The sequence below is a fragment of the Petrotoga sp. HWHPT.55.6.3 genome, assembly GCF_002895495.1.
Lineage (GTDB): Bacteria > Thermotogota > Thermotogae > Petrotogales > Petrotogaceae > Petrotoga > Petrotoga mobilis.
Window position 1 is genome coordinate 1 of sequence record NZ_AZRJ01000001.1, and the last position, 113727, is coordinate 113727.

92 protein-coding genes, 1 tRNA gene, 1 other RNA gene and 6 CRISPR repeat arrays are annotated in these 113727 nt (G+C 32.9%); of the genes, 42 read left to right on the plus strand and 52 right to left on the minus strand.

The features are described from left to right. Positions 1-140: 140 nt before the first annotated feature. The 6 genes from X926_RS00005 to X926_RS00030 all read right to left on the minus strand — a co-directional run bounded on the left by X926_RS00005 (position 141) and on the right by X926_RS00030 (position 8847). The gene (locus X926_RS00005; protein WP_103064472.1) at positions 141-1091 is read right to left on the minus strand and encodes a ribose-phosphate pyrophosphokinase; all 951 of its coding nucleotides are present in this window, start codon (positions 1089-1091) and stop codon (positions 141-143) included. A 2-nt stretch (positions 1092-1093) separates the two neighbouring features. Then, a complete protein-coding gene (glmU, locus tag X926_RS00010) occupies positions 1094-2449 on the minus strand; it encodes a bifunctional UDP-N-acetylglucosamine diphosphorylase/glucosamine-1-phosphate N-acetyltransferase GlmU (protein WP_103064473.1) in 1356 nt (451 codons plus the stop codon). Between the two features lie 346 nt (positions 2450-2795). Then, a complete protein-coding gene (ruvA, locus tag X926_RS00015) occupies positions 2796-3368 on the minus strand; it encodes a Holliday junction branch migration protein RuvA (RefSeq protein ID WP_103064474.1) in 573 nt (190 codons plus the stop codon). 24 nt (positions 3369-3392) lie between these two features. Then, the gene (locus X926_RS00020; protein ID WP_103064475.1) at positions 3393-4709 is read right to left on the minus strand and encodes a folylpolyglutamate synthase/dihydrofolate synthase family protein; all 1317 of its coding nucleotides are present in this window, start codon (positions 4707-4709) and stop codon (positions 3393-3395) included. Then, positions 4710-7334, minus strand: a complete 2625-nt coding sequence (locus tag X926_RS00025; protein WP_103064476.1) for a valine--tRNA ligase — start codon at positions 7332-7334, stop codon at positions 4710-4712. Between the two features lie 70 nt (positions 7335-7404). Continuing rightward, entirely contained in the window at positions 7405-8847 is a 1443-nt protein-coding gene (locus X926_RS00030; protein ID WP_103064477.1) for an MFS transporter, read from the minus strand. Between the two features lie 117 nt (positions 8848-8964). Here X926_RS00030 and amrA point away from each other — a divergent pair, with 117 nt between their 5' ends. From amrA to X926_RS00080, 10 genes are all read left to right on the plus strand, one after another. Beyond that, complete coding sequence (gene amrA, locus X926_RS00035) at positions 8965-9531, plus strand: AmmeMemoRadiSam system protein A (protein ID WP_369973665.1); 567 nt, start codon at positions 8965-8967, stop codon at positions 9529-9531. Between the two features lie 22 nt (positions 9532-9553). Further along, the gene (amrS, locus tag X926_RS00040; RefSeq protein ID WP_103064479.1) at positions 9554-10552 is read left to right on the plus strand and encodes an AmmeMemoRadiSam system radical SAM enzyme; all 999 of its coding nucleotides are present in this window, start codon (positions 9554-9556) and stop codon (positions 10550-10552) included. Then, complete coding sequence (locus X926_RS00045; RefSeq protein ID WP_103064480.1) at positions 10525-11562, plus strand: FAD:protein FMN transferase; 1038 nt, start codon at positions 10525-10527, stop codon at positions 11560-11562. Before amrS ends, X926_RS00045 begins: the two co-directional genes overlap by 28 nt. A gap of 6 nt (positions 11563-11568) precedes the next feature. Then, positions 11569-11943, plus strand: coding sequence for a NusG domain II-containing protein (locus tag X926_RS00050; RefSeq protein WP_103064481.1), 375 nt, complete (start codon positions 11569-11571; stop codon positions 11941-11943). Continuing rightward, positions 11937-12458, plus strand: coding sequence for a Gx transporter family protein (locus X926_RS00055; RefSeq protein ID WP_103064482.1), 522 nt, complete (start codon positions 11937-11939; stop codon positions 12456-12458). Before X926_RS00050 ends, X926_RS00055 begins: the two co-directional genes overlap by 7 nt. Beyond that, positions 12439-13011: a nucleoside triphosphate pyrophosphatase gene (locus X926_RS00060; RefSeq protein WP_103064483.1), complete on the plus strand. Its 573-nt coding sequence runs from the start codon at positions 12439-12441 to the stop codon at positions 13009-13011. Before X926_RS00055 ends, X926_RS00060 begins: the two co-directional genes overlap by 20 nt. Positions 13012-13063: 52 nt before the next feature. Continuing rightward, complete coding sequence (gene radC / locus X926_RS00065; RefSeq protein ID WP_103064484.1) at positions 13064-13732, plus strand: DNA repair protein RadC; 669 nt, start codon at positions 13064-13066, stop codon at positions 13730-13732. After that, positions 13725-14957, plus strand: coding sequence for a type IV pilus biogenesis/stability protein PilW (locus X926_RS00070; protein ID WP_103064485.1), 1233 nt, complete (start codon positions 13725-13727; stop codon positions 14955-14957). The genes radC and X926_RS00070 overlap by 8 nt, the downstream gene beginning before the upstream one ends. A 285-nt stretch (positions 14958-15242) precedes the next feature. After that, positions 15243-16469, plus strand: a complete 1227-nt coding sequence (locus X926_RS00075; protein ID WP_103064486.1) for an adenosylhomocysteinase — start codon at positions 15243-15245, stop codon at positions 16467-16469. Positions 16470-16682: 213 nt separating this feature from the next. Further along, entirely contained in the window at positions 16683-19070 is a 2388-nt protein-coding gene (locus tag X926_RS00080) for a hypothetical protein (RefSeq protein WP_103064487.1), read from the plus strand. A gap of 108 nt (positions 19071-19178) precedes the next feature. Here the strand turns inward: X926_RS00080 and glyA are convergent, their stop codons facing one another. Further along, the gene (glyA, locus tag X926_RS00085; RefSeq protein ID WP_103064488.1) at positions 19179-20450 is read right to left on the minus strand and encodes a serine hydroxymethyltransferase; all 1272 of its coding nucleotides are present in this window, start codon (positions 20448-20450) and stop codon (positions 19179-19181) included. 282 nt (positions 20451-20732) lie between these two features. On the opposite strand from glyA, the gene X926_RS00090 reads away from it, so the two are divergent. The 9 genes from X926_RS00090 (at position 20733) to X926_RS00130 (ending at position 28686) form a co-directional block, all read left to right on the plus strand. Next, positions 20733-21974 (plus strand): PLP-dependent aminotransferase family protein, encoded by a 1242-nt coding sequence (locus X926_RS00090; protein WP_012209271.1) that lies wholly within the window; start codon positions 20733-20735, stop codon positions 21972-21974. 24 nt (positions 21975-21998) lie between these two features. Next, positions 21999-23087: a butyrate kinase gene (gene buk, locus X926_RS00095; protein WP_012209272.1), complete on the plus strand. Its 1089-nt coding sequence runs from the start codon at positions 21999-22001 to the stop codon at positions 23085-23087. Next, positions 23084-23986 carry a bifunctional enoyl-CoA hydratase/phosphate acetyltransferase gene (locus tag X926_RS00100; RefSeq protein WP_012209273.1) on the plus strand — a complete coding sequence of 301 codons (903 nt, stop codon included), beginning with the start codon at positions 23084-23086 and terminating at the stop codon, positions 23984-23986. The genes buk (X926_RS00095) and X926_RS00100 overlap by 4 nt, the downstream gene beginning before the upstream one ends. A gap of 20 nt (positions 23987-24006) precedes the next feature. After that, entirely contained in the window at positions 24007-25074 is a 1068-nt protein-coding gene (gene buk, locus X926_RS00105; RefSeq protein WP_012209274.1) for a butyrate kinase, read from the plus strand. Between the two features lie 17 nt (positions 25075-25091). After that, positions 25092-25772, plus strand: a complete 681-nt coding sequence (locus X926_RS00110) for a cobalamin biosynthesis protein CobQ (protein ID WP_103064489.1) — start codon at positions 25092-25094, stop codon at positions 25770-25772. A 235-nt stretch (positions 25773-26007) separates the two neighbouring features. Beyond that, positions 26008-26241: a ferredoxin family protein gene (locus X926_RS00115; protein ID WP_012209276.1), complete on the plus strand. Its 234-nt coding sequence runs from the start codon at positions 26008-26010 to the stop codon at positions 26239-26241. Between the two features lie 5 nt (positions 26242-26246). After that, positions 26247-27311, plus strand: a complete 1065-nt coding sequence (locus X926_RS00120) for a 3-methyl-2-oxobutanoate dehydrogenase subunit VorB (RefSeq protein WP_103064490.1) — start codon at positions 26247-26249, stop codon at positions 27309-27311. Between the two features lie 15 nt (positions 27312-27326). After that, complete coding sequence (locus X926_RS00125; RefSeq protein WP_103064491.1) at positions 27327-28082, plus strand: thiamine pyrophosphate-dependent enzyme; 756 nt, start codon at positions 27327-27329, stop codon at positions 28080-28082. Between the two features lie 61 nt (positions 28083-28143). After that, positions 28144-28686, plus strand: coding sequence for a 2-oxoacid:acceptor oxidoreductase family protein (locus X926_RS00130; protein ID WP_012209279.1), 543 nt, complete (start codon positions 28144-28146; stop codon positions 28684-28686). A 50-nt stretch (positions 28687-28736) separates the two neighbouring features. On the opposite strand, the gene X926_RS00135 is transcribed toward X926_RS00130, so the two are convergent. The 9 genes from X926_RS00135 to X926_RS00175 form a co-directional block, all read right to left on the minus strand. Beyond that, positions 28737-28827 (minus strand) — tRNA-Ser (locus X926_RS00135). A 79-nt stretch (positions 28828-28906) separates the two neighbouring features. Continuing rightward, on the minus strand, positions 28907-29920 hold the full coding sequence (tsaD, locus tag X926_RS00140; RefSeq protein ID WP_103064492.1) for a tRNA (adenosine(37)-N6)-threonylcarbamoyltransferase complex transferase subunit TsaD: 1014 nt from the start codon (positions 29918-29920) through the stop codon (positions 28907-28909). Continuing rightward, on the minus strand, positions 29917-31146 hold the full coding sequence (gene clpX, locus X926_RS00145; RefSeq protein ID WP_012209281.1) for an ATP-dependent Clp protease ATP-binding subunit ClpX: 1230 nt from the start codon (positions 31144-31146) through the stop codon (positions 29917-29919). Before clpX ends, tsaD begins: the two co-directional genes overlap by 4 nt. Before the next feature lie 79 nt (positions 31147-31225). Further along, positions 31226-32116: a cysteine synthase A gene (gene cysK, locus X926_RS00150; RefSeq protein WP_169926340.1), complete on the minus strand. Its 891-nt coding sequence runs from the start codon at positions 32114-32116 to the stop codon at positions 31226-31228. A gap of 86 nt (positions 32117-32202) precedes the next feature. After that, positions 32203-32814 (minus strand): serine O-acetyltransferase EpsC, encoded by a 612-nt coding sequence (gene epsC, locus X926_RS10370; protein WP_103064494.1) that lies wholly within the window; start codon positions 32812-32814, stop codon positions 32203-32205. A gap of 134 nt (positions 32815-32948) precedes the next feature. Continuing rightward, positions 32949-34019, minus strand: coding sequence for a hypothetical protein (locus tag X926_RS00160; protein WP_103064495.1), 1071 nt, complete (start codon positions 34017-34019; stop codon positions 32949-32951). Between the two features lie 5 nt (positions 34020-34024). After that, on the minus strand, positions 34025-38191 hold the full coding sequence (locus tag X926_RS00165; protein ID WP_103064496.1) for a PolC-type DNA polymerase III: 4167 nt from the start codon (positions 38189-38191) through the stop codon (positions 34025-34027). After that, entirely contained in the window at positions 38178-38669 is a 492-nt protein-coding gene (gene ruvC, locus X926_RS00170) for a crossover junction endodeoxyribonuclease RuvC (protein WP_012209286.1), read from the minus strand. The genes X926_RS00165 and ruvC overlap by 14 nt, the downstream gene beginning before the upstream one ends. Further along, positions 38669-39910: an aminopeptidase P family protein gene (locus tag X926_RS00175; RefSeq protein WP_103064497.1), complete on the minus strand. Its 1242-nt coding sequence runs from the start codon at positions 39908-39910 to the stop codon at positions 38669-38671. The genes ruvC and X926_RS00175 overlap by 1 nt, the downstream gene beginning before the upstream one ends. Positions 39911-40167: 257 nt before the next feature. Between X926_RS00175 and X926_RS00180 the strand changes: the two genes are divergently transcribed. Further along, entirely contained in the window at positions 40168-40782 is a 615-nt protein-coding gene (locus tag X926_RS00180; RefSeq protein WP_012209288.1) for a hypothetical protein, read from the plus strand. Between the two features lie 5 nt (positions 40783-40787). Further along, complete coding sequence (fliS, locus tag X926_RS00185; RefSeq protein WP_012209289.1) at positions 40788-41225, plus strand: flagellar export chaperone FliS; 438 nt, start codon at positions 40788-40790, stop codon at positions 41223-41225. Positions 41226-41274: 49 nt separating this feature from the next. Here the strand turns inward: fliS and X926_RS00190 are convergent, their stop codons facing one another. The 6 genes from X926_RS00190 to X926_RS00215 form a co-directional block, all read right to left on the minus strand. Continuing rightward, entirely contained in the window at positions 41275-42105 is an 831-nt protein-coding gene (locus X926_RS00190) for a carbon-nitrogen hydrolase family protein (protein ID WP_103064498.1), read from the minus strand. Between the two features lie 39 nt (positions 42106-42144). Then, a complete protein-coding gene (locus tag X926_RS00195; RefSeq protein ID WP_103064499.1) occupies positions 42145-44838 on the minus strand; it encodes a glycosyl hydrolase-related protein in 2694 nt (897 codons plus the stop codon). Between the two features lie 14 nt (positions 44839-44852). Then, the gene (locus X926_RS00200) at positions 44853-45686 is read right to left on the minus strand and encodes a carbohydrate ABC transporter permease (RefSeq protein ID WP_012209292.1); all 834 of its coding nucleotides are present in this window, start codon (positions 45684-45686) and stop codon (positions 44853-44855) included. Next, positions 45683-46552, minus strand: a complete 870-nt coding sequence (locus tag X926_RS00205) for a carbohydrate ABC transporter permease (protein ID WP_012209293.1) — start codon at positions 46550-46552, stop codon at positions 45683-45685. Before X926_RS00205 ends, X926_RS00200 begins: the two co-directional genes overlap by 4 nt. 92 nt (positions 46553-46644) lie before the next feature. After that, positions 46645-47910 carry an ABC transporter substrate-binding protein gene (locus tag X926_RS00210; RefSeq protein ID WP_103064500.1) on the minus strand — a complete coding sequence of 422 codons (1266 nt, stop codon included), beginning with the start codon at positions 47908-47910 and terminating at the stop codon, positions 46645-46647. 12 nt (positions 47911-47922) lie between these two features. Next, on the minus strand, positions 47923-48993 hold the full coding sequence (locus tag X926_RS00215; RefSeq protein WP_103064501.1) for a substrate-binding domain-containing protein: 1071 nt from the start codon (positions 48991-48993) through the stop codon (positions 47923-47925). A gap of 240 nt (positions 48994-49233) precedes the next feature. Between X926_RS00215 and X926_RS00220 the strand changes: the two genes are divergently transcribed. The 14 genes from X926_RS00220 (at position 49234) to uvrB (ending at position 62561) form a co-directional block, all read left to right on the plus strand. Then, positions 49234-50280, plus strand: a complete 1047-nt coding sequence (locus tag X926_RS00220) for a dipeptidase (RefSeq protein WP_103064502.1) — start codon at positions 49234-49236, stop codon at positions 50278-50280. 165 nt (positions 50281-50445) lie between these two features. After that, positions 50446-51009, plus strand: a complete 564-nt coding sequence (locus X926_RS00225; protein ID WP_012209297.1) for an HNH endonuclease — start codon at positions 50446-50448, stop codon at positions 51007-51009. Between the two features lie 61 nt (positions 51010-51070). After that, positions 51071-51397 carry a hypothetical protein gene (locus tag X926_RS00230; protein ID WP_049755301.1) on the plus strand — a complete coding sequence of 109 codons (327 nt, stop codon included), beginning with the start codon at positions 51071-51073 and terminating at the stop codon, positions 51395-51397. Positions 51398-51523: 126 nt separating this feature from the next. After that, positions 51524-53245 carry an ATP-dependent endonuclease gene (locus X926_RS00235; RefSeq protein WP_103064546.1) on the plus strand — a complete coding sequence of 574 codons (1722 nt, stop codon included), beginning with the start codon at positions 51524-51526 and terminating at the stop codon, positions 53243-53245. Between the two features lie 220 nt (positions 53246-53465). Beyond that, entirely contained in the window at positions 53466-54428 is a 963-nt protein-coding gene (locus tag X926_RS00240; RefSeq protein WP_103064503.1) for a hypothetical protein, read from the plus strand. A gap of 214 nt (positions 54429-54642) precedes the next feature. Continuing rightward, positions 54643-55338 (plus strand): hypothetical protein, encoded by a 696-nt coding sequence (locus X926_RS00245; RefSeq protein WP_103064504.1) that lies wholly within the window; start codon positions 54643-54645, stop codon positions 55336-55338. Between the two features lie 31 nt (positions 55339-55369). Continuing rightward, entirely contained in the window at positions 55370-55960 is a 591-nt protein-coding gene (locus X926_RS00250) for a thymidine kinase (protein WP_012209302.1), read from the plus strand. A gap of 3 nt (positions 55961-55963) precedes the next feature. After that, positions 55964-56788 carry an aldo/keto reductase gene (locus X926_RS00255; protein WP_103064505.1) on the plus strand — a complete coding sequence of 275 codons (825 nt, stop codon included), beginning with the start codon at positions 55964-55966 and terminating at the stop codon, positions 56786-56788. A gap of 76 nt (positions 56789-56864) precedes the next feature. Next, positions 56865-56964, plus strand: an RNA gene (gene ffs / locus X926_RS00260) — signal recognition particle sRNA small type. Between the two features lie 99 nt (positions 56965-57063). Then, complete coding sequence (locus tag X926_RS00265) at positions 57064-57741, plus strand: methyltransferase (RefSeq protein ID WP_103064547.1); 678 nt, start codon at positions 57064-57066, stop codon at positions 57739-57741. Between the two features lies 1 nt (position 57742). Then, on the plus strand, positions 57743-58495 hold the full coding sequence (locus X926_RS00270; protein WP_103064506.1) for an energy-coupling factor ABC transporter ATP-binding protein: 753 nt from the start codon (positions 57743-57745) through the stop codon (positions 58493-58495). After that, complete coding sequence (locus X926_RS00275) at positions 58486-59292, plus strand: ATP-binding cassette domain-containing protein (protein ID WP_103064507.1); 807 nt, start codon at positions 58486-58488, stop codon at positions 59290-59292. The genes X926_RS00270 and X926_RS00275 overlap by 10 nt, the downstream gene beginning before the upstream one ends. 24 nt (positions 59293-59316) lie before the next feature. Further along, on the plus strand, positions 59317-60540 hold the full coding sequence (locus X926_RS00280; RefSeq protein ID WP_103064508.1) for a hypothetical protein: 1224 nt from the start codon (positions 59317-59319) through the stop codon (positions 60538-60540). Between the two features lie 44 nt (positions 60541-60584). Continuing rightward, entirely contained in the window at positions 60585-62561 is a 1977-nt protein-coding gene (uvrB, locus tag X926_RS00285; protein WP_103064509.1) for an excinuclease ABC subunit UvrB, read from the plus strand. 98 nt (positions 62562-62659) lie between these two features. On the opposite strand, the gene X926_RS00290 is transcribed toward uvrB, so the two are convergent. The 6 genes from X926_RS00290 to X926_RS10105 form a co-directional block, all read right to left on the minus strand. Further along, positions 62660-64948, minus strand: coding sequence for a methyl-accepting chemotaxis protein (locus tag X926_RS00290; protein ID WP_103064510.1), 2289 nt, complete (start codon positions 64946-64948; stop codon positions 62660-62662). A gap of 72 nt (positions 64949-65020) precedes the next feature. Then, the gene (locus tag X926_RS00295; RefSeq protein WP_041534120.1) at positions 65021-65377 is read right to left on the minus strand and encodes a hypothetical protein; all 357 of its coding nucleotides are present in this window, start codon (positions 65375-65377) and stop codon (positions 65021-65023) included. Positions 65378-65394: 17 nt separating this feature from the next. Next, a complete protein-coding gene (gene lepA / locus X926_RS00300; protein WP_103064511.1) occupies positions 65395-67215 on the minus strand; it encodes a translation elongation factor 4 in 1821 nt (606 codons plus the stop codon). Between the two features lie 60 nt (positions 67216-67275). After that, positions 67276-68847: a dynamin family protein gene (locus X926_RS00305; RefSeq protein WP_103064512.1), complete on the minus strand. Its 1572-nt coding sequence runs from the start codon at positions 68845-68847 to the stop codon at positions 67276-67278. A gap of 147 nt (positions 68848-68994) precedes the next feature. Beyond that, complete coding sequence (locus tag X926_RS00310; RefSeq protein ID WP_103064513.1) at positions 68995-69585, minus strand: hypothetical protein; 591 nt, start codon at positions 69583-69585, stop codon at positions 68995-68997. 167 nt (positions 69586-69752) lie between these two features. Beyond that, positions 69753-69893, minus strand: coding sequence for a hypothetical protein (locus tag X926_RS10105; protein ID WP_158245157.1), 141 nt, complete (start codon positions 69891-69893; stop codon positions 69753-69755). A gap of 130 nt (positions 69894-70023) precedes the next feature. Here X926_RS10105 and X926_RS00315 point away from each other — a divergent pair, with 130 nt between their 5' ends. After that, on the plus strand, positions 70024-71274 hold the full coding sequence (locus X926_RS00315; RefSeq protein ID WP_103064514.1) for a hypothetical protein: 1251 nt from the start codon (positions 70024-70026) through the stop codon (positions 71272-71274). A 64-nt stretch (positions 71275-71338) separates the two neighbouring features. Here X926_RS00315 and X926_RS00320 read toward each other — a convergent pair whose 3' ends face one another. From X926_RS00320 to X926_RS00385, 14 genes are all read right to left on the minus strand, one after another. Then, positions 71339-71650: a hypothetical protein gene (locus X926_RS00320; protein ID WP_103064515.1), complete on the minus strand. Its 312-nt coding sequence runs from the start codon at positions 71648-71650 to the stop codon at positions 71339-71341. Beyond that, positions 71647-72525: an RAMP superfamily CRISPR-associated protein gene (locus tag X926_RS00325; RefSeq protein ID WP_103064516.1), complete on the minus strand. Its 879-nt coding sequence runs from the start codon at positions 72523-72525 to the stop codon at positions 71647-71649. The genes X926_RS00320 and X926_RS00325 overlap by 4 nt, the downstream gene beginning before the upstream one ends. Then, positions 72525-72875 (minus strand): hypothetical protein, encoded by a 351-nt coding sequence (locus tag X926_RS00330; RefSeq protein ID WP_103064517.1) that lies wholly within the window; start codon positions 72873-72875, stop codon positions 72525-72527. Before X926_RS00330 ends, X926_RS00325 begins: the two co-directional genes overlap by 1 nt. Positions 72876-72879: 4 nt before the next feature. Next, entirely contained in the window at positions 72880-73770 is an 891-nt protein-coding gene (locus tag X926_RS00335) for an RAMP superfamily CRISPR-associated protein (protein WP_103064518.1), read from the minus strand. Next, positions 73763-74542 (minus strand): CRISPR-associated RAMP protein Csx7, encoded by a 780-nt coding sequence (gene csx7 / locus X926_RS00340; protein WP_103064519.1) that lies wholly within the window; start codon positions 74540-74542, stop codon positions 73763-73765. The genes X926_RS00335 and csx7 overlap by 8 nt, the downstream gene beginning before the upstream one ends. Before the next feature lie 6 nt (positions 74543-74548). Then, positions 74549-74974, minus strand: coding sequence for a hypothetical protein (locus tag X926_RS00345; RefSeq protein ID WP_103064520.1), 426 nt, complete (start codon positions 74972-74974; stop codon positions 74549-74551). Beyond that, on the minus strand, positions 74974-76557 hold the full coding sequence (locus X926_RS00350) for an RAMP superfamily CRISPR-associated protein (RefSeq protein ID WP_103064521.1): 1584 nt from the start codon (positions 76555-76557) through the stop codon (positions 74974-74976). Before X926_RS00350 ends, X926_RS00345 begins: the two co-directional genes overlap by 1 nt. Continuing rightward, positions 76535-78139, minus strand: a complete 1605-nt coding sequence (locus X926_RS00355; protein ID WP_103064522.1) for a hypothetical protein — start codon at positions 78137-78139, stop codon at positions 76535-76537. Before X926_RS00355 ends, X926_RS00350 begins: the two co-directional genes overlap by 23 nt. Positions 78140-78210: 71 nt before the next feature. Then, on the minus strand, positions 78211-79338 hold the full coding sequence (locus tag X926_RS00360) for a putative CRISPR-associated protein (protein ID WP_103064523.1): 1128 nt from the start codon (positions 79336-79338) through the stop codon (positions 78211-78213). A 48-nt stretch (positions 79339-79386) separates the two neighbouring features. After that, complete coding sequence (locus X926_RS00365) at positions 79387-79791, minus strand: hypothetical protein (protein WP_103064524.1); 405 nt, start codon at positions 79789-79791, stop codon at positions 79387-79389. A gap of 38 nt (positions 79792-79829) precedes the next feature. Then, positions 79830-80390, minus strand: coding sequence for a hypothetical protein (locus X926_RS00370; RefSeq protein ID WP_103064525.1), 561 nt, complete (start codon positions 80388-80390; stop codon positions 79830-79832). Positions 80391-80604: 214 nt separating this feature from the next. Next, positions 80605-82536, minus strand: coding sequence for a DNA/RNA helicase domain-containing protein (locus X926_RS00375; protein WP_123821435.1), 1932 nt, complete (start codon positions 82534-82536; stop codon positions 80605-80607). A 606-nt stretch (positions 82537-83142) separates the two neighbouring features. Next, positions 83143-83511: a CRISPR direct-repeat array (repeat unit 26 nt; unit sequence GTTTTTATTCCTTAAAGGTAGGATAG). 250 nt (positions 83512-83761) lie between these two features. After that, positions 83762-84199 (minus strand): hypothetical protein, encoded by a 438-nt coding sequence (locus X926_RS00380; protein WP_103064527.1) that lies wholly within the window; start codon positions 84197-84199, stop codon positions 83762-83764. Between the two features lie 448 nt (positions 84200-84647). Then, entirely contained in the window at positions 84648-85631 is a 984-nt protein-coding gene (locus X926_RS00385) for a hypothetical protein (protein ID WP_103064528.1), read from the minus strand. Between the two features lie 153 nt (positions 85632-85784). On the opposite strand from X926_RS00385, the gene X926_RS00390 reads away from it, so the two are divergent. Next, the gene (locus X926_RS00390) at positions 85785-88310 is read left to right on the plus strand and encodes a UvrD-helicase domain-containing protein (RefSeq protein ID WP_103064529.1); all 2526 of its coding nucleotides are present in this window, start codon (positions 85785-85787) and stop codon (positions 88308-88310) included. 111 nt (positions 88311-88421) lie between these two features. Here the strand turns inward: X926_RS00390 and X926_RS00395 are convergent, their stop codons facing one another. The 4 genes from X926_RS00395 to X926_RS00405 all read right to left on the minus strand — a co-directional run bounded on the left by X926_RS00395 (position 88422) and on the right by X926_RS00405 (position 94301). After that, positions 88422-89090: a transposase gene (locus X926_RS00395; protein ID WP_369973666.1), complete on the minus strand. Its 669-nt coding sequence runs from the start codon at positions 89088-89090 to the stop codon at positions 88422-88424. A 172-nt stretch (positions 89091-89262) separates the two neighbouring features. Further along, complete coding sequence (locus X926_RS10345; protein ID WP_146255743.1) at positions 89263-89385, minus strand: amiloride-sensitive sodium channel family protein; 123 nt, start codon at positions 89383-89385, stop codon at positions 89263-89265. A 135-nt stretch (positions 89386-89520) separates the two neighbouring features. Continuing rightward, on the minus strand, positions 89521-90450 hold the full coding sequence (locus X926_RS00400; protein WP_103064531.1) for a hypothetical protein: 930 nt from the start codon (positions 90448-90450) through the stop codon (positions 89521-89523). A gap of 486 nt (positions 90451-90936) precedes the next feature. Beyond that, a CRISPR array of direct repeats spans positions 90937-91771; the repeat unit is 27 nt; unit sequence GTTTTTATTCCTTAAAGGTAGGATAGA. 256 nt (positions 91772-92027) lie between these two features. Next, positions 92028-92331: a CRISPR direct-repeat array (repeat unit 30 nt; unit sequence GTTTTTATTCCTTAAAGGTAGGATAGATAC). A 497-nt stretch (positions 92332-92828) separates the two neighbouring features. After that, on the minus strand, positions 92829-94301 hold the full coding sequence (locus X926_RS00405) for a UvrD-helicase domain-containing protein (RefSeq protein ID WP_199171148.1): 1473 nt from the start codon (positions 94299-94301) through the stop codon (positions 92829-92831). A 389-nt stretch (positions 94302-94690) separates the two neighbouring features. Beyond that, positions 94691-95266: direct repeats of the CRISPR family, unit length 30 nt; unit sequence GTTTTTATTCCTTAAAGGTAGGATAGACAC. A 459-nt stretch (positions 95267-95725) separates the two neighbouring features. Here X926_RS00405 and cas6 point away from each other — a divergent pair. Beyond that, complete coding sequence (cas6, locus tag X926_RS00410; RefSeq protein ID WP_103064533.1) at positions 95726-96466, plus strand: CRISPR-associated endoribonuclease Cas6; 741 nt, start codon at positions 95726-95728, stop codon at positions 96464-96466. A gap of 8 nt (positions 96467-96474) precedes the next feature. Here the strand turns inward: cas6 and X926_RS00415 are convergent, their stop codons facing one another. From X926_RS00415 to X926_RS00440, 6 genes are all read right to left on the minus strand, one after another. After that, positions 96475-96909, minus strand: a complete 435-nt coding sequence (locus X926_RS00415; protein ID WP_103064534.1) for a hypothetical protein — start codon at positions 96907-96909, stop codon at positions 96475-96477. Between the two features lie 1122 nt (positions 96910-98031). Further along, positions 98032-98565 carry a hypothetical protein gene (locus X926_RS00420; protein ID WP_103064535.1) on the minus strand — a complete coding sequence of 178 codons (534 nt, stop codon included), beginning with the start codon at positions 98563-98565 and terminating at the stop codon, positions 98032-98034. Between the two features lie 309 nt (positions 98566-98874). Beyond that, positions 98875-99108 (minus strand): DUF1232 domain-containing protein, encoded by a 234-nt coding sequence (locus X926_RS00425; RefSeq protein WP_103064536.1) that lies wholly within the window; start codon positions 99106-99108, stop codon positions 98875-98877. Between the two features lie 537 nt (positions 99109-99645). After that, positions 99646-100254 carry a macro domain-containing protein gene (locus X926_RS00430; RefSeq protein WP_103064537.1) on the minus strand — a complete coding sequence of 203 codons (609 nt, stop codon included), beginning with the start codon at positions 100252-100254 and terminating at the stop codon, positions 99646-99648. A 61-nt stretch (positions 100255-100315) separates the two neighbouring features. Next, positions 100316-100666, minus strand: coding sequence for a DarT ssDNA thymidine ADP-ribosyltransferase family protein (locus X926_RS00435; RefSeq protein WP_158245158.1), 351 nt, complete (start codon positions 100664-100666; stop codon positions 100316-100318). A gap of 214 nt (positions 100667-100880) precedes the next feature. Beyond that, positions 100881-101807 carry a hypothetical protein gene (locus tag X926_RS00440; RefSeq protein ID WP_103064539.1) on the minus strand — a complete coding sequence of 309 codons (927 nt, stop codon included), beginning with the start codon at positions 101805-101807 and terminating at the stop codon, positions 100881-100883. Between the two features lie 344 nt (positions 101808-102151). Between X926_RS00440 and X926_RS00445 the strand changes: the two genes are divergently transcribed. Genes X926_RS00445 through X926_RS00460 form a run of 4 tightly spaced genes read left to right on the plus strand, consistent with a single transcriptional unit; the run spans position 102152 to position 111422 of the window. Beyond that, positions 102152-104911: a hypothetical protein gene (locus X926_RS00445; protein ID WP_103064540.1), complete on the plus strand. Its 2760-nt coding sequence runs from the start codon at positions 102152-102154 to the stop codon at positions 104909-104911. Then, positions 104904-109265, plus strand: coding sequence for a hypothetical protein (locus X926_RS00450; protein WP_103064541.1), 4362 nt, complete (start codon positions 104904-104906; stop codon positions 109263-109265). Before X926_RS00445 ends, X926_RS00450 begins: the two co-directional genes overlap by 8 nt. 1 nt (position 109266) lies before the next feature. Continuing rightward, positions 109267-110046: a hypothetical protein gene (locus X926_RS00455; RefSeq protein WP_103064542.1), complete on the plus strand. Its 780-nt coding sequence runs from the start codon at positions 109267-109269 to the stop codon at positions 110044-110046. Beyond that, a complete protein-coding gene (locus X926_RS00460; protein WP_103064543.1) occupies positions 110043-111422 on the plus strand; it encodes a sigma-54 dependent transcriptional regulator in 1380 nt (459 codons plus the stop codon). Before X926_RS00455 ends, X926_RS00460 begins: the two co-directional genes overlap by 4 nt. A gap of 446 nt (positions 111423-111868) precedes the next feature. Next, positions 111869-112170: a CRISPR direct-repeat array (repeat unit 30 nt; unit sequence GTTTTTATTCCTTAAAGGTAGGATAGGCAC). A 459-nt stretch (positions 112171-112629) separates the two neighbouring features. Next, positions 112630-113398: a CRISPR direct-repeat array (repeat unit 27 nt; unit sequence GTTTTTATTCCTTAAAGGTAGGATAGA). Positions 113399-113727: the final 329 nt, after the last annotated feature.

The window sequence follows — 113727 nt, forward strand, 5'->3', positions numbered from 1 at the left end:
GAAACATTTCTAAAACACTGCAAAACAAATCATTTTGCATAAATCAGCAAAAGGGCTTCGCCCTGTGACCCTTTTAAGATCAAAATCTTACTTATAAAAACTTGGTTAATAATCCTTTTGCCTAGCTTCCCAACCGTTAATTATCTGAAAAGTATACTAACAGATAAATTTTTTCTTATTCTGACTATCGCTTCTCCCAAAAGTTCAGAGGATTTAAGTTCCACAAATTTGTCAGGCAATTCTTTATGATATATTGTATCTGTAACAATTATTTTATCAATACTTGAATTTTGCAATTTTTCAATAGCATTGAGTGAGAATATACCATGTGTGGCTGCGGCAATAATCTTTTTTGCACCTTTATTATGTAGAGTTTCAGCAGCAGCTACAAGGGATCCACCGGTATCTATTATATCATCAAATATTATACAATTGGACCCTTCTACTTCTCCTATTACGTTGATTACTTCTGCAACGTTATCTTTCGGCCTCCTTTTGTCTAGAATGGCTAGAGAACAACCTAGTTTTTGGGCAAACTTTCTAGCTCTTTTTACCCCACCAACATCTGGGGAAACTACCACGGTTTCGTTTTGTGTCAATTTCATTTCTTCTAAAAAATATCTTGAGAAAATAGGAAAGCTCCAAAGGTTATCAACTGGTATATCAAAGAACCCTTGGATTTGCTCGGCATGAAGATCTATTGTCACTACCCTTGTCGCTCCCGCGGTTGTAATTAAGTTAGCGACAAGCTTTGCAGTGATTGGATCCCTACCCCTTGCTTTTCTATCTTGACGAGCATACCCAAAGTATGGAATTATAGCAGATATAGATGCAGCTGAAGCCCTTCTTAAGGCATCTATCATTATCAATAACTCCATGATATTATTATTGACGGGAGGAGCTATGGATTGAATTATGTATACGTCGAATCCTCTGACTGTTTCGTTAATTTTTACGTTTACTTCACCATCTGCAAAAGTTGATACCTCACAGTCCCCCAATCTTGTACCCATGTATTCTACGATTTTTTTTGCCAAAGGAGGGTTAGAATTTCCTGCAAATACCTTGAATTGATTCTCGTTAGTTGGCATCTTTATACTCCCTTCTCAACATTTTCTGAATTCCTTTTTAACACCCAATTTTCTTTGTTTATTTGATGTGATCTTGCTAAAGCTAAAGCATTATCTGGCACATCTTTTGTTATTACAGAACCCGCTCCAATAAGAGAATTTTTACCAACATTAACAGGTGCAACTAAAGAGGTGTTACTTCCAATGAAGGCTCCATCATCTATAAAGGTCTTGTTCTTTTTCTTACCATCATAGTTACATGTTATAGTTCCTGCACCAACATTTACATCTTTTCCAACATAAGTGTCGCCCAAATAAGTTAAATGTTGTGCTTTGCTGTTGCAGGATATCTTCGTTTTCTTAGTTTCAACAAAATTGCCTATTTTAACGTTTTCTTGTAATTCTGTTCCTTCTCTCAGCCTTGAAAAAGGACCTATTGAAACATTTTTTTGTATTCTACTTAATTCGCATTCTGATCGAATTATTTTCACCTTATCTTCTATGATACAATCTTTGATCCTCGTTAGTGGACCTATTTCACAATCTTCGCCAATGGTCGTTTTTCCATATATAAATGTTTGAGGATAAATTATTGTATCAGGGCCAATACTTACATCGGCGGAGATGTATGTGGAATCTGGATCCTGTATTGTAACTCCATTTAACATGTGTTTCTTTAAAATTTCTTTTCTTATCTTTTTTTCAGCCTCTGCTAACTGTATCCTATCGTTTATGCCCATAACTTCTATTTCATTTTCTAATTCTACCACACCAACTTTTTCCATATGCTCAAAAACATCGGTCAAATAATATTCTCCTTGGGCATTTTGTGGGGTGATATGGTGTAAGGCTTTTTTTAATTGTTCTCCTTTGTAAACAGCAATACCTGTATAAACTTCTTTTATTTGCTTTTCAGAAGGATTAGCATCCTTCTCTTCTACTATTTTAACAAATTTATCTTCGTTTTTTATTATGCGTCCATAACCAGTTGGATCCTCTAGTCTTACTGATAGAATAGTCGAACTGTTATCATCTTTTAGATGTTTTTCAACGAGAGTATTCAGGGTATGGTAAGAAATAAAAGGCACGTCGCCGTAAAGTATCAAGATATCGTTATCATCGAGAAATTGTTCAGCACAGAGAACAGCGTGACCCGTTCCCAATCTTTCTTTTTGCTCAAAAATTTTAACATTTTCATCCAACAATTCTTTTACTAGATCTTTACCATTTCCTAGAACTATCCCGATTTCGTCGGTTATCTCTTTTGCAACATCGATAACCCAATTTATCATTGGTTTATCGAGAATTTTATGTGCAACTTTTGGGATCTTTGATTTCATTCGTTTTCCTTGCCCAGCGGCAAGTATTAATACTTTTATATCTACCTCCTCCTTTCATAATTGGACATTGAGGGGTACCCCCCCTCAAACTCCCCAAAAACAAAAATCTCTTTTTTAAAAGATCTTTTTTGCACAGCTCTGGAAACAAAAGCTTCTTTGCATAAATCAGCAAAAAATCATTTAAAAACATTGTTTGCGTGGTACATCGTTTGCTACGCAAACGAGATTTTGGAAAACATTTCTAAAGCATTGCAAAACAAAACATTTTGCACAGATCAGCAAAAGGCGTTTTGCATAAGGCTGCAAAATGCTTCGCAAATGAGAATTAGGATATTACTTCAAAAGCACCATGAAAAAACTTTTTGCACAAGGCAGCAAAAAATACCTACAGCCTTGTAAGACATTCTTTAATGATCTCTTCTGTTTTCAGTTCTTCTAAGTCAAGTTGGCCTATGACCTTCATAATTTCATATCTTTGAAATCCAAGAGTTTCTAAAGCTTCTATAGCTTCTTTTACGTTATTATTTCCATACGATTGAGTGCCAGCCCCAGCTGAATAGACCCTGAAAGAATCGGAAAGTTCAGATATTAGTCTTTCTGCTGTTTTCTTACCTATGCCAGGTAAGCTTGAAAGAAGAGCAGTGTCCTGTGAGTTTATCATCTGTATAAATTCTTCTGCATCCGTTTTTCTAAGGATTTTTGATGCAATTCTTGGTCCGATTTTTGAAACTTTCTTTAAGCTTTCAAAAACATCTCTTTCTATTTTATCTTTAAAAATATAAAGTGATGTGTTCCATTCGCTTATTTCTAGGGAAGCGAAGAATTCGTGTTGGTCACCTTTTTTAAAGTATCTTATAACGTTCAACGAAGGATAAGCTTCCAAAGTTAAAGCTCCAATTTTAATTAGAACTTTTTCGTCCTCAAAATCTTCAATTGTTGCGTTAATTTTTCTTATCATATTATATACCTCAATAAAAGATATCTACAATGCCACTAGATTAGTGGACATTAATTCTTTCATTTTTCCAAGTAGATACAAAGAACCCGTGACAAAATAAATATCGCTTTTTTCTGATAAAAGTTTATTGAAGCCTTCTGAAGGGTCTTTTATAAACTCAACATTTTTAGTATGCTTTTTAAATTCTTCATATATTAATTCAGGATGTCTTCCCCTTTCAGAAGGAACTGATGTTACAATAATTTTATCAAATACCGAAGCAAAAATTTGAGACATTTTTTCGTAGTCTTTATCGTCCAATATCCCAATCAGGGCAATTTTTTTCTGAGTAGGAAAGTAAAGATTGACACTTTTTTCTAATTGCTGGGCAGCGGCAAAATTGTGTGCACCGTCGAAAACTATCTTTTTACCGTTTATTTCTGTGTACTCAAACCTTCCTTCCCAAAAGAATTTTTCCATGGCTTCTCGGACTTTTTCGATAGACAAAGTTTTCCCGAATTTTTGCATGAACGCCTCTGTTGCTGCCAAAGATGTTGTAACATTTTCCATCTGAAATGACCCGTTTGCACCAAAAATCAGATCTTTAATTTCATAATTGAGTCCATGATAATCTAACATATTATTGTTAATAAAATATCTATGGTTGATAGAATAAAAATCTTTCCCATGTTCATAAATCTTTTCTGCATTGACTTCTTTAGCTTTATTTAGGATAACTTTTTTAGGGCTTTCGTCTATATTTCCCAATACCAAAAAATTGTTTTTCTTTATGATACCGGCTTTTTCGTAAGCTATAGCTTCAAGAGTATCGCCTAAAGTTTTGGTATGGTCTTTAGATATAGAGGTTATGACTGAAACGTCGGAATTAATAATATTAGTAGCATCCAATCTTCCACCTAACCCTACTTCAAAAACGCCTACATCAACTTTTTGCTTTTCAAAATACTTAAAAGCCATAGCTGTTGTGATTTCAAAGAATGACGGGGCATATTCTTCACCTTTCAGATCCATTGTTTTTACTTCTTCTTCAATTTCATTATATATTTCCACAAATTCTTTTTCAGAAATGTTTTCTCCATTTACTTTTATTCTCTCTGTTAATGAAACCAAATGTGGGGATATAAAAGTCCCAACTTTCATTCCATTTAACCTTAAAATCCGTGAAATCGCACTGGTAACACTTCCTTTTCCATTGGTACCTGTAATGTGTATACTTTTGAACGTATTCTGTGGACTTCCAATGCGTTTACTTAATTCATCTATCCTTTCTAGACCCAACTTTACTTTGAAATTTGCTGCTCCTCTTTGATAAAGATAGTCAACTAAATTGGTAAATTCCATCTAACTAAGCTCCTTTAAGAGTGCTTGTAATTTTTGATATTTTTTCTCACTTTCCTTCAAATCTTCTTTAGTTTTTTCTACTACATCTGGATCGGCCTTTTCAACAAAATTTTTATTCGATAATTTTTTATTATACAGTTCTATATCTTTTGATAGCTTTTCCAATTTTTTTGTTAATCTTTGTTTTTCTGTATCAACGTCTATATATTCGCCTAAAGGTATGTAAACTTCTACACTTTCATCTACATAAGCAGTGGCAGATTTTGCCGGTTTCACTTCGGTTTGAGTTATACCTTTCAAAAAAGCTAAATGTTCAATTAGTTTTATGTTTTCTTCTATAAAATCGTCATTTTTTGCTACAATTTTGTATTTCACTTCAACCTCTTGTGTTTGGGGTATGTCCATTTCGGCTTTAACGTTCCTTATACCACTTACTAACTCCATAACCTTTGAAAATACTTTTTCAGCTTCAGGATAAATATTATTCTCGTTATACTCTGGCCATTTGGCGCTTATCAGTAACTCAGAATCTTTTTCAATAGGCAATTTTTGCCATAGTTCTTCTGATATATAAGGCATAAAAGGATGTAATAAGCGTAATGAAGAATCAAAGACTTGCAAGATAACGTTTTGTACTATCAATTTATCGTTACCACTCGAATTTAACCTATTTTTTGAGGCTTCTATATACCAATCACATAATTCATTCCAGAAAAAATCGTACAGTTTTCTTGCAGCTTGATCGTAGTTGTAACCTTCTAAATCTTTCGAGATTTCTAGTATTGTAGAATTCAATCTACTTAAAATCCATTTGTCCTCGATTTTCAAATCTTCTTCTTTAAGTTCGATTTTCTCGTGGTCTTCCATGTTTAAAAGTACAAATCTAGTAGCGTTCCATATTTTATTTGCAAACTTTCTGTAGGCATCAAATGAACCAACATCCAATTTAATATCTCTTCCTTGAGCAGCTAAAACCGCTAAAGTAAATCTAACCGGATCCGTCCCGTATTCGTTAATTACTTCTAAGGGATCTACACCGTTGCCCAACGATTTAGACATCTTTCTTCCATATTTGTCCCTTACTAGTTGGTGCAGGTACACATCATGAAAGGGCTTCTCGCCCATGAACTTTTCCCCCATCATTATCATTCTTGCAACCCAAAAAAAGATTATGTCAAATCCAGTAACTAACAAATCGGTTGGATAAAACCTTTTAAGATCTTCCGTTTCTTCAGGCCACCCTAGTGTAGAAAAGGGCCAAAGAGCAGAAGAAAACCAGGTATCAAGTACATCCTCATCTTGTTTTAAATCCGTGGATCCGCATTTTTCACACTTTTTAACGTCTTCCACGGATACGTTGACATGTCCACAATTTTGGCAATACCAAACGGGGATTCTATGACCCCACCATAGTTGTCTTGATATACACCAATCCCTTATTTCATACATCCAGTTGAGATACACTTTCTTCCATCTTTCAGGGTAAAATTTTATTTCATCATTTTCAACCACTTGTATAGCTTTTTCTGCTAAGGGTTTCATTTTAACAAACCATTGATCTAAAAGGAGAGGTTCTATAACGGTATCACATCTGTAACAATGACCTACAGAATGAGTATAATCTTCCTCTTTTTCTAATAATCCCTCTTTCTTCAAGTCCTCGACTATTCTTTCTCTGGCTATATACCTGTCTAATCCTGCGTACTTTCCACCATTTTCGTTTATTTTTGCATTTTCATCTATAATTTGTATTCTTTCCAAGTCATGCCTTAAACCAATTTGGTAATCATTTGGATCATGGGCGGGGGTAACCTTGACGACACCTGTACCAAAGTTTGTATCTACGTAAGGATCGGCTATAATTTTCAATTTCCTACCAACAATTGGTAAAATAGCCGTTTCACCGATTAAATCTTTATACCTTTCATCTGAAGGATTAACAGCCAGTGCTGTATCTCCTAACATAGTTTCAGGTCTGGTAGTTGCGACAGTTACATAGTTTTGAGTATTTTCCAAAGGATATTTTATATACCAAAGCTTGCCTTTTTCTTCACTGTGCTCAACTTCGTCGTCTGCCAGAACGGTTCCGCAGGAAGGACACCAATTTACTATATACTTTCCTTTGTATATTAAACCATCGTTGTACAAGGACACAAAGACCTTTCTTACCGCTTGGTTGAGTCCTTCATCTAAAGTGAATCTTTCTCTGCTCCAGTCGACAGAAGCTGCCAATGCTTTTATCTGTTCACGTATGTGATTACGATATTTGTTTGCCCAATCCCAAGTAATTTTTAAAAATTCTTCTCTAGTATAATCTTCTCTTCTTTTACCTTCTTCTTTTAAAAGATATTTTTCAACAACATGTTGTGTGGCTATACCCGCATGATCTTCTCCGGGTATCCAAACTGTTTCTTTACCTTTCATTCTATTATATCTCACGGAGATATCTTGAAGAACGATATTCAAAGCATGACCAATGTGTATTCTTCCTGTAATATTTGGAGGAGGAATGACTATACTAAACTTACCATTCCCTGGCTTTGGTTCAAAAGAATGGTTTTCTTCCCAAAGCTTATACCATTTATTTTCAAGTTCGTGCGGCATATATCTTTTTCCAATATCCATTAAGGCAACCTCCTAAATTTTTGATGAAATAGTAACTCCCCCCATCTAAGGAAAAGACCGAAGGTTCATTTTATTCTTTATTTTTATTTGGAACTACTTGACTTTTTCCCTCTTCTGGAACTTCTGGAACCACTTGACTCTTTTCTTCCTTTTCTAAATCAGCTGAAAGGGGAAGTTCATTTTTTTTGACTTTCTTACCGTTCCTTCGGAAAAAATCAAAGGGAAAATTGATTTCTCTTCTTTTAAACAATGCTGCCTCGGGAGAGAATATACCTTTATATCTAATGGGCTTTTCCATTGCCTCAACTTCAGTTAATAGAATAACAGATATGATTCTTAATACGAACCCTATAATAAAAATCAATTGAATCCCATGATAGGGGTCCCCCATAAAATTGATTTCTATATTTTCGAGATGGTTTGCTAAAAAACCCCCACTCAACGAGCCGAAAATAGCGGCAATACCTGCAACGAAAGAGTTGGCAGCGATATAATTTTCGGATGGTTCTTTGGATATTTCTAAGAGTAAGTTGAAAATGGCTAAATTTATCGCCGACCAAGCGAACGCCGCAAAAATTGCATTTAATAATAAAATACTCCTATAATTACTTTCATTCATTAAAAAGTACATCATTGGGCTAAAAGTTGACAACAAAATTCCCAAGCTTAGAACGTTTTTGCTGCCAAACCTGTCTGCCACTATACCATAAAACAAATACAAAAAAACAGAAATAACGCTTGTTATTATTCCCATATTCCCAAGGAATTGATAATTTATATTCAAAATTGCCACTTCATAATAAGCAAAATAAGGCCTTACAAATTCTATGGCAAAACTCCAAACAAACATAAATAAGAGAAAATTTTTAAAGTTTCTATCTTTAAAGGGAGTAAAAATGTTTAAGTTAACGGAAGAAATTTTTTCGCTTTCTTCAGGAAATTCATGTTTCACTAACAAAAAAGCTGAAAGAACAGAGAAAATTGCCATAAAACTTGTAACCAGCAACAACCCTGTTTTAAAGTTTGGAAATTCTAAAAACATTGAATAAAGATACAACATAATTATACCAGTTATGGAAGCGAATATATTACGAAGTCCGAAATATTTACCTCTTTGTTCAAAAGGAACTACGCTTCTAATTAAAACCGTCCAAGTGTTGCCCACGAATGTTCCAAAAAAAGAAAATAAAAGAATAATAATTAACATAATATACTCAGATCTCACATCAAAAAATATGAAAATGGGCAATAAAACGAATAAAGTCCTCGATATAAAGGCGTTTATTACAAGGCTTTTCTTCTTAGAACCAATGAATTGGTTGATTCGTGAAGAGAAAATCTGAAACATCTGTGCTATAATAGGAAAAGAGGTCATAATTGATATAAAAAGAGGAGATGCGTTAAAGTATAGAGCAATAGATGTAAAAATAAACCCTTGTGTACCGATAAAGAACGCGTTGTATGAACCAGCCTCTAAAATTGAGAGAAACCTTGTTTTTGCATATTTTGTCATATTTATTTTTCTCCTTGCTACTCTATAATTATTTTTTTTTAATGTGTTCGCTTGAAAATATATTATAATGCACCAATGAAAAATAAAGTTTACTTTATAATTTAATAAATGTTATGAATGAAATTCGCCTTGAATGTTTTGAAATTTAAAGAGGTGATAATATTGAATGAACATCATCCTTATGTAGTTTGGGCAAGAAAAGTGATTGAAGCGTATGTAAAAGAAAAGAGAAAAATAGATTTTGATGAAACTCTTCCAAAAGATTTATTTAACAAAAAAAGAGGTTGCTTTGTGAGCCTTCACAAAAGCTCTGGAGAATTGAGAGGTTGTATTGGTACCATTATGCCCGTTTACGATAATTTAATCATGGAAATAAGAGAAAATGCGATCTCTGCTGCCACAAGTGATCCGCGGTTCCCTCCTCTTTCGCCAAAAGAATTAGACGATCTAGTTATTTCTGTTGATGTTCTATCCGAATTAGAAAAAGTTAACGATATTATTGAGCTAGATCCCAAAATCTTCGGAATAGTTGTTAAAAGTGGTTACAAAAGAGGTGTTCTTCTACCTGACTTGGAAGGAGTTGATACCGTAGAAGAACAATTGAGAATAGTAAAATTAAAAGCGGGTATTTATAAAAATGAGCCAATAGAAATATATAAATTCACTGTGGAAAGGTTTTTTTAAACATTAATAGAAGGTGAAGTAAATGAAAATCAATTCCTTGTTTTATGAGGAATTTAAAGATGATATTTTGAAATGCACCTTATGTCCTCACCAATGTATATTGTATCCAGGCAAAATAGGGATATGTGGGGTTAGACAAAATATAAAGGGTGAGATGTATTCATTAAATTATAGGGATGTTACCAGTATGGCTCTCGACCCAATGGAGAAAAAACCACTTTTTCATTTTCATCCTGGAGAAAAAGTGCTTTCTCTGGGAACTTGGGGCTGTAATTTAAAATGCCCTTTTTGTCAAAATTACGAAATTGCCCATCTAAAACCTCCTTATCAAAAGAAAATATATCCGAACGCTATCCCATCTCTAATGGATAATTACGGCGTTCGAGGTGTTGCCTACACATATTCGGAACCGATAGTTTGGTATGAATTCGTTTTGGATTCATCAAGGGAAGTTAAATATGCTAACCCTGACAACTACAATGTTTTAGTGACGAACGGATTCATTAATGAAAAACCTTTGAGACTTATGCTACAATATATTGACGCGATGAATATAGATTTAAAAGTATTCGACGATAAGAATTATATGAAAATATTAAAGGGAAGATTAGAACCTGTTAAAAACACGATAAAAATAGCATACGAGGAAGGGATTCACATTGAAGTAACTACATTGGTAGTTCCCAAAGTAAACGATAAGTTGGAAAAATTAGAAGAAGAATTTTCTTGGTTAGCAAGCATTTCTGAAGATATTCCTCTTCATTTATCGCGGTATTTTCCTGCCTATGAATATAACGAACCACCGACAGATATTACCTTTTTAGAAAAAACCTATAAGCTTGCAAAAAAATATCTCAATTTTGTATATCTTGGAAATATTTTGTCTTCCACATATGAGAATACTTATTGCCCAGATTGTGGAGCACTCCTTATTCAAAGAAAAGGATACGACATAAAAATTGAAAACTTGAATGAAAACGGAGAGTGTAAAAATTGCGGCAGAAAAATATGCATAGTTTAAGAGTATATCTGTATATAATTGCAGGGGGTGTAGGTATATTTTTATTATCTTTGTTGCTATTTTCTAAACCTACCCCAGTTTACGAAGAAGAAGAGTTCCCGGTGCTTGGCACTATTGTAAGAGTAAAAGTAGCTGGAGATAAAGTATCTTCGAATGTTTTATTGAATACAGCGGAACAAGAGTTGTATAGATTGCACAATAAATTTAGTCCCAACGTGGAAGGTAGTATAGTTCAACAATTAAATGCTGACAGAAAGGTTGAAGTCGATGAAGAGGGATTATTTTTATTTCAAGCTGCTTACAATTATGCAGTAATAACAGGTGGAGCTTTCGATCCTACAGTGAGACCTTTACTTAAATTGTGGGGATTTGATGACATAAATTCTCCAAAACAAGTTCCTCCCCAAGAAGAAATCAATAGTGTATTGGAAAACGTCGATTATAGATTCATTAAAATTGACGAAGAGACGAGAGAAATCTCTTTACTAAAAGATGGTGTCGAAGTAGATTTAGGAGGAATAGCTAAGGGATATGCAATTGATTTAGTCATACAAAAAATTAAGGAAATAGACCCTGGGGCTACCGGCTTTGTCGATGCAGGGGGAGATATCGGAATAATAGGTCCAAAGTTTGGAGAACTTCCATGGGTTATAGGAATAAGGGACCCTTTTTCACAAGATACCTTAAAATCCATAGATACAATTTATTTGACAAGCGGTGCAGTAGCAACATCAGGAGATTACGAAAGATTTTTTGTCCAAGATGATAAAAAATACCATCATATCTTAGACCCAGAAGATGGATATCCAGCAAGAAACGCATCCAGTGTGACTGTGATAGCAGAAAAAGCAATGATAGCGGACGTCTTTTCTACCGCTCTTTTCGTTTTAGGATACGATAACCCTGCCTTGGATTATTTCACAGATTTTGGCATTCAAGCTTTGGTGATATCCCCAACGGGAGAAAGTACTGAGACCAAAGGTTTTGACTATTTTCGGGAGAAAATGTGATAGGCAATGAAATTTACCAAAAAGAATGATCTATACTTACTTTTAGTTGTAGTATTGTTAGTTTTAGTGATGATTTTTATGAATGCTTATCCAAAAAAAGGAATAAACGGTGCAGAAGTTTACTTAAAAGGTGATCAAATTTTACAAATAACAAAAGAAGGAACTTACAGTATAACAAACGATGAAGGTGAGTTATTGATGAATGTAGAATACATAGATCAAAGAATTAGAGTTACAGATTCATCATGTCCTTTGAAAGTCTGTGAAAATACAGGATGGGTAGAGAACCCTAATCAACCTATTATTTGCATTCCAAATGAAATAATTGTAAAACCATTAGGGACCGAAGATGACACGGGGATCGATATCTATACATGGTAAAAAGAACAAAAACAATATCATACATAGCTATTTTAACCGCATTAGCCTCAGCAATTTACTATGTTGAATCCTTTTTACCCATGCCTGTTTCAGTTCCAGGGGCGAGATGGGGATTTTCGAACTTTCCTTTGTTGTTGTCTGTAGTGAGTGGAATTAGCGTTACTAATACTTTGTACATAGCTTTGTTAAAAACTATACTCGGTTCAATACTAAGTGGCAGATTTTTATCTCCCATGTTTTGGATGGGATTGGGTGGCTCACTTGCCAGTGCTTTATTCATGTCTTTATCCTTCAAAATTACCAATAAATTTGGTATCTTAGGGATCAGTGAAATAGGAGCCTTTTTTAGCAACACCGTACAATTAATTATCGCCAGTCTCTTTATTGTAAAATCACCTGATATTTTTTGGTATTTCCCTTATATGCTTTTTTTTGGTATATTAACGGCATTTATAAACGCAACAATCGTGAATTATATTTTAAGGAGTGTCCGACTTGATAGATTCAAAAGTTGAAATAGTTTTAGGATCCTCATCCCCTCGAAGACAAGAACTTTTAAAAATAATAACAAAAAATTTTTCGATTAGAACAGCTAATACTGATGAAATTTATAGCTCTACAACACCTTCTGAAATTGTACAAGAAATTTCATACAAAAAAAGTAAAAATATAGAAATTTCAGAAAAAGAACTTCTCATAACAGCTGATACTATAGTAACTTTGGATGGAAAAATATTTGGAAAGCCTCACAACTACGATGAAGCTTTCAACATGCTTCAAACTCTATCAAATAAAACTCATAGCGTCTACACAGGAATAACTTTAAGGTCACCTGAAAAATTCTCTTCTTTTTATGAAGTTTCGAAGGTGACGTTTTATAAATTAGATGAAGAAGTGATAGATTTTTATATAAAAAATAACAACGTATATGACAAGGCGGGAGCCTATGCTATTCAAGATTTCGCTGCTGTTTTTGTGAAAAAAATTGAAGGTGATTATTACAACATAATGGGTTTACCTCTTGCAAAATTATATTGGCAATTGAGACATATGTTGGAAACCTTGTGAAATTATTTCAAATACTCCAAAATTCCTATCAAAAGCCGAAAAGGAGAGTATAATGGAAGATCAACTAAAACCAAGAGAGAAGTTAGAAAAATATGGGCCCCAATCTCTCAAAGACGAGGAACTTATAGCCATCATCCTAAGACATGGAGTTAGAAATTATAACGTATTTGATGTTTCTGAACAGATATTAAAAAAGTATAAAACGTTGAGTGAATTAGTTGATGTGTCTCTTGAAGAAATATCAAAAGAAAAAGGAGTAGGAAAAGTTGGTGCAATAAATCTAAAAGCTGCGTTAGAAATAGGGAAAAGGTATCATCTTCAAAAGTTGCGTCAAAAGTACCAAAAGGTAACTTCTCCAGAAGAAGCATACCATGTTTGTGAGGATATGATATATTTAACCACAGAAACAGTAAGAGCCATTTTTTTAGATTCCAAACTTCACATCATTACTATCAAAGATATCTCTAATGGTACAGTAAATATGTCAATTGCTCACCCGCGAGATATTTTTAGAGAGGCTATAATTTACAATGCTGTATCTTTTATTTTAGTACATAATCACCCCTCAGGGGATCCCACACCGAGCATGCACGATATAGATATTACCAAAAAAATCATGGAATCTGGTGAGATCTTAGGTATCAACATGAACGATCATATAATTATTGGAAAGGATTCTTATTTCAGTTTTACTTTGGATAGGAGTGAAAAAATTGACTGATAAAAATGAAAATAATAATGCAGAAGATAAATTGCGAAATTTATACAAAATAAAAGAAGAAATCGAAAAAGAATTAGAAAAAAAAGGTATAAGAAAACCTGACACGCAGCAAAAAAAGAAAACAACTAAAACCATATATGAGGCTGATTACGAAATAGAAAAATTAAGTGTCTCAATAAACAATATAAATAATTGGTTCGATTTGATAATTTTTGATATAGATCTATCAAACGAAAAATTGTCTAATTTTTTTGAAATCAGATTAAGTCACAAATCTCTTCAAGAATATTCAAATCAATTTGGCATGATGCACCTATTCAGAAGCGATTTTCAAAAAGCCGAAAAATTTTTTGAAAGAAAAAGCGACATAGACTCTAAGATAAACAAAGGCTTTTTGAAAATAATACGGGATGACGAAGACACAAATAAATATTTCACAGAATTAATCAACACACATCCTAAAAACGGTTTAGTTTATTTAACCCTCAGTCTATTATTTCTAAAAAGAAAGGATTTTTATAACGCTTATAAAATGATCAAGGTGGCTAATTCCTTTTTAAATTATTCATTTATAAACATGGGACTGAGCACTTATGAGAAAGACTTTCAAAAATCTTTATCCTATTTATCAAAAGCTTACCTTGAAGGGAAAGCAAAAAAGGTTGTAAATCTGATTAACTATTACGTAAGTCTATTTATTTCTGATTCCGAAAAAGCTTTCTCCACCTTTGCTCTATTGAAAGAAGATAAAACTGCATGTGTAAACTGTATCAAAACCTTATCGAGCTCTGAAAAAATAGAACCTCCGAGTTATTGCCCATTTTATGAAAGAATATTATTTCATACTGGTAATCCTAAACCTTACAAAGCCGAAGACTCTGAACTTTACGAAATATTATTCTACAAATACTACCAAGAAAAAGACATACAGCAATTCAATTCGTACGCTAAAAAAATTGAACAGTATTTCAACAATGTTCCACTAATATTTTTATCATCAACAGAAACCACTTCTAAAAAAGTAATAGGAGATCTATTTACACAATACAAAACAGGGGTCAAAGTCAATTTAAAAGGCCCTAACTATTATGACAACCTAAACAAAGTGACAACAGATCTTAAAACGAAATATCAAAGAAATTTCACATTCTTTTTAGATCTACCTTTTTATGAAGCATTGAGACTATTATTTGGTTGGAGGATCTGCCAATATCTGTATAAGTAAGAAAGAGGGCGAAGCCCTCCCCCTACCAGAGTCTAAGGGACCTTAGGTCCCTTCCATAAAAGGGCGGGCTGCGGGGCAAAGGGGCGCTAAATAAATCTAAGTGTAACTTACATAAAAAACTGGGGGAAATTGCATCTCAAAAGTAAGATTTTGGTCTTAAAAGGGTCACAGGGCGAAGCCCTCCCCCTGCCAGAGTCTAAGGGACCTTAGGTCCCTTCCATAGAAGGGCGGGCTGCGGGGCGAAGGGGCGCTAACATAATTTTTCAGCATAAGAGGAGGAATAAGATGACTTCACTAGCAGAAAGCGGAAAAAAGAAAATTGAATGGGTAAAAAAACACATGAAAGTCTTAAACTATTTGAAAAATCTATACCAAACAGAAAAGCCCTTTGAAGGGATAAATGTAGCTATAAGCATCCATTTAGAAGCAAAAACAGCTTACTTAGGAATAGTATTACACGAATTAGGTGCCAACGTCGCCATAACAGGGAGTAATCCCTTATCCACACAAGAAGATGTTGTAGAAGCTCTGAAAGAATATGGCCTCAACGTCCATGCAGAAAGAACTTTAGATGAATCAGTCTATTGGAAAAACATCGATAAAATATTAGAAACTAATCCTAACATAATTTTAGACGACGGAGCAGATTTGGGAATAACCTTAATAGAAAAACATCCTGAAAAAGTAAAAAATCTCTGGGGAATCTGTGAAGAAACAACCACAGGTGTAAAAAGATACAAATCCCTTTTCAAAGAAAATAAATTACCTGTACCTGTGATTTTGATAAACGATTCTTACATGAAATATTTATTCGATAACAGATACGGTACAGGCCAATCAACATGGGATGGAATTATGAGATCTACCAACCTTTCTGTTGCCGGCAAAGTAGCAGTTGTAGCAGGATACGGCTGGTGTGGTAAAGGCGTTGCAATGAGAGCAAAAGGATTAGGTGCCAACGTAATAATAACCGAAGTTGATCCAATAAAAGCTAACGAAGCGATAATGGATGGTTTTAAAGTAATGAAAATGGATGAGGCAGTAAAATACGGGGATTTTTTTGTTACGGTGACAGGTGACATCGATGTAATAACCAAAAGACAGTTTTTAGAAATGAAAGACGGAGCAATTCTTTCCAACTCAGGACATTTTGATGTTGAAGTAAAGGTAAAAGATTTGGAAGAAATTGCAGTAGAGAAAATCAATGTAAGAAACGGAGTAGAAGAATACAAATTACCTAATGGAAAAAGCGTATTTTTATTAGGACAAGGAAGACTGGTTAATCTCGTTAACGGCGACGGTCATCCCGCAGAAATAATGGATCTTTCCTTCAGTTTACAGTTAGAAGGTGCAAAATTCATAAAAGAAAACCACCAAAATATGAAAGTAAATCTTTCTCCAGTACCCTATGAAATAGACGAAAAAATAGCACAAATCAAACTAAAAACTTTAGGGATCGAAATAGACACCCTAACCGAAGAGCAGCAAGATTATTTGAATAGTTGGAAATAAAGAAAAATCAAATTAGAGGTAGATAGTTTATTTATCTACCTCTTTTTTAATTAATATTAATCACCTGTAATTTTCCTTATAGATTAACAAATATATTTGACTTTAAAGTAAAAATAAAATAAAATATTATTAAATAAGAGAACAGAATAATAAACAAATATTACTAAAATTACATTAAATAAATGATTGTGACATTAAAAGAAGGTGTGAATTATGGCTATTGCGAAAGTTAAAAAGTATTTCAAAAGAATAATTATAACTACTGTAATTGTCATAACGTTGTTGAGTGGATGTAATTCTTCCCTTCCTACACCTCCTTCAACCACCAACAATACACCAACAATATCGGCACCTGATTCTTTGAGTTTTGATGAAGGAGCAATTCATTCTTTTAATGTTGATGTCACTGATGAGGACGGCATTGATGAATTAACATTCTCAGGAGAATGCGATGAATATTTTGCAGGTTTTAACAGTATTGCTGGGGATACTGTTGAGGTTGTGTTAACACCTAAAGAGGCATATAAAAACTTTAACGGGGTTTCTAATTTGAGGTTGACTGTGGAGGATAGTCAGGGTGCTACTACTCAGAAAGACATTACTTTAAATGTCATTGACACGCCTGATGTTGAATTCTACAATATGCCTAGTTCTGCTTCGGTAGAGAAAGGAGAAACGAAAGAGATTACTGGATATATAAGAGACGATTATACTCCTTTAGAAGAATTGGTATTAAATGCTTCTTGTGAGAATGCTGATGTTAATATTGAAAAGATAGGAGGAGAGGAGATTAAGATCAATATAAATGCGAATAAAGATTATATCGGAAATTCTCAGATTGTTCTGACTGCAGCAGATGATGAAGGAAATAGTAGTAGTTATAATCTGCCGATTGTGATTACAACACTTGCAAATAATCCTCCAGCAATATCAGCACCTAATTCTTTGAGTTTTGATGAGGGACTGAGTCATTCTTTTAATGTTGATGTCTATGATGAAGATGGTTGGGAAGATTTACGCTTCTCCGCTGAATCAAATGAGTATTCTACATACCTTATCACGGAAGATGAAGATACGATGAATATAACTTTAACACCCAAAGAAGGTTATAAAAACTTTAACGGGGTTTCTAATTTGAATTTAGCTGTGGAGGATAGTCAGGGTGCTACGACTCAGAAAGATATTACTTTAAATGTCATAGACACGCCTGATGTTGAATTCTACAATATGCCTAATTCTGCTTCATTAACTAATGGAGAGACAACAGAGGTTACAGGATATATAATAGATGATTATACTCCTTTAGAAGAATTAGTATTGAATGCTTCTTGTGAGAATGCTGATGTTAATATTGAAAAGATAGGAGGAGAGGAGTTTAAGATCAATATAAATGCGAATAAAGATTATATCGGAAATTCTCAGATTGTTCTGACTGCAGCAGATGATGAAGGGAATAGTAATAGTTATAATCTGCCAATTACTATAATTCCATTAGTGACAAGAACTTTAGATGTCCATTTAGATTTTGATGGCGTTAATGTTGATGATGGAGGAGATGATATTATTGACTCTTGGTATGAGGTTCCTGATATTGGTCCAGTTTTAGTATCTGCTTATAAGGTTCCTGTTACTTCTTATGATGAATATACTGTTAGCACAGAATTCCCTGAATTAGATTCTATTTATCTTACTGTGGATAGAAATGCAAGAGAATGCATCATGGAAGAACAAGAGTTTAGTGATAGTTCTGACATTAATTTCTCTTTGACATATGAAGATAAAACTTTAGAAGATTTCATAATTGAGATAGATGTCAGGGACGAAGATGAAAGTCATCATAATTATTCTTTCCTTGTTGATCCTCAGCAGGAAAGCGTTAATAAAGATATAAAAGTTGGTCAGAATAATAAAATTTTGAATATTTTGTTAGGTTACGGTGTTGCCAATCATGAGAATAGTGGTGAACAACCTGTGCAGAATCCAGACAGTGTAAGAAAGGAGGTAGGAATAGAATATTCAACAGCTGCATGGCCTGAAGGAAGTCCTGAAGAGATATGGTGGATTATTAAAGATGGGGAAGTCGTAACAGATGAAGCCTCTCAAGCAATAAGAAATTCTTGTGAATACTTCTTCCCAGGAGTTCCTATTACAATAATGGATAACTATGAAATACCTATTCCAAACAACATTTTTCTAATACAAAAAGCCGTTAATCAGGCAGGTGCTGCGATGTCATTCTGGTGTAAAAATTATTACGAATATGGAACAAATTACGTTAGAATTGGATTAGTATACTTACATTACGATTCAACAGGAACTATTAATCAAGAGATTGGCACTGTTGCTGAAGCCGCAGCAGAACCGCAAATAATTCTTAGAAAGAATTCAATTTTTTCAGGGAATGAGGAAATAACACCATGTGATGAAGCAGTGTTTGCTATAAAACACAACCAAGAACCAGAAGTTGGGTGGGTTGTGATATATGAAGGAGATCCTGGAAGCTATCCTGGAAATGAGACAAAAGTCTCTTGGGTAGCTAATGCAACCATCTCAGCAGATAGAAGAACTGTTTATGTTCTTCCTAAGAGAGAGGAGTTCTAAGGATTAATAAGTTAGAGGTAGGTAATTGTATTACCTACCTCTCATTTAACGACTTATACTCAGCTTATTTAATAATCTTTAACAGATTTGATATTTGATATTTTCGGGTTACTCTACCAAATCTGCATACATTGGGAAACGTTGACAGAGAGAAATAACATCTTTTTTAATTTCTTGTGCTAAATCTTTATCTATATTCCCTTCTTCATCAAGAACATTGTTTGCAACTTTTGCTATCATTGAAGCGATTTCTTTCATTTCTTCTTCTTTCATCCCACGCGTGGTAACGGCTGGTGTACCTATCCTTATTCCACTAGTCACGAAGGGTGACAACTTTTCTTTGGGAACAGTATTTTTGTTAACCGTGATATCACATTGTCCTAATGCGTTTTCAAGGGCTTTCCCTGTTATATTAAGCTCAGATAGATCCACCAAGAACAAATGCGTATCCGTTCCGCCTGAGACGATTCTCAAACTTTGATTAGAAAGTTCTTCGCTTAAAGCTTTAGAATTTTTAACAACTTGTTTTTGATATTCTTTGAACTCTCCACTCATAGCTTCTTTAAAAGCAACAGCCTTTGCCGCTATTATATGTTCTAAGGGACCGCCTTGTATCCCTGGAAAAATAATTTTATTGATTGATTTGTAAATATCACTATCGTTTGTGAGAATAATCCCACCTCTTGGCCCTCTTAAAGTTTTATGCGTTGTCGAAGTAACGACATGCGCGTACTCAACTGGGTTTGGATGAATACCAGCGGCAACTAATCCTGCAAAATGGGCCATATCAACCATTAAATACGCACCAACTTCATCGGCTATCTCTCTAAATCTTTTAAAATCTATTATCCTAGAGTATGCACTCCCACCTGCCACAATAACTTTAGGTTTTGCATCCTTCGCTATTCTTTCAACCTCATCATAATTGATTGTTTCCGTTTCTTCATCGACACCATAAGAAACAACATTGAACAACATACCTGAGAAATTTACTGGAGCGCCATGGGTTAGATGGCCACCATGGCTCAACGACATTCCCATTAATGTATCCCCAGGTTTCATAAGCGCTAGATAAGCGCCCATATTCGCTTGGGACCCTGAATGGGGTTGAACGTTCGCAAACTTTGCATTGAAAAGTTCTTTTGCTCTATCCCGAGCAAGCGTCTCAACCTCGTCTATATATTCACATCCTCCATAATATCTTCTTTTTGGGTAACCTTCGGCATATTTATTCGTAAAAATACTTCCTGCGGCTTCCATAACAGATTTTGACGCATAATTCTCTGATGCAATCAATTCTAAACCATACTCTTGCCTTTTAAGCTCTTTTTGAAGAATCTCGTAAACTTCGTTATCAGAACTCTTTAAATCTTCCCACACTGTCAACACCTCTTTTTTAAAATTATAAGATTGCTCATTAAAAAATCATGTTTTTAATATTTTAACACACTATTTAATTTTCGAAATTAATTAAGATCAGCTATCATATATCAATGTTAAAATTTTATTATGAAATATATTTCATGAAATTTTTTTCATATGCCCAATAAATGCTTCTAATCGTCAATAAACGTCTGTAATCGTCTGTAACTGACTTTGACTTATCTCGATTATTTGATTATAATTGAGTTGTAGGATAAATAATGAAAAGGGGGGCAAATTATGAACTACGAAAAAAAGTTTTCAAAAGTTGCAAAAACGGCGAAAGCAAGCATTATAAGGGAATTATTGAAGGTAGCTTCTGAGCCTGAAACGATATCGTTTGGTGGGGGTGTACCTGATCCAGAGACTTTTCCTCGAGAAGAATTAGGAGAAATTGCGGCAAAAATTGTTAAAGAAGAATACAAAATAACACTACAGTATGGTCCTACCGAGGGAGATAACGAATTAAAAAACGCTTATATAAATCTACTAAAAAAACACGAAGGAATAGAAGGGGTATCTCCGGAGAATATGTTGATAACTGTTGGTTCCCAGCAAGCCCTACAATTGATAGGTCTAGCACTGCTCGATGAAGATTCTTACTGTGCTGTAGGAAAACCAGTTTATTTGGGTGCAGTCAGCGCTTTTAGACAAATGTTTCCTAAATTTATGGAAATACCTTTAGAAGATGATGGAATGAATGTTGATATCCTTGAAGAAAAATTAGAAGAGTTAGTAACTAAGGGAGAAATAGATAAGTTTAAATTCGTTTACGTGGTGCCTACATTTCAAAATCCTGCTGGGGTAACTATGTCGTTAGAAAAAAGAAAGAAATTAATTAACTTAGCACATAAATATGATTTTTTAATTCTCGAGGATGATCCTTATGGTTCGTTGAGATTTGAGGGAGAACCAATTCCGTCAATTTACTCTCTTGATCCAGAAAGAACGGTCTTATTAAACACATTTTCTAAAATTTTGTGTCCAGGTCTGAGAATTGGGATAATTGTTGCATCAAAAGACTTATTAAGAAAGCTAACAATACTTAAACAAGGTGTAGATCTATGTACACCATCTTTGACCCAGAGACTAGCCGCTAGATACCTCCAAGCTCACGATAGGATCGAACAGTTAAAACCCACATTAGAACTTTATAAATCAAAAAAAGATACGATGTTGAAGGCGTTAGAAGAGGAATTCGGTGATATGCAAGGGGTAAGTTGGACTCGCCCGGAGGGTGGGCTCTTCATATGGTTAACTTTTCCAGAATGGGTAGATACTATGGAAATGTTTGAAGAAGCAAAGAAGAACAAAGTATTGTACGTTCCGGGAGAGGCATTTTATGTAAACGAGGTGGAAAAAAATCACATGCGATTATCTTTCTGCCTTCCTTCACACGAAGAAATAAAAGAGGGTATAAGAAGATTGAGAAAAGTTGCAGAAAATTATGTAAATGCGAATTCTATCCGTAGCAAATCCTAAAAAACTGATTATGGGAGGAGCTTTATGTATAAAATATTGGTCATAAATCCAGGTGCAACGTCTACAAAGCTCTCACTTTTTGAGGATGAGAAAGAAGTAATCTCAGAAAGTATAGAGCATTCCGTTAGCGAGATAGAAAATTGTAAAACGATTATGGACCAACTTCCTTTTCGTAAAAAGTGCGTAGAAGATTTTCTAAAAAGATACAACATATCTATCAATGAATTAGATGCGATAGCTGCTAGAGGGGGGATACTTCCTCCTATGAAAAGTGGAACTTACCAGGTGAATGAGGATATGGTTAATTACCTAAAAACCAAAACAAGAGTTGAACACGCATCGAACCTAGCTGCTGTAATAGCCTTTGAACTATCAAAGAATTCCTCGAAAGGCTTACCTGTTTTCATTACTGATCCTATTTCTGTTGATGAGTTTATCCCCGAGGCGAGAATTTCTGGAATACCACAACTTGAAAGACACAGTTTATTCCACGCTTTGAACATGAAAATAGTTGCAAGATTCGCTGCTAAAGAATTGAATAAAGAATATGAAAAATGCAATTTTGTCATAGCTCACTTGGGCGGTGGAATCTCTGTTGGTGCGCAGAGAAAAGGCCTTATGATCGACGTTAACAACGCAACAGATGAAGGACCTTTTAGCTCACAAAGAACGGGAGAATTACCAATGGGGGACCTTGCAAAATGGATTTTTAAAAATATGCATTCATACTCCAAAAATGATGTCAAATCAACATTTGTAGGAAAAGGAGGTTTGTTTGCATATTTAAAAACAGCAAGTTTAAAAGATGCTTTAAAACTTGCCGAAAAAGATGAATATGCAAAATTAATTGTAGAAGCCATGGCTTATCAAGTCTCAAAGGAAATAGGTGGGATGGCAGCAATTCTGGGTGGAGATCTCGATGCAATTATCTTAACTGGTGGAATGGCTCACAGTGACTACTTTGTTGAATTGATCAAAAGAAGGATCGATAAGTTAGGGGTGGTAATGGTTTACCCTGGAGCTTACGAGATGGAAGGACTCGCCTTAGGAGCCTTGAGAGCACTCGAACAGTTGGAAGATACAAAGATATGGGAGGGTGAAAATATTTTATGAAAATTGAGAACATTAGACAGATTATCGAATTAGTAAAAAATGAGCACAGATCAAAAACGATTGCGGTGGCAGCTGCCGAAGATGATGTTGTCTTGAAAGCTGTTCAAAAAGCTAAGGAAATTGATTTATGTAACTTTATCTTGTACGGAGATAAAACAAAGATCCAACATATATCAGAAGAAATTGGACTTGATACCACCAACATAGAAATCAGAGATGCTTCAACCCCTCTTGAAGCAGCAAAAGGAGCAATACAAGCCGTTGCCAATGGAGAAGCCGATCTTCCTATGAAAGGAAAACTTAACACCTCTGAGATTTTATCGGTATATTTAAAGGATGAATATGGTTTAAAAACAGGAAAAACGATGAATTTAGTCTGTGTCTTTGAAATACCCAGATACCACAAGTTGTTGATAATCTCTGATGCTGGTATGGTGATTGCTCCAACTCTTGAACAAAAAGTTGATATTATAAACAACGCTGTGTCAGTAGCCCATAAGTTAGGTATAGAAACACCAAAAGTTGCCGTTGTAGGGGCATTAGAGCAGGTTAACCCCAAGATGCCTGCAACAGTAGAAGCGGCAATATTAGCACAAATGAACAGAAGAGGCCAGATAAAAGGATGCATAGTAGACGGACCTTTTGCTATGGACAATGCCATTTCTAAAGAAGCTGCTACACACAAAGGAATAAACAGTGAAGTCGCTGGAGATGCGGATATATTAATCATGCCCGATATAGAAGCGGGAAACATATTGTATAAGACCTTAGTATATTTCGCCGATGCAAAGCTGGCGAGTTCAATTGTAGGGGGCAAAAAACCGGTAGTTTTAACCTCTAGAGCCGATAGTGATGAATCCAAACTCAACGCCATGGCGTTTTCAATCTTGATGTCTTAAATTTAAAAAGGAGAATTCATATGTATAAAATTCTCGTTATAAATCCAGGGTCCACATCGACTAAAATTGCTGTTTATGAAGATGAAAATCAAAGGCTAAAAAAAGTCATAGATCACGATGTGAACGAATTGAAAAAATACAAGACTGTTGCCGATCAATACGAATTGAGGAAGAATACGATTTTACAGTTTTTGAATGAAGAAGGAATAAACTTACACAGTTTTTCAGCCATCATTGGGCGCGGAGGACTCTTAAGACCTATACCAAGTGGAACTTATGAAATAACCGATCAGATGTTAGAAGAGTTACAAAAAGCCAAATACGGAGAACACGAATCAAATTTAGGGGCTCTTATAGCAAACGAACTAGCTGAACAGATTGGTGTAAAAGCTTACATAGCCGATCCCGTTGTGGTGGATGAGATGGAAGATATAGCAAGAGTTTCAGGTCACCCTTTCTTTCAAAGAAAATCGATTTTTCATGCTTTAAATCAAAAAGCAGTAGCAAGATCGCTCAGTGAAAAATTAGGCCGTGATTATTATGACTTGAATCTCATCGTTGTTCATATGGGCGGGGGGATATCCATCGGAGCACACAAAAAAGGCAGGGTAATTGATGTGAACAATGCCCTTGATGGAGATGGCCCTTTCACCCCCGAAAGATCTGGGACGTTGCCCCTTGTTGGGTTTATAGACCTTTGCTACTCAGGAAAGTATTCTGAAGGTGAAATAAGAAAGTTCATAAAAGGTAATGGAGGGTTAATTGCTTATTTAGGTACTAACGATGTGAGAGAGGTCGTAAAAAGAATAAAAAACGGGGATAAAAAAGCCGAATTAGTATATTCTGGGTTGATACATCAAATCGTTAAATGGATAGGTAAAATGTCAGCAGTTTTGAATTTTGACGTTGATGCCATAGCTTTAACTGGCGGAATGGCATACGAAAATGAGTTTCTTGTTCCTCAAATAAAAGAAAAAGTAAGTTTCATCGCCCCAGTGTATGTGTTTCCTGGAGGAGACGAAGAAAAAGCCTTAGCCTTAGCGGCGCTTAGAGTATTAAAAAAAGAAGAACAAGCAAAAACGTACTAATAAGGAGCTCTAAATACATGTTGAAAAATTTATTAAAAGATTATCAAGTTCATATTTTTGTTGGGATGTTTGGTTCTGGAAAAACGGAAGTTTCTATGAACGTAGCCTTGGAATTAAAAAAAGAGAACAAGAATGTAGCAATTGCGGATTTGGATATAATAAGCCCGTATTTTCGGGTAAGAGATAAAATTGAAGAATTGAATCGAAAAGATATTAAGGTAATCGCTCCCCCAGAAAAATACATGCATGCAGACGTTCCCATTGTACCTGGTGAAATAGGAGGATACATAACAAACCAAGATTATAAAACGGTAATAGACGTCGGGGGAAACGAAGATGGTGTAAAAGTTTTAGGATCTTTAAAAAATTATATAGATAATGCAAAATGTGCTCTGTATTTTGTAATCAACACGAGAAGACCTTTTATGGATACTAAGGAATATATAATAAAAAATTTGCAATCTCTAGAAAATAGTTCACGATTAAAAATAAATTATTTAGTTGTAAATTCAAACATTCAAAATGAAACAACTAAAGAAATCATAGAAGAAGGAGAAAACATAATAGGAGAAGTATCCAACATAACAAATATTCCCATCGCATTTACAGTAGTAACTAGAGATTTAGAAGATAAGATAAACGCTAAGTTTGAAAAATTTGTGATTCAAAGATTTTTTGGGAAATATGGTTTTTGCTGATCTGTGCAAAATAGTTTGTTTGCAATGCTTTAGAAATGTCTCCCAAAATCTCGTTTGCTACGCTTTTGCAGCTCTGTGCAAAAAGTTTTTTTGGGATAAATTTAAATTTGGGGGTTCTTAAGGGGGTATCCCCTTTTGCGGCTCTGTGCAAAAAGTTTTTTTGGGATAAATTTAAATTTGGGGGTTCTTAAGGGGGTACCCCCCTTAATGCCAATAAATGATTGGAGGGAAAACGATGAAAGAGACAAAGTTTGCAATTGATATCGATAAAGAAAGGTGCAAAGGGTGCGGTCTCTGTATTCAAGCTTGTCCCAAAGATGTCCTTGAATTTTCTAAAGGGTACAACAACAAAGGGTATCATCCAGCACAAGTTAAAAACATCGAAAATTGTATAGGATGCGGTTTTTGCTATCAAATGTGTCCCGATGTATGTATAACTGTAAAAGTACTAGAAAAGGCAAGGAGTTGATTTTTATGGAAAAAACCGAAAAAGTTATGGTTAAGGGTACAGAAGCAATAGGTGAAGCTGCAATAAGAGCAGGATGTAGATTATATTTTGGTTACCCAATTACTCCTCAAAGTGAATTAACAGAATACATGGCAAGAAGATTACCTGAAGTAAATGGGACTTTTTTACAAGCTGAAAGTGAAGTTGCCGTGGCAAATATGATATATGGAGCAGCTAGCACCGGAAAAAGGGTTATGACCTCCACTTCTTCTCCTGGATTCTCTTTAATGCAAGAAGGGGTTTCTTACATAGCAGGGGCTGAACTCCCATGCGTTTTTGTAAACGTGATGAGAGGAGGACCTGGCTTAGGAGATATTCAACCAGCGCAATCAGACTATTTTCAAGCCACAAAAGGGGGCGGACATGGCGATTATAAATTGATCGTATATGGTCCTGAATCCCTTCAAGAAGCTGTTGAATTGACCATTCGTGCTTTCGATGTAGCCGATAAGTACAGAATCCCAGTGTTAGTGTTAACAGATGGATTACTTGGTCAAATGATGGAGCCAGTTTCATTCCCTAGCTTTAAAAATCTAAACACTTTACCCGATCATTCGGATTGGGCATTGACTGGAACAAAAATGCAGCGAGAAGTACACAGAGTTACATCTTTTGATTTGGACCCTGTAAAATTAGAAAAAATGAATATTCAAAGACATGAAAAATACAAAACAATAGTAAAAGAAGAAAAACTATTTGAAGAATACAAATTAAACGATGCGGAAATTGTGTTGGTTGCCTATGGGACGATGGGAAGAATAGTAAAATCAGTTGCAGATAGTTCCAGAGAAAAAGGCGTAAAAGCGGGGGTATTTCGCCCAATAAGTTTATGGCCCTTTCCATATGAAGAATTAGGAAGATACGCTGAAAACGCTAAATTGTTCTTCACAGTAGAAATGAGTTTTGGTCAGATGGTGGAAGATGTAAGACTGGCAGTCAACGGAAAAAAGCCTGTAGAATTTTATGGAAGAACAGGCGGTATAATTCCAACCCCGGGAGAAGTATTGGCAAAATTAATGGAAATAATTTAAAAGAAGGTGAAGTTAATGGCCTATGCAGAAAGGTTTAAAGCACCAACATCATTAAGTGGAAAAGAGTTTACATATTGCCCAGGATGTTCTCACGGAATTGTTCATAGATTGATCGCTGAAGTAATAGACGAACTTGACATACAAGGGAAAACTATAATGGTTGCACCTGTTGGATGTTCCGTATTTGCTTACGAATTTTTTGATGTAGATGGCACTGTAGCAGCTCACGGAAGGGCACCTGCCGTAGCTACTGGTATTAAAAGAGCCAGCCCAGATAATGTTGTTTTTACATACCAAGGAGACGGTGATTTAGCAGCTATTGGAACCGCAGAAATAATACATGCAGCAAACAGAGGAGAACGTATTACAACCATTTTTATAAACAATGCTATATACGGTATGACAGGAGGGCAAATGGCACCAACTACCCTTTTAGGAATGAAAACTACAACTACCCCATATGGAAGAAGAGAAAATATTGAAGGGTATCCCATTCATGTTTCAGAAGTTCTAAAAGAATTGTCAGGAGTGGCGTTTCTAGCTCGTACAAAAGTTACAACTCCACAAGACGTAATAAAAACAAAAAAGTATTTAAAAAAGGCTTTTTATGCTCAACTCAATAATATAGGTTTTGGTTTAGTTGAAGTTTTATCAACATGTCCCACTAATTGGGGATTAACACCCATAGAATCTATGAAGTGGTTGGAAGATAATATGGTAAAAGAGTTCCCTTTAGGTGTATATGTTGATAAAGTTGGAGAAGTTCACTAATCATCTTATATTCCCTTGTTCTTACAAATATCAAAGGGAATAAATAAATGGAGGTGTTTTTATGTCATACCATGGATTAATAGCCGCCGGCTTTGGTGGACAAGGTGTCATGCTTTTCGGTCAGATAATTTCTTTAGCGGCTATGATTGATGGAAAATATACCACATGGCTTCCATCCTACGGACCTGAAATGCGAGGTGGAACAGCTAACTGTACGGTAATAATCTCTGATGAATACATTGCCTCGCCAGTTTTAGACGAACCAAATGAAGTTGCTGCCTTCAATATTCCGTCTATGATAAAGTTTGAAAAAACATTGAAAGAGAATGGGCTATTGTTGATCAACTCTTCTGTGATCGATAGGAAACCAGAAAGAAAAGACATACAGTTAGTAAAAGTACCAGCCAATGAAATAGCAGACGAGCTTGGGAATTTAAAAGTTTTAAATATGGTTATGCTTGGAGCTTACTTAAAAGCAACTCAAGCGGTAAGCTTTGAAGCCGTAGAAGAAGCGTTGAAAGAAAAGTTGACAGGGAAAAAGGGAAAATTGCTAGAAATAAATTTAAAAGCAATAAAAGCAGGAATGAAAGAAACTGTAAAATAAGAAAATAATATAATAAATGCTGGGAATTTTCCAGCATTTATTATTTTTAATGGCGGAGAGAGTGGGATTTGAACCCACGGACAGCTTTTAACCGTCACACGCTCTCCAGGCGTGCGCCTTCGACCACTCGGCCATCTCTCCATAATAGTTATTAACTTTTCCGAAAGTTATTATATCATAATAATCCCTTACCGTCAACCATCCACAAAACTAAATGTCGTTATATTTTAGATAATCCCAAATTAGGAACAACATCCAACTCTAACGTATCAAACATGTTTCTTACATATTTTTCGTATCCAGCCCGGCATATCATTGCTGCATTATCAGTACATAACGATTGTCTTGGATAATAGATATTCAATTTGTCTTTAAAAGCATTCAATTTTTCTCTCAATAGAGAGTTTGCAGCAACTCCCCCTGCTATTACAATATCTTTTATACTTTCTTTAATTGCAAATTTAGTAACTTTATGAACAAGTGTGTCTATTATCGCTTCTTGAAATGAAGCGGCTATATCTTCTTTTTTTGCCTGCGGATAATCTCTTACAAAATACAAAACAGATGTTTTTAAGCCAGAAAAAGAAAAGTCGTATTCTTTATCATACAAGGGTCTAGGAAAATCGTACAATTTTTGAGCCTTTTTTGAAATTTCATCTATAACTGGTCCTCCTGGATAACCCAAATCCAAAATCCTTGCGACTTTATCAAAGGCTTCTCCTGCCGCATCATCACGTGTTTCCCCTATTATTTCAAAGTCCAAATAATCTTTAACTAGCAAAATTGCTGTATGTCCACCGGAAACTAATAATGTGACAAAAGGAGGTTTCAGATTTGGGAAATCGAGAAAGTTAGCGTATATATGCCCCATTAAATGATTTACACCAATTAACGGTTTCCCCAAGGACAAAGACATCCCCTTAGCAAAACTCACCCCGATAAGTAAAGCCCCGATTAATCCAGGGCCGAAAGATACACTAACTGCATCTATGTCGTTTGGGGTAATTTGTGCCTCTTCGAAGGCTTTCAAACTTAGTTTGTACAAAACTTCGACATGTTTTCGAGCGGCAACTTCTGGTACAACTCCTCCAAATACCTTATGAACATCGATCTGTGAATTAACTAAATTAGAAAGCAGTTGATCTTTACCTTTTAATATCGCCACAGCCGTTTCATCACAAGATGTTTCTATTCCAAAAATGATTGGATCTTTTTCACTTTCTAATATGTTCAAGCGCTTTCTTTCCTTTTCACGGCTGGTTTTTTCTTAGTTACAACCTCTTCATCTATAACAATTTTATTAATTTTATTTTTTATCTCCGGAGCTTCATACATTACATCGAGCATTATCTCTTCAAATATTGTTTTTAAAGCCCTTGCACCCGTGCCTCGTTTCAAGGCTTGCGAACATATCTCTTTCATAGCTTCAGCAGTAATTTCTAGCTTTATACCTTCTATTTCCAACATCTTTTGATATTGTTTGAATAAAGCATTCTTTGGCTCCATGGCGATCTTAATGAGGTCTTCTTCATCCAAATCGTTGAGGGTTGCAACGACAGGGAACCTACCAACAAATTCTGGAATTAACCCATACTTAATAAGATCATCTTGGACAATATTTTTTAAGACCTCACCATCTCTCTGTTTGTTGTTACTTTTTATGTCGGCTCCAAATCCTAAAGAAGAATCCTTTACCCTGTGTTTTATTATGTCTGTCAAACCGTCAAACGCCCCTCCTGCAATAAAAAGAATCTTTGAGGTATCTATTTGGATAAATTCTTGGTAAGGATGTTTTCTTCCTCCTTGAGGGGGAACGTTTGCTAAAGTCCCTTCAACAATTTTAAGTAGTGCCTGTTGCACTCCTTCACCAGAAACGTCCCTGGTGATTGATGGGTTTGGCGATTTCCTTGATATTTTATCAATTTCATCGATATAAATTATCCCTTTTTCAGCTTTTTTTACATCATAATCACAAGCTTGCAAAAGCCTCAGTATAACGTTTTCAACATCTTCTCCAACGTACCCAGCTTCAGTTAAAGTGGTAGCATCTGCAATGGCAAAGGGAACATCTAATATCCGAGCCAAAGTTTGAGCGATCAAAGTCTTTCCAGTACCTGTGGGACCGATCAATAAAACGTTAGATTTATCTAACTCAACATCATTGATATTCTTTGAAGAATATATTCTCTTATAATGATTGTAAACAGCAACAGAAATTATTTTCTTAGCTGTTTCTTGACCAATTACATATTTATCAAGTTCTGATTTTATCTGTCGTGGAGTTGGAAGAGGTTTAACTTTTGTTTCAGTCTTTTCCCCGTTTTTTGTTTTATTCTCTTCAACTAACTCTTGAAAAAGATTAATACACTCGTCACAAATATAAATACCGTTAGGACCGGCAATTAAAGCCCCTGCTTGGCTTGCTGGTTTCCCACAAAAAGAGCAATACTTTTCTGACATCAATAATTCCTCCTGTTCTGTGTTTCTTTACTCTGTTTAAGATCGAGACTAATTATACCATGTATATGTTAACATAAATTCACAATAGACTCATATATTTATCCCCACTATCGGGGGCAATGGTAACAATTCTTCTGCCTTTTTCCATTCTATCGGCTAATTTGACTGCTGCCAGGATATTTGCACCAGAAGATATCCCTACAAACAATCCTTCGTCTTTTGCAAGTTGTTTAGTCATTTCAATAGCTTCTTCGTCATTTATCTGGATTACTTCATCGATTAGATTCTGATCCAAATTATCTGGAATGAATCCCGCTCCTATACCTTGAATCTTATGTTTACCAGGGTTACCTCCAGATATAACAGGTGAACTGGTTGGTTCTACTGCCACTATTCTAACACATTCTGAAAATGCTTTTTTTAACGCCCTCGCTACCCCAGTTATTGTACCACCGGTTCCTACTCCTGCAACAAAAGCTTCCAAAGAATAGTCCATCTGTTTGATAATTTCAGGTCCGGTAGTTACTTCATGTGAATATGGATTGGCAGGATTTGAGAACTGATTGGGCATATACCCTTTTGTTTCGTTCACAATCTCTAAAGCTTTGTTAATTGCTCCTTTCATTCCTTGATCGGCGGGAGTAAGTATCAACTCGGCACCAAAAAACTTTAAAATTTTCTTTCTTTCTTCACTCATACTTTCAGGCATAGTTAATATGACTCGATAACCTCTGCTTCTACCAATTGCTGCCAAAGCTATGCCGGTGTTTCCACTCGTTGGTTCTACAATTATATTTTGGCTTTCATTAAGTTTGTTCTTAATTTCACCATCTCGTATCATAAAAAATGCAGGCCTATCTTTTACACTACCTGCGGGATTATTTTTTTCTAATTTAACAAAAACCCTTCCAGGTTGAATAATCTTTGATAATGTAATAATTGGAGTGTTCCCTATCGACGTGTAAATCAAAAGATCACCTTCCATATGTTTAATTTTATTTCAGATTAGATTCAACAAAAAATCTTTCACTGTTAAAAGTTTTTAAATAGAATCATTTAAATTACAAAATCCGAGTTTATCGTATTGTTTAAGTCATAGTAATTAGAAGAGGGACAATTGATTTTTTTAATTTTTGCCGGTACCCCAACTGCCAATGATTTAGGCGGCACATCCATTAAAACGACAGAGTTAGCGCCAATGACCGATTCATCTCCTATGTATATATGTCCAAGAACTTTAGCTCCAGCACCGATCATAACATTTTTACCAACTATTGGGTGTCTTTTTCCGGTGGTAACAGTTTTAGCTCCCAGAGTTACCCCATGGTAGATCAATGTCCCGCTACCAACGCTCGCAGTTTCTCCAATAACAACGCCAAAACCGTGGTCAATGACTACTCCAGGTTCAATATAGGCTGCGGGATGTATATCCATAGAATGTACTATCTTACTCAACACATATATAATGTAAGCAACAGGATAAATCTTGTGCCTATAAAAGAAATTAGCAAAACGGTAAGCCATCAACCCATGAAAAGGGATGGAAGTGAAAAATACCTTCCACTTGTTTTTTGCAACCGGATCTTTCTCGACGTACATATCTAAATCTTTTGATAAAGACTTGAAAATTCTTCCAAAATCCCGAAAGAAACTTAAAATACTTTTCATACATTTCCTCCCCGACTAAATTAAATATAACTAAAATTGTCGCTATTACAACAAAATTATATCTTAATTTCTTTTCAAGAGAACGATGTTTTTCTAAATTACTGTTAACGCTTTATCTCGGGGAGATAATTTAGTTAAGTTAACTTTCTGAACTCTTGAACTAAAAAACTGGCTCTTTTTTCGTTTTTCTTTTCTACCAAAACTAATTCTTTAGGGGATAAGTAAAATATTATATTTTCTGACATTCTCGATAAAATTGAGCGAATTTTTCTAATATGTATCGTTATTAAATATTGATTTTCAAAAGAATAGGGCAATTTAAAAGATATTTTTGAATTGTTGTTTTCTTTGTAAATGTAGCTGTTTCCTTTATTTAAGAGTAAGTAGGCAATATTACTTTCAGAAAATGTTACATATAGTTTTGATAAAACCTTTTTTAATTCCCTTGTGTTGATCTCTTTTTCTTCGACAAAGCTCTTTTGGGTTACCAACAAATTTTTATTGTAAGAAGGCATGGACGAACATATTTTAATGAATATTCCTGGCATTCTTAATACAATATCTTTTTTGTCTATACCAAACTCGAGGATAGAACTTTTTTTCAAAAGGTTTAAAGATTTAACTATATGCCGGGCGGAAATAAACGGAATTTCTCTATGAAACTCTTCCCGGACATTTCCGTAGATGCTGTTCAATTTATAATAATTACTCATATAACCAAAAATTAAGTTATCATTGAACGTAAAAAAGTCAATGACATCTCCTTCGTTGGCAGAAGCAGAAACAAAATCAAGTTTATTAAGAAAAGATCCTATTTCTTTCTTGCTTAATAAAGTAAATTCTCTACTAACCTCGATTTGTTGGGTATCCATCTTTTCGATTTTACTATTCAATGTGATCCCTTGAATTTCAAAGGATATGAGCTTATCTTCTACAGTTAATTTAACCAAAGAATCATCTTTTAACTTCGTATCCCTTATAATTCCCTTTAAGTATTGAATTGGAACTGAGGCAACCCCATCAAACGGAAGGAATTCTTTGGTAATATTCAGATATATCTTCGCACATCCATCTGTCGCATAAATTTTGAGAGCCCTGTCATAATAAAAGTAAGCATTTCTGAAGGAAGGTTCAACGGAACCACAGAATGCGTCAAGAAGTTTTGTAATATTTTTTAATTCACCATAAGTCAACCAACCTTCCATTTATTTCATCCTTTAAATAGTGACATTTGATTTGTTTCTGGCAAGTCTTTCAATACCCCTAATTCCCTTAAAGTCTCCACGTTCGTTCTGTTACACCCACTCTTTGCAGCAAAATCTTCTATGGATTTAAACCCGCTCTCTCTTGATTTAATAATATTTTCTGCAGCTTTTTCCCCTAGATTAGGGACCTTGATAAAAGGCACAACAAGAGAATTTCCATCTATCAAAAACTTTTTTGAATCAGACTTGTTCAAATCAACCATTTTAAAATTATAACCTCTGAGCATCATTTCCAATGCCAACTCTAATACGACCATCTCATTTTTTTTGCGAACATCCAAATCCATATTACGCAGTTCAAATATCCTTTTTTTGATTGCATCTCTACCGGAGAAAATGACTTTTAAGTTGAATTCATCACCTTTGACGGTAAAATACGTAGAATAAAAAGCTAAAGGATAATGAACTTTAAACCATGCGATTCTAAAGGCCATACTAACGTAAGCAGCCGCATGAGCTTTTGGAAAGAGATATTTAATTTTTTGACAAGAGATGATGAACCATTCAGGCACTTTTAATTCTTTCATTAGTTCAATGTCTTCTTCGTCGATACCTTTGCCTTTTCTCACCTTTTCCATTATCGAAAAAGCACTTTTGGGTGGAGCGCCTTTGGATAATAAATAATTCATTATATCATCTCTACAAGAAATTACCTCGTCTAAAGTTGCAATCTTCCTGTCTATCCAGTTTTTAGCTATTCCAGCCCATACATCGGTGCCATGTGATAAGCCAGATATTCTTACCAATTCAGAAAAACTCTTTGGCCTTGTGTCTTCCAACATCATTCTGACAAAAGTAGTACCAAACTCCGGGACCCCTAACGTTCCAACGGTTGTACCCAATTCATTTTTTAAGTCTATTTTCAATGCTTTTGTAGAAGAGAACAAACTCAAAGTTTTCTTATCGTCCATTGGGATCGTCATGGGGTCTACCCCAGTTAAATCAGACATCATTTTAATGAATGTAGGGTCATCGTGCCCGAGTGCGTCTAATTTTACAAGATCGTTATGTATTACGTGGTAATCAAAATGAGTAGTTTGAACATTTGATTTATTATCATTGGCGGGGAACTGAATCGGTGTGTAATCGTAAACTTCCTCTTCTTTTGGAACTATCATTAATCCACCCGGATGTTGTCCTGTCGTTCGTTTTACCCCTGTTATCGCCTTGACTATTCTCATTATTTCACTATTTTTTACTATCCCCTGCTCTTCGCAATATTTTTTAGCGAAGCCAAATGCAGTTCTATCTGCAATTGTTGATATAGTACCCGCTCGAAAAACATGATCTTCTCCGAACATTTTTTCTATGTATTTATGTGCCATGTTTTGGTAATCTCCAGAAAAATTCAAATCTATATCGGGTATTTTGTCACCTTCAAATCCCATGAATGTTTCAAATGGGATATCTTGGCCATCTTTTTTCATTTTTGCTCCACATTTTTCACATTTTTTATCGACAAGATCATACCCAGAACCTATTTCCTCTTTATCAAAAAACTCCACATTTTTACAACTTGGACATATATAATGAGGAGGTAGAGGATTTATCTCAGTTATTCCCAACATAGTAGCCACCAAAGAAGAACCAACGGAACCCCTGGAACCAACCAAGTACCCATCTTCTAAAGATTTTTGTACGATTTTTTGGGCAATTAGATAAAGTACCGCATAACCATGTTTTACGATGGATTCTAGTTCTCTATTCAATCGGCTTTCAACAATTTCTGGTAAAGGATTCCCATATATTTCATACGCTTTTTTCTTCGCAAGTTCTTCTATCTCTACTTCTGCATTCTCTATTTTTGGAGGATGAAGTTTGTTACTAAGAGGCTTTATTATTTCTATTTGATCTGCAATCTCATTAGTATTGGTTATGACAATTTTCTCGGCAATTTCTTTATCCCCAAAAATTCTTTGAGCTTCTTCTATCATCTCATCCGTTGTACGCAAATATCTGTGTGCAGAAGAAGTCTTTCTCTTTTCCCCTACTTTTAATGCGTTGTAAAAGATTTGATCTTCTTTATCTAAGTAATGAGCGTTTGAGACCATTACAACTGGCATGTTCAATTCGTTACCAAGGTTATATATATCTTGATAGATCTTTTTTAATTGTTCTTCTGAAATAGTTTTATCTGATAAAGCATCCAATGGAGTTAATTCCAGATAATCGTAAAATTTGGCGATTTCGATAATTTCATCATGAGATCCACCTCTGAGATAGGTCTGAAAGATTTCTCCATCTTCGGTTCCACTACTACCTATAAGCAAACCTTCTCTCATTCGGGATAGTTCACTTTTTAAAATCCTAGGTACTCTGTAAAAATATTTTACATGGGCATTTGAAACAAGTTTATAAAGGTTTTTAAGACCGGTTTTGTTTTTGACCAAAATAGTCGTATCGTTCGGTTGGATTCTCTTAAAATCTATGAATTTTTTTAATTTTTCAAGATCAGACAACATTTCCACATTCTGGGATTTTGCCATTTCTATAAGTTTTAAAAACACCAAAGCGGTTATATTAGCGTCTTCATGAGCCCTATGGTGTTCAAAACTACCGAGTTTTAGCTCCTCAACTACCTTAGCCAAGCCATAGCTTTTCAAAGTTAACAAGGATTTTGAAAGGGCTACGGTATCTATATAAGTTTGCTCAAAGTGTTCATTATAAACTCTTCTAACCCATTCCCGTATAAAACGGTAATCAAAAATTGCGTTATGTGCAACTAAAACCGCACCTTCTATGAAACTCAAAAATTGAGGTAGGACTTCCTCTATCGGTTTTTCAACTTCCAGCATCTGATTCGTTATACCTGTGAAATTACTTGTAAAGTTTGAGACAGGTTTTCTTGGCTTCACCAAACGATGAAACTTAGACACGATTTTCATATTCTTTATTTTCACGGCACCAATCTCAATAATTTCGTTCATGGCAGGTTCTAATCCAGTGGTTTCCAAGTCAAAAACAACAAACTCAGTTTCACTTATTTTTTTATCTTTTGTCAGCAAACTTATAATATTTACAAATTCATCAACGACATATGCTTGAATCCCAAAAATTGGTTTAATACCTACTGCGACCGCTTTTTCATAAAATTCTGGAATACTTTGAACAACACCAGAATCAGTTATAGCTACCGCCTTATGGCCCCAATTTTTTATCGTCTTCACTATTTCGCCCACATCGAGTAAACCTTCCATAGCACTTAGTTTTGAATGCAAATGAAGCTCCACCCTTTTTGTGGGGTAGTTATCTTTCCTTTCGAGAGTTTCTTCTTTTAACTTAACTATATTTGTAGGTCTAATTGCAAATTCATGACTAAAAGAATCATAAAAAATGCTTCCTTCAATTAATACGTTATCTCCCTCATCTAATTCATTGTTTAAATTATTAGCCGTTTCAGAAAATGTTTTTACAACCGCGGAACTTTTTTTATCAGTGATATAAAGAGTAGATATAGGACCTTTTTCATTGTACTCTTTGTAAAATATTTTCCCGTTAACTACCACGTTACTTCCTTCATTTGAAGGAAGTAACGATAACGGTTGTGGTACCTTTTTAAAATCCCTTCCCATAATTACGACTCTTTCTGTATCATCTAATTTTTTGGAAATATCTGAATTAGACATCAAGTTACTATCCTCGGTATCAGGCCTGTGATAACTATCATCGATAAAAGTGGGTTTTAAACTTTCATCTATCATGATTTGATAAGGGATTCTGTCACCGAGATATTTAAATAAAATATTATCCAATTCCTCTTTTTCTTTTGTTAGCCTGTTTATTACTATCGGTGAGTACGTTTTAAATACTATTTTGTTTTTTTGGTTATATTCTGGCTTTAAAAGTCTTAGATAATCTTTTAAACGATGATTCATTATCAACTGTTGCCAATTTCTTACGATAAATTCAGGTCCTTCATCATTTGTAAAAGAGATTTTGACTTCTCTCTTGAGAAGTCTACTAAAGAAAAGCTTCAATGAAGCTTCATCGATATCTTTACCTATATCCTGTAAATTGATTTCTGCCTCTTCGTCTTTTACAATGATTTCTCCACTTAGTTCAAAAGGAACAAAACCTACATTTTCCATCAAGAAATTTTTAATATCCTGCATTTTTGAAGCTCCTCCTAAAATTTCCATGACAAAAAGCCGTGGCTAATGCGTCTGCTGCATCATCTGGAGTAGGTGTCTTTTCCAACTTCAATAATAATTTTAAAGTCCTTTGAATCTGTCCTTTTTCAGCCCTTCCATATCCTGTAACAGCCTGTTTTATCTGAAAAGGTGTGTATTCATAAATTGGTATATTTTCTTTTTCTAAACAAAGTAGTATAACACCTCTAGCCTCTCCTACCTGTATGGCGGTTGCAACGTTTTTAAAGAAGTACAATTTTTCTACAGCAGACTCATCAGGCTTATAGGTTTCTATTAAGTTTCTAAGCTGTTCGTCTATGTTCAGTAACCTTTTGGGAAGTTCGTCTTCTTTGCTGGTGTATATTACACCATAATCAATTAAGTTGAACATGTTACCTTTTTTTTCAAGGACGCCGTATCCTATCCTCCCGTAGCCGGGATCTATTCCCAAAATTACCATTAAAGTACACTCCAAATACATTCAATTTCTTCTATTTCTTTGGGGATTTCTCTGGACAAGTTTTCGCATCCATTCTCAGTTATTAGAAGATCATCTTCTATGCGAACGCCGATACCCTCTTCTTCTATATAAAGGCCTGGTTCATTGGTAATAACCATTCCTGGTTTTAAAGGAATATTCTTACCTCCTACGTCATGGGTATCCAAACCTAAAAAGTGACTCACAGAATGAAAATAATATTTTGAAAGTTCTTCATCGGTTTTAATCAATCCTATTTTTTTACAACTTTCTGCTAAAGATGTCTTTGCGATTTCATTCAATTCAAAAAGGGTCAAACCTGGTTTTACTTGTGACTGAACTTCTTTCTGGGTATTTAAAACAATTTGGTAAATTTCTGCTTGTCTTGGGGAAAACTGTCTAGTTATGGGGAAAGTTCTTGATATATCCCCACTATAATAATTATATTGTGCCCCCAAGTCCAACAATACTAAATCGCCCTCTTCTGTTTTTCGTTCATTGGCAGAGTAATGTAAAATCGTAGAGTTTGGTCCTGAAGCTACTATTGGTTTAAAAGCAAAATCTTTTACCCCACTTTTTCTTAAAGAAAAATCGAAATATGCTTCGAGCTCGTACTCGTACATTCCAGGTTTTGAATTTTTAATTATGTTCAAAATCCCTTCTCTTGTAATTTCAATAGCTTTCTTAATATTATTAATTTCTTCTTCATCTTTAATAGTTCTCAATTCTGCGATTTTTGCTGAAACATCTTTTACACTGACATATGGAAATAATCTTTGTATTTCTTGAGCAATTAGCTTTTCTTTTGTCAAATTTTCCCAATGAGGAGATTTTAAATACAAATATAGACTCTTAATGTTAAACCTTGATAAGGTGTCTCCAATATATCCATTTAATTCATCCAAAAAAGATATATCTTCTTCTTGAATTTTACTAAACTTAGAACAATGTTCTTTGCTTGGTTTTTCACCAACCCACCTAGCTAACTTTGGATCGTTTCTTTCTATGAATAGTTTTTCAACTGTTTTTAATTCGGTTTTGTGAATTACTAAATAAGCGTTTTCTATATCTAAATCAGTAAAATAATAGAAGTTTCGATCCGGAGTAAAGCTATAGGTTTCGTCTGCGCTTTTTACTGGACTCTTTCCTGAGTAAAGAATCAACATCGAACCTTCTTCCAAACTGCTGCTTATTTTCTCTCTTCTACTTTTCACATCAGCCATATTGACCCCTCCTAATCCGGGGGCGTTAAGGGGATTCCCCCTTAAGAACCCCTAATTTCGCAGAACATCGTTTGCGTAGCAAACGAGAATTTGGAAATTGTTTCTAAATCATTATAAAGAACCATTTTGCACAAAGCTGCAAAAGTTTTAAATCCACTCTTTTTATTATATCATTAAAATATCATACTTTTATTTAAAGAAATAACTTTTTTAGACGATTATATACTAGAAGTTAATCTAAAAAAGGAGTGAGTACAATGTTTGATGATGAGAATATAAAGTTAAAAATAAGTGGTGTAAAAACTGATAATTTAGATATTCCAGTAGATAAGTACAGTACTTTTGAAGAAATGGTACAAGACTATATTAACAAAACGAAAGGCGTTTTAACTAAAATAACCATCAATGAAAAAGAAATTCCTTTGAATTATTACGATGAAATAAAGGATTCTTTCTTTGAAGGTGGAGAAGAGGTAGAGTTGGAATTCACATCAAAAAAAGAAGTTTTGTTCGATCTTATCTCCCAATCACTTGAATATATTAGTAAGGTTAGGGAAAATTTAGAAAGGGTTTCAAAAGAAGTTTTGCTTAATACAAACGAAGGGCATAAAATGCTTAACAGTATTGCAGAAGGTTTGCAAGCACTATTAGACGTCATAGAACAAACACGAGCTTTCAGCGAGGAAGATTTTTACAACCCAGGGGACTTAGACGACGTACAAAATGTTGTCCAAGATATAATTAGATCTCAAGGTGAACAAGATTATTTGGAGCTTTCAGACATCATTGAATTTGATTTCAGTGAAGTTTTGTCTACCTTTGAAACAATTTTAAAAAATGCTCAAAAAACTCTTGAGAAAAAAGGGGTGTAATTTGAATGTACAATAATAATCAAAACGCTAACTATTATTTTGAAAACAGTATAAAAACAGCTAGTCCTGCAAAGTTAGTCGAACTTTTGTATCAAAATTCGATCGAAAGAATAAATAAGGCAATAAAAGCTATTGAAAACAAAAATTTTTCCGAGGCCAATAAACAGATCATAAGAGTTGAAGACATAGTCACAGAACTCAACGTTTCTTTGAATCTTGAAAAAGGTGGAGAGATTGCTAAAAATCTCAGAGCACTATACAATTACATGTATCAAAGATTGTTAGAATCAAATACCAAAAAAGATACTGAAATTTTAAAAGAAGTAAGATCTTTTCTACAAGAGCTCTTAGATACTTGGAAAGAGATCTTGAAAAAAGAAGTCAAAACTTCTCGAGAGTTAAATGCCAAATCCGTCGACCCAAAATTTGATCTTCAATATTAAAAATTTAAAAACCCTCCAAAATCATAAGCGACTTTTGGAGGGTTTTTGTTTAATCAATTCTGAAATCTATCCCATCGTAGATCTTCAACATCTTTATTTCGTGAAGTGATGGCTCCAAAAGCCTTTCTTCAAGAATTTTATCGGTATCTATACTTACGTTTGCAATGACGTCTTCTTCGTCTCCCAATTTAATTAGGGTATCCCCGTGCGGATCTACAGCTATGGAATTTCCACAGAAAGGGATCGAATCTTCAGAGGGCTTACCAACGGCGTTTACACCGATTGCAAACAATTGATTATCTTGTGCTCGTGCGGATGTTCTTACTTCCACTAATTTTTCAAAACCTTTTGGAACAGCAGATGTAATTATTAGTATTTGTGCCCCTCTAAGTGCCATTATCCTATATAATTCAGGAAAGGCATGATCATAACAAATTGATAAACCTATTTTTATACCCTTCCAATCTATTATCTCAATAGACGTTCCTTCGGAAAGTCTAAACTTTTCTTTTGGAAAAACAAAGATTTTTCTATACTTACCAAGTAATTTACCTGATTCATCTATTAAAATCGAGGTATCGTAATACTTGCCAATTATTAAAGGGTCTTTTTCTAAAATGTTTGCAACAATAGAGATGTTGTATTTTTTTGCTATTCTTACAACTTCTTGAGTTGTTTCTCCGTCAGGTATAATTTCGGCAAGATTTTCAGCGTAATTGTTAATACTTTCAAGATCGTATCCTATGTTAAAAAACTCTGGTAGAATGTATAAATCCGCCTTTTTTACTTCTTTTGAAATCAATGAATCTAACTTTTTAAGGTTTGTTCCTTTGTCGTTCAATTTTGAATTTAATTGTACTAAACCAAATATTTTTTTCATAATGATGTCCCCCACTGTATAATGTGTATGGATGTGAAACTATTTGAGAGTGGCTAGTAAAAACTCTATTCCCCTTCTTTTTATTCTTACATCGTTCAACTCTACAATTATATGTTCTATTTTTGAAGAATCCACACGTTCAATTTTAGATCTGTTATATAACGAGGATAACTCTAATTCTAACGCTTTTCTCATTAATTTATACTTTTCAAAATGCAATTCGTATCTACTAATACCTTGAGTTTCCTTTATTTTCTTATCTATATCCTTTATTTGTTCTTTAAGGTCTCTGACTTCTCTTTCCATTTTATTTATTATACTTATATCCGGTTTTGAAAGATCTTCAGAGATATCCCACGTAAATTTAGGATATACGATGTTAACTTTTGAGCCTTGATCATCAGAAAAAGTATTTAAAGATAGCTTAGGTATTTTTAACGTTAATATCTCTTTTGGCTTGATCGTCCCATCAAATTCTTCTAATTCGTTCTCTAACAAATCGGTTTTTATTGCTTTTTGAGGTAATCTTATCTCTTTTTTCTTGTGAGTAGGATTAAAAAACCGTAGAGTCATCCCTTCTTTATCTATTGAGGGTTTCATATTCACAAATTCTATATTTTCGTCCACTGAAGAATAGAATTTATGAACCACCCTGGCCTGGTTTTCTAAGCTTGAATTATTAATATGTTTATAAAACAATAAAGGTGGATTGATAAAGGAATTTTTGTATTTCAAAAAATCATTTTTTGGTGATATACAAAAGGCGGTCTCGATTTTCATTTTTCTTTTTACTTCTGCTCCAGGAGTATACATTACGGGACCGGCATCTCCAATTCTTCCTTTTACGTTTTCGAGAGAAAGCCAACTTACGGATCTTAATAAAATTAAAGAAACAGCTTTTTTTGAAGAAAACGCCCCAGACGGGGTCAAGGATGTCGTAGAATGTGTGGTATAACTATAAATCCCTTTTGCCATAAAGGCTGCAAAATAGTCATCCTTTTCTAAACCAACGTAGTCCTTCATAGGAAAAACGTTATTAAAAGCGATTTCTCTTGCAGCAACTAAAAACTTTTTCATTTCTTCTTCAGGTTCCTCATATTTTATTTCGTATGGTCTTTTTACAGAATCAAAAGGAGCACCGGCATTTATATCTCCACCTCCGATTAAGGATAAAAGTAATCCATAATCTGATCCTTTTCCCAAAGATTCAATTTCGATGTTGATATAGGGCAATTCTGAAAATGTCAAAGAAAGGGTGAAATCAACTTCTTTACTGGTAAAATCAAGAGCTATTTTGGAGTAGTTATCTGATCGTGCTTTCAATCTCATTCCTGAGAAAGTTAAGTTCAGTTCTTTATCAAAGGCAGAAGAGTATTCATCACCCTTGTCTTCTACCAAAACTGGTTTGATTAAATAATCCTTATTTTCCTTTTTAATATGAAGTTTCCCATTTTCGACGATGGCTTTGAAATGTTTGTTCTCCCAATGAAAACTATTTATGGGTTTTTCCCAATATCTTACTTTATACTTTTTTAAATCAACTTTTGATAAACTACCTGACGGTGCAGAAAATCTATAAAGGGTTTCTTTATTTTCAAATAATACAGGCAATTCCTGAGGATTCAAATTTAGGCAAGTGTAACCTAAAGGTAAAACCTGATCTACCTTATCCAAAACTTTATTTAAAGTTGATTCAAAAATCTCTTTAATTTTATTGTATCTTTCTTCCATGTCTTCATGAATCTGATCTACTCCTACTCCGCCTATGCTGTCGTGGACTAAGTTCATCACTAAATATTCCCAAGCCTTTTGTATCTCTTTATCGTATTCAGAATTATCTACGATAGCAATTAACGGCTCTAATACTTTAGAGAGGATATATTCAGAATGCCAATTCATAATTTTTAAATACTGTCTTGTTGATAAACTACCAGGAAATACCGAAACAATACTTCCATCCATGAGTTCACCAACGTATTCTCCAATTAAAGATGGGTCTTCTTGGTTAAAATACTCTTTTATAAACTCATCTGGAAAAACTGTTTTTAATTCTCCATCAGTGGGATCTTCTGGCACAGGGTCCAGGTCGTATCCGTTTAGTAAAGGAAGGTAATTAGTTTTTGAATATTTTTTTAGCTTGTTAATTTCCAACTCCAATCTTTTTTCCATAACATCTGGATAATCTTTCAACCTCATGATATTCCTATAACTATCTAGTAAATATATTCCATGAATTTTGCTACCATCAGGACTGCTCCAAGTAAACCCAATTTTTGGAAATTTCATTTTTAAACCTCTCCAGAGGAAACAACTTTCTATTTCACATTGAGAATTAATTTGTGCAACTTGAGACAAAAAGCCAAAATTATCCAATAACCAACCTATCTTCATAATATTTCCAAAGTTTTTAGCTTCCTGATTACCCAATATAATATTTCTAATTGAGCTTTCTTCAGAGACTCTCCAATCAATTTGTCCGTAGTATGGCCCAAAAGCTATGTTTTTAGAGTATTTTTTCAATTCGTCTTCTGCTTTTTTTCGTTCTTCTCCTTGAAAATTGCTTAGATAATCTTTCACCAGCAACATTTGCCCATCTAACACGAATTTGTATTCAGGATTATTATCAATTAACTGGAAGAGTTTTTGAAATAAACTTGGTAACATTTTTTTTGTTGCGTCAGTGGGAGCGAACCATTCTCTATCCCAATGAGTGTGTGAAATGATGTAGTACATCTCTTCGCCTCCAATTATCCTTTAATTGAACCAGCCTGTATTCCTTGTAAGAGTTGTCTCTGAAAGAATATTATTATTATCAAAATTGGTATCATACCAATTACTATAGCTGCACTAAGTAAACCCCAATCTATACTGTAAAGTCCCAAAAATCTGTACATTGCAACTTGGAAAACAGTCTTACTAGGAGAACTTATTAAGATCATAGGTAAAACAAATTCATTCCATGCAAATCTGAAAGTGAATATGAAAGATATACTTAAACCAGGCCAAGATAAAGGCATTATTACTTTAGTAAATCTTTGCATGGTTGAGGCACCGTCAAGCGCTGCTGCCTCTTCTAAAGAAATAGGGATGGTATCAAAATGATTTTTGAGAATAAAAATATTCAACGGTATTATTAAAACCTGATAAGCAAGAATTACTCCCGCATATGTGTCTAATAAACCCATCCTCTGAAATATCAAATAGAGCGGGATTGTGTTCATAGTTATAGGAATCATAAAAACTCCCATTACTGCAGCTAAAAGTTGCTTTTTTCCTTTGAAGTGGTACCTTGAAAAGGAAAATGCTGCTAATGCTGAAATTATAACACATAGTAAGGTTGCTGGAACCGCTACTATAATACTATTCAGAAAACTTCTCATCATTTGGTCATCTTGAAAAAGAATTTGATAATTTTGAAAGGTCACTTCTTTAGGAATTAAGCTAGGAGGAAATTCTCTTGCTTCCTCCGGTGTTTTCAGTGAAGTAACAAACACCCAAAATATAGGCATTATCGTATAAACAGCAAATATAACAAGAATGATAAATAATATGGCTCTAATTGTTTTATTCTTTTTGGTCATGCCTCCTCACCTCTCAATGCTCGTAGATAAAGGAAAGAAACTGTCAAATTTATAATGAGTAGAACTATTCCTATGGCCGCACCAATAGACAGATTACCTTGCTCAAAACCTTGTTTATACATATACAAAGATGCCGTTGTAGTAGACATTAAAGGCCCTCCTCCTGTCAATACCAACTGAAGATCAAAAAGATTTACACTCCACATAGAAGTAAGGATCAAATTTATCCCTAAAAAAGGTGCCAACAAAGGCAGCGTTATATTGAAAAAACTTTGAAGTGGACCAGCACCATCAATTTTAGCTGCCTCATACAAATTTCTATCGATTGTCAACAACGAGGATTCTTGAAAAAGTATAGAAAACGGCGTACCGAACCATATATTAGCTATCAATAAGGATATCAAGGCCATATTTGGATCTGATATCCAATTTACAGGCTGCATTCCTACTCTTATAAGCAAACCATTTATCAATCCAAAATAATCGTTGTACATCCATTGCCAAGAAAATCCAACAATAGTGGCTGACAAAAGCCATGGAAGTATAAAAAGAACTCTAAAAAATTTAGTTCCCCAAACTCTTTCAATTAAAATCCTGGCTATTAAAAAGCCTATAAAAATTTGAAAAAATACCGATCCTAATACAAAAAAGAGTGTAACTTTTAAAGATTGTAAAAAATATTCATCTTGAAAAATTTTTACCCAGTTTTGGAAACCAACAAAGGGCCAAACGTTGTTTATATTAGTAGTCTTGACATTATGCAATGAAATGCTGAAATTCCAAAATACAGGAAAAATCATCAAAAAAAACATTATGGACAAAGCAGGGAGTAACAATAAAAAAGGCATCCACTTTTTCCTTTGCATTGATTCACCACCTCCGTCTATTCTTCACTAAAAGCAGCCTCCTTTAAAGAAGGAGGACTGCTGTGTTAAAATTTTTACTTTTAAGGAATCCCTTAGAAGATCAAAATTTCTTCAACCTTTTTTGAAGCATTTTTCAGGGCATCCTCTGGAGTTTTTACGCCATAATAGACTTCTTCTATTGCTATTCGCAGTGACTCAGCTATTTGAGGATATTCGGGAATATTTGGTCTTCCTTTCCCAATTGCCACCGCTTTCATAAGATCCTCGAAGAAAGGTATCTCATTTTCAAGAGTCGATTTATAGGGATCTTGTTCGGCTATGGTTTTTTGTGTGGGCAAGTAAACGTATTTAGCCAAAACTGGAGTTAAAACTTCTGGATCAAGCATTATAGTCATCAATTCCCATGCTAACTCGGGATGCTGGGATGTTGAAGGAATAGCTAACAGCCAACCACCCATCATCGTTGAACTTTTCATACCCTCTTCTGGAACTGGAAATCCTGGTATCATACCAATTTGATTGAAATCAAATCCTTCAGGAAATTTCCCTAACAACCAACTTCCTTCGATCATTACGGCAAATCTCTTATCAGCAAATTCTTGGCCCCATTGATGTTGAACTTGTGGCCTTATACCTATCTCTACTTGATCTCTCAAGAAAGTTAGTGCCTTTACCCCTGCCTCGCCATAAAAAGCCGGGTAATACTCTCCATCTTTCTGTTCGAGAATTTCTCCACCATTCATCCATAGATATGGAAACCACATATCAGGTGAATGACTAGCAGCAACCAAATGCATAGGTAATATGCCCTTTTTCATAGTAACAGGAGCTAATTTCTTATAAGCCTCAATGTATCCATCCCAAGTTTTCAGCATTTCGGGATCTACGCCTGCTTCTTCTAACAAATCTTTCCAATACCAAGTTACTCGTGCGTCTGTCCAAGTCCAGATGCTGTAAAACTTGCCATCAAACTTTGAACCGTCTACATTTGCAGGATAAAATTCATCAATCCTTCCCCAAGAGTTAACTTCCTTTGTAATATCTTTTAGAAAACCTGATTGTGCAAACTCTCCCAACCATATTTGATCGACTGAAACTAAATCTCTTGGAGTTTTTCCAGCAGTCAAAGTGATAAGTTTAGACCTCGTATCATCGTATGGAAGTACTTCGTACTCCATAGTGATCTCCATATCTGGATGTCTTTTGTTCAACTCTTCTAAAGCTACTGAAATCAACATGTGCCACCTATCCGCAGGAGCAGCAAATGTTCCAGTTAAAACGACTTTTTCCACTGCTAAAGCCATACTCGAAAAAATAATAACAAATAACACAAAACTCACTAAAAACTTCCTACTCATCTTGATTCCTCCTCACTTGATTTTTTGCCCTGTTGAATCACGCCATACAACTTCAACGGGCAAAGTAATTTTGAAATCCTCGCTATTATTTTCACCCTGAATAATTGAAACTAAATATTTTGCTGCTACCTCACCTATATTTCGTAAAGGTTGCCTTACTGTGGTAAGATTTGGAAAGATACTTTGGGCTATTGGTCTATCATCAAATCCATATAATTTCATTTTTTCTGGTACTGAAAGACCTCTTACTTGCAACGCCGTCAAAGTACTTACCGCTACGATATCGTTACAACAAAAAATAGTATCTACATGGTTCTTCAAACATTTGTCTATAGCTCTGTCCATCTCATTTTTCCCCACTATTTCACTATAAACGGGAATATTATGCTCTTTACAAGCGTCAAACATTCCGTTATATCTTTCTTTCACGGAACTAATAGAAAAATCTTCTTCAGTGAAAAACATTATAGATTTAACCGTTGAATTGTGAATAAGTTCTTTAGTTAAGTTATAAGCACCTAAGTAATTATCAGACTGAACGAGAGGTTTTCTAATATCGTTAACCGTTTTATCTACAAAAACCATAGGAACCTCTTTTTTTAATAACCTTTTGAAGATTTCATCTTCTACCAATTCTTTTGTAGGAAGGATTATATATCCTTTTGGGTTAGAAGAGAGAATATATTTCATTTTTAATTTCGTTATAGCGGAATTAGAATCTATAAACTGAACGAAAGGTTCGTATTCTGTGTTGTGATAAGCCTTCTCAATCCCCGCCAATATCTCAAAAGATAAATATTCATGTGAAATAGGAAGAACAACACCTATTTTGCTTTTTTCTTGCATTGGACTTGAAGAAGGCCCTTTTATTGGGGAGACAAATGTCCCCAAACCTTGAATCCGATAAAGGTAACCTTCAAAAACTAATTTATCCAGTGCTTTCCTGACAGTTTCTCTACTTACTTTAAATTCCTTGGCTAAAGCCTTTTCTGATGGTATCTGTTCATCAGGATGATACGTTCCATTTTCTATATTTGTTATCAAAAACTCCTCTATTTGTTCGTATTTTGGTTTGTTATTCATATTCCTTTACTCCTTATGTACGTACATGTCTAGACATATTATAACAATACAATTAAAATAAACAAAATCCGAATAACGGTAATTATATCCATTTAGAGGTAATTATTTGCGATTAAAGGGATTTTCCTCCATTTTTTAAAGAATTAGAAAAAATTAGAAAAATAATAGTATAATTAAAAAACCTGATATCCCTACAACTGCAACCGCAAAAAAATAACAAAAGATCGAGGAGGAAATATTTTGACTAATTTCAAAGAACAAGCTCATAAAATCTTAGAAGAAAGTCTTGTAATCGATGCACACTTTGATTTACTAATGGATGTAGCAAATCAAAGGAAATATGGGATTCACAAAGTTATAGAAAACGATCATCTCGACAATTTTCGCAAAGGAGGACTAAATGCCGTAGTTTCCTCTTTGTTTATCGAAAGTTTTTTAACCCCCGAAATCTCATTAAGAGAGGCTTTAGACCAAATCAGTTCATTTTACAAGGAATTAGAAGAATCAAGCGATTATTTAATGTTATGTAAATCCTACGAAGATATAATTAAAGCAAAAGAAAGTAATAAAATCGGAATATTTTTATCTTTTGAAGGAGTTGAACCTCTATACAACGATTTAGATTTACTCGATATCTTTTACCGTTTAGGTGTGAGATTTGTCGGGCTGACTTGGAGTAGAAGGAACTACGCTGGTGATGGAAGCAAGTTTCTACCGCCAGACCCCAAGAAAAACTCGAACGGTTTATCTGATTTTGGAATTGATTTAGTTAAAAAAGCTCAAAGCTTAGGTATGGTAATAGATGTTAGCCATTTAAACGACAAAGGATTTTGGCAAATTATCGAGCTTAGTAAAGGACCTATAATAGCTTCCCATTCTGATTGTAGAAAGATAGTAAACTTAGAAAGAAACCTCTCTGATTCACAGATAAAGGCGATAGCAGATACCGATGGAGTAATAGGAATAAACGCCTATAACAAAATCGTATCGAATGATCCGAAAAAAGCCGACGTTGATGATTTAGTTAAACATATAGATCACATTGTAAACTTAGTAGGTATTGAGTATGTTGGTTTAGGATTTGATTTCTGTGAGCACCTAAAAAAATTCAACCCCCAGTTTGTGAACGAACTTAATCCATCTCCATCTTTTCAAGTTTTAGACAACCATTCAAACATTGCATTACTCGTTGAGAAATTACTACAAAGGGGATACGGTGAACAAGATATAAAGAAGATATTAGGAGAAAATTTTTCAAGGGTGTATAAAAAGGTACTAATTCATTAGAAATTTTAAATTAGTAAATTTGAAAAAATTTGGTAAAATAAGAAAGGGAGAAAGCTTTCAAACTCTGTAGATATTGATGTTATTTTTTGTGACTCTGATACAACCCTAGCAGTTGCTGAAAAACTTGATTGAAAGATTTATCAGAGATAAAAGAGGTTTTGGAATATGCCAGATAGAGATGTAAAAACAATACAAGATCTCATATATTATCAATATGCCAAAATTATAGCAAGAAGCGCTTTTTCCATCCCTAATGGAAATATTGCGAAGAAAGAGCATTATGGATTTATAAAAAAGACATTTTTAGAATTAAAAAACGGTGTTAAATCTTGGTCAGAAATTACTCGTGAAGATTGGCAATTTGTGGAATCTTCCAAGGAATGTATATATTGCGGAGCGAAAAGCGATATTCAAAAAGAACATATTGTTCCGAGGTCTTTGCAAATTACCTCCAAGTGTAAAACATGTGACAAAATCCAAGGCATTCACAACCAAGTATGGGCGTGTAAACAATGTAATTATTCAAAAGGCACGAAAGGTCTTTATGAATTCTACAAGGCAAAATTTCCAAATGAAAAGAAATTCTACGACTTAATTCCACCACTATTAGAGAAGAAATACTTAAAGACAATTTATAATTGTCATAAATGTGCTGGAACTCTAAACTTGGGTGATCTAGATGGCGACGGAAAAATAACTGTACTGGATATTGACTTCATACTTCATTGAACTTCTCTAAAAACGGTATTTGTGCCTTTTACGAGCTAATAAAAATATAAACATTGCTTTTATGCCTAAACTTTATCAGGCACAACCTTTAACTGGTTTTAAATATTTACATGGCAGAAAAGGAGACAAAGCGTTTCATATTGGACCTTTGAATGCTCCTGTTACGATGGAAGAAGTGGAAAAGGTGGTTATTGAGTGTAGAGCTAATGATTTCAACAAAGCAGATGTTCTTGGCTGGGAGTGGAGTTATGAAGTTAACGAACTCGCTAAAGCACGAGCAAAGGAAAATGAAGTTGTACTCAAAATCACTGATTTTCAAATCCCACCCACAGGAGAACTTGCACAGATTTCCAGTAAAGTAAAAGACCCAAGAGATCTCATGGATTAATGGGCAATTGATTGGGATTGTGAAGCTAAACATAAAGATGATGAAGCAGGTGAATACCAGATAATGGTTAAGGTGGTGGATGTTTTCGCGAATGGCACGAATAAGGTGTCGGAGGTGAAAAATGAAATGAAGATCAAATCAATAACAATCCATAATTTTCGTTCATTAAAAGACGCTATGCTTGATTTATATGATTACAATGTGCTAGTTGGAGCTAACAATGTAGGAAAATCTAATGTCCTAACAGCATTAAGGATTTTCTATGAAAATGAAAAATACAATGAAAAATTCGACTTTCCAAAATTTCAAACGGATGACAATGAAAGCTGGATTGAAATAGAATATTCGCTGGAAGATGATGAATTTCCCAATTTGAAAAACGAATATAAAAGTTTGAATAACATTCTGAAAGTAAGAAAATATCTTAAATCGGAAGATAAAAATAAAGTAAAAAACAACCAAAGTAACATATATGGTTACGAAAATGGTCACCTTTCAGAAAATTTATTTTATGGAGCAAAGAACATTTCAGAGGCAAAATTAGGATCAGTTATCTATATTCCAGAATTATCCACAACTGATGAAACTCTAAAGTTAACTGGACCTTCCCCTTTAAGAGACGTAATAACCTTTGTTATGAAGAAAGTTGTTAAAACTAGTGAATCTTTTGATAAATTAAATACAGCCTTTGAAGAATTCAATAGTAAATTTAAAGAAGAATCTTCAAAAGATGGTTTTTCATTAGGCAAAATGATGGAAGAAATAAATGATAGTTTAAAAGAGTGGGAAGTAGAATTTAATTTCAATATAAATCCTATAAGGCATGAAGACATAATAAAAAACTTAGTTTCACACTATGTAGTAGATAAGAATTTAGAGGAAAGAATAGATGTTAAATGTCTTGGTCAAGGACTTCAACGACATTTGATTTACACTCTTCTAAAACTTTCTTCACAATATACTGAAAAGAAAACTTACGAAAAAAAAGAATTCTTACCAGAACTTAATCTAATACTGTTTGATGAACCTGAGGCGTTTTTACATCCGGCTCAACAAGAATTTCTTAACACTAGTTTAAAGTCTTTATCCTCTGAAGAGGGCCAACAGGTTATTATAGCGACTCATTCACCAATTTTCATAAGTAAAAACATCGAGGATATTCCAGCATTAATAAAATTAAAAAGGGATAAAGGCATCACGCAGATTTTTCAGGTATCAAAGGATAAACAAAGAAAAATTATTGAGCAAAATAATGAACTGGTACAAATGCTAAAAAATAAATTAGTTGAGAAATCAATTGATCAAGCAATGGAAAATAGCATTAAAAATATTATGGGTAGTACAGAGGATGACGAGAGAATGGAACAGGAAGCAATTCGTTACCTTTTATGGCTTGATTCGGAAAGATGTTCAGCATTTTTCGCGGATATTGTGCTGATATGTGAAGGAGCTACAGAAAAGACATTTATTGACTATCTCATAAAAAACAAATGGAATGATATAAGGAAAAAGAGAATTTATGTTTTGGACGCAATGGGAAAGTTTAACATTCACCGATATATGAATTTATTTAGGGAATTAGGAATATATCATTCCGTTTTAGCAGACAAGGATGAGAACAAAAATGCTCACGAATTTATTAATCAATTTATTGAGAAACAGAAAAACGAGTTTACCAAATCTATAGATTTCTTTGATAAAGATATAGAATCTTTCCTCGGAATTCCACAAAGCACTCGAAGAGACAGAAAACCACTAAATGTGATGTGGCATTATATTAATAACGAAATTGATGAGAAGAAAGTTGATGAATTAAAGGAAAAAATAACAAAATTGATAGGTGAATAAAAATCAAACCGAATGATATTTTACATCCAGAGCTTAAATGCTCTCGCAAGGCATATTTAGCCAACGAATTACGCAAAGTAGTGATTAATACCCACTTTATACCTTCAAAATGCCACATAATATGCGGGTTTAAGAATGTGCCCAAATGCTTGGCTTAGCCTCGCACTTCGCAGGTGCGCAAAAAGATATCTGAAATTACCCTTAAGATAGGAGGTTGAAAATGTTCGGAATAAAAGAATTGAAAGAGAACATCAAAGTAACCGAAACAACGGTTGAATGTCCGGTTAAAGGTTGCAGTGAAAAAGTGAAACGGCAGAGAGGAGTCTTCAAAAGGGAAGAGAGCTTCAGATGCCCAAAGCACAATATCTATATCTCACCATCAACTTTTGAATATCAAAGTGAATTAGACAATCTACTCTGGAAAGATGAGGCTGATTTGGATTTGCTTAATAGAATAAAGAAAGTAAAACGTGAAAGCCGAATCGCGCGAGACAATAGCGAAGATGCAGTTACTTGGAATGTTTTCAGATTTTTGGAGAGAAATAATTTGGTTGAAAGTACTCTAAGTTCTATCATCGGTACCACTTTAAGATCATCTGAAGTAATATATTGGTCATATAGTCAACAAGAGGATTCCAGTTGGTCTGAATTAAACAAAGCCAGAGAAGAATTTGGTGAAGAAATAAAAAGAAGTTCAGAACCAGATGTTATAATCAAAACTGACTCTACAATGTTCTTTATTGAGGCAAAATTGACTGCTGGAAATGAAACAAATCCAGGAAATATTAATGATTCTAAGAAATATAAAACCGGTGGCAATGACTGGTTTTCAAAGGTCTTTAAGTCGGATTTCGAAAAGGTTGCGATAGTTGAGAAGAAATATGAGTTATTACGTTTCTGGTTACTTGGAACTTGGTTAGCAAAACAAGAAGGTTTAAATTTCTACCTTGTCAATCTTGTATTGTCTGAACGAGAGAAAGACATTGAAGAGATTTTTAAAAGACATCTCTATGAAACCCCGAGTAGGAAATTCATTCGTATTACTTGGGAAGATATTTGTCAACAAATCCTAAATAGCGGTTTCACAGGAACAGATAAAAATACAATGATAAAATATTTTGAGAATAAAACCATTGGATATGATTGGAATGGAAAATTACAAAGAGCATTTTCAATACCATGATGACATCAGATAACTTAGCATAAAAGACTCGTAGCCCCAAAAACTCATCCATATTTTTGCTTTGCAAAGACTTCTTTTATGCTGGAAATGTTATGCGAAATTGTTTTGGGGCAGCTTAAATTTATTTATATTATTCACAGATAAAAGAATTATCAAACCATTCCAAAAATATGATAAAATAAAAAAGTACAAAACCATATTAGGGAGTTAAGGGATGCCAGGATATTTAACACACATTATCTTCGGTCATAAGATTTTTCCAAACAGTTTGAAAAATGTGAAGATGTTTAACCTTGGACTGATGGGCCCAGATATTTTTTATTACAATATTTCTGATCCCAAATATCACATTATTGGTGAAACGTTGCATAATGTTGATTTGACAAGGTTAATAAGAGAGATTCAAAAGGAAAGTCCAGAGTATGCCTTAGGTTTATATCTACATTCTTATCTTGATATGAAAATACATCCACGAATCAATATCATAGAAAGAAACACTGGCAAATCACATACTAAAATAGAAACCTTGATCGATGCAGCTCTATTAAAAAAAGAGTGGAACACCACTGTTTTCAGGTTAGACAAGCATTTTTTCCCCAACAAATTACCAGCCAGGTTTATGAGGATCTTTGATGAAGTTCTTTACGAATATTACGAGATAGAAGATGTGAATATTAAAAGCTTGTATGATGTTTTTTTGAAAAATTTTTTCTTCTTATACAAATGGTATCCTATCAAGGCGGTTGCTTCGTATGTGCTCTACGTTGTTTCCGTGGGAAGATTCGATTACAAGGACTATTTTATATTTAGAACCCCTTCCTTGGATATTCTGAATGATTTTGGAATAGAAACATTGTGGAAAGAGTCTTTGAATGAAATTGATCAACTACTATCCGAAAAATTTGATTAAAACTAATGAAAAAGGGATGTGAAACTTTAATATGGCAACAGGTAATTTAGTAGTAATTGTTGGACCTATGTATTCTGGCAAAACTTCCGAATTAATCTCTTTCATTGAAATTTACACACTTGGTAAAAAGAAAATAAAAGTCTTCAAACCTTTGTTAGATAACCGATACAATGAAACTTACATTGTATCCCACTCTAATACATCGGTTAAAGCCATCCCCATCAATAACTCCGCTGAAATTTTGCCTAAACTTGATGGAGACGAAAAAGCGGTTTTTATAGATGAAATTCAGTTTCTAGACGAGCCCCTTAGAGAAGTTGTTGTCGAGATGATCAATTCAGGTAAGGATGTTTATTGTGCTGGTTTGGATTTGAGTTATAAAAATAATCCATTCAAAGTTACTTCACTTTTAATGGCTCATGCAGACACGGTAATTAAAAAGAAAGCCGTTTGCCATGAATGTGGGGAGTATAGAGGTACAATATCTTACAAGATCGTTGAAAACGGTGGAGAAATAGATGTTGGGGGATTTGAAAAATATATCGCCGTCTGTAGAGATTGCTACTTGAAGTTGAATGAAAAAAAACAAAATCAAGATAAAAAACTGAAACAAGGGGGTTGATCTATGAGAATTACAAGCATCTATGATAACACAGAATTAGCCAATAAAGTGAAAATCCCTTGGTTGGGCTATGGGACGTACAAAGCCCATGGAGATGAGTTGATAGAGGGTGTAAAGTACGCTTTAAGTATAGGATACAGATTGATAGATACTGCAGAAATGTACGAAAACGAAGAAGAGATAGGTAAAGCAATCAGGCAAAGTAAAATACCGAGAGATGAAATTTTTATAACCTCCAAAGTATGGAATACGAACCAAGGTTTTGAAAGTACTTTAAACTCTTTTGAAAATTCATTAAAAAGATTGGGAACAGATTATTTAGACTTATACTTAATTCATTGGCCTGTAAGTGGAAGATATATAGAAACCTGGAAAGCTCTTGAAAAGCTGTATAAGGAAGGTAGAGTAAGAGCTATTGGTGTGAGTAACTTTTTAATTCATCATCTCCAAGATATAATAAACAACTGTGAAATTACCCCTATGGTGAATCAAGTAGAATTTCATCCATACTTACTGCAAAGAGATCTTTTGGATTTCTGTCAAAGAAATAAGATACAGCTAGAGGCTTGGAGTCCATTAATGAGAGGAAGAGTTCAAAATATACCTCAGATAGTTGATATAGCTAAAAAGTATAAAAAAACTCCCGCACAAATAGTATTGAGATGGGACTTGCAACATGGGGTGGTAACTATTCCCAAATCTGTACACAAGGAAAGAATAAAAGAAAATGCTGATATTTTCGACTTTGAACTAACAGAAGAAGAAATGAAGATAATAGACAATTTAGACCAAAACAAAAGATTTGGAGCGAATCCCGATGATTTTTAAGGTTAACATAGCTTTTAACAAGATTAATTGATTTTTCAACAATGAAATGATATAATATGAAAGCGTCATTACAGGAGGCTGGGTCCTGCGCAATAGGAACCCGTGAAACTGGTCAGGCCTGGAAGGGAGCAGCCATAAGCGGAGATTTCTATGTGCAGCAGGGTTACCCAGCCATCTTTAATAATTTTGGAGGTACGAATAAATTGACTCAAAAAAAGAAAAATAATAACGAATATGAAGATGTTCAAATATACGGTCCTGAAGATATTGCTTTCATGAAAGTTGACGAAGTAATAAAAAAAGTTAATAACGATCTGAACCCTGTAAAAGAAAAAGAAATCAAAAGAACACCCTCTTTTGAGCATTACTACACCGAAAACCCAACTTCAGAACTAACGGTAAAAGAATTAGTTTTAATATTAAAAAATGGGCATAAGTATCTTTTTAAAGCCCCTTCTGGAGTGTATGGAAAGAAAAGGATAGACAGGGCAAGCATTTTATTAATCGAAAAAGTAGAATTAACAAATGAAAAAGTTTTGGACATGGGATGCGGATATGGTGTAATAGGTATATCCTTAAAAAGAGAGTTTCCGGACATAGATCTGTATATGAGTGACGTAAACAACAGAGCAGTTGATTTTTCTAAGATAAATGCTAAAAACAACAACGTTAACGCTGTGATCAAACAAGGAAATCTATTCAAACCATGGGAAGATAACTACTTCGATGTTATTGTTACCAACCCTCCAATAGTTGCAGGTAAAGAAGTATTACATGAACTAATAGAAGAATCCTATCACCATTTGAATGAAAATGGCAAGATGTATTTAGTTGCTTACCACAATAAGGGTGGGAAAGCATTAGAAAGTTACATGGAACAAATCTTTGGCAACGTAAAAGAGTTGGAAAAATCCGGAGGTTTTAGAGTTTATCTTTCGATAAAGAGGGGCTAAGATGTTTTTTGGATGCAAAAATCTTTCTTTCAGTTATTATGAAAAAAAGGTACTAACAAATATCAACTTGGATGTAAAAAAAGGGGAATTTATCGGTTTAGTCGGGAGTAATGGAAGTGGAAAATCTACGCTTCTAAAGCTTCTATGTGGCATTTTATCTCCCAAAGAGGGAGAAATAATCATCAAAGATCAAAAATTAGATGAACGTAATAGAATAAAGGTAGGTTATATTTTTCAGAACCCTGAAAATCAAATTATAGGTGTCACTGTCGAAGAGGATGTAGCATTTGGGTTAGAAAACATAGGGGTCCCAAGAGAAAAAATGCTTGAAAGGATCGAGTGGGCTCTTTCAACGGTAGGGTTGGAAGGGTTGAACCACGCAGACCCTAATGCATTATCTGGAGGGCAAAAACAAAGGCTTGCAATAGCCTCCATTCTGGCAATGGAACCTGAGATTATACTCATGGATGAACCTACTTCCATGTTAGATCCAAAAGGTCGAAATGAAATCTATAAAGTTATACGCAATCTCAGAGAAATAGGAGAAACGATCATAATTGCCTCTCATCATTATTCTGACCTGGAGCATGTAGACAAAATAATCGCTCTCAACGATGGAGAGATTGTTTATGAAGGGGAGAAAGATCAATTTTACAAAAGTAACGTTATTCAATCTGAACTACCTTTCAACGAAAAAATAAAAAGACAATTTAATGCTGATTTAAAAGAGTTGGTTGATGAAATATGTCGATAATGTTTGAAGATGTAAGTTTTACTTACGCATTGAATACACCTTTTCAAAAGACAGCCCTAACAAATATTAATCTGGAAATTAAAAAAGGGGACTTATGGTTATTCGTTGGACATACAGGATCTGGGAAAACTACATTGATAAGTTTAATGAATGGATTACTTCTACCCCAACAAGGAAAAGTCTTAGTTGAGGGATTATCCACAAAAGACAAAAAGGTCAACATAAAAGATATCAGAAAGAAGATAGGCATAGTTTTTCAATACCCTGAATCCCAATTTTTTCTTCCCACTGTAAAGGAAGAAATAATGTTTGCACCAAAAAATTTTGGGGTTCAACTAAGTGATGATTTACTAAAGTATTATTTAGAGTTGGTAAAGTTACCGGAATCATACCTCGAAAAAAATCCATTCGAACTCTCAGGTGGAGAAATGAGGAAGGTAGCTATTATCTCTGTTCTCTCATATAACCCTGATTATATAATCTTTGACGAACCCACTGTTGGATTAGATTACGTAACAAAAACTTCTATATTCAACCTTATAAAAGAACTTCACAACTTGGGAAAGACCATAATAATATCAACCCATTGGATAGACGAATTCGCCAGTTTGAAACCTAACGTACTGCTGTTAAAAAATGGAGAAGAAGCTTTTAAAGGCAATTTTGACGAATTTGTTTTACTGGATGAAAAAACTCTCTTGGAAGCTGGTATAATATTCAATGAAAAGATGCAATTGTATAAATGTGCTATAAAAACCGGGAAAAAGGAATTGGCTGAAAAGATTTCATCTATTTAAATAAAATTGAGGGGATGATGAAAATTGAAAAGGATTCTGATGTTATCTATTTTTGTTTCAATCTTTTTATTGCAGTTATTTTCTCAGTCTAGTGAAGTTATCGATCTAAGAAGAAGTTTTTTGATTTACACAGAAGGTGATTCCAGTATTGGTTCTTTGTTAGAACAATATTTAAAAAATGATCTCGAAGAACAAGGCAAATATAAGGTATTATCAAAAGATGATCTGTTATTAGAAAATCTTAGAGAAATGCTCGAAAATGAAGATTACATGAAGAAAAATCTAGATGCGGATTTTTTAGTCCATATTCAAATACTTGAAAGCTTTCCTAACTTAGAGAAAACCGAAGAATTAATATGGTGGGAGTACCGTATACTAGCGAAGGTCAACGTCGTCAAAATTTCCACAGGAGAAAACATCTATTCCAAACTTCTTACTTCAAGTGGCACCTCATATATAAATGCTAGTACAAGTGATTTTGAAGCGATATACTATTCAAGAAGATCCGCTGCAAATAATCTTGCTTCGTCTATCGCTACAGAGCTGAACAAACTTTTTAAAATAAGGGCAAACATTGTAGCTAAAGAAAATAAATATGTTCATATAGATGCTGGCAGAAACGTTGGAATAAGAGAAGGTATGATGTTTGAATTTGTAATCACTAAAGAATTGAATGGAGAGTTCTATGACCTTCACGGTGGGAAATTGATAGCCGAAGAAGTCTGGGATAACAACAGTTTGTTAAAGATACTCGAAGCCCCAAAAAATTTCAACTACCGAGATGAAAATGTTTACGTATTAGAAAATCCAACTCTTTCGCCAATAAAGACAATCACAAGAATATATTATGTGAACGAAGGATTTGAAAAAAACGGTGTCGGGTTCGAAGCTGGATTCGATAACTATGAACACTTATATACTGGATTCTCTTTTGTGTTTTTGTTCGATGAAAACACATTTGATGGAGATTTTGATTTCAAATTAGGTTATCTTAACTATCTATCAGAAACGGACGCAACCCTTTTATTGGGGATCTTAGTTGGGGTGAAAAGTGTTACAGCTTCGGATGACGCATCCGCTGTTTACTTTAAACTATCACCAGTTATCGATTATAGTTATTATATAAACGAAACCTCTGGACTATACATAGAAGCGGGATATAATTTCCTATTCCCCATAGAAGAAGTAGGAAATATCGAAACGACAAATGATTTTAAAATCAGTGCAGGATTCACTTTTAGATTCTAATATATTAGAATTTAAAGCAGAGGTTTGATGGAGGTGTGTTTATCATGTTTAAGCTTCGTTCCGAATACGAACCTCAAGGCGATCAACCAAAAGCAATAGAAGAACTCTCTTCTGGGATCAATAAAAATTATAGGTTCCAAACTTTACTGGGCGTTACTGGATCTGGTAAAACCTATACAATGGCCAACATTATTGCAAACGTGAATCGACCAACTTTAGTTCTCTCTCCGAATAAAATCTTAGCCGTTCAACTATACAACGAATTCAAAGAGTTCTTCCCGGAAAATAGAGTCGAATTTTTTATAAGTTATTACGATTACTATCAACCGGAAGCGTACATCCCTTCTCGAGACATATACATAGAAAAAAATGCAGACATAAACGATATTTTAGTTAAAATGAGGCTCTCAACGTTAAAATCAGTTTTAACAAGGAGAGACGTAATTGTAGTTTCAAGCGTCTCAGCTATCTATGCCTCGGGCAATCCCGATGACTTTTCAAACATAAACCTTTATCTGAGAGTGAATGAAGAGTATTCTAGAAGAGAAATCTTAATTAAACTTGGTAAAATGCAATACACAAGGCAAGAAAAAGATTATCTCGGTGGAACGTTCAGATGGAAAGGGGATGTTTTAGAGATATTCCCTCCTTACGAAGATTTTGGAATAAGGGTAACTTTTTTCGATAACGAAGTCGAAAAGATCGAAGCACTTGACGTATTCAACAGAACCATAATAGAAGAATTTGATAAAATTACTATTTATCCAGCGAAAGAATTTGTAACCAGTCAGGAAAAGATTTTTTCAGCTATTGAAAGAATAAATGCCGATCTGCAATCCCAAATAGAATATTTCAAAAGGGAAGGCAAACTTTTAGAAGCTCAACGAATAGAGCAAAGGGTAAAACAAGATTTAGAATTCCTTCAAACATTGGGATACTGTAAAGGGATAGAAAATTATTCAAGGTATTTCGATGGTAGGAATCCTGGAGACTCTCCATGGACACTTTTGGATTACTTCGATGAAGATTTTGTTACCTTTATTGACGAATCTCACATAGCGGTACCACAGTTAAGGGCAATGTTCAGAGGGGACTACGCGAGGAAGAAAAACTTAGTTGACTACGGATTTAGATTGCCGTCAGCTTTAGATAACAGACCTTTAAGATTCGAAGAGTTTTTGGAAAGAACCAATCAAATTATCTTTGTATCAGCTACCCCGGGGCCATTCGAAATGGAAGTATCAGACCAAATAGTTGAACAAATAATCAGGCCTACGGGACTTGTAGATCCAAAGGTTGAAGTAAAATCGACAGAAGGGCAAGTAGACGACTTCATTTCCGAAGTAAAAGAGGTTGTAGAAAGAGGAGAAAGGGCTCTAGCGGTGGTTTTAACGAAGAAAGATGCAGAAATCCTTTCAGACCACTTGAACCTAATGGGCATTAAATCACTATATCTACACTCTGAACTCGATACAATTGAAAGGTCAGAGGTAATAAAAAAAATAAGAAACGGCGAAATTGAAGTAGTTGTTGGTGTAAACTTACTTAGAGAAGGGTTAGATTTACCGGAAGTTTCTCTTGTTGCCATAATGGATGCAGATAGAGAAGGATTTTTAAGGTCTGAAACAACGTTGATTCAAACGATTGGTAGAGCTGCAAGAAACGTTCAAGGTAAGGTATTACTGTACGCCGACCGAATAACGGAGGCGATGAAAACTGCCATCGATGAAACAAACAGAAGAAGAGAAATACAGATTCAATACAATATAGATAACAACATCACTCCAAAAAGTATCATTAAAAAATTACCCGAAGACATGTTTGCACCATTCAAAGATAACGAGGTAAAAGAAGAAGATTATATATTCGCTGTAGAGGAGAACCTCTCTCCGGATGATTACTTGGCTATGCTTGAAGAAAAAATGTACGAAGCAGCCTCCGAATTAAAATACGAAGAAGCAGCGAGGTACCGGGACGAGATCAAAAGGATAAAAAGAAAATACAACATTAAACAAAATTAATTATAAAAAACAAAAGATGGCAGGAGGTAGATGATTCAATCATCCACCTCCTGCCACACGATTGTATGAGCTACTTGGTATTACACATAGAGACATTTTTATTTCAGTTTAGTTATCATATTTTGTAGGCTTTTTTCCAAGTCACTTGAAATCCTTTTTACTTCAGAAAGCAATGCTTGTTTATCTTCTCTTGTTCCAAGTTCTTCAGCTTTTTTATGCAATTGGGAATGTAATCTTAAGAGCTGTGCCCAATCATCAGCTAGTTCTTTTTCGATATGAAATGTTTTTGAAAAAATACCGAAACTACATCTATCTGGATTACTTTCTAAATCAATATTAGGATCCTTTAACTTCTTTTCAAATAAATCAACCCAATTTTGATGAGCTTTTATAGCTTTTTCAAACTCTTTTATTTTCTCCTCGTTATTGTATAAACTAAAAGTTGATACAGTTTCTATAAGTGCATTAAGTCCAGTAAAAACATGCTCTGAAACATTAACTAAATTTTCACTATCTTTGGATAGAATATCCGTATCTTTAGTAATACCCTCGACACTATTTCTTATTTGATCGACCATTTTTGAAACAGAATTCATGTTTGAACTTATTTCTTCTGCTGTAGCAGTTGTTTCTTCAGTATTGGCAGAGAAATTTTCAATTATTTCGTTCATTTCTGATATTCTTGAATTCATCTCTTCAAACTGTCCCAATACATTTTGAGACTCATCCTCTGTTTTTTCTATGAGATTTGATGTTTCTTTATTGGAAAGATTTGTTTTTTGAGATATTACAATTAGATCAGTTATTATTTTTGCTATGTTTTCTGTGGCTTCTTTACTTTCTTCTGCAAGTTTTCGTATTTCATCCGCTACTACAGCAAAGCCTCTTCCAGCTTCGCCAGCTCTAGCTGCTTCTATGGCAGCATTCAAAGCTAATAAATTGGTCTGTTCAGTTATACTATCTATTGTGTTTATTATTTCTTTTATTTCTTCAGAATTTTTGGATAGGATTTCTGAATTTTTCATTGATTCTTCAGCTTTTTTTACAGCTTCGAACAACATTTCGTTCATTCTTTCAATATTTTTTACTCCTTCATCTGAACTTTGGTGTATTCCATTTGATATTTCGTTTAGATTTTGTGCTGATTTTGCCTGATTATCGTTTGCAGTGGTTAAATCTTCAATACTTTGACGTACCTCATGAATTCTCTCATCTGTATCTTGTGAATTGTAATTGATGTCTTTTGTTTTTTGACTAGTGTTATCCAAATGCTCTTTAGAAATTTGTGAAGATCTCGCAAGATTGGCACTTAAAATTCCAAAGTCTTGAGAGATTTGAGTTATTCTCATCATTGAATTTTTGAGCTTATTCACTGCTTCTTTGATTGAGTTAGCTATTATCTCAAATTCACTATCTAAATTCATGTCAGAAAAGTCCAAAACCAAATTACCATTTGAAAAATCGTTTACTTTATTTTTCAAATAATTAACTTCTTTAACTAGTTTTCTTGATATAAGTAGAGTAACTAAAATAATTATAATCAAAATAGCAGAACTGATAATTATAGAATAAAATATCCCGTTGTTATTGTTAGAGATAATTTCACTGTAATCTATTTTTGTCCCGACATATCCTATTACTTTATTACTAAAATCTACTAGGGGGAACATGGCCATTAAATAATTATCTTTTATATCGTAGAAAAAATCATTTCCGGATTTTATTGATTCTACATTGTTGGTGAATAAAGAAAGATCATATTTATTTGATTCAAAAATTTCTACTTCACCACTTAAGTCATTATCGAAAATTTTAAGGACAGAGTCTCCGTCAATTTTCTCTAAGAGTTCCTTGTTTATTGATAAACCCAATTCTGCTGTACCTTGAAATTCATTATTATAATACACTGGAGCTACATATCTAAAACCTAATCCAGCTCTTCCAATTTCAGGGCCTGAAGTAGGTTCTTTTGTTTTGTTTACCTGATTTATTGTTTCCCTGAAAGAACTCAAATCATCACCGTATTGTCCTGTGTCATGTAATCTCAAAAAAGTAACAGAGTTTTTGTGAAATTGAAATTGCTCAATATTATTTTCCCTTAGCGTGTTCCAAATCGGAAGGGTCAGTTCTTGAAGCTTTTGTCGATCATTCTCTGCAAAAGCTTTTGCAATCTCTTCATTTGCCAAAATAGAATCTAAAGTTCTTTTTAAAGAGTTTTCAAGGTTTTTTAACTCGCTTAAGTAACTATAATTTATCTGTTCTACAAAGTTTTCGTTTTGAAAATCATAAACCTTGCCTTGATAAAAAATAGATACAAGAATTATACTTATAACCCCGACTATTACTATTACTGGAACGAAAAAGTTTAACTTTGTTCTAATTTTCATATGTGTTCCCCCCTATATAATTTGTGGGACGGGAAACTTAAAAAATGATACTATAAATCTGACCTTATGATTTTACCCTTCTCGATTGTGATTTGCGTGTAAACTTCGCACCTTCTTTCTCAAAAATCTATCCGTATCAAAGAAGAACCTGAAAAGAGCCCAAATGAATATAAAAAAGATACATAATGTAACCCACAACATTTCAACTTCTCCCATGGCTCCAAAAATACCTGTACCTCTTATACCAGTGATGATAAACGCTAGCAGCCACTCTTTACTCAAAAGAGCTACAATGGTTATAGCAAAAAGAATCCACGGTTGGTTAATAACCAAAGAAAACACAAATAAAGAAGCCAAACCGGCAATCCATAGGATTATTCTGTAGATATTTCGACCTTTACTTTTACTCTCTTTTAAATCTCCTGCCAACTCTGACACCTCCAAATTTATTCTTCATCTTCGTTAACCTTCAACAAAGCCAGGAAGGCCTCTTGAGGAATATTGACTTTACCAATCTCTCTCATCCTTTTTTTACCTTCTTTTTGCTTTTCTAGCAATTTCATCTTTCTGGTCACATCTCCACCATAACACTTCTGAAGGACATCTTTTCTTAAGGCTTTAATAGTGGATCTTGCGATTATCTTACCCTTGCAATATGCTTGGATAGGTATCTCGAATTGATGCCTGGGAATTAAATCTCTTAATTTATCCACTAATTTTCTTGCAAGTGTATAGCTTTGACTGTCATGAACAACGTAAGATAAGGCGTCAACTTTCTCTCTATTTATTAAAATTTCTAACTTCACTAAATTAGACTCTTTGTACCCTGTTATCTCGTAATCCATAGAGGCGTAACCCTTACTGATAGCCTTCATTTTATCGAAGAAATCGAAGATCAAATCAGCCAAAGGAATTTCAAAATGCAAAACCACCCTATTTTTACCTGCATTTGATACATGAGAAAAATTACCTCTTTTTTCGACTTGAGCAAGATTTATCAAATCTCCCATATAATCAGGTGGCGTGATAATATCCAACTTGCAAAAAGGTTCGTAAACTTTTTCTATCAAATCTTCATCTGGAAACTCTGAAGGATTTGTAATTTCTATTTCTTCCCCATTTCTTAGCTTGGCTTTGTAAATTACACTAGGAACAGTGAGTATAACGGCGAGTTCAAACTCCCTTTGTAAACGTTCTTTAACCACTTCCATGTGAAGTAAGCCTAAAAAACCTACTCTAAAACCATATCCCATAGCGGGAGAACTTTCGGGTGTGAATACAAGAGAAGCATCGTTCAATTTCAACTTTTCAAGAGCCTTTCTTAACTCCTCATAATACTCTGGCAAACCTGGATAAAGTCCCGCATAAACCATCGGTTTTACTTCTTTGTATCCAGGAAGGGGTTTTTCTATGGGATTCAGTGCATCAGTAATCGTATCTCCTACTCTTGCCTGCTCAATATCTTTTATTCCAGCCACAATATAACCTATTTCTCCAGCGGACAGATCCTCTGTTTCTATCATCTCAGGGTGAAAAATCCCGACCTCGATAACTTCATAGGTCGCATTAGAAGCCATTAATTTAATCTTATCGCCTTTTTTTACCTTACCACCAAATATCCTACAATAAACGATGATACCTTTGTACTTATCATACTTAGCATCGAATACTAGACCTTTCAACTTGTCTGAAGTATTGCCTTTGCTAAGAGGAGAAGGGACCTTTTGAATAATCAATTCAAGTAAATCTGTAACGCCCTCTCCAGTTTTAGCACTAATAGGGATTATTGAGTCAGCTTCAATACCAACCAAATCATTTATCTCCAACATCGTTTCATCGATATTTGCAGTGGGAAGATCTATTTTGTTTATTGCACCAATGATCTCCAAATTGTTTTCCATGGCTAAATACGTGTTAGTAACGGTTTGAGCCTGAACACCTTGTGTGGCATCGACCAGTAAAATAGCACCTTCACATGCTGCCAAACTTCTCGAAACTTCATAGGTAAAATCAATATGCCCAGGAGTGTCCAAAATATTCAGCTCATATTCATTTCCATCCTTTCCAGTATAAAAAACCTTGACCGGATGTGATTTTATAGTAATTCCTTTCTCTCTTTCAAGGTCCATTGAATCTAAATACTGTTCTCTCATATTTCTTTCGTCTATCGAATGTGTCAATTCCAGTATTCTATCCATCAAGGTTGTTTTTCCATGATCAATATGTGCAATTATTGCTATATTTCTAATAAAATTGGGATCAAACAAAAAAGAAAGCACCTCCACAAACCTAAAAATATAGAAATATTATATCATAAAAAAGATAATCTAAAAAGATTTACTATTAAGAGACGACTCTATATCTTCCAATTGCCTTGAGTATCCATCAATTCTTTCTTTTAGATCTTTGAAATGTTCTAGCTTATTTATCTCCTTTTTAAATGCCTCGTAGTTTTCAAACATACTTGTTTGCATTTTTACCTGTAAGCTATTTAAAAAAGATTCAACATTAGATTTAAGTGTATTTTCTAAAGCCTTCATTTGATTAGAAATTTCATTATCCAATCTTTTTTGAACACTTCTTGAGATGTATAACCTGTTCAACAGATTTTTGTTTTTAAACGTTACTGTTTTAAAGGTTCTATCTAAAATTTTGTTGATTTCTTTTTCTAAATCATTGGAAAAAATAATAAACTCTTTATCAACATCCAACTTTAACTTTTCCCTTAAGAAAGGATCGATTCCTAATCTATCTACAACTTCCTTCTTATCAAAAAATCTATTTATTCTGCTCTTTTCTTCATCAGTAATGTTTAAAATCTCTCTGGTTATTCTATCGTTCAGGGTTTTTGATACTTCTTTTTTGAATTGAGAAATCTCATACTCGATATTTTCTTTCACTTTTTTCTGCGTCTTATAAAAGTTTAAGATTGAATCTTTCAAATCAGTTAACTTATTCAAGTAATAATTTTTTATAGCATCATTAATTGAATCAAACCTAATATTAAAAAAAGAATGATTCTCTCCCAAAAATGCATTAAGGGTTTCATAATATCTCTCAAGAACTTCCAATTCATCGATTTTTTCGTTCAAAATGTTGCTATTTTGGTCAACGGAAAATCTAATCTTACCTATAATTGTTTTCAATTTCATTCTTTTCTTGTCATGACTACCTATTTCGTTAAAAATATAATCTCTAACCTGTTGGAACCCACTATCAGGTTTAGATTCAATTTCTAGCTTAGCTGAAGTTAAAAAGATTTTGGGATCTTTCAAATCTATTTTGTTGCATCTATTTATAAGCTCTTTTTTAGCCATTTCTATCTCTTCTTGTGAAGCTCTATCCTTCTGGGAGAGAATAAAGATGACATCTTTTTTCAAATCCTTGATGATCTTTTCGATCAACTCCCAATCGCTTTTTGTATATATATTTTTCGAGTCGAAAACAAACATTATCAGATTGCTATTTTCTAAAAAATCTCTGGTAATCTTTTCATGTTTCTCCATTATTGTGTCCGTTCCTGGGGTGTCTATTATCTCTATTCCTTCCAAAGAATCCAAATCTTTGTAGATTGTAACCATATCACCTCTTGTTTCAACGTTCCCTTGACCCTTTCGAACGATTGTTATTTTGGAAGTCTGAGGTCCTGGTCCAACCTCGAAGATACTCTCTTCTCCTTCTTTAATTCCAAGTAAAGCGTTTAAAAAACTACTTTTACCAGCTTTAACTTTACCTACAACCACAAAATTGAAAAGTGTTTCGAATTCGCTTTTCACTTCCTCAATTTTATCTTTAATCAAAAAAGAATTCCCATTGATAAGGTCTAAATAATCGTTCAACAAGGCTTTTAACTTAGATTCTTCTTTCTTGAATTTATCGCTAACTAAGGGTATTCCCATAGAACACCACCTCTCATTTTTGAATCCGGTTTTATCAATTATATAATATTTATTATCGATTTTTTGCTTTTTAACACATGTCTGTCGATCCCCTGGGTTTTTCACCCTATTGGAGGTCGACAGACAATTGAAAAAAACTAAAATGCCCTAAAAATCATCATCATCATCATCAATAAGATCTTCAAAAGTTAGATCTTCAAGATCTTGGTAATCTTCATTGATGTCATATACAACTGGTGTATCAGAAATATAACCTCCATCCTCAAGTTCTGCCTCAAGGTCCCAATTATATTCTAAATTATTTTCTTTGTAAAACTCATAAGTTAAACGATTGAAAATATTCCAATATGCGTAGCTTTTAATTTCTTTAGGTAGAGTGTCAAAAAAATTAGGGTCTTCAAAATCTTTGAAAGTCTTAACATATTCTTTTAAATACTCTTGATTCTCATACTCTTCAAATAGGTCTTTTAACTCTTCTTCTTTTAAATTGTGAATAATATTTTTAAAGTCATAATCTTTGGCATCAAAACGACCTATATAAATAGCTTTTCCAGATGATACTTCACTGGCTATTGTTTCAGTAGAAGGTGAATTGACTATATACGCTTTACCGTTTTCATCAAGGATAACATCAACAATTCCTTCGTTGGTATTGAACGCTTCATCAATAGCCCATTCTACTTGAATTCTTAAATCATCTTTATATTCTTCTATCAAACTTTTCCACTTTTCATCCATGTTAATACCTCCTCACATAGGTTTTTTTACTCTTTGGAAATTCTCAACCAACTTTAAAAAAATTCCTAGAATTCCTTTGAAAATTACTTTATTTCTGAAGTGACTATCAAAAATTAATAAGCTTACTTTTTAGAGTTTAAATAATTAAGTTTATAAATTAGTTTATCCTATTTATCATCATTGCGAGAAAATAAATAAACAATACCGACTATAATTAGTAATATAAGAATAAGAGGTCCGAAACTTCGAATTATTGCACCTAATATTGTAAAAATCACCATCAACTCTATAATTGTTCCGGTTATCATATTCAATTCTCCTTTTTATTTTATTTTATTTTTACTCTCAACGGTAGTAGAGTCTTTGGTTAATTGTTTGCATTAATGTGAATAAATATAATATAATTACAGTATAAAAAAACGAAAGGAAGGGTCTTTCATGGATATGTCAGAATATGATAAATTAAATAACTATGAATTGTCTCAAGTAATAAAAAGGTTGAGGACGGAGAACCAACTTGATGAAGCTGAGAAAATAGGGAAAAGACGCCTAGAGCAATATACACATGAATCAAAAAATAATGATAAAAGCATTAATTTCGTAAAAAATCAATATTCTTGGGTACTATATTACAAATATTTTAAAAATAATCCTAATTTTCATGTTAAATACTACAAACAATTAAAAGAACTTTTAGAAATGTACAAAGACGGTACTGATAAATATTCTTCGTATTCAAGAACGGTAGATTTACTCGTAAAAAACGTTAAAAATAGCCAAATCTCATTGGATCAAAAAATTTACTATTTATCCTTGGTTAATCCTGACAACCTAGACAACGAAATTAGGCCGAACGAAAAGAATCCTGAGAAAAAGCCTTTGGATTCTATTTTAGCTAGTTATGTTAGTTATACTGCAAAACTTTTACATGTAAAAGATCTCAATAGGTTTCTTAGCTTTTATGAAAAAACCGAATCAAAAAAACCAAACTTTGCAAATAGTCAAAATAAATATTGGCATATGAGTAAATATTACCACGCAAAGGCTCTTCGTGGGGATCTAGAAGAAGCTATAACTTGGCTTAAAATTCTCAGAAACGAGTTAAAAAATGGAATTATAGATCAATACATTGCTGAAGCATTGAAAAAGAAAGACAAGAAAAAAGCTCTGTGGTATTATATAAAATCTGTTAAAACGGATGGAAATCTTAATATTTTGTACAGATCTTTCTGGTATATTTCAAATCTTTTGAGAGAGCTGGGTGAGGTAGAAGATTCGAAATTATTTTACTTTTATTTTAAAAAAGTAATGGACAAATACGGTTACAAATTTACGGACAATTTTGTAATTCAAGAGTTTGAAAAGGAAGTTCTCAATGTTTCAAATAAAGAGGTAAAGAAAAAGATCGACAAATACTTTTATGAACTTATGCCTAAAGAAGAAGGAACAATTAAGATATACTTTAAAGATAGAGGCTTTGGCTTCATTACATCAAAAAACAACATTGAATTTTATTTTAAATCTAATAATTTCATAAATTTGAAAGATACTTCAGAGATCATAGCCCATAAAAAAATTACTTTTTTACCGGAGGTAAAGCTTAATTTTGATCCAAAGAAAAATCAGGAATTTTCATATTTTGCTGAATACGTTGAGTTGATAAATACAAAAGCTGAACCTAATACATAAAAAATAGTCAAAGAAAAATAGTCTGTTGAGGCCCCAACGGGGTTCCAACAGACTTTATTTAAGATTAACTTTTAGATTTGAAATATGTTAATTCTCGAGCAAGATATCCTAAAAAACTTAAGAGTTCTTCTTTAGTGTACTTGGCTTTTCTTTCTTTAACAACATCTTTAAGCATTTTGAAGGCTGATCGGTCTCTAATGATATGTTTATCTACTTTATTTTCATTGATAGCTAAAAATTCATCAACGTCATAATTTTTAATAAAATTTATGTTGCCTTTTATAGTGTTGATAAATCCGTTAAGATCATCTATTTTTACTGCGAAATTATCGGCGATTCTCTGGGCATCCTTTATTATCGCTTTTTTGTCTGTCATTTGCCATCACTTCTTTTTGAGTCTTCTATTATTTGATTAAGATTTTCTTTGTTCGCTTCACTCATATTTTTAAGATATGCATTACCGCATGAATATATGAATTGGGCTAACTCTTTTTCTGCGTAAACTTTTCTTGTGTTTTTGAATGATTTATTCGGTTGAATTAACTTTAAAGGAGTAAAACGTACCGATCCCATATCTAAGTTTTTACCCCTTCCAATTTTGAGATCAAACATATATTTGGGAACAATTCCCGTCGCCAAAAACAACAATCCCATTTCAACCTTTGTCAGTCCTTTGATGAGTATTTCAAAATCCAAGTACGTTTTAGTGGGCAAAACCTCAAATAGAACTTTGTGATCCAAATCTTCGTGATCATTGTGGCTGTACAAACGGATCGATGGGTAGCGATTTTCAAGTTTTTGATTCCATTGTTGCTTTCCATCAATAATTTTTGTTTTTGCTTTTTTTTCATCAATTATTATATCGTTGAAGAGAAGCCTTGAAGAATAATCCATACTTCCTGTAATTGAATTAACTAAATCCACCTTGTTAGAGTTGTTTTTGTTTTCTTCATCGTATGACTCGCTTAAAGCCTGCATGTATGTTTTTATAGCCCCTTTTAGTTGGGAACCAGGCAGAACAATTTTTCCACCCTCTCTTTGCAATAAGTAAGTAGGTTTCTCATTTTGAAATTTAAACAAGTTTTGGGTGAAACACAGAGGCTTGTGTGTCTTTATGTATCCGATTAAGGTTCCATAGAATAATTTGGGATCTTTGTATATATCAGAATGTTTTACCGTCGTTGCTACAGGGGCTGACGGTTCTTTTCTATGCACATAGTAGTACCCTTTTGGAGAATCGTAGTCTTGCATTAATCATCATCTCCTTGTATATAACCCATCCTAAAATAAACAGGAAAATTGTCCTTTTTTACGCCATTGACTTTTGTTTTGGGTAAGTTTTTAATCTTGGGATTTAAGCATAGTTCCTCTTTTGGTTCTATACCTTCCAGATCAGAAATTTCTTCACCGTGGTTGTAGATGTAGTCAAATTCTTTTGCAAATGCTCTAAAGTAAAAATCTTTGTAGTTTGTGGTTTTTAACTTATCAAAGATTTCCTTTGCTTCTTCAACAGTCAACTTTAAATAAACGAATTCTTTGTAATCATTGTAGATCACTTCGCATTTTAGCTTTTTATCAAAGTTATCAAAGATTATATTCATCTTATCACCAACTTTCGGGTAGTTTTGTCAACATTTGATCAAAGTAACTTTTAATTTCATCTTTGTTGGTAATCTTGATTTTTAAACCTATTAAATCATCTTCCTTTTCAGCATTTTGGAAGTTGAATTCAACGTTTTTGTTCATAAAGCGACCATTTTCAAATGTAGTGAAAGTTATGGCATTTTTAGTTGTAGAATATATCTCCAACGATTGGATTTCAACATCTAACTTTCCTAATCCTCTAGATTTTTTACCACCAACTTTAACAAACCCATCATTTATATTGTTTATCGTTTTGTAGAACATCAAAACCTGCCAAATTTCAGGATTTTTTAGAAGTACATTACCATAAAAATTCCCACCGTTTAATACTTCAAAGTCGTATAACGCACCTCCTACAGTGCTTCCTGTAAACCTGTCAATCTTAATTCCGTTTCTTACAAAAGTGTATTCTTCTATTTCTTTTATTTTCCTTGATTTTTCGTCATCCCCATCATCACCTTCGAAAGGGAAGAAGTCTTCAAATCTCACAACGGAAGCCATTTTCATGTTTCCAAACATTTTACATGCATGACATACCTTAGGGTATATTTCTTCGGATTTTTGAAAATTTTTTATTTCCTGCTTACCTCCACAATCTTTATTTGTATCTACAGTAAATTCACAAGCTTCTTTCTCCATAGATTTAAGTAATGCCTCTGCATCCGCTCTAAAAACCCCTTTTAAAGAACTTCCAGGTATGTAGACAGTCCTTCCCCAAGGTGTGTTTAGCCTTACAAATTGTGCATCGGTAGCTACTGGACTTATATCTATGTCACCAGAACCTATGTGAAAACCACTTTTGGGGGTTATCTTGAGATGGAATATATGAAAATTTCTTATCGTTTTAAACATTTTTTTCACCAGCTTTTGATAAATAATCTAAAGTTGCCTTTTTTATTTCTTCTATTCTAGTGGGATCTAACGGTTGGGGCTCGAATCTACCCTGAGTGATATCTTCTAAATCTATGGAGCTAATTTTATAATTAAATTTTAGCTTACCTAAGCCTACTGATTTTTTACCTCCAAATCTTACAAGTCCGTTGTTCACCATATCAATGAGAAATAGAATGTATCCAACTTGATAATCTTCTACGTTTTCCATCAAAATGTCAGTTTTAAAAGTTGTTCCGACAGATACGATCTCGTAATCATATTTGGCCTTGTCTGCAGTTATTTCGGTGTCTCTTCTGATCTTTATACCATCTCTATTTTCTATGTTTTGCCGATTTTGATCTGCTATCGCATCACTGAAAAAAACCCTAGAAGAAAAAGAGTTAGAACCAAAAAGATTGCAAACTTCGCAAATGTTTTTTTCTATGTGGGCAAACCATTCATTTTCAGTTTTATATTTCTTCCTTTCCTTTTGATCGATGCATGGTTTACCATTTTCTTCTTCACAAACGTTGATATTTTTGAATTTTAGTATTTGCTCTAAGGTTGATCTAAAAACACCTTTCAAAGTTGAACCTGGTATCACAGCGTTCCCTTGTGAATCTTTTAGTACGCTGTTATCGACTTCTAATGGGGATAAACCTTCCTCACCTGATCCCACATGTATTGGTGTTTGGGCGATGATTTCTACATTGACATAGTACTTATTCACAAATTTATCAAAAGCTAACATTTAAAATCATCTCCTTTTCCCGTATTCATTAGTCTTGTTGGGGGGAAAATTCTTTTTATTAGGATAATTGTTGTTTGCGGGGGATTTCTGATTATTTCGATTATGATTTATCTCATCGAGATATTTTTTATACCTCGCCATGTAACCAAAGAATAACCCCAAGGCTTTGAGGTACATTTCATCTGATTTAAATCTCTTTTCTATTTCATTTAGTTTATCTAAAACAATCATTAAATAAGTTTTTTCATCATTATTTGAAGCTCTTCCAATTTGGTAGTGTAGATAATTTAAAAATTCCTCTTTACAATCTGATTTAATTGCGGTAGCTGCGTATTTTCTAATCTGCGTATTTTTTGGAGCTTTTTTGCCATGCTCATCCATCAGTTTCTTCATCTCATTTATGAGATACGTTTTTTCTTCTCCTGACAACATTATTTAACACCTCCAACGGTATTCAATTTTGAATAATCTACTACCAAAAAACTTCCAAACCCGCTTCCTGTTCTGTGCCCCAAACCATCTAAAAACATTTGCCAAATTTCTTCTATACAATTTTCATTCTCAGATTCCAAAATGATTACCGATCCTGCTTTTAATGTTTCATAGAAAGTTTTAGTGTTGTTTGTTCCAGTATTCCATGAGGAAAAAGTGTCTTTTCGATAAATAGTTTGATTTACCTCAAAACCGCTAAATAGATCTTTTAACTCTTTACCAACAGGAACTATTAGATCAGATGTGAGTAATAGTGGAATATATGTCCTCTCAGATTTTATATGTCTTTTTACACTTTCTGTGAAACTTTTTATATTTTTTTCGAATTGCTCTTTTAGATTATGTAAGGGGATTATTTTTGCCTTCATTTTTCCAAAACCCCTAGTTTTTGAATTTCCAACGGAGATGCTATCGATCCTGGCAATCATTTCTATATATTCCTTATTTGAGGATCTTATTATCCCAACCATTTTTTCGAAGTGTTCGGTGATGTAACTTCGTAACTGTCCTGCTTTAGTGGCTCTTGTTTGCCTGGAAACTGCAGTTTGAGTATACTGTTTGGTATCTGATTCAACATTAATTATTGAATTGTTGAAATAATCGAGGTAACCCCCAACATTTTCAAGTCTTTCCCCATCAGTCGACATATCTTCTAAAGACAGTAAATTTCTACCTATGTTTATATTGTTTTCGACCATTTTTGCCAAAGCCAAATCGAAGATGCCTGTATCAGTACTCTTGTACTTTCTTTTCATAGTGGTGGATGGAGATGGAGCCATTACCTTATCTCCTTTGGAAGGAACTACTGTTGGAAATTTTACTTCTTCGTTTAGAATTATCTTTTCAAATAAAGGATCATTGGAAATTATTTGAGCGTAAGCCCCTCTAATTGTTTCACCGTAGATAATTTTTGATGATTTGTACATGTAGTTTTTTGATCTCTCTTTTATAGCTAAAAAAGGTTCTAATGGTTCTAAAACAAGAAGTGCGTAATTTTCAAAATCTGTACTTACTTCGACTTTTGAGTTACTATCTTGATATTCAAAGGAAATATCAACCAATCCATAACCTGCTGATTTCATCCCACCGATTTTCTTAACCATTTTTGTCAATCCATCCAATAACTCTTTTTCTTTAGCGGTTAATTCACCATCGACATAAATATAACCTTCCAAAATATTACCGTTAGCCAATGCGTTTGTACTAAAAAGCTTGTTGTGAGCATGGGTTTTGGTTTTTCTATTGAGTACTACGTGTGTTTTTTCAATGTATGAGGGATCCTTACAAATTATCTTAGAGAACTGTAATTTCCCTTGCTTTGAACCTTCCATTCCAAAGAGGCTAAATACTTCTTGTTTGTATGGGGTCAATGTATCGGCGGTTTCTCTTAAAGCACCTTTTAATGCAGAGCCTGGTATGTAAGCTGAGTTTATGTCTCTTTTTTGTGATTTGTTCCAGATATTTGAAACTTCTTCAGAAACTAACAAAGGGGACTTTGTTTCAATGGCCACTTTTATTTTCATTTTTCTCCCCCTCTTCAATAAAATTTAAAAGATCTATAGAGCTTAAGACTCTTGTTCTATTTTCTTCTGGAAAAAATATATATGTGTACAATTCCTTTAATCTTTGTTCGTGTTGGACGTTTTTAATATTTTTTACGAAGAAATAATTAATGTTCAACTTAATTACAGGAGAGATTTCATTCATCAACTTCACAACCTTTATTAAAAACTTCTTCTCGTCACTATTTAATTTTTTCAACAACTTTAGATAACTTTTGAAATAACTAATATCCATTCCTTCTGCCATAATTTCTTTAATATCGTTGTTAGGGCTGAAAAACTCCTCACTTTTAACTTCTGTACTATTGTTCCATAATACCCTTGTAGCTATGTAATTTTTCTCTGTTTGACCGTTTTTATAATCATTGTAAAACTTAGACTTAGCTTGCTTCAAAAGATTGCTCGAAGCCTCAAATATCATTTTTAACGGCATACTCTTTTTACAAAAAAGTATAGACCCGCAGTAACTTATGCCGTTTCCTTTGCCATCGATATTCCCGAATTTTTCAGATAGAATTTCATCTAACCTTAAAAATATATCAATTGCTTGCTTTGCTGGAATAAAAAGCATTATGTCGTCTCCACCAAGGATCGGAGCGGCGTACTTGTTTTCCAAATTCTTTTCTTTTATAACTTGTTTAACAGCGCTTTCAGCTGCGTTTTCGATGTTTTCTGATAATGTTATGTATTCTTTGTCAGTTTTTATTCGGGAATAGACTTTTCCTAAGTTGTTACCATCGATGTAGATGACCCCAAGCCAATCCGTCTGATTTTCTTTAACATGCTCTGTGTCAATGTCCAAAAGTGAGTCTGCGAACTTTTCTTTTTTTATTTTTTCTTCTCCTGAGTCTATCTTCTTTTTGCATATTTCACATACTTTCATTGTATTGGATTCGTTAGGATCAGCTGCTCTATGGATAATTTCTGAGGCGGGATAAGTGTTGCAAGCTTCACAGAGGTCAAATTCAGGGGTGATTCTTTTCATCTCCGTACTTTTTGAGTTTTTCTCTTCCCTCATATTTGAGGCTAACAATGAAAATAATTTATAAAAATCTGTCTGTTCCGTGAGGTTGTTGAACTTAAGATTAAACTCTTTTTCTAATTGCGAGGTGTTTAAATCTACTTTTTTTAAACCGTGTATCAATTCTGAAGGATAAAAATCAACCTTTGAAATTGTTAAAAAGCCACCTGGTACAATCTCTTTAAAGCTTTGTCTTAATTCTTCCTCAATTCGTTTAGAATCGTCTTTTAATATTACCGCTAAGCCTGTTCCGCCAACCGCATGAACTACGTAAGAATTTTCTTTGCTTAAGAACTTCTTGACTTTTTCGTCGTAATCTGAGACCATCTTGCTTGCGCCTATAATAGCTTTAAACTCAGAGGAACTGAAGATATAATTCTTGATGCTGTCCACATCGTAAGATAAAACGGTCAGAGGCTTTTGCTTGAAAAAATCGTTGTTCTCGATCCAATCATTTGGTAGATCTGAATAACGATTTTTTAGAATACCATAAATCTTTTCCCTACTGAAAATATCAGGCATGATTCACCTCCTGGATTTTGACATGATTTTTACGTAATTGAGAAAATTATACCACAATTTATACACAATGGTCAAAAATTGTTGTTTATAAACTCTTCTATCTTTTCTTTAGCCAAAAGCATTTCTTCAGCATTTTCCGCCGTTGTTTGGACTCCAAGATACAGTGTACCTTTTTTCGTATTTAAGATTATTTTGATTTCGTCACCAAAGATTTTTACTTGATTACGCTTTCCTGATACTTCTTTTTCGTTACCGCCCTTTACGTAAACTTTCTCTATGAAATCCAGCTTTTTGAATTTGTCCTCTAAATTGTATTCTAAAATTATTTTTTTCGAATGCTCTTCGGAGTTGGAATATTGCATTATAAGATCATTTTTTCTATGTTTTAGGCTTAATTGATTTTTTTTTGTCAGGTTGAAAAATTGTTTAGCAGATTCAATAAAAACTTGTCCCATAGGGCTTAATTCTATGTATTTAACGTTATCGACATCTCCGAAGTTAAACAAAGGCGTTAACCGCTCGTCCAAAACTTTGTACTGATTAGCTATCTCAGGAGTGTATTCAATAAAACCCTCATCGTCAAATTGATCGATAAAATACAAGTAGTCAAGATACAGTTTGTAATCAAGACTTAATGGTAATGGTGGTAGTTTTATTACAGTAGGGAATCTTTCAAATTGATAATAAACTGGTATATTCATTCCTTGACCGAGAGCCAAGGCAAATGCTATTTGAGCCTTGTATCCCCCTGTTGCATTTATAATCGTAGAAGGTCCATGTTCTTTAAGTATTGCAGACATACTTTTAACTAGATTCTTTAAGCCATATCTTTTAAAATCTTCTCTATTTTCATCATCCAGTCTTTCTATCTTCTTAACTTCTACTTTTTCAAACGAAGAGTCTTTTGAATATTTAAAGTATGCTTCTAAAAGCTTACCAACTTTTTCCCCAGTTTTTGTATCAGATACCAAAAAGTACAAATTTTTTCTTTCTTCAATGTATCCTTCTTTTATAATGCTTTCTACAGAGTTAATCTCAGCCCCTAACATCCTTTCATTTTCTTGCTTTATCTTGTTATCTAAAAGTTTATCTGCAAGTTCTTCTAGTCTTTCTGATTCATACAACTTTTTTAGCTCATCGTCTTTACTTATGTTTACATACAAACTAGCTCCAACCGTCGCTATCAAAGTATCAACCATCTTTAAACCCTCCTTTTATGTTAATTTTTTTGCTGCCTAAGGCAATTATTATTCTAAATCATCTAATATTCTGTTAAATATTCTTATTTTTTCAGTATTTGGGAGACTCTTTTCTTGTATTAATGCTTTTGCCAAATCCAATTTTGCAGTATATCTTTTTGTTTTTTCTTTTTCTTTTGTTTCTTGATAGGTTAAATTTTTTATTATCTTTTTTGTTTCATTATTTGATTCATTTATCAATCTTTTTGTTTCTTGACCATAATTAATTCTATCACTTCTTATTTTTTCTCTCAAAACTCTGCTTTCTTCTTTTATCCTTTTCTTTTCATAATTGTATCTCATACCAGATTCTATTGTATCCAACGTATTTTGAATAACATTTATACTTCTTAAAAAGTTCTGATTTTTTGGTTCTATTCTAGTTAATTCACCAATTTTTTTAGATTCTTCCATACAAACTCTCCTTTCATTTTTTATTTATCTTCTATTTTCTATCTTCTTCCTTTTGCTGTGTAATTTCTGTAATACCATTCTCTTCCTCTTTGTCCACATGTTTCTTTTATAAGGATTTTATATTCGTGAGTAATTCTATTATTTTCTTTTACTTTTTCACAGTATTTGATTTTTTCTGAATTTAAATTTCTTATTTCTTCTACTGTCTTTCTATGCATTTGGATTAAGCTATTTTTTTCATCTTCTAGATTTTTGTCAAGATAATCAAGATTGTTAATTCTTTTGTTTAGCACTTTTATTTCATTTGAAATTTGATCAGCTAAACTTTTTAGATTACTTATTTTATTATTTATTAGATTTTTTATTTGATTTAAACTATTTGCTCTTCTTAATGATTGATAATGTTTATCTATTAATATTTTGTAATTAAGTTGGTTATCTATATATCTCTTATATTTTTCTAATTCAATTTTTGCTTGTTGAATTTTTTGATACTCATTTTCAAAAACAGCTTTGTAATTATTTTCCATAACTTCTTGAACAAACATATTAACAATAAACGAACCTGCAAAAATAAATCCATACAAGAAGAAATTCATATAACCACTCCTTTATTTGTATTCATTATATTAGCAGGCAGTTATTAAAATATTAATCATCTTTAGACTTTTGTATGTTTCTAAACGAATTAATCCCCCCAAAGCCCTGCTATAATGTCATCTATATAACCTGTACCTCGGTAAAAAATCTTGCAATATGACTATTTGTTAAGATTATACATGTATGTTACCATATTTATAGTGCTTTGAATTTTTAATTTATTATTTGAGAGACGCCCTTGAGTTTGGGCTTGTAAGATTCAAAAAAATGTTTATAAATTTGCCTGTTTTCTCTATCTAAATCGATGATTATTAGGTTATTTAAAGCCCTTGTCATGCCTGTGTATACCACTTCCTCGTTGTCTTTGGAATCTATTATTAAAAATATAGTATCTACCTCTAGTCCTTTAAAACTATGAGTTGTGCTTAACTTAATCGAATTGTATTTAAAATTAAAATTGTATTTCTTGCTTTTTCGGAATTTATCAAGTTTTATCTTTAATCTTTTTTTAAAGATAGATTTATCGTAATCTTTGATTTGATTTTTTAGATTTTTTACTATTTTCTCGAATGTTTCTTGATCTTCAAAGGTTGTATGTGTGCGTGATTTCTCTTTTTCAACGTAAATTTTTTCCAACCTTCTAAGAATCCAAACCTTTGAACTAAGAATCCCAACATTTTTTGACTTCACGTTTAACAGCTTTAATTCATTGAGTAATATGTTCAGAATTGTATATTCTACATTTGGCTTTTCTCCACCTAAGTAATAATAATTATAATAATAAGAGCCAAAGGGTATTTTTTGGTTTGCATATCCTCCAATTTGTTCGTAAGTGTACTTTTTACTTAAGAATTCTTTCTGAAAACTATTTATTATTTGAATCAATCCATTATTAATTCTGTGCGTATTCTTTAGTTCCTTCCATGACCCCGGAATGTTAGTTTCTGGCTTTTTATCCCGCCCCATCTTTCTTTTATAAATATTTTGCTTTTCATCTGCAAAGAGAACATACTCACCATTTTCTGCTAAAAAACAATTTTTAATTATCTTAAACCAGTCGTATTCAAAATCTTGAGCTTCATCAATGAATATGGCTTGAAACTTTTCAAATTTTTCCTTGTTCTTTTCAAAAAACTTTACATCTTTATATATTTTTTCACTAATTATAGGAAAACAAGTGTTGTTCAGTTGGGAGGTTAAGAACTCATGATAGTTAGTTATTATAAAATCGTTCCATTGAAACTTTTCTGGTATATTATTCATCATTTCTTTTATGTAATTGACTAACGTTATATTGTAAGTAAGTATTAAAACAGGACTATTAGTTCTTTTATAAGCATTTATAGCTCTTTGTGCCATGATTAAAGTTTTCCCTGAACCAGCAACCCCTTTTATTTTTTGAGGCCCAGGTCTGCTTGCGGTAATTGGCAATTGCTCGTCTGAAAAGGAAATTTCCTCTTTGGCGTATTCCATATAATGAAAAAAGGGGTATAAAATCCTTTTGAACTTACCATATAGATCGTCATTAAAATAATTACTCTTAGAGTTTGAATCCAAATAAGAATCTTTCATTACCTTTGAAAAGTAATCTCTATTTAACAGATCTTGAGTAATTATATAACTATATTTGCTTTTCATTATTCCATTTTGCTCTGTGATATATTTGCTAAATTTCTCTTTTATTCTTCTGGTGTTTTCGTTGCTAAAAAATACAGCTGTTTTTACAATCCCATAAATTTTGGGATTTTTAATTGCCTCTTCTGCCAACCCTTCAATGTGCATAGTAAAAATTGTATTTTTATAATTTTCAACTTGTTTAAAAGGAGAGGAAATTGGGGTCAGGTCACTTTTTAAACTCCAACGGGTATCGCTCAAATTATCACTATTTTTGTGATCGTTGGTATTGTTAGGAGGAGTAATGTAGTAATTATCTAAATTCCAGTCTTTAACTTCTATAATTAATACTCCATGCGATTTTTTCATTAATACAATGTCTGGATTATCTCCGTTTATATTTGGTTGAAAAAAGACCTCCAATTCGTTGTCAGGATATGCTTTCAAAAAATTTAGAATCTCCCACTCACCTTTAGTGGGGGGGACTTTCATTTCACTTATTGCATTAATTGCAGGAAAAATTTTAGCCACCAAACTTCAACCCCCTTTCTATGAATTATAAATTTTTGATTACTTTAGACCGTAAATTGACTAATCACCACCTTTTAACTAGATATTTGGTATTTTAAACTACCTTCATGTTATTATGAGGCAGTTATACTGTAATTTTAGTTTTTTATTATTTTATCGGTGTTGTAGAAGCTTTTATCTTTTTTATAGCTAAAAATAAAAAACGCCAGTTAAAGGCGTCTTGTTCAAATCAGAAAATTTATTCCTTAAAGGTAGGCTAAGATACAAACGTCGTTTGCGTAGTACATCATTTGCGTAGCAAACGAGAATATGGAAGTTGATTCTAAGACATTATGAAGAGAACGTTTTGCACAGATCAGCAAAAAAGCGTTTTGCATAAAGCAGCAAAATTTATTCCTTAAAGGTAGGCTAAGACACAAACGTCGTTTGCAGAGCAAACGAGAATTCGGAAAGAGTTTCTAAAGCATTATGAGAAAAGTTTTTGCACAAAGCGGCAAAATTTATTCCTTAAAGGTAGGCTAAGATACAAACGTCGTTTGCAAAGCAAACGAGAATATGGAAGTTAATTCTAAAGCATTATGAAAAAAGTTTTTGCACAAAGCGGCAAAATTTATTCCTTAAAGGTAGGATAGATACCGGGCGAAAAGCTTTAACACTTATGTAAGAATAAATATTCCTGTTTTTATTCCTTAAAGGTAGGATAGGCACTTTTTTTCCCTGCAACATTGAATGGATCTTGTTCCCGTGGTTTTTATTCCTTAAAGGTAGGATAGGCACTAGAATTCTACGTTGATGGTTCTTATAATTCGGTAACAGAGTTTTTATTCCTTAAAGGTAGGATAGGCACACAATTATGTATGAGCGTGAAAGATTAGCGAAGGAGTGTTTTTATTCCTTAAAGGTAGGATAGGTACGAAAAATCTGCTGAAAAACAAATTAAAACTTTATGTTTTTATTCCTTAAAGGTAGGATAGATACTCATAGGTTCACGATAAAAAGTGTATCATAAAAAATTACATTTGTCAAGCAAAACTTTGAGAAATTGTTAAAAATCAATTCAAATACTTATGAAATTGATCTTGTGACTTTTAGCACTTGTCTGTCGATCCCCTGGGTTTTTTACCTTATTGGAGGTCGACAGACATTTTTTCTATATCATTTTCTGGTTTAGGTTAAATAAATAAGTACTATAAAATATACACTAGGTGATGAGATTTTAGTTCAATCAGTAAAAGCCGAATAAAGATTTAAGAAATTCAAATATTGCACTAAGAATCATAATAATCAATAAAACCAGAAAGAACCAACCGATATTTGCAAATATATCTTTTATTTTACTTGATTTAGGTTCTTTTTGATTAGAAGTTGGCTTGGGTTTTATTGTGTTTTCATCAACAATTCGTTCTTTTGATTGAGCTTCATTTTGTGATTCGGGACTTTGTTCTTCGAGGTTTGTTTTTGTTTCTTGAATTGGTTTCCATTCTTCTTTTTTTTGCTTTCCTTTATTCTTCTCCTTTCTTATTTGTTCTACGGCTATAGTTGAAATTAGAATAATCACTCCTAAAAAAATCATACCAATGGATCCATTTGATATACCAGCGTTAATTGCGCCTAAAACAATGAGCCATATAATTACGACAGTTCCTACATTATATAGATACATTCTCTCTCCTTTACCTTAAGGTTGGTGTTGAGGGGACGAAAATTCTGTGCTTTCATGTTATCAATAGGCAGTTAAATAGTATAGGGGAACCAGGTTACATATATATCGGTATTACAGACTACAGTAAATCACCCGGATATGCCCGTGGATTAAAAGAGGAAGATATATTAAGACAGTTTGGTGAAAGTGATAGACTGAATGAAAAATATAAGGATATAAAGATACTAAAAGGTTGGTTTAAAACAAAAGATGTGATAAGTACTTACAATATCGATCAAGTGCATAAAATCTTCAAACGCAAGTAAAATACAACTTGATAAAAAATCCCCAAATTGGGGATTTTCGTATGAGTTTGACAGTCATAAAAACATAAGAATTCTAAAACAAGCATGAATAGTTGTAAAAAAGCGTTTTTCTTTCGAAGGTATAAGGTCGGTGTTAGCTAACATTATTTAAATATTAGGAACAGAATAAGACTTATGAAAAATATTACATTAGCAGTAGTTAAATATATATTAATTTTTTTGTTTTTGAGAAGTTCAATTTTAATATCTTTATTTTGCTCTAAAATAATCATGTTTTCAGATTTAGTTTTTAAAATTTCTTTTTTTTCATCTTCTAAATTTCCAAGAAAAATATTTCTGGATAATTCCATTTCATGAATACTTCTTGAAATTATTTCATTTTGTTTTTCAAAAGAAATTTCAAACTCTTTTTCTTTTTTTTCTAATGTATCTTCAAAATTTTTTAAAATGTTGTTTCTTATGTCTAATAAAGAATTTGCTTTTTCTTCTAAGCTTTTTATCTGAGAGCTGATTTTTTCTGAGAATTTTTTAATAGTTCCTTCTTTCAAGTTTAAATCATCATAAATAGAGTTCAATTCACTTTTCAACTTGTTTATCGAACTATCTTCGTTTAAGTAATTGTTATCTAATTCGACTTTTAATTTTTCTAAAGAGCCATACAAGTTAATAACGGTGTTGTATTTTTTCTCAAAATTTTCTAAAGACTTATTAAAAGAAATATATTCACTATCTATCAAATCTTTCTGATTGTTGATATGTTTTGTAAATTCATCTTGTCGTTCTTTTATTTTATCATCAGAAATCGATAATATTTTTATAAATTCTTCTTCTTGTTGTTTTTTGAAATCTGCCATGTCTTCCTCGAACTTTTTCGAAAAAGTTTTTAGTTTTTTTATATTGCTTTCTAAATTATTATTTAATTCTTCTTGTTTTTTTTGTATATCTGGTATTTCTTTCTTGATGGTTTCAATAAATTTGGAGTTCTTCGTCAAAATCTCATCAAATAAAAAATTTAATGGTTTAATATCTTCTTGTAAAGTTTTTTTTGTTCTATTTATATCTGCTTCCAGTTCTGATAATTTTTTTCTAATTTTTTGTTCTTCCTTACAGATAGTTTCTTCAACCATAAGATTCTTCACCCCCGTGATAGACTAAATATATTCTAACATAAAGTAAAACAGGTTGTATAAATAGAATTAATCGATTGATATATTAATTTCAATAAAACATAATGGTATAATTTCTAAAATAAAAGAGCATTATATGAGAGGTGAACAAAAATGGAATTTTTAATTAGCAAAGAGTCGCTATCGTTTTTAAAAAAAATAGATAAAAATACTTATGAAGACATAAAAAAACATTTAGAAAAATATTTTGATAATAATGGCTATGCTGGTTCTGATATAAAAAGGCTTAAGAACTTGGATGAAAAAACTTATAGGATTAGGGTTGATAATATAAGAATAATTTTTAGCTTTATTAAGAAAGATAACGGTTTAATTCCAGCCATTAAATTTGTTGGCTTTCGTAAAGATGTGTACAGTAATTATAAAAGAAAATATCATCCTGAATGGAATTTTGAATTAGAAGAAATAAAAAAAGATAAATCTAATCAAACAAGCGATTATAAGGAAATAATAGTCAATACAAATTCAGAAGAAGGTTATTTGAAAGTTCCTCTGAATGAAATAGATGAAGCTTTAAACAATATAGATCCTTACTTATGCTTGGATAGAGAACAAGAAAAAATAATTAATGAAAATTATAAAAAACTGGTTATGGTAAAAGGTGGGCCTGGTACAGGAAAAACTACACTGATTTTGAGAAAGGCTTTTTTAACCATTTCTAAACAAAGAGGTAACAATATAAACAATATAAAAATACTTACCTTATCTGAAGAATTAAGAGATTTATACAATTCTATTTTAGATAAGTATGCAAAAATTGGTGAAAAAGAATTTAATAATTTCAGTTATTCTTTTAGTTCTTTAATAAATGATTTAAAAGATAATGGTTTTTTTCAAGATTTACTGATTGATGATTATATCCCATTAAAAAAATCGATAGACAATAAAATTGAAGAAAATAAATTTTTGAGGAATAATTTAACTATAGAAGAAAAGAATATAGTATTAGATTACATAAAAAACAAAAAGAGTAGAAAGAATTTTTCTTATACATATGATAAGGATTTTGAGTATTATCTCAAAGAAAATAATTTTAAGATTAAAAAACAGGATTCTGATAATTTAAATAATTTTTTAGAAAAATATCTTTCAAAATCTCAAAATGATGAATTAGATAGAGATTTAGAAATACTAAAGTATTTGAAAAATCATAATATAATAATTAATAATAACAATCTTAAGTTTTTTGTTGATGAAAGCCAAGATTTTTCAGAAGTCCAACTCGAAATTATTAAACGTATATCTGAGCTTAACCAAAACGATGAACTAAAGTTATTTATAGTTGGTGACATACATCAAAAAGTTGCAAAATCAACTTTTAACTGGGAAGATCTATTTATAGAAGAATCTACTAAAAATAGAATTTTTGTGAAATTAAAAAAAAGTTATAGGTTTTCAAATAACATAAAAAAATTTAGAGAAGAAGTCTTAAAAAATCTTCCTCAAGAGGAAGGCGTAAAAGATGGTGCATTAGATGAAATAGAAGTAATAAACAAAGTAAAAGGTATCAAACCCATAATGACAATAATTGATGAAAGTAATGTTGTAAGTTCTTTCTTGGAAGTGTCAAAAGATAAAGAGAATTTAGAAACACAAATAATAACCTTTAGTGATGAAAAAGATGAAAAATTATTAAGTGAAATTGAAAATAAAACAAAAAAATTTATGGTATTTTCTTCTAAAAACGTAAAAGGTTTGGAAACAGATTCTATAATAATTTATAGACCTTTTAAAGGTAGAAGAAAACTGAAAAAAGAGGAATGGAATAATATAAATGTTATGCTGAGTAGAGCTCAAAATAACCTTTTAATAATAAATACAAAAGAAGATTATGATTATTTCTCAAAACATATTTTAAAAGATGATCTTTATTTATACGAAGAAAATTTTGAAAAGGCTTTTGATGAATTTTTTTCCCTTAGAAGCGATATAATAACCAATTATTCCGCCAAAATAATTTTTTTAAATAGATTCAGAAAGTTCTTTGAAAAATATATGCAAGGACAAGAAAACGAAGCAAACCTAAAAGAGTATTTATCTAAATTGAAAACATTCAAATTTTTTAATGTTTATGCCGAAACTATGATCAAATTAGGAGATTATATAAGTGCAATTGATACTTTAGTTAAAGTCAAAGATTATGAAGGAGCTTTAAAAATAAGTAAAGAAAATAATTTACACTTGAAATCATTTGAAATATATTATGAAAATTTAAAAGATTACAAAAAAGCTATAGAAATTTTTGAAGCTAATCTAAAAGATACATATGATATTCGACAAATTAAAGAAAGAGTGAAAGACTCATATATAAAAATAAAAAATTATTTGAAAGCTTCAGATTATGAAGATGATTACGATGAAAAAATAAAGATACTTCTAAAAGGGAATCATTTCAAAGAAATAGCTTTTCTGGAAAAAGAACGTAAAAATTATGATTCAGCAATAAAATATTATTTAAAAGCAAAAGAACTAACTAATGAAGATTATAAAAATATAGCAGATATCTATTTTTTAAAAAATGATTTTAAAAACGCCTATAATTATTATAAAAAAGGTAAACCAGTGGAAAAAATCGATAGATTAAAACAAGAATTGTTAGAAATAAGTTCTATTTATTGATTTGTTTTTTAGCAAAAATTTTTTGAGTATAAAAAACATCCATTAAAAAGGATTTCTCTTGAGTTGGACAGTTGAGAGCGTTTTTGGTTCTATCACGAAAATAGTGGGTAATTAAGCTGGAGTTAAATTAAGTTTACCAAGGGCAATAAAGAAAAACAGAAAACTGGCTCTCACTTTATCAAGTTGCCAGCTTAATACATTAAGCACATGGAATTTGTCAAATATTATCTTTGCTTTTGGGAAATGTTTCCTTGCTCCAGCTTTGAAAGGTATCGACATATCCATGCATATGGACTCCATGTCTGTTGAATCACCGTTTTTTTCAGTGTATCTTTCTTTGAATGATAGGAAGGTTTCTGCATCTTTTCCATCAGCTATATGTACAACCTTTTCTCGTTCCACATCTAAGAAATTGGTTAAATATACATGATGCTTTTTCCTTGCTATTTCATCAACAGATAACGTTTTTATCGGTTCTTTTGAGAAATCTTGTTTTTCTAATTCCTTTGAAACGTAAAAGTCTAATATTCTCCACAACCTACTTTGGGTTGTATTATACTTTTTAGCTATCTCAGCAACCGTCATATGATTGTACAACTCGAGGATAAACGCTTCAAACAATAAGGTGAATCCAGAGTTTTTTCGAGCCCAAGGAACCTCTACAGTCTTTGTCCCATCATCTGTTTTTATCCTAGCTACCCTCTCATGTATGTATGTTTCATATTGGAATAGGTTTACGTGTCTCCACTTTCTTTGAAACGTATCGTATGCACTTAATATTTTCCGTTGTCTAACTTTGGACCTTTTTTGGAATCAACATACATCTTGATTATATCTTCTCATTTACTGTAACTCTGTTTTCTTATTCGTCGTGAAGCTGTTTCCATTGTTGCTCGATAAGTTGGAAAGCATGTCAATTCATTAGCGATGTAGTTCACTCCAAAAGCTTTTATCAATCTTCTTCCGACGATGAATCAACTAACATGATTAACTCTATAATAGCACCTATACATAAACCACACAAACCACCTATTCTAGCTGCTTCTTCAATAAAAACAGAATCAATCTGTTTCATTTTTTCACCTCCTTTCTGTTTTTTTATTGTTTTCTGATCCATATGTTAATCGTTTGTAGAAAAGGAAGGTAAGATAGTTTGAGTGAAGAGTGGCTGTTTTCATGTTATCAATAGACAGCTAAATTGGGGCAGCTATTATTCGTTCTCGTTTACTTCTTTGATCTTGTATTTTTGTATTTGATTAAGAAATTCCTTGGAAAAGTTTTCGAGATTTACTACGTTCATATGAAATAAATCTTTTAAAGCATCTGCTCCTGAATCTGTGATATCTAATAAGACCATAAAAGAGTGGTCTTTATCTAAATTTAGTATTTTAGAAATTTTAGAATATTTTTCTACGTATCTTTGATAATCTCCTGATTTTATTTCAAACCAAAAAATCTCTCCCTCTATTTCAAAGAGAAGGTCTAACTCAAAATCATCTCCATTTGCAAATGAAACTTGCGGATTTGCGAAATAAGAAAATTTTATGGAAGGATTAACTTGCTTTATTAAAGAAATGATTTGATTTTTAATATATCTCTCAAGCCATTTACCTGAAAAAAAGTTCAAGGCTTTGGGTATTCTATTTGGTGCGGCTAATAAAAGATATTTTGGAGATTTATAATATGTAAATTCTGACAAAAAGGCAATTTCATGAAGCCAACTTGCCAATTGACAAATACTTGAAATTTCCTCCTGTGTTCTTTCTTTAAGATACATTTTAACGTTTTCCCCTGAATTCATCTTTCTCTTTATTTGGTCCAAAAATGGACGAATCAATTTATATCTATCACCCATAAAAACAGCTATTCTATCTAAAATTTTGTCTCCATTTTCTTCCTCTGGTATTGTTTTTATTGTGATTCTCCGGTTTATTAAAAAATTTGCAAGGATAATTTGTCTATTAAGGATATCTTCACTTTCATCTTCATCTGGTGTTGTATTTTTATTAATGTATGTTTGTGAATTTGCATAATTAAAATTATTAGAAATATTATCTTGATCTTCCCTATTCAGGCTTTCAGCAATGCTTTCTAAGGCAGAAGCGATTCTTCCTAAAATTTTTAGTAATTCTTCATTCATTATATCTTCCTCCAATGCATTGAGTTGTTTGGTATCTTGAATAATTCTAAATCAAACACTAAAACCGACTTTAAAAATCTTCATTCTAAATTTGAAGTATGAGTTGGTTATTAATATTGGGTGGTAGCGTATTTCAATATAAAAAAATGAAGATATTTTATCATAAAAATTAGTTTTAATAAATTAAAGGGAGGAAAAATACAAGCATAAGAGATTAGGAAAGAGTTTATAAAGCATTATGAAAAAAGCATTTTGCACAAAGCAGCAAAATTTATTCCTTAAAGGTAGGCTAAGATACACACATCATTTGCTTCGCAAAAGAGGATTTGGAAATAGTTTCTAAGGCATTATGAAAAAGCGTTTTGCATAAAGCAGCAAAATTTATTCCTTAAAGGTAGGCTAAGACACACACATCATTTACTTCGTAAATGAGAATTCGGAAAGAGTTTCTAAAGCATTATGAAAAAAGTTTTGCATAAAGCAGCAAAATTTATTCCTTAAAGGTAGGATAGATACCAACAAAAAATTTATAATAATCAAACTAATTATATGTTTTTATTCCTTAAAGGTAGGATAGACACTGTATCCGAAAGAGCATGGCACATTGACTATATTAAGTTTTTATTCCTTAAAGGTAGGATAGATACAAAGTCTAAGTCATCTTCTTGATCTTTCCATAAGATGTTTTTATTCCTTAAAGGTAGGATAGATACAGTGTCGCGGATTAACAGATTGGAAAAATGGGAACGTTGTTTTTATTCCTTAAAGGTAGGATAGATACCCAGCTGCACCTCCAAAACTTATTACACCATATTTGAGTTTTTATTCCTTAAAGGTAGGATAGATACACTAGCTCAGACGGTTGCAGCTGCAAATTGGAAACTGAGTTTTTATTCCTTAAAGGTAGGATAGATACAAGAGTCATTGGAAAAAAGTATTTACCAGAGCACTGGGTTTTTATTCCTTAAAGGTAGGATAGATACCCGTACTATTCACGCCCTCCCACATTTGAATTGCTATATTAGGTTTTTATTCCTTAAAGGTAGGATAGATACTTATACATCGATTCAAGTGTTATTGGGCAATATGGGAGTTTTTATTCCTTATAGGTAGGATAGACACCTTTTTGTAGTGATGGATAAGTATCAAGTATATCTTGTTTTTATTCCTTAAAGGTAGGATAGATACTCTTTGATTCTCCATGTAAAGAAAACGCATTCAAATAGGTTTTTATTCCTTAAAGGTAGGATAGATACGATACAGGTACCCGATGATTACAAAGTGAACCCACGTTTTTATTCCTTAAAGGTAGGCTAAGACACGGACGTCATTTACTTCGTAAATGAGAATTCGGAAAGAGTTTCTAAAGCATTATGAAAAAAGTTTTGCATAAAGCAGCAAAATTTATTCCTTAAAGGTAGGATAGAAACACAAAGATTATACCTAGATGACGGGAAATTCTACAACGGTTTTTATTCCTTAAAGGTAGGCTAAGACACGGACGTCACTTACTTCGTAAATGAGAATTCGGAAAGAGTTTCTAAAGCATTATGAAAAAAGTTTTGCATAAAGCAGCAAAATTTATTCCTTAAAGGTAGGATAGATACGAGATTTATCTCCCAATAGCTCATCTTCACTAGCTTTGAAGTTTTTATTCCTTAAAGGTAGGATAGATACTTATATTTTTTTTATTTCTTCTAAATTCCAAAATTCTGTTTTTATTCCTTAAAGGTAGGATAGATACATGACGCAGTCGTATTGGTATTAGCTTTATTTCTTATGAAGTTTTTATTCCTTAAAGGTAGGATAGATACAAGGAAAGAAATGGACCAGGTTGCAAAACGACGACTTGTTTTTATTCCTTAAAGGTAGGATAGATACCCATAGGTTCACGATAAAAAGTGTATCATAAAAAATTACATTTGTCAAGCAAAACTTTGAGAAATTGTTAAAAATCAACTCAAGGGCTTATGAAACGAAACTTGTGACTTTTAGCACTTGTCTGTCGATCCCCTAGGTTTTTTCCCTTATTGGAGGTCGACAGACATTTTTTCTATATCATTTTCTGGTTTAGGTTAAATAAGTAAATATTAGTTAGTTGGAAGTTAAACTTAGTAATCTTTTTCGTTTAACTTGAAGTTATATGGGCTGCAAAATGCCATCTTTCTTCTCCGATTCATTATAATCATTTTCAACAGGCATTGATGATTTACATTTGAAGCAAGGAATTCCATGGGATTTGGTTTAGTGGAAAAGGTTAGAAATTTTAGCTGATTATTTAATCATTAATAGCCAAATAAAGATTTAAGAAATTCAAATAGTGCACTAAGAATTATAATAATGAAGATTTTAAACATTACCTATTACTTAGGGAGGATCTATTCTTGTACGAAATAAATATTCCTTTTTACTTTGTCGATTGTGAAGTCATTAATAATGTAATCTTTCTCAATTTCAAGTCTTTCTTTTGCTCTTGTGATAGCCACGTATATTAGATTAATCTCTTCCTTTTTGAGTATTTTTCTATTTTCTTCTAATAATCTTCTAAGATTTGCGAAATCATCAAGAATTTTTACTCTATTCCACTCAAGTCCTTTAGATTTGTGGCCCGTAGTGAGAATAACTGTTGCATCTTGTTGAGATGTGTTTCTACTTTCAAGTTCTGTGACAAGCTTGCTGATATTTTTGTCTATATAATTCTCTACAATCTCTATCTTGGATTTAAGATCAACTTCATTTGCTTTATCCGCGTATTCCGTAAGTTTAGAAAATGATTCAAAATTTTTCAAAAATTTGTCGTAAATGAGATCCCTTCTTTGAAGAATTAAATTCTGTATATCAATTAAATCTTGGAAATTATAGCTGTTGAAACCACCAACAAAGTGGAATTTTACATTGGGGTTTTTTTCCAATTCATCAACGGCATAATCAAAAAGCCTAGCGTTTGTTCTAGCAATCACAGCCAAAGGACCCTGTGTTTCTGACTGAATGGCTTTCTTTACTCCTTTGAAAGGAACAGCAGCGTTGAGCAGTTGTAAATATGGGTTTGCCATTTTAGCTATCTCGTGTCTACAGCGAAAAGACTGTGAAAGATAGAGTGTTTTGACGCCATCTATTGTTGAAAGGGTCTCTAGGCTATTAATTGCTCCTCGCCAGCTATAAATCTGTTGATACTTGTCCCCTATAAATACTTTCTTTGCATTTTTCTGTGAAAGAACAGTATCTATCATTACACCTGAAATATCTTGTGCTTCATCCACCATAATAATAGAATACGGTAAAGTAGGTTTTGAAAGTTGATAGAGTTTGAGGTAGAAGTCATGCTCAAAAGGCAGCGATGAATCGTTTACAATTATTTCCCAAATTTCAGAAAGCTTACTTAATAAATAATGAGCCGGTATTAAATCTAATTTCTTGGTTCTTTCGACCTCGTTATATTTTATTTTTTTATAAGCTTCCATATCGTAGGCTGAATTTGCAAACTCTCTAATATATGAAAGTAGTAGTGAGGCGGACTTGTATCTGATACGTTTAGTTACGTCATCTAAAAAGTCCATTAAATCGTAAGCTCGAAGCTTGCCGAAACGTTCCTTATAGTTCTTTCCAATAGCTCCATAGGCAAGAGAGTGAATTGTCTTAACAGTAACATTAGGCAAACAAGCAAATTTTCTTTCTCCCTCTTCCTTCATAGAACGGTTGTAAGCCAAAACAAGTATCTTTTCTCGGGGTCTAGCTTGGGCAAATTGAACAAGAGTTGAGGTTTTGCCAGTTCCTGCATAAGCATTAACAAGAAGAATGTCTTTGAAATTTGCGTCTACGATAGCTTTCTGTTCTAAAGTTGGTTTAAGCAAAGGAATCACTCCAATTTTTTAGAAATTTTGGACTTTTTCATACACAAAAACAGGATAGAAAACTATCCTTTTCATAACGTATTCTCATATAAAACTTTAAAAGTTATTTTTTTATGCAGGTAAAAAATTAGGCGTAGTTTGCTAAGTAAATGAGGGTTTGGAAAGAGTTTCTAAGGTATTATGAAAAAAGTTTTCGCTGTAAGCAGCAAAATTTATTTCGTTCCTCATAGGTAGGATAAAGGTGATACCGTAAGGGCATTTTTCAATACCCTTGCAAGTGTTTCCATCCCTTAAAGGTAGGCTAAGGCACATACGTCGTTTGCAATGCAAACGAGGTTAGGAAAAAGTTTCTAAGGCATCGTGAAAAAGGCGTTTTGCATTAGGCGGCAAAATTTATTCCTTAAAGGTAGGATAGACACTCGGCTATTCTGGGGATTATAGAATAGTTGCTGTAGAGTTTTTATTCCTTAAAGGTAGGATAGACACTATTTCTAAACAATTATTGTCTGAAATGAAAAAAGAAATGTTTTTATTCCTTAAAGGTAGGATAGACACATGAACCAAGAACCTATGAGGTAGCAACAAAATTTAGGGAAGAATGTTTTTATTCCTTAAAGGTAGGATAGACACAAGAAAAGCCACTCTAACATCAACTACAAATTCCAAGTTTTTATTCCTTAAAGGTAGGATAGACACGAACAATCATCCTCTGAATGGAGCGACGCAAAGAAAGGTTTTTATTCCTTAAAGGTAGGATAGACACAATCTTAGGAGGAAAAAAATGAAATATTATTATGACCCGTTTTTATTCCTTAAAGGTAGGATAGACACGACATTTATTTTACAAAAGAGAATGGAGTTATAATTGCGTTTTTATTCCTTAGAGGTAGGATAGACACAATCCATGGTTGTTTCCCCACGTGTCTTGGAACTCTGTTTTTATTCCTTAGAGGTAGGATAGACACCCATAGGTTCACGATAAAAAGTGTATCATAAAAAATTACAATTGTCAAGCAAAACTTTGACGAATTGTTAAAAATCAATTCAAAGGCTTATGGAAGAAGCCTTGTGACTTTTAACACATGTCTGTCGATCCCCTGGGTTTTTTACCCTATTGGAGGTCGACAGACATTTTTTTATATCATTTTCTGCTTTATGTTAAATAGATAAATATTAGTTTATTGGAAGTTAATCTAGGCGGCTTTTTTGTTTAACTTGAGGTTGTATTGGCAGCAAAATGCCATCTTATTTTATGAATTGGTATTTTTGTTATACTCACTATCAACAATTTTAAAAGAAAATTGTTGTAAAAATCAGATCGAACATCAGGATTATAGAGATAAACCGTAAGCTTTCAATAACCTTTTCTCTTATCTTATTTTAGATTTTTTTCCTAAGTGTTATAATATACACGAGGTGATAAGATGAGGCTTTTTATAAAACTAAGTGTCGACAATCTTTCTCTGCCAGTTCATTATAATCATTATCAACAGGCGTTGATTTACAATTGGATCAATGATGAATATTATCAAAGTTTTTTGCACGATGTAGGTTTTAAGGCTGATAAATCAACTTTTAAGATGTTTACTTTCTCAAAGTTTTTTGGTAATTATAACTACAATCAAGATACTAAAAAGATCACCTTCATGGATAAGATTTGGTTTACTCTTTCATCACCAAATGACAAATTTTTAGAATACATTATTGATAAGATACTATTCACCAAAAAATACTTTCTAAATAGACAAGAGGTGCAAGTTGAAGATATCAAGTACAGTAAGTTTTTACCTTCCAAAGGTTTAGAAGTCGAAACCAAATCACCTATCACTGCTCACGTTTCTTTAAAAGATAACGACAAAACTAAAACACGTTATTTATCACCTGCTGATATTGAGTTTAATGAGATAATAAGAAGTAATTTGATACGTAAATTCGAGGCTTTCTATGGCTATGAACCTCAAGATGACAACTTTACAATAAAACCGTCAGATGGCCATTTGAAGATGACAATTTCGAATTATAAAGGATTTATAATAAAAGGATGGGAAGGAAAATTTTATATAAGTGGGTCACCAGATTTGTTAAAAATTGGATACGATGCAGGTCTTGGAGCAAGGAATTCTATGGGATTTGGTTTAGTAGAAAAGATTAGAAATTTTAGGTGATTGTTCAATTAATAAAGTCCAAATAAAGATTTAAGAAATTCAAATATTGCACTAAGAATGATAATAATAAAGAAAACTAAAAAGAACCAACCAATATTTCCTAATATATCTTTTATTTTGCTTGGTGTTGGTTCTTTTTGATTAGATCCTTGGTTGGGTTTTATTATGTTTTCTTCAACAATTCGATCTTTTGTTTGAGTTGTCTTTTGTAAGGGCGAGCTTTCTTCTTGGTTCGTTTTTGTTTCTTGAATTGATTCCACTTTCTCGCTTTTTTGCTTTTCTTTATTCTTCTGCTTTCTGTTTTGTTCTATGGCTATAGCTGAAATCAGAATGATCACTCCTAAAAAAATCATACCAACGGATCCATTTGATATACCAGCGTTAATTGCGCCCAAAACAATGAGCCATATAATTACAGCTGTTCCTACATTGTATAGATACATGTCATCTCTCCTTAAAAGCTGAGTTTTACGAATCAAGTCGTTATTATCAAAGTAAAAGTATTTATCTATTAACCGATCTAGATTAATTATTTGACTTGTTAGTTATGAATAAGGGCTTTTTTTTTAAGAACAAATCTGTCGATCCCCTGATTTTTTCCATATTAGGGGATCGACTTTACAAACTCATTTCAAACTTTGGTTATACTTCCAAAAATGCCAATTAGAGATATTGGAATTGAAATGAACCAAGCTAAACTATAGGTTATAAAAGTTAGTAGGAATATTAGAAAAACTTTTATTTGACTTATTGCAATTCCCTCTTGTTCAAATTCGTTTTTAAGATTTTGATAGAATGTTGGTTTGTTTTTTAGTTTTGGAATAAAATGTAATGTAGTGTAAGCCAAAGTTGCGGATATTAAACTAATTAATATATAGATTTTCAGTAGCAGAAGCAGCAGATAAATCTCCTCCTTAATCGTTTTTTAAAGTTTTTTTATCTGCACAATAGTTACAAGGCAAGTCAAGCTTTTCGTAGTGTTTTCTCGTCTAAAAGTGTGAGAGTATTTATTTTTCTATTTCTAATATGCATGTTAAAAGCTAAGAGTCATTAGAGTGGGAAATGAATTTTTGGAAGTGTTTCTAAAGCGTTGCGAGTGGAAATTTTCGCGCATGTAAGTGAAATTTATTCCTTAAAGGTAGGCTAAGACACAAGTGTCGTTTGCGAAGCAAAGGAGAATAAGGAAATTATTTCTTAGGTATTATGAAAAGAACGTTTTGAACAGATCAGCAAAAAACCATTTTGCACAGGGCTGCAAAAAGCGATTTGCACAAATCAACAAAAATAGTTTATCATAAAAAATTACAATTGTCAAGCGAAAATTTGAGAAATTGTTATAAATCAGGTCAAAAGCTTATGGAATAAAGCTTTGACTATTTAACACTCATGTTAACCATAGGTAGTTATACTTTCTTTTAAACTTTTTGCTATTATATCGTTGTTATACAAGCTCAACAATTTACTATAGTCAAAAACAAAAAAGCGCCCTATAAGGGCGCTCTTTATAGTTTATAAAAATTTTATCGATCGTTGTTAGTTCTTTTCAACACATACACACAGTATTTTTAATTTAACTTAATCCATACTTCTTCTTTATAATTTTGTATGATGTGTTGAATGAATTCATCCGCTGTCATGGTGGATGTGACAAAAGCAAGAAGGGAAGCTAATGGAGGAATTAGAATACCAGCGTTTATCGCACTACCACCAAAAGCAATTCCGATAGGCAAACTCATAGGGGGGAAAATTAAAAACGTTACTAGTGTAGTTCCACCTATTATTCCCCATTTTATTGTGTTATATAATGCAGGTTTTTCATATTTCATATAGTTGATCTTACTTGTATAAAAGTCGTAGTTTTTACTGTAAGAAACATAAGCATCTACTGTGTTGTCTTCTTTAGCAACATACATTTCTCCAAAGAAAATGCCTTTTTCTTCAAGATAGCTTACTCTAACTTCTATTTGATTTCCTTTCGAATCACTAATTTGTTGAGTTTCTATGGGTGTTTCTGCTTCATCATATCTAGTTAAAGTTATAGATGCAAATGAGTTCAAAACTATTCCTATTATCAAAATAATTAATACACCTTTTTTCATTTTATCACCTCACAATAATTTTTATGCAAAACGATTTTGTGGCAAACATGTAAGTAGTTTTATTCAAAGAATTTCTCTTTGATATCGCTTTTCTCACCTCCTTTATATTTTGTCTGGAACAATTATTAATTATTTAAGGGAAGGAAAATAATCTAACTCAAATGTAGGGTAGTAGTTTCAATGTTATTATGAGGCAGTTAGACGGGGAGTTTTTCTATAACTCTCTTTTAAATTGAGTTATCTTTGGTAAGTTGAGTTCATATATTTGAAATGAGTAGTTGGAAGCTATTCTAATGACATTTTGATGTTTTAATCGTCATTCTCAATTACGTCACTGAATTTATCTCTGAGAAAACTTATAGCTGCTACCAAGATTCCAAGATCATCTATTGGATTCCCAGGCAAAAAGTCAATCGGACTGATTAGATAAACAAGTGTGAACAGAGCAACTACTATAGCCATTGTTATGAAACTAATCAAACCAGTAATTTTCTCTGAAGGTTTTTTGGAATAAGGTTCAATAGAATTTCTGTTTGGTATCAACTATCTCACCTCCTCTTTATTTTGTTCGGAACATTTGTTAATTGGTTGTGAAAAGGAAGGTAAAGTAGTTTAATTTTAGGATGGGTATTTCCATATTATTATGAGGCAGTTAGATGGAGTGCTTTTCTATAACTCTCTTTTAAATTGAATTGTCTTTGGTAAGTTGAGTTCTTATATTTGGTTGGGATTGTTTCTTAATAGTTATGAAGAAGGCGTAATTTGTTTTGCAAATTAGAATTTGGAGGTTATTTTTGAAGAATTAAGAAAAGGTGTTTTGCATGAGGCAGCAAAACTTATTCCTTAAAGGTAGGCTAAGAGACAAACGTCATTTGCTTCGCAAATGAGAGTTGGAAAGTGTTTCTAAAACATTAGGGAAAAAACGTTAAGCACAAGTTAGCAAAATTTTTGTTTTGAAGAAAAATCTGTCGATCCCTTGGGTTTTTCACCCTATTGGAGGTCGACAGACGTTTTTTTACGTAAAGTTACTTCCCTTTGATATAAAATTCCATCAGTCGTGTTCTCATCTAATATGATAAATTAAAAGTATTTGCGAACGTACAGGGCGTATTTATTTTTTCCAATACCCTTTTGTTTGAGTAGTTTTCTAAATCTTTCTACCTTTTCATTAGTTTTAATGTCGAATAGGTTCGATGAAATTTCATGTGTGTAATACTCTTGAATCGCCTTTGTTTCTTTTGGACCTTTTTCTTCGTCTAATGCTATGATGACATTATCAAAATCTTTGAAAGTTTTTTCGATGAGTACTTCTACTTCATTCCAGAAAAGTTTTCCCAATCCACTACCAATTTTTGGGATTATTACCTTGTTCTGTATTGCATTCTGAATTAAATATCGTTTTAAATTTTCTACCCCTAACTGTATCCATTCAATCTTTGAGGGATATTTAAAACGTGATTTTGTTGCCATGTTTCCAATTATAATGTCATTTTCCTTGTAAAAAAATATCTCGCCAGGGTTGAGTTCTCCTTTTTTGCATATCTCTTTGTATTTTTTTTCAGTTTCGGGAAATCTTATTGCAATCTCTAAAGCCAATCCCTTTCCCATGTATCCTTCTGTATTCACTGGATTTATTATAAGGTTCCCTGGTTCTAAGAATTCTAACAATGAGTATTTTACAATTTGCATAAAATTCACCTGCTCTAGAAAATTCGTTTTACTGTTATATATTCATACTTTCATTAGGAACTTACAAATTAACACAATCAATATAAAGTTCGTTTTGAAACATCATATCAAAAATTGGTGAGTCTTTAGGGGTTTTTATCTTTTTTCTATCAATTTTTTCTTTATTTCCCAAAGTTCTCTTATTTTCTTCTGAGAAGGTGTAGACGCTTTTAATATACTTTTTATCAACTATTTCTGGAATTAGTATTTCTGATTGTGTGATCGACTTTAACTTAGGCTCCCTCCACCAGTAAATGCTGAATATATCATCGAAATTTAATGATTCAAAGGTTTGCTTTGTATAAATTGAAATTTCAGCATTTTTTGAGCTAGCATTTCCATATGAAATCAAGGTTCCAGTTTGATTAGCCACTTCGCTATCTATGCAATAATTTTTATTCAAAAAGATTTTGTGGATAACATGTAAGTAGTTTTATTCAAAGACTTTCTCTTTGATACCCCTTGTCTCACCTCCTTTATATTTTGTCTGGAACAATTATTTATGGGAAAGAAAATAATCTAACTCAAACGTAGGATGGTAGTTTCCATGTTATCAAGAGGCAGTTAGACGGGGTGCGTTTACGCAATTATTCTTCATTCTCGTTCACTTCAATGTTTTGCCATTTTTGTATTTGATTAAGAAATTCCTTGGAAAAATTTTCGAGATTTACTACATTCATGTGAAATAAATCTTTTAAAGCATCTGCTCCTGGTTCTGTGATATCTAGTAAGACCATAAAAGAGTGGTCTTTGTCCAGGTTTAGTAGTTTAGAAACTTTTGAATATTTCTCCACGTATCTTTGATAATCTGCTGACTTTATTTCAAACCAAAAAATCTCTCTCTCTATTTCGAAGAGAAGGTCTAACTCAAAATCATCTCCATTTGCAAATGAAACTTGCGGATTTGCTAAATAAGAAAATTTTATCGAAGGATTAACTTGCTTTATTAAAGAAATAACTTGATATTTAATATATCTTTCAAACCATTTACCCGAAAAAAAGTTCAATGCTTTGGGTATTCTATTCGGTGTAGCCAATAAAAGATATTTTGGAGATTTATAATATATAAATTCCGACAAAAAAGCAATTTCATGTAGCCAGCTACCCAATTGACAAATACTTGAAATTTCATCTTGAGTTCTTTCCTTTAGATACATTTTAACAGTTTGTCCTGAGTTCATCTTTCGCTTTATTTGATCCAAAAATGGGCGAATCAATTTATATCTGTCACCCATAAAAACAGCTATTTTATCTAAAATTTTGTCTCCATTTTCTTCCTCTGGTATGCTTTTTATTGTGATTCTCCTGTTTATTAAAAAGTTTGCAAGGATAATTTGTCTGTTGAGGATATCCTCGCTTTCATCTTCTGTGGTATTTTTATTAACGTATGTGTGTGAATTTGCATAATTAAGATTATTAGAAATATTATCTTGATTTTCTCTATTCAGACTTTCGGCAATGTTTTCTAAGGCAGAGGCAATCCTTCCTAAAATTTTAAGTAACTCTTCATTCATTATATCTTCCCCCAATATTTTGAATTATACGGTCTATTAACAGTCATAAAAAAAGTATTGTAATTAGCTTTTAAGATATTCAATATATATTAGAAGTGTGTATTTTGTTGTTACAATGAAATTATACCGTACTCAATATAAAAATAGAGGTATGACAACAGAAAATATTTTTAAATTTTTTTAGTGCTTACTATGGATTAAGTTATTTAATTTCCATGTTATTATAGGGCAGTTATTTGTTGAAGTTTTACTCAGATACCCCTTTATTAAAATAAATTGGTGCATCTTCTCGAAACGTTAGAAAAAATGTGATAAAATATTAATATGTTTGTTCAATCAAGGGGGTGATTATTATAAGTTATGAAGTTGAAAAGAAATATTTATTGAATCAAAGTACTTTTAATAACTTACTTAAGTCAAAAAAGCATAGTAAAGTTGGTATTATCCAATGGTATGTTAGCGATTCTGAAGACACGAGGTACAGATTAACTATAAAAAAGTTACCAACAGGTTTCTATCAGGAATGGACATATACATCTAAAAGTAGTGGTTTAGAAGAAAGGGAGGAAATAGAACGATCTGTATCACCTCAAGAGATTGCTGAAAAATGGAATTTACTGAAAAGCTTCAAAATGGTTGCGAAGATTAGATATATCTTGCAAAAGAATCCCGAAATTGTCATAGACGAATTCTTAAAACCGTTTGAACATCAGTTAGCTGTTAAGGATCTAGAATACTTAATGGAAGTAGAAGAGAAGGGCGAGGTAAAGAAAAAAGACTTTAATGAATACTTGAAAGACAATGATTATCCTGTTGAAAATTTTATTGAAGTCAATGATAATTTTGAGAAGTACAAAAACAAAAATCTAGCTACAAAGTTCGAAGTTAAGGATAAATCAGTATTTGATATTATTGAATTTGTAAAGAACAGATTGAAAGGTGATATAACGTTAGTTATAACTCAGGGAAGATCTCTTACTGCTAATGGTAAGAAAAATGAGTATGAACAAGTATACACCGAACTAGAAGAACTTTTTATCAAAGAAGAGTATGATAAGATCAAATTTTTTGAAATTCCATTTGGGATATCTGCCGAAATAGATACTTATGATTTGATTAAAAATATGGGATACAAAATTATAAATATTGTTCTTTTTACTCAACCAGATTTTTTTGGACAACCTAATAGCAAAAGCAAAGATATCAAAAAAATAGGTAAAAGCCATACTTACTATGATGAAAATAATTCTTGGGAAGGAGCAATGTTGAAATGTATTTTTGAGAAGAAATACAATTTAAACGTTGAAATTGCTCCTTTGAAAAATGTTTTATCGAGGGATCTTTTTGACCTTAGTTGGAGTAAATTGGATGAAGTTTTAAGCAAAAACTCTAAAGATCAATTCATAATCGATGTGACTGGCGGCCAGAAAAATGTGGGGTTAGTCATAGCTATTTATTCGTTATTCAAAAATATACCTTTTTATTATAAATACGAAAAGACTAATCTGGAAGAATTTCCCGCCTTTGGCCTTGATTGGGATTATGATTACTTCGATAATATCTATTCAATAGTGAAAACTTTGAATTTGAATGAGAATGATAAAATATTGGATATAAAAGATTTTTTAAATTTACCTGAAGAGATTGCCAATGTTTTTTCTTTCATAGACTCATACCAACTGAAACCATTTTATCCTTTGGCAAGAATTTTAAGTGATTATGAGGAAAAACGAGAATTGCCATTTGGCATTGGAAAGAATCTACTCGATGTTTTTGAAGTTGATGATGGCAACAAAGAAAAAACAAGAGAACTGAAAGAATACATTGAGAATATGATTATAACTAAGTGGTCCAAACAGTGGATAGGGGATCTTATACCTGAGACCGTTGAGCATTCACAGAGACATAGTAAGAGATTAATGGATTTTACCGCCAGTTTAATAAACATCCTTTCAGAGGAAAAATTCTTACCGGAAGATATTAGCGATGGTTATTACGGAGATACGGGGATAAAGTACAAATATGTATTTTATTTTATTTTAATTTTAGCCCTCAATGTTCACGATTTAGGACATACATACTCAAAGTTTAAACTCAATGATGGTAATTTTGTATACCTTGATAAATATCCTTCTTTGGTTAGGGATTTGCACAATGAGCTTTCCGTTCAATTCATAGATGAGTACAAGAATGAAGACAGTATTTTTAATATATTTGAGCCAATTGGTGAGAATGATGTCGATTTAAAAAAACTTTTTGGAAATAAAAAAGAAGAGATTTTAGAGGCCGTTAAATTAATCTCCAAGTATCATAGAGGGTATTTACCGATAGATAAAGACAGAGAGTCAAAGAGTAAAGAGTATGTTCAAATTTTTGGTATCGATACGACTCCATTAAAGGAATTACTGGAATCTGGAAGATCACCAATTAAAGACGAAGAACTTAAAAAGTTAGTTATACATGCCGCAAGGTGGCTGAAGTTTATAGACGGAACAGATGTACAAGCGGATAGGATCGTAACGAATTCTTACCATAGTGCAAGATTGAAAAGAACAAAGTTTGAAATTTTAAGTTTGATCGATAAATACGAACTGAATTTTCCAAATTCAGTCAATTTAAAAACTCTCAAAGAGTTAGTAAAAAAAGTTTCAGTAGGGCCACTAGACACAGCAAACGCAAATGAGCAACGGAAGTTATTCGCTGACATTAAAGATAAGTCGCAAGCTTTAGAAACGCAAGTTTATGAATATATAAAAAAGCAAATATCGAATGGAAATTATAGTATAAATAATCCAGAAATGGAATTATTGGATACAATTGCTTTTAAATCTTTACAGTTTGAGCATTTTGAAAAGCATAGAAATATTGCTGCGATTTATCCGTTGTGGTTGGAATGGTATAACGATGAAGACGCACAAGAAATTTATTTACACTTGAATCTCATTAAAAATGTTGCAAACAACGACGATACGGAGTTTAAAGACAAAGTAATAGAGGAAATTAAGAAAGATATAAAAGGGGAGTTGGAAGGGGCTAACTTAAGAATTATGGGAAAGATACTCAAATTATCCTTCGATAAAAAGGCGGTAAGATCATATGATTAAAGATTATTATAAACCATTTGTTGCAGATGATTGGAAGCCTATTGTGAAAAATTATATTGACTACATTACTAAAAACTTGGAAAAAGATGTTGAAAAGAAAAATTTAAATAGTAAATTAATTGAAAAATTAAAAAACAAAGATATTAGGAGATTCGAAAAAACCGCTGAAACCTTGGAAGATGATTGTACTAGATGTGGGCTTTATTCAATCGAGGTTAAAGATGGAGAGAATACCTTGAGAGCAGAGGATATCCAAATCCTGTATCCTGATGAGGATGGGTATTTTAAACACAGAAACAGAAAATTGTACACACCTTGGGTTATTTTTGATGGATATGAAATAGATGCCACTTCAGAATCAGATTCTGATGAAGAAAAAGAGGAGTCAGTAGGAAAAGTTTTGGACTTAAGCAACAAACTGATAATCCCAGGATATTATTTGGCTATTTTAAGTACGCTTGTAGGTGTTCTAACTGAAAAAAGATCAAATAAAGGTGCAGACAAAACTGAAGTTAGATTCAAAAGGATAAATAAATTAAGTGGAAAGATAGGGGTATGGATATATAAGTATTATACTATAAGTAAAGGAAAAGATTTGTTTAAAAAGGTCCCGATATTCTTTATCCCTGATGAACTAAATTATATTGAGTATTATTCTAACCCTCGAAAAGTCGTATACCCAAATGAACTAGTAAACAAAAACCTTCGATTACCTCACGAATCTCACCTTGGAATAGTCGACCTTCTTGAAACTCCAGAGTCTGAAAAAATAGGACTTACCTTAAGCCTGGTTGATTCAGAAAACTTAAGATACAACATAGATAAATTCCAATTTTTTAATGATTCGAGTAAAAATACTGCGGAAGATTTATTATCTTTTGCAAGTTATCAGATACCATTCATTTTACATTCTGATGGTGCGAGGATTTTGATGGGTTCAAAAAACCTTAAACAAGCAATAACTCTTGATAAAGCAGAAGAACCTTTCCTAAAAACAGGTAAGGAAAAAGGTAAAGTTGGGATAAACGCCTTTGTTGGATATGGTTTGTTTGAAGGATTCAACTTTGAAGATGGTATAGTTGTTTCAGAAAGTTTCGCAAAAAAAATGCAAACTACGGTACTTGAAGAAGATAAATTCAATGTTGAAGTTGAAGCAGTTAAATTCCCTAAAATGGTTGGAGATAGCTGGATTTATGACCAAACAAAAATAATCTGGAAGATCAAAGAAAATCAATCTGTTAGCTATGGAGATGTCTTGTTTGAAGTGAAGAGTCCGAAATACAAAAACAATAAAAAATACACATACCAAGGAAAGTATCAAGCCATTGTTAAAAGTATTCCTCATACTCCAGAGAGACCTTTTGAAAATTATAGCCTTAGTGGCGAGCCACAAACTGAGGTTGAAATACGTGTTGAGTACCAAGTTTTTAAACCACTTGAAATCGGGGACAAAATAATGGGCAGGCACGGTAATAAAGGAACAATAACACTAATTTTGAGTGATGAAGAAATGCCTAAAGCAACTGTAAAGGACAAAAAAATACCACTTGATGTGATGCTTTCCCCTTTAGGGGTAGTCTCAAGAATGAATCTTGGACAGTTATATGAAACTCATAGTACAATGGCACAAAAGTTTTCCGATTTCGAAGATTTTAAAAATGGTGTGTCTCCTTTTGAGAATGGGTACAATAAGAAAGATAAAGTTTTAGAATCTTTAAAGAAAATTGGGGCGGACGATTATGGAAGGTTTAGGGTAAGTTATAAAGATAAAAACTGGTATTTAACCGTAGGATTTCAATACTTAGTGAGATTAGATCATTGTGTACGCGATAAAATACACTTTGTACATAAAGCTTCTGAAGGACATATTAACAAACAACCCTTAAAAGGAAGATCAAACAATGGTGGTCAAAAAATCGGTGAGATGGAATTTTGGAGCCTATTTAGTTACAACAATAAAAATCTGATAAACTTATTTGCCAACAAAAATATTGACGAATCTGAGTTAGGTGATTCTACGAACGAGACTCCTTTAGAATTCTTCTATTCAATGATGGAAACCTTTGGTTACTCAATAAATCATGATAATCCTATGAAATCAATATTTGAAAATAAATCACCAGATAAAATTGAACTAAACAAAGAAATAGAAGAATTCCTTTCCCAAAAGTTAGGAAAAAATAAGAACTTATTGAGAATTCCTTCTTTTTTAGCTAGTGTTTTATATCTCAACGGTTATTTTAATAACAAAGAAATAAAAGATTATTTTGAACAAATAAAAGCGTCTTTCGAAGCTATCAGGGGAGAATGGAGAAAGGCTTATGAGCCGATGAAAGCGAGAGAAGACTACTCGATTAAGACATGGAAGCAAGAACAGCCAGTATTTTACAATAACTTTAAAAGCTATGTTGAAAAATACTTCAAAAATTATGTTGGTGAAATAAACAATGACGAAAAAAGTATAAAAGCAGTATATCAAGAAATTGAAAAATTTGTATCTTTGTTAAATGCAAATGAAAACTCTCGCTCGAAGAAAAACAATGAAACTCTCAAAAAGGTTCTCTCAATAATAAAAGAATCGTTATTCCAAAAAGAAGGCTATATCAGATCTCATATGGTAGCCAGAAGAATACATAACTCAGGAAGGGCTGTTATCACTCCACAACCAAAAGACAACATTAAATACTATTTAGATCAAGATATTCCTCTGGATATAAATACAGTTATATTGCCGATTGAATTTGGCCTTGAAATATTGAAAAATCATGAGCATATCAAATGCAACGTTATGGAAATATATAGGGCACTAAAAGGAGATTATAAAAAGAGAATAGAGGTTGCAAAATGCCTTAACGAGATATTCTCTGACGGAGCCCTAAAAAATAACTATGTGATTTTGAACAGGCAACCCTCTTTGCACAGACACTCTATGCAATCCTTTAAACCGCTTTTTTGGCAAAACTATACTATTGGACTACCGATAATCGTATGCGAAGGGTTCGGAGCAGATTTCGATGGAGATACCATGGCGGTTTACTATCCTTACGAGCAAAGTGAGGAAATCATGCAAGAACTGTACAAAATGCTACCTTCAAATAACCCGTTCAAACTTGGAGATGGTAGCTTAAATTATTCGATAGACCAAGATATGGTTTTTGGATATTATACCATTACTGGAAATGATAAAAACACAATGAAAAAAGAATACTCTGAGAAGTTTAAAAAGTTGATTCAGGCAAAACAAAATGAAGATATTCCTGAACTTATCAACCAAGAAATTATAAATGGCTACTTGTTAAATTCTATGGAAAATAACTTGACCCTCTCAGTTTATGAAATAGAAAAAAACGAAGAAGAAAATAGCATGAAATATATAAAACAAAGCAAGTGCAGAGGCAAAGATGAGCAATTTAAACAACTTTTTTTAGAAATCGAAGAGGTTTCAAATAGCAACTTTCTTGAAGGGATTCCGATAGACGATTATTTTGAAGCAGACAAAAACAAGGAATCTATATCGAAGAGATCTCGACGAACTTTAATGGACAAAAAGCTTCTTGTTGCACAAGCCGGATACTTTACAAGAAAATTAGTGGAATTTCTGGGAAATCTTTACGTAGGAGAGTTTGATGAATACAACGAAATAACGCTTACCAAAAAAATCATAAAATCTTCAGGTGAAGACTCAAAGTATAAGTTCGATTTGACTGAATATATGGGAAGATACTTCATTAGAGACGGAAAAGAAGTAAAGATAGATGAAAATACAATTGAAGAAATAATTCAAGTCCTTGAGTCTCGGGGTGAATTAAGAATCTGTTCTCCAAAAATAATTGAAAAAGATAATAAAAGATTCTATGTTTCAAAGAAATATTTAGGTCATGATATATCCACATTAAAAGAATTCGAAACAAACGAGTATATAGGTCTTTCTGCTGGACATGTTCTAGGAGAGAGGGGAACTCAACTTTCTATGCAAACTTTTCACACTGGTGGTAAAGGTATGGATATGAACGTTATAAGCTCAAAAATCTTTAAATTAGCGTTTGATGAAAAAACTTTTGAAGATTTTATCTATGGCATAGAAAATAACCCGACTCTCAAGCAAGATAAAGTGTTAGAAAACATCAAACTTAATCCGATATATTTTGAATTACTTTATTCCCTTGCTCAATTTTTGAAAGAAAAAGGAATCAAAAGTGCCAAATCGTATTTCATGGATTTTAATACGCGTGGACCTTTAACGGTTATGTCTTTCGAAAATGGGATGAAGGTGTTAAAAAATATAGAATTTAGTAAAGAATATATTGAAACTCATCCGAGAACCAGTTATACCTTTTATAACGAGGTGAAATAGAATGGGATCTAAAGAAAAAATAAAAGAAAAAGCAAAAGCTAAAGTATTTTATAGTTTCGACATTGACGAACCAGAAACGAATAATTTCGATGATGATGAACCTGCCTTGGTTGAAGAAATAGACGAAGAGGATCAAACAAACAAAGAGCGTTCACAGCAAGAAAGAGGCGATTATTCTTTTGAAACCCCATATGTCAGTTCAAGGAAAATACAATACGAAATTTTAAAGACAAACAAGGGGTACAAAATTATTAATTATCTAAACTCTGATAAAATTGCAAATGATATACAAAAATATTTAGATTCTTTTCCATTATGTGTTAATATAACCAAAGAAAGATTGGAAGGAATTTTCGTCACTAAGAGAAACAATAAAGCTGGTTTCAAAATTGATAAGAATTTGAATCATTACCACAACATTATGCTTCCAAATGGCGAAGTGATCCCACTTGTCAATTTAGTAAGAAGCGGTGGAGGTCCTATACCACGAAGAATTAATAAGTACTGGGAATACCGATCGCGTTTTTATAGCATAAGTATAAAACAGAAGTTTGACCAGGTTGAAAATTATTTTGATTCCGATACCATAGAGAAGATAGAAAAAAGTGGAAATATAGAAAAAGAAACGTTCTTACATATCTTAAACAACATTTTTTCTAACCATTATTCAACAAGCTACAAAGATTTCAAAGAGTTTATAGAAAAAAATTTAGAAGAGAGTGATTTAATTAAATCAGAATTAAAAGAAATATTTTACTACGTGAAGGAGAGGAAAAAATGATTTACTTAGAAGATACTTCTATCATAGAAGATATTATTGACTCGTTACAAAAACAATTTGATGAAAAGAAAGAAAAAGTAAATGTAAAAAAGTTATTCACCAATAAAATCTCATCAGACGTTACTCTCTACATTGCGGATCAAAATTTCTTACAAAAAAACGAAATTGATAGCAAATGCAGCTTTATTCTATTTGTCGACGACTCTGTAAAACCTGAAGTTTTTGACCTGTTTCTTCAATATGAAATTATAGGTATATTCAGAAAATCTCGCTTAGAGTTTGAATTCGAAGAAAAAGGTAAACTAGAAAAGTTACTGAAAGAGGAGATAAGGAAATTAAAGAAAAACTATCAAGAAGACAATGATTTTAACGAAATAACTAGAAAAATTCCTTACAAAAATATAAAAAATTGGAAATTCAAATGCTCAGTCAAATCAAAAGAAGAATTGGAAAATTTCTACAAAGAAAAAAAGTATATCAGCATTTTTTTAGATTCCAGCATGAGAGATTTTTACCATAAGTTAAAAGTTATCATTGATGATATAGTTAACTCGATTGAAAAGTATTTTGATTATATAAAGAATGTAATGAATGAAATCAAATATATCGATGATGATTTAAGCAGATTCGATAAATACCTTTTGGAAAATCTGAAAGATACCTACAAATTACCTTCCATTTTAATAGAAGGTGAAACTGGAACAGGAAAATCCTTGATAACAAAAATAATACACGAGGCAGTTTATAAAAGGACTGAAGATGACAGAATAAAATACTATCAATTTTCCTTAGTTAATATGGAACAAAATCTTATCGACTCCGAATTGTTTGGAACAAGAAAAGGAGCTTTCACAGGGGCAATTGACAGGAAAGGTCGATTGATGGAAAATATTTTTGGAATTGTTTTTTTAGACGAAATAGCTGAAATACCGTTTTCTACGCAAGCGAAATTATTATTGTATTTAGATGAATATAAAATCACACCAGAAGGGTATGATAAGGGAGCTATACCTGTACCGACCTTTCTAATGGCTGCGACAAACAAAAACTTACCCAGTGAGATTCAAAAAGGTAATTTTAGAAGTGATTTGTATAATAGGTTCAAATACAAGATTTCTATTCCCTCATTAAAAGAAAGAAAAGAGGACTTAAGATTTCTGATTAGCTTTATACTTCAAAGTCCTTTTATCAATTATGTTGATGACAATCTTAATTACGCAGTTGACAAGATATCGCTTGAAGCCATTGAAAAACTTGAAAATTATTCTTACCCTGGGAATTTTAGAGAGCTTGAGTCAATTCTGAAAGCTGCGGTTAATGACTGCGTTATTAAAAAACAATCAATATTACTACCAGAAAATATAAGAGGAATTTAACAAGGATAAAAAATTTTTTCTCCAACATCTTATCCCTCAAGGAATGGGGAGAGCTCCACCCTATATCGCCAATCACCTTTCCCATTCCCTTATTATTCAGCTTCTTAGCGATCGATATTACTAATTCTGCCGTTTCATCCATTACTTTTTTTGCTTCTTCCCTAATCTTCCCTATCTTAATATCGCCTCTTGTGTAAATTGAATACAGCATGCATGAATTAAATAAACATTAAATCAACCCTCTTTTTTAGCAAAAAAGAGGGATTGCTTCAATATTCCTAACAACTCTCAAATTTCTTTAGGAGAAAGAATTTTATGCTGGTTGTCCTATTCACTTATCTTTGGTTCGGCTTTATAAGTCATTTACGTAGAACATCGTTTGCAAAGCAAACGAGGTCAGGGAAGAGTTTCTAAAGCATTATGAAAAGCGTTTTGCAAAAGGCAGCAAAATTATTCCTTAGAGGTAGGATAGACACCAGCATCACGTAATTGCGTATAAAGCCCAACTAAGTTATTGTTTTTATTCCTTAGAGGTAGGATAGGCACGTAAGAACTAGATTAGCTATTATGAAAAATCTAGGTCTGTTTTTATTCCTTAAAGGTAGGATAGGCACTAAAAATCGAATATTCTATTATTACCATTGGTATCAGTTTTTATTCCTTAAAGGTAGGATAGGCACGTTATGATGTGTGGGAGTGGAAGTTCAAGAGCATAGAAGTTTTTATTCCTTAAAGGTAGGATAGGCACCCATAGGTTCACGATAAAAAGTGTATCATAAAAAATTACATTTGTCAAGCAAAACTTTGAGAAATTGTTAAAAATCGATTTAAATACCTATTGAATAAGCCTTGTGCTTTTTAGCACTTGTCTGTCGATCCCCTGGAGTTTTTACCTTATTGGAGGTCGACAGACATTTTTTTATATCTTTTTCTATTTCAGGTTAAATATATAAATATTAGTTAGTTGGAAGTTAAACTGATTTGCTTATTTTTTTAAAGTGAAGTTATAGGGACCGAAGAATTGTTTATTTACTTCGTAAATGAGGAGATGGAAATTGTTTCTAAAGCATTATGAAAAAAACGTTTTGCACAGAACAGCAAAATTTATTCCTTAAAGGTAAGCTAAGGCACGAACGTCGTTTGCGGGGCAAACGAGGATAAGAAATAGTTTCTAAAGCACTATGAAAGAGCTTTTGCACAAAGCAGCAAAATTATTCCTTAAAGGTAGGATAGATACTTTCGGAAACTATGAAGTAGAAGAAGTTTATCTCAGTTTTTATTCCTTAAAGGTAGGATAGATACTTTCGGAAACTATGAAGTAGAAGAAGTTTATCTCAGTTTTTATTCCTTAAAGGTAGGATAGATACTTATAGTATGTTGTATTTGGGAAATGCGTTCAGTCTTGTTTTTATTCCTTAAAGGTAGGATAGATACAATTAGGAAGCGTTGTATATGCTATGGTTGTTGCTTAGTTTTTATTCCTTAAAGGTAGGATAGATACCCATAAAAGTAACACCAGTAGACAGGGAAGAGATTCCCGGTTTTTATTCCTTAAAGGTAGGATAGATACAAGTGAGGAACTAAATATTATAATCACAGTTTTAAAAAAGTTTTTATTCCTTAGAGGTAGGATAGACACAGAGGGTGACTCAATATTATACAGAGGTAAGTGAGGAGTTTTTATTCCTTAGAGGTAGGATATACACCCGAATAGATCCACTAATTGTAGCTGCTATTATCCAAGTTTTTATTCCTTAGAGGTAGGATAGACACTTAGTTAGGGTCTTCTATGAAGATCCTCAAAAAGCTATGTTTTTATTCCTTAAAGGTAGGATAGACACTGATTTTACTAACTATCTTGGAGCGTGGTTTGGAGTGTTTTTATTCCTTAAAGGTAGGATAGACACCATCTCCTGTGGATGTTGAGGAAACACCTTCTCAACAAAGTTTTTATTCCTTAAAGGTAGGATATACACCCATAGGTTCACGATAAAAAGTGTATCATAAAAAATTACATTTGTCAAGCAAAACTTTGAGAAAATGTTAAAAATCAATTCAAAGACTTATGGAATACTCCTTGTGACTTTTAACACATGTCTGTCGATCCCCCGGGTTTTTTATCCTATCGGAGGTCGACAGACGTTTTTTTATATCTTTTTCTGTTTTAGGTTAAATAGATGAAAGTTAGTTTTTTGGAAGTTAATCTAAGCGGTTTTTTGTTTAACTTGAGGTTGTGCGTCGTTGCGTGGTACGTCGTTTGTGGGGCAAACGAGAGTATGGAAAAAGTTTTTAGAACATTATGAAT

Coding starts and splice junctions, on each gene's coding strand:
- X926_RS00005 (WP_103064472.1), bottom strand. CDS start 1,091: ATGCCAACTAACGAGAATCAATTCAAGGTATTTGCAGGAAATTCTAAC.
- ruvA (WP_103064474.1), bottom strand. CDS start 3,368: ATGATAAGAAAAATTAACGCAACAATTGAAGATTTTGAGGACGAAAAA.
- X926_RS00020 (WP_103064475.1), bottom strand. CDS start 4,709: ATGGAATTTACCAATTTAGTTGACTATCTTTATCAAAGAGGAGCAGCA.
- X926_RS00025 (WP_103064476.1), bottom strand. CDS start 7,334: ATGGATATTGGAAAAAGATATATGCCGCACGAACTTGAAAATAAATGG.
- X926_RS00030 (WP_103064477.1), bottom strand. CDS start 8,847: ATGACAAAATATGCAAAAACAAGGTTTCTCTCAATTTTAGAGGCTGGT.
- amrA (WP_369973665.1), top strand. CDS start 8,965: ATGAAATTCGCCTTGAATGTTTTGAAATTTAAAGAGGTGATAATATTG.
- amrS (WP_103064479.1), top strand. CDS start 9,554: ATGAAAATCAATTCCTTGTTTTATGAGGAATTTAAAGATGATATTTTG.
- X926_RS00050 (WP_103064481.1), top strand. CDS start 11,569: ATGAAATTTACCAAAAAGAATGATCTATACTTACTTTTAGTTGTAGTA.
- X926_RS00055 (WP_103064482.1), top strand. CDS start 11,937: ATGGTAAAAAGAACAAAAACAATATCATACATAGCTATTTTAACCGCA.
- radC (WP_103064484.1), top strand. CDS start 13,064: ATGGAAGATCAACTAAAACCAAGAGAGAAGTTAGAAAAATATGGGCCC.
- X926_RS00075 (WP_103064486.1), top strand. CDS start 15,243: ATGACTTCACTAGCAGAAAGCGGAAAAAAGAAAATTGAATGGGTAAAA.
- X926_RS00080 (WP_103064487.1), top strand. CDS start 16,683: ATGGCTATTGCGAAAGTTAAAAAGTATTTCAAAAGAATAATTATAACT.
- X926_RS00090 (WP_012209271.1), top strand. CDS start 20,733: ATGAACTACGAAAAAAAGTTTTCAAAAGTTGCAAAAACGGCGAAAGCA.
- buk (WP_012209272.1), top strand. CDS start 21,999: ATGTATAAAATATTGGTCATAAATCCAGGTGCAACGTCTACAAAGCTC.
- X926_RS00100 (WP_012209273.1), top strand. CDS start 23,084: ATGAAAATTGAGAACATTAGACAGATTATCGAATTAGTAAAAAATGAG.
- buk (WP_012209274.1), top strand. CDS start 24,007: ATGTATAAAATTCTCGTTATAAATCCAGGGTCCACATCGACTAAAATT.
- X926_RS00110 (WP_103064489.1), top strand. CDS start 25,092: ATGTTGAAAAATTTATTAAAAGATTATCAAGTTCATATTTTTGTTGGG.
- X926_RS00115 (WP_012209276.1), top strand. CDS start 26,008: ATGAAAGAGACAAAGTTTGCAATTGATATCGATAAAGAAAGGTGCAAA.
- X926_RS00120 (WP_103064490.1), top strand. CDS start 26,247: ATGGAAAAAACCGAAAAAGTTATGGTTAAGGGTACAGAAGCAATAGGT.
- X926_RS00125 (WP_103064491.1), top strand. CDS start 27,327: ATGGCCTATGCAGAAAGGTTTAAAGCACCAACATCATTAAGTGGAAAA.
- X926_RS00130 (WP_012209279.1), top strand. CDS start 28,144: ATGTCATACCATGGATTAATAGCCGCCGGCTTTGGTGGACAAGGTGTC.
- clpX (WP_012209281.1), bottom strand. CDS start 31,146: ATGTCAGAAAAGTATTGCTCTTTTTGTGGGAAACCAGCAAGCCAAGCA.
- epsC (WP_103064494.1), bottom strand. CDS start 32,814: ATGAAAAGTATTTTAAGTTTCTTTCGGGATTTTGGAAGAATTTTCAAG.
- X926_RS00160 (WP_103064495.1), bottom strand. CDS start 34,019: ATGGAAGGTTGGTTGACTTATGGTGAATTAAAAAATATTACAAAACTT.
- X926_RS00165 (WP_103064496.1), bottom strand. CDS start 38,191: ATGCAGGATATTAAAAATTTCTTGATGGAAAATGTAGGTTTTGTTCCT.
- ruvC (WP_012209286.1), bottom strand. CDS start 38,669: ATGGTAATTTTGGGAATAGATCCCGGCTACGGGAGGATAGGATACGGC.
- X926_RS00175 (WP_103064497.1), bottom strand. CDS start 39,910: ATGGCTGATGTGAAAAGTAGAAGAGAGAAAATAAGCAGCAGTTTGGAA.
- X926_RS00180 (WP_012209288.1), top strand. CDS start 40,168: ATGTTTGATGATGAGAATATAAAGTTAAAAATAAGTGGTGTAAAAACT.
- fliS (WP_012209289.1), top strand. CDS start 40,788: ATGTACAATAATAATCAAAACGCTAACTATTATTTTGAAAACAGTATA.
- X926_RS00190 (WP_103064498.1), bottom strand. CDS start 42,105: ATGAAAAAAATATTTGGTTTAGTACAATTAAATTCAAAATTGAACGAC.
- X926_RS00195 (WP_103064499.1), bottom strand. CDS start 44,838: ATGTACTACATCATTTCACACACTCATTGGGATAGAGAATGGTTCGCT.
- X926_RS00200 (WP_012209292.1), bottom strand. CDS start 45,686: ATGACCAAAAAGAATAAAACAATTAGAGCCATATTATTTATCATTCTT.
- X926_RS00205 (WP_012209293.1), bottom strand. CDS start 46,552: ATGCAAAGGAAAAAGTGGATGCCTTTTTTATTGTTACTCCCTGCTTTG.
- X926_RS00210 (WP_103064500.1), bottom strand. CDS start 47,910: ATGAGTAGGAAGTTTTTAGTGAGTTTTGTGTTATTTGTTATTATTTTT.
- X926_RS00215 (WP_103064501.1), bottom strand. CDS start 48,993: ATGAATAACAAACCAAAATACGAACAAATAGAGGAGTTTTTGATAACA.
- X926_RS00225 (WP_012209297.1), top strand. CDS start 50,446: ATGCCAGATAGAGATGTAAAAACAATACAAGATCTCATATATTATCAA.
- X926_RS00230 (WP_049755301.1), top strand. CDS start 51,071: ATGCCTAAACTTTATCAGGCACAACCTTTAACTGGTTTTAAATATTTA.
- X926_RS00235 (WP_103064546.1), top strand. CDS start 51,524: ATGAAGATCAAATCAATAACAATCCATAATTTTCGTTCATTAAAAGAC.
- X926_RS00240 (WP_103064503.1), top strand. CDS start 53,466: ATGTTCGGAATAAAAGAATTGAAAGAGAACATCAAAGTAACCGAAACA.
- X926_RS00245 (WP_103064504.1), top strand. CDS start 54,643: ATGCCAGGATATTTAACACACATTATCTTCGGTCATAAGATTTTTCCA.
- X926_RS00250 (WP_012209302.1), top strand. CDS start 55,370: ATGGCAACAGGTAATTTAGTAGTAATTGTTGGACCTATGTATTCTGGC.
- X926_RS00255 (WP_103064505.1), top strand. CDS start 55,964: ATGAGAATTACAAGCATCTATGATAACACAGAATTAGCCAATAAAGTG.
- X926_RS00265 (WP_103064547.1), top strand. CDS start 57,064: ATGAAAGTTGACGAAGTAATAAAAAAAGTTAATAACGATCTGAACCCT.
- X926_RS00270 (WP_103064506.1), top strand. CDS start 57,743: ATGTTTTTTGGATGCAAAAATCTTTCTTTCAGTTATTATGAAAAAAAG.
- X926_RS00275 (WP_103064507.1), top strand. CDS start 58,486: ATGTCGATAATGTTTGAAGATGTAAGTTTTACTTACGCATTGAATACA.
- uvrB (WP_103064509.1), top strand. CDS start 60,585: ATGTTTAAGCTTCGTTCCGAATACGAACCTCAAGGCGATCAACCAAAA.
- X926_RS00290 (WP_103064510.1), bottom strand. CDS start 64,948: ATGAAAATTAGAACAAAGTTAAACTTTTTCGTTCCAGTAATAGTAATA.
- X926_RS00305 (WP_103064512.1), bottom strand. CDS start 68,847: ATGGGAATACCCTTAGTTAGCGATAAATTCAAGAAAGAAGAATCTAAG.
- X926_RS00310 (WP_103064513.1), bottom strand. CDS start 69,585: ATGGATGAAAAGTGGAAAAGTTTGATAGAAGAATATAAAGATGATTTA.
- X926_RS10105 (WP_158245157.1), bottom strand. CDS start 69,893: ATGATAACCGGAACAATTATAGAGTTGATGGTGATTTTTACAATATTA.
- X926_RS00315 (WP_103064514.1), top strand. CDS start 70,024: ATGGATATGTCAGAATATGATAAATTAAATAACTATGAATTGTCTCAA.
- X926_RS00320 (WP_103064515.1), bottom strand. CDS start 71,650: ATGACAGACAAAAAAGCGATAATAAAGGATGCCCAGAGAATCGCCGAT.
- X926_RS00325 (WP_103064516.1), bottom strand. CDS start 72,525: ATGCAAGACTACGATTCTCCAAAAGGGTACTACTATGTGCATAGAAAA.
- X926_RS00330 (WP_103064517.1), bottom strand. CDS start 72,875: ATGAATATAATCTTTGATAACTTTGATAAAAAGCTAAAATGCGAAGTG.
- X926_RS00335 (WP_103064518.1), bottom strand. CDS start 73,770: ATGTTTAAAACGATAAGAAATTTTCATATATTCCATCTCAAGATAACC.
- csx7 (WP_103064519.1), bottom strand. CDS start 74,542: ATGTTAGCTTTTGATAAATTTGTGAATAAGTACTATGTCAATGTAGAA.
- X926_RS00345 (WP_103064520.1), bottom strand. CDS start 74,974: ATGTTGTCAGGAGAAGAAAAAACGTATCTCATAAATGAGATGAAGAAA.
- X926_RS00350 (WP_103064521.1), bottom strand. CDS start 76,557: ATGAAAATAAAAGTGGCCATTGAAACAAAGTCCCCTTTGTTAGTTTCT.
- X926_RS00355 (WP_103064522.1), bottom strand. CDS start 78,139: ATGCCTGATATTTTCAGTAGGGAAAAGATTTATGGTATTCTAAAAAAT.
- X926_RS00360 (WP_103064523.1), bottom strand. CDS start 79,338: ATGGTTGATACTTTGATAGCGACGGTTGGAGCTAGTTTGTATGTAAAC.
- X926_RS00365 (WP_103064524.1), bottom strand. CDS start 79,791: ATGGAAGAATCTAAAAAAATTGGTGAATTAACTAGAATAGAACCAAAA.
- X926_RS00370 (WP_103064525.1), bottom strand. CDS start 80,390: ATGAATTTCTTCTTGTATGGATTTATTTTTGCAGGTTCGTTTATTGTT.
- X926_RS00380 (WP_103064527.1), bottom strand. CDS start 84,199: ATGTATCTATATAATGTAGGAACTGTCGTAATTATATGGCTCATTGTT.
- X926_RS00385 (WP_103064528.1), bottom strand. CDS start 85,631: ATGGTTGAAGAAACTATCTGTAAGGAAGAACAAAAAATTAGAAAAAAA.
- X926_RS00390 (WP_103064529.1), top strand. CDS start 85,785: ATGGAATTTTTAATTAGCAAAGAGTCGCTATCGTTTTTAAAAAAAATA.
- X926_RS10345 (WP_146255743.1), bottom strand. CDS start 89,385: ATGAAACAGATTGATTCTGTTTTTATTGAAGAAGCAGCTAGAATAGGT.
- X926_RS00400 (WP_103064531.1), bottom strand. CDS start 90,450: ATGAATGAAGAATTACTAAAAATTTTAGGAAGAATCGCTTCTGCCTTA.
- cas6 (WP_103064533.1), top strand. CDS start 95,726: ATGAGGCTTTTTATAAAACTAAGTGTCGACAATCTTTCTCTGCCAGTT.
- X926_RS00415 (WP_103064534.1), bottom strand. CDS start 96,909: ATGTATCTATACAATGTAGGAACAGCTGTAATTATATGGCTCATTGTT.
- X926_RS00420 (WP_103064535.1), bottom strand. CDS start 98,565: ATGAAAAAAGGTGTATTAATTATTTTGATAATAGGAATAGTTTTGAAC.
- X926_RS00430 (WP_103064537.1), bottom strand. CDS start 100,254: ATGCAAATTGTAAAATACTCATTGTTAGAATTCTTAGAACCAGGGAAC.
- X926_RS00440 (WP_103064539.1), bottom strand. CDS start 101,807: ATGAATGAAGAGTTACTTAAAATTTTAGGAAGGATTGCCTCTGCCTTA.
- X926_RS00450 (WP_103064541.1), top strand. CDS start 104,904: ATGATTAAAGATTATTATAAACCATTTGTTGCAGATGATTGGAAGCCT.
- X926_RS00455 (WP_103064542.1), top strand. CDS start 109,267: ATGGGATCTAAAGAAAAAATAAAAGAAAAAGCAAAAGCTAAAGTATTT.
- X926_RS00460 (WP_103064543.1), top strand. CDS start 110,043: ATGATTTACTTAGAAGATACTTCTATCATAGAAGATATTATTGACTCG.